Origin of the sequence: Kutzneria chonburiensis (assembly GCF_028622115.1) — a bacterium.
Classification (GTDB): Bacteria; Actinomycetota; Actinomycetes; order Mycobacteriales; family Pseudonocardiaceae; genus Kutzneria; species Kutzneria chonburiensis.
Window position 1 is genome coordinate 3,878,782 of sequence record NZ_CP097263.1, and the last position, 113,659, is coordinate 3,992,440.

Here is a 113,659-nt window from a genome sequence, read left to right on the forward strand (position 1 = left end):
AGATGGACGTCCGGATCTCCCGCACGGTCTCGTCCAGCTGCTCGACGGCCTTCTGGATCCGGGCCCGCACATCGGGATCGGCGGCCCGGCGCAGGGTGCCCTGCAAGCCGAGACCGGTGGCGAACAACCGCTGGATCACGTGGTCGTGCAGGTCACGGGCGATCCGGTCGCGGTCGGCCAACACGGCCAACAGCCACTGGGTCCGCTGCTTCTCGGCGAACTCGATGGCCACGGCGGCCTGGTCGGCGAAGCTGCTCAGCAGCGGTACCTCGGACGGCTCCAAGGCCCGGGATCCCTTGTCCCGCACGGCGATCAGCACACCGGTGGCGCCGCCGGCGGACCGAAGGGCGACGGCGACGGCGGGTCCGAACTGAACAGCGTCGGCCCCGAGCTCGCCGCCCAGCGCCGAAGCCAGGTCGGGGATGAGCCGGGGCACGCCGTCACGGGTGATGGCGGCGAGCACGGATTCGCCGTCGGACAGCTGCCGGCCGACCAGGGTCGGCCCGCCGGGCCCGGCGTACGAGTGCACGCGCAGGACGTCGATCTCCTCGTCCACCAACAGGATCAGCGCGTGATCGGCCTCGGCCAGCTCCCGCACCCGCCGCGCCACCATCTGGAGCGCGTCGGTCGCGGTGCACCCGGCCAACAACTCGGCCCGCACCTCCGAAGAGGCCTCCAGCCACCGCTGCCGCCGCCTGCTCTGCTCGAACAGACGGGCGTTCTCCACGGCCACCCCGGCCGCCGTCGCCAGCGCTTCCACCACGAAAACGTCTTCCTCGGTGAACCCACCGGAGCCGCGTTTCTCCGTCAGGTAAAGATTTCCGAACACCTCGTCGCGCACCCGCACCGGCACGCCGAGGAACGTTCGCATCGCCGGATGGTGCTCCGGGAATCCGGTCGCGGCCGGATGCCTGGTCAGGTCGTCCAGCCGCAGCGGCTTCGGGTCGTGAATCAGCACGCCGAGAAGTCCGTGTCCGGTCGGCAGGTCGCCGATGAGCCTGCGGGTGTGGTCGTCCACGCCGACGTCGACCAGCTCGGCCAGCGAGTTGTCGGGGCCGAGCACGCCGAGCGCGCCGTAGCTGGCGTCCACGAGGTCGACGGCGGCGCGCACGATCCGACGCAGCGTCGACTCCAGCTCGATGCCCGACGACACCGACAACACCGCGTCCAGCAACCCCTGCAACCGCTCCGACCGCGCGGACCCCGGTCTCCGCTCCCGCACTACCTCAACTCCAGCTCCGCCCCGCGATCCCATGATGATCCAGATTCGGCGCCGTCCGCGTCACCGCCGAACGGCCGCCGCCCGATCACCCTGTCGGCAGGGGCAGCCGGCGTCCGGTGAGCAGCTCCAGTCCGATGGCCACGAACCGGTCCTGGTCCCCGGTTCCCCACTTTCTCAGGCCACTCGCCGCAGCGCGTTCGTCCGGACGCACCGACCGGGTGCGTCCGATGCCCAGCACGCTCCAGCCGCCCGTCGGCCCCATCTCGTCGGCCTCGAAGGCGACGACGGCGGTCCTGGTCGCGGCGGCCAGCCGGCCGGCGCCGGCCACCCGCACCAGCACAGTCCGCCCGGTCAGCAGGAAGTACACCGGCAGCACGGTCGGCAGCGCGCGGTCGCTGACGGCGATGCGGCCCAGCCGCACGGACGCCAGCAGCCGCAGGCATTCCGCGTCGTCCAGCACGGTCAGCCCGGTCGAATCCGTGCCCATGGCGGACTGATCGAGGCTCATGGGGCCATACTCGTCGGCAACCGGCCGGGCCGACACCGACCTGAGGCCCGTTCGGCCGGGACCTTCGACCCTGGGATGATCCGGTAATGGGACACGCACTGGTGTTGGGCGGCGGCGGAGTTGCCGGCATCGCCTGGGAGATCGGGCTGCTGGCCGGTCTGGACGAGGCCGGGCTGACGCTGCGGGACGCGGATCTGATCGTCGGCACGTCGGCCGGCTCGGCCGTGGCCGCGCAGCTGGTCAGCGGGCTGCCGCTGGTCGAACTGCTGGCCCGCCAGGTGGATCCGGCCAAGCAGGCGCCGGAGATCCCGGCCGTCGTCGATCCGGAGAAGATGGCCGCGATCTTCGGTTTCGACCAGGAGAACCCGCCGGACCGGGACGCGCTGCGGGCCCAGATCGGCCGGATCGCGCTGCTCACCGAGACCGTCGGCGAGGCAGAACGGCGCGAGGTCATCGCCGCGCGGGTGCCGGTCGACGCGTGGCCGGACGAGCAGGAGCTGTTGATCGTCGCGGTGGACGCGAACACCGGTGACGAGCGGGTTTTCGGCCGGGAGAGCGGCGTGAGCCTGATCGACGCCGTCGCCGCCAGCTGCGCGGTGCCGGGCATCTGGCCGCCGGTCACGATCGGCGACACCCGCTACGTCGACGGCGGCGTGCGCAGCGCCGAGAACGCCGACCTGGCCACCGGCGAGGACGTCGTGCTGGTGTTGCAGGCCATGGAACTGCCCGGTGTGGCCGATCTGGCCGAGCAGGTGGAGTCGTTGCGGTCCCAGGGGTCCACCGTGCTCGTGGTCAAGCCGGACGAGGACGTGGTGGCCGCGATGGGCGTCAACCCGCTGGACCCGACCGTCCGCACGCCCGTCGCACTGGCCGGGCAGCGGCAGGGTGTCGAGCTGGCCAAGGAGATCGCCGCCTTCTGGAGGTGATCCGTTCGGCGGACAGTCAGACGCCTGTGTCCACTGTCACACTTGAAGTTCGCGGCTCACGGGAGGACCCGTCATGCTCGGTCTTCGCGCCCTCGCGCGCCTGTTCCGCCGTCGGCCGACCCCGCCGGTGATCCCCGGCCCGAGGCTGGCCGAGGTGATCCCGCTGGCGCTGGCCGAGAAGGCCATGGCCGACGGCTGTCCCACGCCGGACCAGGAGCTGATGCTGATGGCGGCGGGCAGTCCCGCTCACAAAGCCCGCCGCCATCCCAGCCTGGTCCGTCCACAGTGGACCAAAAATCACCCGATCCGCTGACGGACCAGATCCGATTCCTTCAGCGGGTCCACGATGTCCAGACCGCCCGGCGTGTTCGGGTTGGGACGCAGCACGAAGGACTGCCGGCTGGACGGGTAGTTCGACGACGAGAACAGCAGCGGCGCGGTGAGCCCGCCGGTGTCCACACCGGTCAGCTCGTGGAACGCCTTCTGGACGCCGGCCCGCGTCAGGTCGCCCTCGTCACAGGCCCGCTTGAGGATGGCCCCGTAGCCGATGCCGACGACGTAGCCGTAGTCCACGGCCATGGACGGCTTTCCGTTGGGGAACTTGGCCTTGTAGGCGGTGGCGAGCTCCTCGGCGGCCGGCAGCTTGGCCCCGAACGGGGACACCGAGGACGACACGAACACCAGCTGCTGGATGGCCGGGCCGGCCGGGCTGGCCAGCACCGCCGGGTCGAAGCCGGGGTTGGACACCAGGAACGGCACGGTCAGCCCCATCTGGGCGGCGGTGCCGACGATGGTGGCGGTCTGCTGGGGATAGGTGCTGATCGCGACGGCCTTGGCCCCGGCCGCCTTGAGCTGCGCGACCTCGGCGGTGAAGTCCTTCTTGGTCGGCGGCACCTCGAGGGCCTTGAGCGTCAGCCCGAGCTTGTCGGCGACGAACTGGCTGCCCTGCAGCGCGTTGCCGCCGTACTCCGGGTCCTCGAGGTAGATGTGCCCGATCGTGTCGCCCTTCTGGAGCTTCCCCTGTCGCACCAGGTAGTCCAGGCTGTTGATCACGTCGAGGTCGTAGGTGGCGCCGACCACCACCATGTACGGGTTGCCGAGCAGGCTGCTCGACCAGGACGTCGGCGCGGCCATCACCTGCTGCTGGAGCATGTCCGGGGTGATCCGGCTGGTGATGTCGCTGCCGACGACCTGGAGCAGGCCCAGCACGCTGGGCTCCTGCTTGAAGTAGAGCTTGACCGCCTTGTCGGTGTCGAAGCCGGTGTCCTGCACGTCCAGCTCGATCTTGCGGCCGCAGACGCCGCCGGCGGCGTTCAGCTTGTCGATGTAGAGCTGGTTGCCCTGCACCACTGCCTCACCGAGCGGGCCGAACGGTCCCGACAGATCGCTGAGCACGCCCAGTCTGATCGTCTTGTCGGTGACACCGGTGCCGGTCTTCACGGCGGGCACGGCCGTTCCGCAGGCAGCCGTCACGGCCAGGACCAACAGTGACGACAGCGCGGCGGAACGTGGCCCGAGGAAACGAAGTCTTCGGGGGACACCCCACGAAGGTATCTTGCGGAGGGGCCGAGTCACGTTTCCGTACGGCGGTTACCGCCCGGATTACGCCACTCGGCCTATCAAGCCCTCGGGGTTCGGCTCAGCTGGCCCACTCCAACAGCGGCCTGCTGTGCTCCGGATTGCGCAATTGGGCCAGTGCGCCCTTCTCCAGCTGACGCACGCGCTCCCGGGTCAGCCCGACCCGCTCCGCGACCTCCTGCAGCGTCCGCGGGTTGCCGCCGTCGAGCCCGAACCGCAGGCTGACGATCAGAGCCTCCCGCTGCGGCAACGTGTTGACCACGGCCCGCACCGACTCGGTCAGCGCCTCCCGCTCCAGCACGTCGCTGGCCCGCACCGACTCGGTGTCCTCGATCAGGTCGGACACCGTGGTCTCGCCGTCCTCGCCGACGGGCGCGTCCAGGCTGGTGGCCTCGCGGCTGGCCCGGCGCAGCTCGTCCACCCGCTCGACGGGCAGGCCGACCTCCTCGGCGATCTCCAGCGTCGAGGGCTCACGGCCCAGCTTCAGGTTGAGCTGCCGGTCGGCCTTGGCGATCTTGTTCACCTGCTCGACGACGTGGACGGGCAGCCGGATCACCCGCGAGGTCTCCGCGACCCCGCGCTCGATCGCCTGCCGGATCCACCACATCGCGTAGGTGGAGAACTTGAAGCCCTTGGCGTAGTCGAACTTCTCGACCGCGCGGATCAGGCCCAGGTTGCCTTCCTGGATGACGTCGAGGAACGGCAGCCCGCGGTGGCTGTACTTGCGGGCGGTGGAGACCACCAGCCGCAGGTTGGCCCGGATCATGTGATCCCTGGCCTGCTCGCCGTCCCTGGCCACCATGGCCAGTTCCTCGCGCGTGCGGCCCCCCAGCTCGCCGGTGCGCAGCAGCTCGGCGGCGTACACGCCGGCCTCGATGCGCCGCGACAGCGACACCTCTTCGGGGGCCGTCAGCAGCGGGGTGGTCCCGATGTCGGCCAGGTAGTGCCGCACCAGGTCCTGGTCGCCGTCGGTCGCGACCCGCTGCCGGGGCGTCCTCACCTCCGCCACGATGACCTCCTCACGTCTTTCGCCGGTCCCGAGCGCGCAAGGCTGTTGCTTTGCTACGTTCGAGGAGTAGCGGACTCCGGGAGCCGGTCGGCCCCTCTCGGGCGTCCGCATGCTGTCCAACGCGAGTACGGGACGGTTAATTCCACGTAGCGTGACGCCGGGGCCCGGCGTCGGCTACGTCACATCTCAGAGCCGGCCCTGGCCGTTGCGCACCAGCAGCTCCTCGACGCTGATCCCGTTGCTCACGGTGTCCGCACGATGACGGCCCGGCTCGGGCTCGCCCAACGCGACCCGGTCTGTTTCCGGCTCGGCCCACCCCGTGAAGTCACGGTCAACGCTCATCTCAGGTTCCTTTCCCCGACCTCTGCCCCTTCTCTTACCCCGTCCACACGGATTTGACTCCCGAAATACGGGTTCAGGTAATTCTGATCACGTCGACAGTGTCGAAACGGGAAACCGGCCAGGGCTGCGAGCACCTTGGGGAGCACCTTCGGGGCACGCCGTTCCGGGACGCACGGGGGTAGTTGTCCCGGAACGGCGACCGGGGTCGGCGGGGCGCCTGCGGGCGGCATTCGGGACTGCCGCTATCCGCGGATGTGAGGGGGATCATCGACGCGGTCACCGCGGCTCGCTCGCCGCCGACCACCCATCACAACGTCGGACGCTCGTGTTCTGTTCCCTCGACGGGGGCCTCGATACGGGGCATCACCGGCAGGTTCTCGGGACTGGTCGCCTGCTGCGGAATGAACACCGACGGAGTGCCCGAAGGGGCGACTCCGGTGCCGAGTTCCGTGAGTCGGGCACGCAGCATCCCGAGTACCTCGCCCCGCTGCGCGTGCACCCATTCGTAAGCCAACAACTGGTGCAGTTCATGGGCGGTCAGGCTCAGGATGGAATCGGCCAGCTCACCGAGCGTGAGCCGGTTGTAGTTGCGGAGCGGAAGTGCCGCTGAGCTGTCTGGCATTGGGTACCTCCTGCCCTCGCTGGGCCGGTACCAGCAAGAATGCACCATGGAGTTACCCCGATGCGCGTCCGTTTGATCCGGGTTCACCCAGAACAACCCGCTCGGCCTAGCGAAACGGGCAGTAATCACCCGAACGCCGACCGTGGTCGCGGTACCGGACGCGCACTCAGCGTGAGCATGGCAGGCTGGGGCGATGACGGTGACTGGTTGGGTCGCGCAACGGTTGCTGAAGCTGCCGCCGGCGACGGCGCGCAAGGTGGCGGTGGAGCGTGATCTCCGCATCGCCGCGGACGACGGTGTGACGCTGCTCGCGGACCGCTGGTCGCCAGCGCCTGATTCGGACCGGGCCAGGGATCTCCCCACGGCCCTCGTCCGCACGCCGTACGGCCGCAAGGGCCCGCTGGGCTGGCTGATGGGCCGCCTGCTGGCCGAGCGCGGCTTCCACGTGCTGATGGTCAGCACCCGCGGCACGTTCGGCTCGGGTGGCGGCGAGTTCCGGGCCATGCGGCAGGAGCGGGCCGACGGCCACGCCGTGCTGCGCTGGCTGGCCGACCAGCCGTGGTTCAACGGTTCCGTCGTGCTGACCGGCGCCAGCTATCTCGGCTACACGCAATGGGTCGTCGCCGCCGACGCGCCCGTGCAGGTCAAGGCCATGGTGCCGCACGTGACGTCGTCGCGGCTGGCCATGACCTTCCTGCGGCCGGGCCGGATCGAGCTCGAGACGCTGATGAACTGGTCGGTGCTGACGGCCCGGCAGGAGCGGCCGTACGCGTCGCTGCGGGCGATGCTGGAGCGCAAGAAGGTCGAGGCGGCGATGCACACGCTGCCGCTGGCCGACGGCGACAAGGTGGCGCTGGGTCGGGAGTGGCCGTTCTACCAGGACTGCATCCACCACGACCAGGACGACCCGTACTGGAAGGACGAGGATTTCAGCGACACCGTCGGCGACGTGAAGGTGCCGGTGAGCTCGATCGCCGGCTGGTACGACATCTTCCTGGCCGACCAGCTGAAGGACTACCACGCGCTGGTTGCCGCCGGGCGGCCGCCGCGGCTGACCATCGGCCCGTGGGCGCATTCCGATCCGCGGGGCATCTCCGCGGCGATCTGGGAGACCGTGCGCTGGGCCGGGCCGCTGGCCCGCGGGGCCAAGCCGGGGTATCGGGCGCCGGTGCGGCTATTCGTGATGGGCGTCAAGCAGTGGCGGGAGTTCGACCAGTGGCCGCCGGCCGGCTACGCGCAGCAGCGCTGGCATCTGCGTGAGGGCAACGCTTTGGGTCAGGAGCCGGCGGCGTTCGTCGCACCGTCCGCCTTCACGTACGACCCGTCCGATCCGACGCCGTCGATCGGCGGCGCGAAGTTGGAGGCCCGAGGCGCGGGTCCGGTGGACAACCGGCCGGTGGAGCGGCGTTCCGACGTGCTGACGTTCACCTCGGACGTGCTGGCGAACGACGTCGAGGTGATCGGCGAGGTGGCGGCCGAGGTGTGGCTGCGGGCCGACCGGCCGTCCTGCGACCTGTTCGTGCGGCTGTGCGACGTGGACCGCAAGGGCCGCTCGGTCAACATCTGCGACGACCTGGTCAAGGTTCGGCCGGACGGGATCGCCAAGGTGTCGGTCGAGCTGACGCCGACCGCGCACGTGTTCCGGCGCGGGCACCGCATCCGTGTTCAGGTCTCGGCCGGGGCGTTCCCGCGCTACGCCCGCAACCTGGGCAACGACGAGCCGGTGGCGACCGCCGCGACGCCGTACGTGACGAATCTGGAGATCTTCCACGACGCCGCCCACCCGTCTGCCATTCTGTTGCCGGTCAAGTGAACCGGGGGTGCAGTGTTAGGGCCGACGACCGATCTGCCGGTAGCCGCGGTCGATGCGATCGCACGGGTAACCGCGGCTGAGCTGGGACGGGTGGCCGCCGTCGTGCCGCCGACGCCGGCGGCGGAACTGGGTCGGCTCGCCCAGCCGCCGGCCGATCCCTTTCCCGGCCGCCAGCGGCCGGCCACCGCCCGCAACCGGCTTCACGGCGTGTCGGCGCAGACCGCCGAACGGCTGCTCGGTGCGCTGGAGCTGACCGTGGCGGCGCTGGATCTGCCGGTGCCGTCGCTGGTCGCGGCCCTGCCGACACTGCCGGACGACGTGCGCCGCGTTGGCGTCGCCTTCAGCTCCACGGACAGCGAGCTGACCATCGAACTGTCCAAACTGGACGCTTTCGTGCCCGGTGCCGTCGACATGGTCACGTACGTCGTCGCCGAACTCGTCGGCCATCCCGAGGTCGCTCCCCTGCTCGTCGGCGACGGTGCGGACGAGGCCGCCATCGCCGCCGCGCACGGTTCTCGCCATCTCGCGCTGGCCGTCGTCGCGGCGGCCATCGTCCTGCGCCCGTTATGGCCGCACGTAACGGCTCCGGCCATCATCGGCGCGGCCATCGGCGTCGCGGCGCCGATCCTGCGGACCGCCCCGATGCCCGCCGGTTACGCTGACGCCGTGCTGGCCAAGCGCCGCGCCGAGTACCGGCTGCCGCGGCGCGGCCGCGGCCGCGCCATGGTCACCGACCACGTGTTCACCCTGGCCGAACACCCGTTTGAGTCCACTGTGGACTTCTCGGCCAACGGCCTGGTGACGGCGATTCCCGGTGGCCTGGCCGTCCGTTCCGGCCTGGAGTCGGGGTCCGTTTCGTTCACCATGCGGGTCGTGGAGGCGCCGCCGGAGCCGGATCTCTCGCTGTGGCATGAGGTTGTCGAGATCAGCTGGCACGCACCGGCCGGCGGCGCGGTCGTGTCCGGCGACTCCGGTCAGCGCAACCTCGCTCCCCCGTGGCCGGGCGACTACCGCGCCCTGGTCAGCGCGCGCGACCGTGGCGAGGACCGGGAGTACTACGAGCTCGTCATCTGGCCCTCGCCTGCCGCCGAACCGTTGGTGCACAAGCATTCCGACCGGCTGGGCTACGTGCTGCGCGGCGAGCCCGAGCCGCCGCTGGTCGTCGCCCCCGACGCCGTCTACCACTGGGTCGAGTCGAGCATGCTGCGGGACGCCGCCACCATCACCTTCGTCCCCGGCCGGTCGAGCGCCGATGTGCTGCGCGCCTTCGGCGCCGACCCGGCAAAGCCGTTGCCGCTGCTGGAGTTCCAGGACCGCGACTACCAGAACATCGATCCGTGGGTGTGCGTGCTCGACCGGCCGGACGGTGTGATCGCCGTCGAGTTCAACGGCTGGCAAGGCAGCAACCAGCCGGTGCTGCGCGGCCTTTCGTCGACCGGCCGTGCCGCCAGCATGTTCTGGAACGTCAACGGCACGCGCCGACTCTCCGTGGCTCGCGACGGTACCGTGCTGGCGTCGTTCGATCTGCGGCCCGAGGCCACCGATTCCCCCGAGGTGCTGGCGTTGCTGGCCGACGTCGACCTCGACGACCCGTATCACCTCAGCGCCAAGGGCCTGCTCGCCGCCACCAGGTTCACCGGGATCACCCTGACGCCCGACGACCTGCGCCACATCGCGGCCGCCGATGTCGGCTACGCGATCCTGCCGCTGCTGCCCGAGCTGTACACCGAGCAGTTGCTGGCCGACGGCACCCGCCGGTGGCCCGGGCACGGTCCCCTCGGCGCCGACACCGACCTGCTGGCCGCCCTGCCGGCGGACCGACTCCGCGAGTTGGCCTGGTGGGCCGCCGCCTTCGCCGTCGACCACTCCGAGATCTCCGACCACCCGGAGGCCGTCGCCTCGCTGGCCGCCTGCGCCCTGACCCCCGAGGCCGAGCTGCTGGCCCGCCGCTCCGGTCTGTTCGAGGGGCAGCACCACCAGCTGTGGATGGCCCTGCACAACGCCACCAACCCCGACCCGCTCGGCGCCGCCATCGGTGCCCTGAACGCGGCCCGCTACGCCGTCGCCGGCCACGCCGCCGACCTGCTCGCCCAGGCCCGCGCCCAGGTGGGTACGCCATAGCTCCAGGTTGCCCCGCTACTACCCCCTTATCGCCACATGCGCTTCCCACATGTCACCCAACGCCACATAGGAAGCGCATGTGGCAAGCCCCCGCACAGCCAGCGGGGGAATCAGCCGACGTGCAGGCCCTCGGTGTGGGCGCCGTCCAAGTTCGCCGACGTGAGGTTGGCGGCGACCACATGGGCGTCACGGAGGTTGGCCCCGGACAGGTTGGCCCCGCGCAGGTCGGCGCCGTCCAGGATGGCCCGGGTCAGGTTGGCGCCGCTCAGATTCGCCCCGGTCAGATTGGCCTGCACCAAGGAGATGTCGGTCATGTCCGCGTTGCGCAGGCACGTGGCGTGCAGGTCGAGGGCAGTGCCCCGGTCCGATCCCGCCATGCGCCGGGCGAGCACGGTCAGCGCCGCCTGCACGTCCCGGCCGACCGGCTGGCAGTTCTTGGCGTCGGTCACGGTGCGGAGGAACCCGGCCAGCTCGGTGATCACCACGGGCTGGTCGTCGGGCGACTGCTTGATCACCTGCTCCAGCTCCGCGACCCCATGCACCCGTCCCTCGACGTCGTCGGCCTGGAGCTCGATGCGCGCCGCCGCGTGCCGCGAGTCGACGGCCGCGTGGTCGACGGGGTCCCAGTAGCCGGCGACGAGCCCGACGGCGGCCACGGCCGCGCCGACCCCGATCACGACCGGCCACCGGAACACCTTCACGCCGTCAGCTGCCCGCGTTCCAACCGCCGCTGCCGGGCCAGCTCGGGGTCGAGCACCGGCACGGCGGCCAGCAGCGACTTGGTGTACGGGTGCGTGGGATTGTCGTACAGCGCGTCGGTCTCGCCGAGCTCCACCACGACTCCCTTGCTCATCACCGCGACCCGGTCGCTGACCTGCCGCACCACCGCGAGATCGTGCGCGACGAAGATCAACGTCAGGTCGAACTCGGTCCGCAGGGAGGCTAGCAGCCGGATGATCTGGGACTGGGTCGACACGTCCAACGCCGACACCGGCTCGTCGCACACCAGCAGCTTGGGCCGCAGCCCGATGGCCCGCGCGATGCCGATGCGCTGCCGCTGCCCGCCGGAGAACTCGTGCGGATAGCGGTCGATCCGGTCCGGGTCGAGGCCGACCAGCTCGAGCAGCTCACGGACCCGGTTCCGGGACGCGTCCTCGCCCTGCACACGCAGCGGGTCGGCGATGCTCTCCCCGATCGTGCGGCGCGGGTTGAGCGAGGACACCGGGTCCTGGAACACCATCTGCATGTCCCGCCGAACCGCGCGGAGCTCCTGGTCCGACGCGATGTCCCGGCCGTCGAACCGGATCCGGCCGGAGGTCGGCCGGAGCAGGCGGACGATCATGCGGGCCAGCGTGGTCTTGCCGCTGCCGCTCTCCCCGACCACGCCGAGCGACTCGCCGCGCAGCACGTCCAGGGTCACGCCGTCGACCGCGTGCACCTTCGACCGGTTCAGGAACGACCCGACGCTGAACACCTGGTGCACGTCCTCGATCCGCACCAACGGCTCGCCGCCGACCACCTTGGACTCCCGCGGCTGTTCCAGCCGCGGGATCGCCGCGACCAGCTCCCGCGTGTACGTCGCGGTCGGCGCACCGAGGACCTCGCCGGCCGGGCCGTGCTCGACGGCCTTGCCATGCTGCATGACCAGCACGTCGTCCACGTTGCCGGCGGCCACCGCCAGGTCGTGCGTGACCAGGCTCAGCGCCATCCCGGTCTCGGTCCGCAGGTCGTGGATCAGGTCCAGGATCTGCGCCTGCACGGTCACGTCCAGCGCCGTGGTCGGCTCGTCGGCCACCAGCACCTCGGGCGACAGCGCCAGGGCCATGGCGATCAGGGCCCGCTGCCGCATGCCGCCGGAGAACTCGTGCGGATAGGCGTTGACCCGCCTGGCCGCCGCCGGAATGCCGACCCGGTCCAGCACCTCGACCGCCTTGGCCCGCGCGGACCGCTTGTCCACCTTGTTGTGCGCCCGGTACACCTCGACGATCTGGTCACCGACGCTGAAGAACGGGTCCAGCGCGGACAGCGGGTCCTGGAACACCATGGCGATCCGGTCGCCGCGCAGCCGCCGCACCTGCTCGTCCGACGCCGTCAGCACCTTCGTGCCGAGCACGTCGATCTCGCCGGCCAGCTCGGCGTTGCCGCCACGGTGCAAACCCAGCAGCGCCAAGGCAGTCGCGCTCTTGCCGGAGCCCGACTCCCCCACGATGCCCAGCGCCCGGCCGGCCGCCAGCTCGAAGCTCAACCCGTCGACCGCGCGGACCGTGTCGCCCTCGGTGTGGAAGTCGATGACCAGATCCCGCACCGACACAACGGTTTCAGTCACTGCACGCTCACCCTCTTGTCGACCGCCGCGTAGAGCAGGTCGGCGATCGTGTTGCAGACCACGATGACGAACCCGATCAGCAGCACCAGCCCGACCACCACCGGCAGGTCGACGTTGCGCACCGCCTGCACGGTCATCTGGCCGAGGCCGGGCAGGCCGAACACCGACTCGGTGAGCACCGACGCGGTCAGGATGCCGGCGATGTCCAAGGCGGCCAACGTGATCAGCGGGCTGAGCGCGCCGCGCAGCGCATGCCGGCCGATCACCTGCCGCTCCGGCAGGCCGTAGGCCCGGGCGGTGCGGATGTGGTCCTCGGCCAACGTCTCCAGCATGCCGGCCCGCGACATCCGGACGTACACCGGCATGGTGGTCAGCGCCAGCACGATCCACGGCAGGATCAGGTTCTGCGCCCACAGCAAGGGATCCTCGTCGAACGGAACCCAGGTCGGGAACGGCATCAGCTGGAGCCAGACGCAGACGATCATCAGCGCCATCAGGCCGGTGATGAAGATCGGCACCGCCAGGCCGCCGAGCACGAGCGCGTTCACCGCGTGGTCCAGCCAGCGCCCCCGGCGCAGCGCCGACAGCACGCCGATGCCGATCCCCAGCGACAGCCACAGAATCGCGGCGCCGACCACCAGCGAGCCGGACACCGGCAGCCGCTCCCCGATCATCTGCAGCACGGGTTCGGTGTACTGGAAGGAATAGCCGAGGCACGGCGCCGCACAGTGCACGACGGACGGCCCCATGCTGAAGTCGCGGCCGGCCACCAGGCCGACCAGGAAGTGCCAGTACTGGAGGTACAGCGGCTCGTCGAGACCGAGGCTGTGCGAGATCAGCGCCAGCCGGTCCGGCGTGCAGGCCTTGATGCCGCAGACCAGCTGCGCCGGATTGGCCGGCATCAGGAAGAACAGCGCGTACACCACCGCCGACATGATCAGCAGTACCGCAACCGCGCCGGAGATCCGGCGCACCGCGTAGCCGAGCACCTCAGGCCGCCTTCCTGGTCAGACGCGTGGTGCGCGGATCGAGCGCCACCCGGACCCCCTCGCCGGCCAGCGTGAACGACAGCACGGTCAGGAACACCATCACCGCCGGGATCAGCACGTACGTCGCGTCGCTGCGGAACCACGTGGTCGCGGTGGACAGCATCTGCCCCCACGACGAGGTCGGCGGCCGCACGCCGACACCGAGGAAGGACAGCGCCGCCTCGGTGATCACGTTGGACGGCAACAACAATGCCGCGTAGGTGATCACCGGCGCGGCCAGCCCCGGCAGGATCTCCCGGCGGGCGATGCGCAGCCCACCGGCCCCGGACAGCCGGGCCGCCGCGACGAAGTCCCTGGTACGCAAGGACAACGTCTGGGCCCTGCTGATACGGGCGGTGCCGCCCCAGCCGAGCACGCCGATCACCAGCGCCAGCAGCAGCGGCCGCGGGAAGCTGTCCGGCACGATCGTCAGCAGCGCCAACGAGAAGATGATGACCGGGAAGGCCAGCGCGATGTCGGCCAGCCGGGTCAGCACGGTGTCCACCAGCTTGTTGCCAAGACCCGCGGCCAGACCCACGACGACACCGAGGAAAACCTGCACCACGGTCGCGGACACCGCCACCAGCAACGAGATCTGCGCGCCCTGGGCGACCCGGGCGAACAGGTCGCGGCCGGTCTGCGGCTCAACGCCGAGCCAGTGCTGACCGCTGATCCCGCCCAGCGGCCCGATCGGCACGCCACCACGGGCCGAGTCGACCAGGTCGTTGTGGAACGAGGCGATGTCCTGCCCCTCGATCGCCGTCAGCACGGGAGCGAGCACCGCCAGCAGCACCAGCAGGCCCGCCACGACCGCGCCGAACACGGCGGCGCGGTCGGTGCGGAACCTGCCTGCGAACACCCGGAAACCGGGTCGCGCGTCGGCCGGGGAGGTCACTTCACGGACACCTGGGACAGGTCGTAGACGCCGGTCCAGTCGCTCACGAACGCGTTCTTGACGTTCTTGCCGTACAGCCGCAGCTGGGTGGTGTGGAACAGCGGCACCAGCGGCGCCTGCTTCATGATCTCGCTGTCCACCTGGCCCCAGCGCTTGGCCGCCTGGTCCGGGTCGGTGATCTTGTTGATCTCGTCGATGTCCGCGTTCACCTTGGCGTCGTTGAAGTGCGCGGTGTTGAAGTTGCCGCCGCCGGCCAGGTACTGCCGGCCGTCGAAGATCGGCACGATGAACGGCCCGCCGGACGGCCAGTCCGCGCCCCAGCCCTGCACCGCCGCCTGCGGCTGGGTGGCCGGGTTGCTGACCGTCGTGATGTAGGTGCTGCTGTCGATGCTCTGCAGCTTCACCGTGATGCCGGCCTTCTGGTACGCGTCCTGCACTGCGGTGGCGACCTTCGGCCCGTCCTGGTTGAAGTCCTGGCTGCGGTGGGCCAGCGTGATGGACAGGCCGTTGGGGAAGCCGGCCTCGGCCAGCAGCTGCTTGGCCTTGGCCGGGTCGCCGTTGGCGCCGGCCGGGAAGAAGTCGAACGGCTGGTAGCCCATGTTCTTGTTGTTGGGCAGGAAGGTCGTGGCCGGGTAGGCCAGCGAGCTGCCGCCGGCCGCGTTGACCACCGAGGTGCGGTCGATGGCGTAGTTGAACGCCTGGCGCACCTTGGGGTTGTCGAACGGGGCCTTGGTGGTGTCGAAGGAGATGTAGTACGTGTACGGGAAGCCGCCCTTGGCCACCCGCTTGGCCAGCTCGGGGTTGCTGTCCAGCTGCGCGAGCTCCGACGGGCCGAGGTCGGTGTCGGTGGTGACCGCGTCGGCGTCCTTGCCGGTGCCGGTGGTCAGCCGCTGGTTGATCACCGCCGGGTCCAGGCCGTAGGTCGCCTCGATGCGGTCCGGGCAGGCCAGCCGGTTCGGGTCGATCGCGCGCGACCAGTTGGTGTTGCGCACCAGCACCATGCTCTTGCCCTTGTCGTAGGACTCGATCTGGTACGGGCCGCTGGAGACCGGGTGCTTCTCGTAGTCCGCACCCTTGTCCTTGTCCTTGGGCACCGGCGCGAACTGCGTCGCCGTTGCCAGGTAGGGAAGTCGCCGTGCGGCGAGTTGAGATGGAAGACGATGGTCTTGGCGTCCGGGGTCTCGATCGCCGCGATGCCGTTCGGATCCTTGTACGGCCCCGCGTAGTTCTGCGCGCCGACCAGCCAGTCGTGCAGGTACGGCGCGCCGCCGGGCAGTTCGGCGGCGAAGCCGCGCTCGATGCCGTACTTCACGTCGGCGGCGGCGATCGGCGTGCCGTCCTCGAACTTCAGGCCGTCCCGCAGGTGATAGGTCCACACCGTGGCGTCGGCGTTGGGCTCGCCGGTGTTCGTGGCCAGGTCGGGGGCGACCTTCGCGCCGTCCGCGCCGGCCTTGCGGGTTCTCGTGGTCAGCGTACGGAACAGCAGGGACGGGATGTTGCCGCCGCCGGACGTGTAGAGCCGGGCCGGGTCCAGGTGCGACCCGGCGTCGTCCTGGTTGAGGACCTCCAGCGTGCCGCCCTGACAGCTGTTCGGGTCGAACGCCGTGGCGGCGGTCTGGCTGCCGCCGCCGCAGGCGGTCGCGGTGCCGGCGAGTAGCACGCCGGCTACCAACAGGGACGGTCGTCGCCAGGTCATGGGTGTTCCCCCACCTCAGATTCGAACAGTGCACGGATGGTCGCAGACCATATCCGGCGCTCGCATCCGACGATCGGCCGTCCACCTCTTGAGATTCGAGCTTCTTGCAACTAGGTTGCAGTAAGGACCGAACCCGGGGAGGGGTCATGACCAGCACCGATGTCGTGGAACCGGCCGTCGCGGCCGAGTGGCTGCGTCGCTGGGACGCGCAGCAGGAGCACTACATCGCCGATCGTGAGCTGCGGTTCACAGTGATCGGCGACGTCCTCGTGGACACGCTCGGCCAGCATTCGTCGCCCACCGTGCTCGACCTGGGCTGCGGCCCGGGCTCGCTGGCCGGCCGACTGGTGAAGCGGCTGCCCGCCGCCCACTTCGTGGGAATCGACACCGATCCGCTGCTGCTGGCCTTCGCCCGCGCCACCGCTCCGCCGGCCGTGCGGTTCACCGAGGCCCGGCTGGGCGAACCCGGCTGGATCGAGGCGGCCGAGGTCAGCGGGCCGATCCAGACCGCGGTGTCCACCACCGCGTTGCACTGGCTGTCCCGCGAGGCGCTCGGCCGGCTCTACCGGGACCTGGCCGCGTTGATCGAGCCCGGCGGGGTGTTCGTGGACGGTGACCACTTCGCCGAGGAACAGCCCCGGCTGCGGGAGTTGCAGCGGCTGGTGCGGCACCAGCGCGAGGCGCGCCAGGGCGTGACCGAGAACGAGAACTGGGAGCAGTGGTGGGCCGCCGTCGAGGCGGAGGAAACGTTTACCGACCTGCTCATCCAGCGCCGCGAGCGGGCCGTGCCGGCACACGATCACGGCATCGGCCCCTCGCTGGAGACGCACCTGGAATTGCTCCAGGAGGCGGGGTTCCGCGAGGTGGGCACCGTATGGCAGTCCGGTGACGATCGGGTGCTGGTGGCGATTCGCTAGTTGAAAACGTTCTCGGTCGTCGCCTAGGTTGCCGCTCATGAGTGAGCTGATCAGCCTCGCGGCGAACGGGACCGGCCTGGTCGTCGAGACCGGCCCGGGGTTGCCCCGCGTGCTGCACTGGGGCGCCGACCTCGGGCCGGTCGACGAGGACTTCGTGCTCGCCGGCACCCCCGGCGTGCCGCCGAGCTCCGTCGACACGCCGATCCGGCTCACCTTGCTGCCGACCTCCCGTGACGGCTGGCTCGGCCGCCCGGGCACGTCCGGGCATCGCGCCGGCTCCTTCCAGCACGTGCGCCCGTCCCTTTTGGGCCCGGTCGTCGTGGACGGCAGTTCGGTCTCGTACACCGCCGCTGATCCCGTTGCCGGCGTTGAGTTCCACACCGAGCTGCACCTCGATCCGTCCGGTGTGCTGCGGGTTCGGCACGAGGTCGTGAACACCGGCGAGGACACCTGGACCGTGGACGCCCTGCGGCTGCTGCTGCCCGTGCCGGCGTCGGCGACCGAGCTGTTGGACCTGACCGGCCGGTGGTGCCGGGAGCGGTCGCCGCAGCGCAGTCCTTTCCTGCACGGGCTTCGATCCCGTGAGAGCCGTCGGGGCCGTACCGGCCATGACGCCACCGGGTTGCTGGTCGCCGGCACCCCCGGTTTCGGGTTCCGGGACGGGGAAGTCTGGGGCGTGCATCTGGCGTGGAGCGGCGACCACGAGCACTTCGCCGAGCGTCTGCCCGAGGGCCTCAGCGTGCTCGGCGCCGGGGAAATCCTTGCCCCTGGCGAGATCCTGCTGTCCCCCGGTTCGTCGTATGCGACGCCTTGGGCGTTTTTCGTCTGGTCCGACCAGGGTTTGGACGGCCTGAGCGCCCGTCTGCACACCTGGACGCGTTCCCGCCCCACCCATCCTTCTTCGCCGCGCCCGGTCGTGTTGAACACCTGGGAAGCCGTCTACTTCAACCACGATCTGGGCCGGCTCAAGGCTTTGGCCGACCGTGCCGCCGAGATCGGTGTCGAGCGTTTCGTGCTCGACGACGGCTGGTTCCGTGGCCGCCGCGACGACTCCGCCGGTCTCGGCGACTGGTTCGTCGACTCCGCAGTGTGGCCTGCCGGCCTGGCGCCGCTCGTCGATTACGTACGGGGCAAGGGGATGCAGTTCGGCCTGTGGTTCGAGCCCGAGATGGTCAACCCCGACTCCGACCTCGCGCGGGCCCACCCCGACTGGCTCCTCGCCGACACCCTGCCTTGGCGCCGCCAGCAGGTCTTGAACGTCGCCCGGCCCGACGTCTACTCATACCTGTTGGAGCGCTTGGACTCCCTGGTCTCCGAGTACCGCATCGACTACATCAAGTGGGACCACAACCGGGACCTCATGGAGTCGCTCGTCCACTCCCAGACCCTCGCCGTCTACCGGTTGCTGGACGAGCTCCGCTCCCGCCATCCCGCTTTGGAGATCGAGTCCTGCTCTTCCGGCGGGGCCCGCGTCGACCTCGGCATCCTCGCCCACACCGACCGGGTGTGGGCTTCCGACACCAACGACGCCGTCGAGCGCCAGCGCATCCAGCGTTGGATGGGCCTGCTCGTGCCGCCCGAGCTCATCGGCAGCCACGTCGGGCCGCCCGAGGCCCACACCACCGGCCGCGTCGCCGAGCTCCCTTTCCGTTGCGCCACTGCCCTTTTCAACCACGCCGGCCTCGAATGGGACCTCACCGGCCTCTCCGCGGACGACCTGGCCGCTCTGCGGGCGTGGATCACCCTCTACAAGCGCCTCCGCGGCCTGCTCCACACCGGCACCGTCGTCCGCTCCGACCACCCCGACCATGGCTCGCTCCTGCATGGGGTGGTCGACGCCACCCACGCCGTCTTCTGCTACGCCCACCTCGAAACCTCGCCCGACGCCCTACCCGCCCGGTTGCGCTTCCCCGGCCTCTCCCCCGACCGGCGCTACACCGTGCGAGCCGTGCCCGAGCTCCTCCCCGCCGCCGGCCGCTTCGTCCAGCAGACCCCGTGGATCGCGGCGGGCGTGACCATGACCGGCATCGCCCTGGAACGGGTTGGCGTACAGCCCCCACTGTTGGGCCCCGGCCAGGCCATGGTCTTCGAACTCACCCCGGCCTGACTCCCGACAGCCTGCGCCAACACCGCTGGACCGGCCTGTCGGCATTGAGCGGATGCGTGGAATTGACTGGCTTTGCCAAGTCGTGGCCTGGCAGCCTCCGCCCATGAGCTACGAGGCGTTCGCGATCGACTATGACGAGTGGTGGCCGCACGTGACCGGGGACGTCGCGTTCTATACCGGTCTCGCGTGTGAGGCCGCCGGGCCGGTGGTCGAGTTGGCGGTGGGGAACGGGCGTGTCGCGATCCCGGTCGCGCGTGCGACCGGGCAGCGGGTCATCGGCCTCGACTCGTCTCCGGCCATGCTTGAGCAGGCCCATACCCGCGTCGCCAGCGCGGGCGTCGAACTCGATCTGCGCGAGGCGGACATGCGCGACCTGCGTCTCGACGAACCGGCGGAGTTGATCTACTGCCCGGCTCGTGCGCTGCTCCACCTGGCCACGTGGGCCGATCGCCGCCGCACGTTCGAACGCGTGGCCACCTCGTTGCGGCCGGGTGGGCGGTTCGCCTGGAACGCGTTCGCGTTCGACCACCACCTCGCCGCACGCATCGACGGCGTGCACCAGAACGAACCGCATGCACACACGATCCGGTACTCGGTGGGCGACAACAGGACCGACATCATCCGCGACGACGGCGCCAGAATCTCGCTGTGGTGGGCGACGAAGAACGAATGGCTCGGGCTACTCGACGTCGCCGGCCTCGAACTGGAGGCGTTGTACGGCGGGTTCGCCGGTGAACCGTTCACCGAGAGCAGCACGGAGTATGTGTTCGTCGCCCGCCGTCCCCTCAGTCAGTAAAGGGTGCGGACACAGCACCAGGTCCGCGGTGGCCACCTCGCTGGTGTGCCCATGCTCGGTGTGCGAAAGGCCCGCCGACGAATTGGATTGATTCGGGGCTGCTCTGCCGCCGGCTAATGCAGGCCGAGGGCGTCGGCGAGCGGCTTGCTCAGGGTGTGCACGTAGGTGTTGGTCAGGTGGTTGTCCCGGTACACGATCACGTTGCCGATGACGCCGGGGCAGACCGCGCCGGTGCACAGCCACTTGGTCAGGTCGACGACCTTCGCGCCGGGCAGCCCGGTAGCGGCCTGCACGAGGGTGTCGGCGGGTGGGAAGGCGCGGTCGAGTGGCGTGTCGCAACGGCTGAACTGCTGCGGGTTGCGCTGCACGCACTCCGGCACGCTGGTGAGCGGCCGCGGCACGTCGTGGATCACGGCGACGGGGATGCCGGCGTCGGACAGCGGCTTGAGCACGCCGCGATAGCCGTCGACCATGGCCTGCGGCGACCGCCAGGTCCAGTTCAGGTCCTGCTTGTACGACTCCTGGGACATCGCGGTCGTCACGACCAGTGCCGGCTTGGCCGCCAAGATCGCGGCGAGTTCGCCCTTGTCCTGGTCGGAGCAGTCGGTCAGTGCCACCCCGGCCTCCGACGGCGGCGTTGCGCTGAACGGGCAACCGTTGCGCATCATCACCTTGAGCCGGTACAGCGGGTTCCGCTGCACATAGTCGGCCAGCGCGGTGCTGAACATCGCGGCGTGGGAATCGCCGATCAGCACGATGGTGTTGGGCGCCTGGGCGTCCCCGTACGCGCAGGAGGCGTCGGCAACGTTGTGGTGCGCGTAGTCGAACGGGACGCAGTCGGCCTTGCCGGCGAAGGGAAAGTCCCGGCCCGCGACCGTGGGGTCCGGCTGAAGGGCGACACCGGACGGAGCCTTGGCCTGGCCCGTCGGATCCAGCACGAGTGCGCCGGGGTGGTCGGCGTCCAGAGTGATCGATGCGGCGAGGCTGTCCAGCCGCTGCTGCGCGATCTGCCACGGCACGACCGAAGCGACGAGGCTGACCGCGATCAGGCACGCGCCGAGCACGAGACTGCCGCGCTGCTTCAGCCGCTTCCGGAAGGGGTCCTCCACGAAGTGCTTGGACAACGCCGCGAGCACGAAGCTGGCGACGAGCACGGCCAGCTGCCGCTTGCGGCCCAGTTCGCCGCCATCGGTCAGGTCGACGGCGAACACGATCAACGGCCAGTGCCAGAGGTACAGGCTGTAGGAGATGTCACCGATGTAGCGCAGCGGCTGCCGGCCCAGCAGCGAGGCGGTCTCGACGCCGGCGGCGCCCTCCTCCTGCGGCAGCACACCGGCCAGCAACACGGCGAGCGTGCCGACGGTCGGCAGCAGGGCGATCCAGCCGGGGAAGGCCATGTCGGTGGTAAACACGACGGCGCTCACGGCGACCGCCACCAGGCCGACCCAGCCGAGCATCAGCCGCACGGCGCGGCCGATCCGCAGTCGCGGCACGGCGATCGCCGCCAGGCCGCCGAGGCCCAGCTCCCAGACCCGGGTCGGCGTGACGAAGTAGGCCGGCGTGTGCGAGATCGGCGTGTACACGACGGAGAAGACGAGCGAGGCGATGGTCACCACGGTGATGCCGATGAACACCCCGCGCAGCGGCCGGCGGCGGCCGAGGGCCGCGCTCAGCAGCATGACCAGCGGAATGAAGAGGTAGAACTGCTCCTCGACCGACAGCGACCAGAAGTGCTGCACCGGCGACGCGCCGACGGTGGCGTGCGTGTAGTCGGTGGACAGAATGGCCAGCGCCCAGTTCTGGATGTCCAGCGCCGAGGCGGCCACCTCACGCAGGATCGAGGGCCAGAGCGACTGCGGCAGGACGATCAGCGTGCCCACGACCGTGACCAGCAACACCACTGTCGCCGCCGGCAGCAGCCGCCGGAACCGGCGGGCGTAGAAGTCCAGCAGGCCGATACGGCCGCTGCGGCGCACCTGACCGGCCAGGCTGCCGATGATCAGGAACCCGGAGATGACGAAGAAGACGTCGACCCCGACGAAACCGCCGGGCAGCAGGTCGGGCCGCAGGTGGTAGACGACCACCAGGACCACGGCGACCGCGCGCAGGCCCTGGATGTCCAGGCGCTGCGCCGTCCGGTGGCCGGCGACCGGCCCGTGCGGCAGTTCCGACGGCCCCGTTCGCTGGGTGGCAGTCACCGACACGTGATCCCCCGCTGACGCTGTGATGCCCGGGCGATCTGCGCGTCCGGGAGACAACGGACGGATGCTACGGTCCGTGACCTTTGAAGTCAAAATGGTGCAGTTCTCCCCGTTCGGGCACAACCCGCCACCAATCGTTGACGCCTTGTATTCAAAACGAGCTGGGTCGATACGACCTGGCGAGCCGAAGAGCGCCGTCAGCACCTCACCACGGCAGCCGGGTTGACGCCCGGCTCCGGCCGCTCGTAACCTGGGTCACGCCGCGCATGAAAAGGTTTACAATCCGATTCACGCTCGGAGGGATCATGGTTCGTCGTCCACTATGGATAGTCACCATCGCGATCTCCCTGCTCATGGCGGTCGCCGCCCCCGCGGCGCAGGCGGCCAAGGCGGACAACCCCTACAACGACCCGAACCTCGTCTCCATGTTCGACGGGAAGACGCTGGACGGGTGGACCTCGCAGGCCAGCGGCCAGTGGTCGGCCACCAACGGGGTGATCCACGGCAACGGGACGTCGCGGGGCTGGCTGTACTACAACAAGGTGCAGCCCGGCACCTTCCGCTGGATCTTCAGCGTCCGCCAGGTCAAGGGCAACCACGCGCCGACCGTGCTGATCTGGGGCACCACCAGCCCGCTCAAGGACGCGCTGAGCGCCATCCAGTTCCAGCCGCCCAACGGCGGCCACTGGGACTACCGGCCGGGCCACAACAACGGCGGCGGCAAGCTGTTCAAGCAGCTGCCGCACGACAAGATGGACATCCACAACTGGAGCCAGTGCGAGCTGATCGGCAACAAGACCACCGGCGTGGCGCGGATGGCCTGCTGCCCGCTCAAGGGCACGGCGGCCACCTGCAAGGCGACGGAGGTGCTGGACTTCACCGACAAGACGGCCGGCCGTGACGGCCCGCTGGCGCTGCAGGTGCACAACAGCGGCATCCAGGACGAGTACCGCAACCTGTACGTGGAGTCCCCGGTCGTGACCAGCCCGGACAAGTTCATCACCACGGGCTGAAAAACCGTTCGCGAAGGGCGCGCCGGCCGGTCTAACCTCGCCGGCGCGCCCTTTCGAACACGACAAGGAGGTGGGAGCGATGGTCACTCGACTGTTCACGTGCTCCCACCGGACCCCAAGGGCGTGACTGCGGGAGCACACCACACACTCCCGGAGCACCATGTCTGATCTGATCGTCCGGCCGCTCGAGGCCGGCGAAGAAGCACTGTTCGACACGCTGTCCGACCCGATGCTGGTCGGCTATGGCGCGTTCGGCACGACGTATGCGACCGGCAACTACCGTCCAGAGTGGACGTGGGTCGCGCTCAGGGACGGCGTCGTCGTCGCCCGCGCGGTCTGGTGGGCCGGCCCCGACGACACCGAGCCGAAAGCGTTGGACTGGTTCGATTTCACCGATTTCGACGCGGCCGTGCACCTGCTGCGCACCGCGCCGTTCCGCACCGAGTACTCGATCCCGCTGCCGCCGAACTGGCGTGACGACCCGGCGACGCACGCCGCGGCCACGGCCCGTCTGGACGCGGCGACCGCGGCCGGCCTGAAGTTCCTGGTCGAGCGCCACACCTATCGCTGGACGCCGGACTGCGGCCTGCCGGAACGCAGCACCCGCCTGGAGTTCCGGCCGGAGCCGGACGACGAGGTCATCTTCGACGTGTTCCGCCGCGTCAACGCGACGAGCCTCGACGCCCATGTCCGGCGCACCATCGCCGAGCAGGGCCTGGACGCCTCGGCCCGTGAAGATCTCGACCTGCTGCTCTGGATGCCCAGCCCTCGCGAGTGGTGGCGACTGGCTTACACGCCCGGCGGCGATCTCGTCGGCCTGGCCGCGCCTTGTTACCACTACAGCTCACACGTCGTCGGCTACATCGCCGTCGTGCCCGAGCAACGCGGCCACGGCTACGCCCTCGATCTGCTGGCGGAGGCCACGCACATGCTGGCCGCCGAGGGCGCGGAGAAGATCGTCGCCGGCACCGACGTGGCCAACGTGCCGATGGCCAAGGCCTTCGCCCGCGGGAATTATCCGATCGCCCAACACCGCATAGATCTTGTGCCGTAAGCACTGCGCACACCGGTCGGGGTCCGTACGATCCGAAACGTGCGGATCCCGATCTTGGTGGCGGCGACGGTGCTCGTCTCGTCGTTCCTGGCGACGCCCTCGGTGCAGTCGCCGGAGGACAGCGGCGTGCGGTACGCCTGGCCGACCTCGGTCAGCGCCAACGGCCGCTACCTGCTCGACCAGGTCGGCCGGCCGTACCTGATCTCCGGCGACTCGCCGCAGGGCCTGTTCGTGACGATGTCGCAGGAGCAGGCCGAGGACTACTTCGCCGACCGCAGGGCCGGCGGCTTCAACGCGCTGTGGATCAACTCGCTGGTGCCGCCCGACCAGGGTGGCCATCCCGACGACGCCACCTACGACGGCATCACGCCGTTCACCAAGGTCGGCGACCTGTCCACGCCCAATCCGGCCTACTGGGACCGGGTCGAGCACATGGTCGCCGCCGCCCGTGACGAGGGGCTGACCATCTGGCTCACCCCCGTCGAGACCTGCGGTCACCTGCAACTGTTGCGGGACAACGGGATCGACAAGGCGCATGCCTTCGGTCAGTTCCTCGGCCGGCGTTTCGTCAAGTACCCCAACATCGTCTGGTTCAACGGCTGCGACCTGCAGACGTGGCAGGACCCCAACGACACCGCCCTCGTGCAGGCGGTTGCCCGTGGCCTCAAGGAAACCGACCCCGCGCACCTGCAGACCGTCGAGCTGAACTACCTGACCAGCGGCTCGCTCGACGATCCCACCTGGCGCCCGTACATCAAGATCGACTCGGCGTACACCTACTACCCGACCTACGCCCAGGTGCTCAAGGAGTACAACCGGGAGAACCCGCTGCCGGTGTACATGGTCGAGGCCAACTACGAGGACGAGCACGACTACACCGGCCCGAAAACCTTGCGGCGCCAGGAATACTGGACGATGACCAGCGGGGCCACCGGGCAGCTCTACGGCAGCGGCTGGACGTGGCAGTTCAAGCCCGGCTGGGAGTCCCATGTGGACACCCAGGGCACTCGCGAGTTCCGGCTGATGACCGAGCTGTTCCGCAGCAGCCGCTGGTACGACCTCGTGCCCGACCAGGACCACAAGCTGCTCACCGCCGGCTACGGCACCCCCAATCCCTGGGGCTCCGTCAACGACAACGACTACGCCACCGCCGCCCGCACCGCCGACGGCCGCCTCGCCGTCATCTACCTGCCCACCGCCCGCCCGATCACCGTCGACCTCTCGCAGCTGCGCCCCGGCGCCATCGCCTTCTGGTACGACCCCACCGACGGCGCCTACCGCTTGGCCAGCCCACCCGTCGGCCGCGGCCAGGTGACCTTCACGCCGCCCGGCCGCAACCACAGCGGCGATGACGACTGGGTCCTGCGCATCGCCTCCTTCGGCTGAGCCCGATGGCTGTGCGCTTTCCCACCCCGCTCAAGCCCGGCGACCTAGTCGGCGTGACAGCGCCGTCCAGCGGCGTGCCCGACGACCTCCGGGCCCGGCTCGACGCGGCGGTCAAGGCCGTCGAGGCGCGGGGTTACCGAGTTGTCGTGGGTGAGTGCATGGACGGCTCGGGGCACGTCAGCGCGCCGGCCGCGCAGCGGGCGGCGGAGTTGACCGTCATGCTGACCGACCCGACCATCCGCGCCGTCGTACCGCCGTGGGGCGGCGAGACCGCGATCGACCTGCTGCCGCTGCTGGACTGGGCGGCCATCGGCTCCGCCGAGCCGACGTGGCTGGTCGGCTTCTCCGACATCTCGACGATCATCACGCCGCTGACCCTGCTGACCGGCCACGCGACCGTGCACGGCAACAACCTGATGGACACGCCCTATCGGACCCCGCCGGGTTTGCTGTCGTGGCTGGACATCGTCGCGGCGGCGCCAGGGGCCACCCTCACGCAGACCCCGCCGGGCCGGCATCGCGCCGCCGGGCACGACGACTACCAGACCAACCCCGAGGTCGACACGTTCACCCTGGACCAGGCCGGCAGCTGGACGGTGCTGACCGGCGGCGACGTGGCCGTCGAAGGACGACTCATCGGCGGCTGCATCGAGACGCTGTGCAACGTGGCCGGCACGCCCTACGGCAACGTCGCCGCCTTCGCCCGCAATCACGCGCCCGAGGGCTTGCTGGTCTACCTCGAAGCGTGTTGCGACGACGCCTTCGCGATCTGCCGCAACCTCCACGGCATGCGCCTGGCCGGATTCTTCACGGCGGCGAACGCCGTGCTTGTCGGCCGAACCCGCGCACCCGCCGCGGATTCGCTCACGCAGCACGAGGCCGTGATGGACGCACTCGGCGGTCTGGGGGTGCCGATCATTGCCGATGTCGAATGTGGCCACGTGCCGCCGTATTTGCCGATCGTCAACGGTGCCCACGGCCGTCTCGTGTACGGCGGCGGCAGCGCCAGCCTCACTCAGACCCTTGCCTAGCATGACGACATGACGGAGATCGAGGCGCCGGGCTGGGATGCCATCGACGCCCGGCACGTCGGCTACCACCCGCCGAAGGGGTTTGTGGGCGGCGCGCTGCAAGGCTGCTCGGCGTACCCGGCTGAGGGGCACTGGCACTACATCACGTACGGCCTGAGCGAGAAGGCGGAGATGCTGGCGACGAGCACGGCGGACGTGCTGGCCCGGCTGGCCGACGAGAACCCCTTGCTGATCACGGATCCGGGCCGGAGTTCGGGTGGCGGCGAAGTGTGGCGCGCCTAGGCTCAACGGCATGACGAGCTTCCGGGAGCTGCACCAGAGCGGCTTTTTCGTGCTGCCCAACGCCTGGGATCCGGCGTCGGCGCGGCTGCTGTCGACGGTGCCGGGGGTGCCGGCGCTGGGCACGACGAGTGCGGGCGTGGCGGCGGCGCTGGGGCTGCCGGACGGGCAGCGGATGCCGATGGCGACGATGGTCGACGCGGTGGGAAAGATCGTCGAAGCCTCGGCGGTGCCGGTGTCGGCCGACCTGGAAGGCGGCTACGACGATGTGCGGGCCACGGTCCGCGCGGCGCTGGATGTCGGCGTGGTCGGGGTGAACATCGAGGACACGCGCTACCCGGACACGAAGCTGTGGAGTCCGGAGGAAGCGGCCGAACGCATTGCCCAGGTCCGCGCGCTGGACGCGGAGCTGGTGATCAATGCCCGTACCGACGTCTGGTGGTTCGGCGACGGCGGAATGGACGAGGGCCTGGCCCGGATGCGGCTGTTTCTCGAGGCCGGCGCGGACTGCCTGTTCGCCCCGGGACTGCCGGAGGCGAGAATTCCGGAGATCATCGCCGAACTGCCCGGTGTCGCGCTCAACGTGCTCGCCTCACCCACGCTGCCCTCGCTGGAAACGTTGGCGGCCATGGGAGTTCGCCGTGTCTCCACCGGCTCGGCGCTGGCCCGGCTGGCCTGGGGCAGCGCCCGAGATGCCCTCAGCTCCGTGCTCGGCGGCGGCGGGTTCGCCGGTATCGGCGGCACGCTCAGTTATCGCGACCTGACCGAAGCGCTCGATAAACGCTATTAACCCGTGACCTTGGCCTGACATCATTCCGCCCGAAAGGTAGGGGGAATGACCATGGAACAGGAATCCGTCGAGCCTTCGCGCGCGCAGCCGGCGCCGGAGGACCCGATCGCCGAGCCGCTGAGATACGACCAGCAGACCTCGCCGGTCGACCAGCCGGGCGAACACCCGCAGCCGTCGGCGCCGGTCGCCGGCCTGCCGCAGAGCCCGTGGCAGCCGACGCCGGCGGTCGCCGACGGGCCGCCGAGCCCCTGGCAGCCGAACGGTGAGCAGCCGGTCGGCCAGCCGGAGGTCGGCTACCCGCAGCAGCAGCCGCTGGAGCAGCAGTCCCCGTGGCAGCCGGCCGCGCCGGCCAGCTACGCGCCGCCGCAGGGCTGGCAGCCGAACTGGCAGCAGCCGAGCGACCAGTCGACCATTGCCATGCAGGCCGGCGCGGCGGTGCCGGTGGCCAACCTGCCGCAGTCGCCGTGGCAGCCCGACGGCCGGCAGCCGGCCGGCCAGGCCGCGATTCCGCAGCCCCAGTGGGGCGCGCCCGGCCAGCAGCCGCTGATGCAGCAGACCTGGCCGGCGCCGTCCGAGCCGTGGCACCCGCCGCTGGTCGTGACGGCCGACCTGCCGCCGAACTGGCACGCGCCGCTGCGCACCGACCTGGTGCCGATCGTGCCCCGCAAGCGCCGCAGCAAGAAGGTCATCCTGATCGCCGCGGCCATGGTGGTGCTGCTGATCGCCGGCGTCACGACGTGGCTGGCCTGGCCGCCGGACCGCAGCCCGTTCGAGCAGGCGGTGGCCAACCTGGCCGCCCAGCCGGTCGCGAACTACACCGCCGAGCTGCCGGACGGCAGCCAGTTCGACGGCCGCGTCACCACCATGGGCGACGCCGTCGGCTGGCTGACGGCCGACAAGGCCACCGGGATCAAGTTCCAGTTCCTGCTGGCCAACGGCACGATGTACCTCAAGCTGAACGGGACCTACTTCCCGCCGGGCGCCCTGCAGGACGCGTACAACCAGACCGGTCTGAAGGACCGGTGGATCACCGGCGACGTCGGCGAGCTCAAGGAGTTGGCCAAGCAGAATGCCACGCCGGCGGCGATCGCCGGCAAGCTGCGCGACGAGGTGGCCCGCACCGAGAAGCTGCCGGAACCCAGCGACGACGGCACCACCATCAACGGCGTTGCCGTGCTCAAGGGCGACACCCCCGACGGCACGCTGTACGTGGCCAAGGAGCAGCCGTACCGGGTGGTCCGCTGGATCGACAAGTCCACCAAGAAGGCGGCGGTCGCGTTCACCAACCCCGGCAACCTGCTGCGGCTCAACGGTGAGCGGGCGTCCTACACCGGCCTGGGCACGGCCGACTTCAAGCCGGTGACGGCCAATGACGTCGACCAGACCTACGACGAGATGGAAACCGACGTCAGCCAGCTCGGCAACGCCATCAACACCAGCGTGCAGTACACGGTGAACGCCGTGGACAACCTGGAGCACTTCGACGACTGCGAGGCCGCCGGCTGCCAGGTCGTCGCGCACTTCACGACCACGACGTCGCCCCGCACGTCGCCGCCGGCCCAGACGAACGTGGAGATGACGGCCAGCGTCACGATCGACGACGTTCCCGCAGGCTCGTGCACCACCACCGACAAGGTGGCGACCACCGGCGCGGTCACCATGTCCTGTATGGACAAGGACATCCACGGCGGGTTCACGCAGGCCAACGAGGCGGCCAAGGCCAAGGCCCGCGCGGAGTCCGGCGGCAGCGGCTACTACGCCTGGTTCGTGTACGTCCGGGCCAAGGTGCACGCGCTGGCGCTGGCCTCGGTGGACACGCTCGCCGAGGGCAAGCGGCTGGAGTCGTTCCGGCCCGACCGGGCCTGCGGCTGGGCCGAAAAGGGCGGCAGCGGCAAGGTGCCGGTCAACCTGTACGACAAGTTCAGCGCCCGCCTGGACACCGCCCGCTACCCGGACTTCGAGATCCACGTGTTCCAGGACGGCCAGCCCTACGGCGATTTCGGCCCGAGCGGCTGGTTCGCCAAGAACGGCGGCGTCGCGGTGCCGTCGGACCCGCCGGCCAAGCTCCAGCAGCAGCTCAAGGATGCCGCGGTGGCGTTCATGAAGTCGGCCGGCACGCTCAAGGACGGCGACAGCACCGACGGCGACAAGTGGAAGCGCCCGGCAACCAAATGCTGACTGAACGGCCGGCCCCTCGGGGCCGGCCGTTCATGCCGTTGTACGAGCTCAGGCAGCGCCTGATCCACCCTTCGATCACCCTGTGTTCACGTTGGCCGGAGACCGTGCACGGGTGAATCGAGTCGCCTCCGCGCTCGCCCTCGGGCTCTGTGCGCTGCTTGCCACGCCGACGCCGTCATACGCCGGACCGCAGGCCGAGAACGCCCGGGACAGCTACGGCACCAAGGCGTCGTATGAGCCGGCGCAGAACCCTCGGACGTACCAGGGCGTCCCGAAGGGCTTCGAGCCGGTGTTCACCGAGACCGTCTCCCGGCACGGCTCCCGCGCCGCCACCGACGGCGACGACGCCGCCCTGATCCTCACGTTGTGGGACCGGGCCGCGGCGGATGGCCTGCTCACCCCACTGGGCCAGGAGTTCGGCCCGGATGCACGGGCACTGGACGCCGCCATGGCGAAGGTCGGGTACGGCCGGCTGAGCGGCCGGGGCAAGGACGAGCTGGCGGCGACCGCCGGCCGGTTGCGGCAGCGGCTGCCGGGGCTGTTCACGACGATCGCCGAAAAGGGCGAGAAGATCGACGTGGTCAGCTCCGGGCAGGGGCGGGCCGTGGACAGCGGCACGGTCTTCACGGACGCGCTCACGGCCGCGGACCCGGCCCTGAAGCCGCTGGTCGGCCCGGCCCGCACCGACCCGGACCTGCTGTACTTCCACAAGGCCGCCGGGGGCGCGGCGTATCGGGACTGGCTGGCCAACGACCAGCGCCTCGCAACGACCCTGACGAGCCTCACCAACCAGGACGCGAGCCACCGTGCGGCGGTCCGCGTGCTCGGAAGGATCTTCAAGCCGGCGTTCGTGCAGCGCATCGTCGCCGGTAAATTCTCGTCGACCGCCAATGACCTGACGGCCGCGCAGGCGGTTTACAACCTGTACTCGATCGCCCCGGCGATGCGCGACGAGAGTCCCGCCGGCCGGGGCTGGGGCATGGACCGGTACCTCGCGCCGCGGGACGCGGCGTGGTTCGGATACCTCAGCGACCTGGCGGACTTCTACAAGAAGGGCCCGAGCTTCGCCGACAGCGACATCACGTACAAGATGGCGAACGTCCTGCTCGACGACTTCTTCAAGCAGGCGGAGGCCAAGCGTGACGGCACGAGCGCCCTTGGCGCCGAACTCCGTTTCACGCATGCCGAGGAGATCATCCCGCTGGCCGCCCTGATGCGGCTGCCGGGCAGCACGAAGGCGGTGACGGTCGGCCAGCCGTTCACGTACGCGACGAACCCGTGGCGTGGCGCGGCCGTGTCGCCGATGGCGGCGAACATCCAGTGGGACATGTATCGCAAGGGCGACACGTACCTGGTCCGCGCGCTCTACAACGAGCAGGAGACCGCCTTCAAGCCGGGTTGCCGCGCGGTCTCGAAGGGCAGCTACTTCTACGACCTGAGCGAGCTGGAGCGGTGCTTCGGGCGTACGGGGTCGTAGCGGCCGTCAGGCCACGACCTTCAGCGCCTTCGGCACGCATTCGACGGTCAGTGGCAGCTCCCGCTGCCGCTCACCGTCGGCGTAGCCGATCCAGTCGTTGCCGGCGATGGCGATCGAGCTGGCGCGCAGCGTGGTCACCACCGGGTGGTCGACGTGCCGGCCGGTGCGCAGCTTGGGCAGGATCCGCATCAGCTCGGTCCGGCTGGCCCGCCCGGCGATGGTGACGTCGAGCAGCCCGTCGCCCGGGTCGGCGTCGGGGCAGATCGGCACGCCGCCGCCGTAGAACGGGGTGTTGCCGACGGCGATCAGCGTCGCCTCCAGCTCCACCTCGCCGGCCGGCGTGCGCACCGTCAGCGGCTTCGACTGCAACTGGGCCAGTTCCAGCATGATCGCCAGGTCGTAGCGGCGGGGGCCGCGCGGCCAGCGCATCCGGTTCACACGCTCGTTGACCGCCGAGTCGAAGCCGGCGCACAACACCGTGCCGAACCAGGCCCCGCGCTGCACCCGCCCCAGGTCGATCGACCGGCGGCGGCCCGTGCGCAGCGCCTCCACGACGCCGTCCAGGCTCAGGTCCAGGGCGCGGGCGAAGTCGTTGCCGGTGCCGGCCGGGATGACCGCGAGCGCGGTTTTCGTGCCGGCGCAGGCCTGCACGCCGGCATGCGCGGCACCGTCGCCGCCCAGCACCGCCAGCACCTCGACGCCGTCCCGGACCGCCTTGTGGGCCAGCCGGTTCGTGCCCTCGGCGTCCGAGGCGACCAGCAGCTGGACGTCACCGCAGGCCGTCCGCAGCCGGCTCGCCACCGTGCCGGCGACCCGCCCGGCAGCGCCGAGGCCGGCCGCCGGGCACACCAGCAGCGCTACCGTCACGTGGCGTCTTCGTCGTACGTCTTGGCGCGGACCTCGGACTCAGGCGTGGCCTGCTCCGGCTGCGGTTCGTAGTTGAGCGGCGATGCCTCGTCGTCCGAGAGGCCGGCCCACTCGTCGTCCTTGCCCTTCTTGCGGTCGTTCAGGCGGGAGATCTGCACCGCCACCTCGAACAGCACGGTCAGCGCGCCGGCCAGCACACACATGGAGATCGGGTCCTGGCCCGGCGTGGCGACGGCGGCGAAGCAGAACAGGCCGAAGATGATGCCGCGGCGCCACTTCTTGAGCTTCTCGTACGGCAGGATGCCGACCTTGTTCAGCATCACCACCAGCAGCGGCAGCTCGAAGCTGATGCCGAAGATGACCAGCAGCGCCAGCATGAACGAGATGTACTTGTCGGCCGTCAGCGCCGTGACGAACTCGCTGGCGCTGATGCTGGACAGCACGGTCAACGCCTCGGGCACGACCAGGTAGGCCAGCACCGCGCCGCCGATGAACAGCAGCACCGCGCAGGTCACGAAGATCCGCGCGAACTTCTTCTCCTTGGCGTACAGGCCCGGGGTGATGAACGCCCACAGCTGGTACAGCCACATCGGGCTGAACAGCACCGCGCCGACCGCGATACCGACCTGCAACCGCACCATGAAGCCCTCGAACGGGCTGCCCTGAAGCAGCTTGCCCTCGGTGCCCGGCAGCAGCAGGTTGCGCGGAATGGCCTGGTACGGCTTGAGCAGCAGCTGGCCCAGCGTCGGGATCGGCGGGATGGTGACCTCGAACCAGACGAAGCCGATGATCGCGCCGATGAACACCCCGAGCAGCGCCATGCCGAGGCGGTACCGCAGGTCGTACAGGTGCTCCATCAGCGTCATCGTGCCGTCGGGGTTGTGCCGACGGCTGCGGCGACGCCGCTTCTTGCCCTTGCGCTCCGACTTGTCCTCGGACGTCACCGATGCCGCCCCTCAACCTCCGCCGCCGTGCCGGCGACCCCGTGCTCCGACCCGATCCTACGGCGTTGGGCGAGCGCCACTCCCAGCGCGGCGATCCTGGCCCGGATCAGCCCCCGCCGATCGGCGATGTCGGCCTGCGCCCGCGCCGCCGTGCTCTTCAACCGGGCGGCCTTGCGCAGGGTGCGCTGCAGCGTGACGCCCAGGGGCACCAGCCCCAGCACGACCACCAGCGCGGCGATGACGTACAACACGTGCCCACGGTAACGGTTCCCGGATACGGCCCAGGTACAGCCCACCACCCCCGCGAGTCCCGCTCTGCGACACACCGAAACCCGCCCTCAGGCACACCCAAGCCCCAGCCCTCCCCCAACCCACCCCCCACCCACGCCCCGACGTCACATGCGGTCCCCAGGTGCCGCTGGGAGGCAAGTACGACGCTCATGTGACATTTGAATGTGCTCGAAAGCGTGTTTCGGTGTGCCAGAAAGCGGGACTCGCGGGGGTTCAGCCGGCGAGTTGCCGGCCGAACCGCCGCAACGCCGCCGACGTCCGTTCCCGGATCAGGTCCACCAGCTCGGCCGGCCCCTCGGCCACGGCCAGGCCGCCGGTGCCGATCACCAACCTGGCCATCCACGTGGGATCGGTGTACCGCATGACCACACGGCACCGGCCGCCGTCGAGCTCGGTCTGCTCGTCGACGGCGTAGTACTCGGAGATCCACCGGGCGTCGGGCTCCAGCCGCAGCACGGCGACCTGCTGCCCGGCCTCGGGCCGGAACAGGCCGCCGGAGACGTCGGTGGGCTCGGCGTACGGCGGCGGGGCGGCGGCCTCGTCGAGCACCTCGATGTCGTCGATCCGGTCGAGGCGGAACAGCCGCACGTCTGAGGCGCAGCGGCACCACGCCTCGAGGTAGTTGCGGCCCTCCACGAGCAGCGCCCGCATGGGGTCGACGACCCGCTCGGTGATCTCGTCGCGTGACGCCGTGTAGTACCGGATCCGCAGCGCCCGCTTACGGCTGAGCGCGTCCCGGACGATCTCCCGCACCTCGGCCGTCGCCTCGGCCTCCGGCGCGGCCAGCCCGACGACGACGCCGGCCGGCTGGGCCTCGCCGGCGGCAGCCTCGACCTTGGCCAGCGCCCGCCGCACCGCGTCGGTGTCGGCCACGCCCGGCGTGTCGGCCAGCGCCCGCAGCGCCACCAGCAGCGCGGTCGCCTCAGCGCCGGTCAGCCGCAGCGGCTTGTTCATGCCGGCATCGAACGTGACGGTGATCGTCTCGCCCTCGAACGACAGGTCGATCAGGTCGCCGGGCCCGTAGCCCGGCAGCCCGCACATCCACAGCAGCTCGAGGTCCTTGCGCAGCTGCCGCGCCGTCACGCCGAAATCGGCCGCCGCCTCGTCGACGCGGATACCGGGCCGCGCGATCAGGTACGGCACCAGCGCCAGCAACCGGGTCAGCCGGTCCGTCCCCCCACCCGAACTCATGACGCCTTCCCCTCGACCGCGCCCAACGCACCGAGCAGCCGCTCGTACACCGACTTGCGCAGCAGCTCGGGCTCGATCACCTCGACGTCCGCGCCGAAGCCGGCGATCCAGCCCGCGGCCGACTCGGGCAGGGTCAGCTCGATCTCCAGCAGGTCACCCTCGACTCCGTCGAGGACGTCCGTGCCGACCACCTCGGCCCGCCGCCGCAGCCCCTGCGCCTGCCCCTTGGCCACCCACAGCCGGGCCAGCGTGCCCTGCGCGTGCCCGTCCTCGAAGCCCTTCACGTAGCTCATCAGGTCCACGCCGGCCGGCGCGTGCACCTCGCCCGGCTTGCTCACGGCCTTGGCGTCGCCGACGATCCGCGACAGCCGGAAGCAGCGCGGGGCCCGCCGGTCGCGGTCGTGCCCGACCAGGTACCAGCGGCCGCGCCACGACACGACGCCCCACGGCTCCACGGTCCGCGTCCGCACCTCCGCCGGCACCGGGCGGCGGTAGTCGAACGTGACGACCCGTCCGGTCTGCACGGCCTGCAGCAGCGTCGCGAACGCCGGTTCGCTGGCCCGCACCCGCGGCTCCACCGCGGCCGGCGCCGCCTGGTCCACGTCAACACCGGCAGCGCGCAGCTTCAGCAGCGCCACCTCGGCCGCGCCGGTCAGCTCCGGCGAGTCCCACAGCCGCACGGCCAGCGCCACCGCCGCGGCCTCGTCCGGCTCCAGGTCGATGTCGCCCAGCTCGTAGTCGCGGCGGGCGATGCGGTAGCCGTCGGCCGGGTCGAACGGGTTGTTGCGGCCGGTCTCCAGCGGGATGCCCAGGTCGCGCAGCTCGGCCTTGTCGCGCTCGAACATCCGGTAGAACGCCTCCGGGTTGGCGTCCTCCGGGTAGCCGGGCACGATCGTCCTGATCCGGTCGGCCGTCAGGTACTGCCGGGTCGACAGCAGGCACAGCACGAGGTTGACGAGCCGTTCGGCACGGGCTATGGACACCCCAGCACCTTAGCCCTCCAGCCTGCCGGTCAGGATCGCTCTTCGGGCGTGCAGCACGCCCCGCGCCTGCGCTGCGGTGAACCGCACCAGCCCGAACGGCGCCGTCAGATGCGCCCGCTCCACGATCTCGCAGCCGTCGACGTGGTCCGACAGCTCGAACCGGTGAGCCATCCGCACACCGCCCGGACTATGCACGTCACTAGCCACGACGTTGTCGCCGACGGTCAGGTTCACCCTGATGTGGTTGTCGTACTTGACCGGGCCGAGCCGGAACCGTTCGACCGCCGTGTAGCCCGTTTCGTCGACGTCGTACACCTTGACCACGAGTGGCGACAGTCCGACGTAGTTGGCCGGGTCGGCGAGGTGTTCGAACACCTTGTCCGGGCGCGCCGGGACCACGTACGTGTAGATCAGATCAGTCGACGGCACCGTGTCTCCTCGCCCCGGTTGCGGCAGAGTAGTGGATCGTGTCCACCGTCTCCGGATTGGTCCGCGCGAGCCATCCCGCGCCGGCCGTCGCGGTCACGGTGATCTCCATGGGCTTGGCCGTCGTCTGGGGCCGTTCGCCCGCCGGCATCGCCGCCGTCGGTGCCGCCATCCTCGCCGGGCAGCTCTCCGTCGGCTGGCTCAACGACTACCTCGACCGAGACCGCGATGCCGCCTCCGGTCGTCAGGACAAGCCCATCCCCAACGGCGAGGTCGCCGCGAAAGCGGTGTTGGTGGCGTTTGGCGCAGCGAGCGTGGCTCTCGTGCCACTGTCTTTCCTCTCCGGCCTCATCCCCGGCTTCGTGCACCTGGTGGCCGTCGGCAGCGCTTGGAGCTACAACGCCCTACTCAAGGGCACTGCCTTCTCCGTGCTCCCCTACGCCGTCTCTTTCGCCGCCGGCCCCGCTTTCGTCGTGCTCGGCGTCCCCGCCACTCCCCCGTGGTGGCTCCTCACCGCCGGCGCCCTACTCGGTTCCGGCGCCCACTTCGCCAACGCCCTGCCCGACCTCGCCCAGGATCTCGCCACCGGCGTCCGCGGCCTCCCCCACCGCCTCGGCCCCCGCTACAGCTGGGCCGCCACCTGCCTCCTCCTGCTCGCAGCCGCCGCCGTCCTCAACCCGTACGCCGTCGCCCTCTCCGCCGTAGTCCTCCTCTTCGGCCGCCGCCACCCCTTCCAGGCCGCCATGCTCGTCTCACTCCTGGACGTCGTCCTGCTGATCGTCACGACGCCGTAGACAGCGAAAGGCCCGCCCCCACACCGGGAGCGGGCCTTCGCGGGTCCGACGTCAGAGGCTGGAGATCAGGCGCTCGACTCGTTCGTCGACCGCGCGGAACGGGTCCTTGCAGAGCACGGTCCGCTGGGCCTGGTCGTTGAGCTTGAGGTGCACCCAGTCGACGGTGAAGTCACGCCCGGCGGCCTGGGCGGCGGCGATGAAGTCGCCGCGGAGCTTGGCCCGGGTGGTCTGGGGCGGGGTGTCCTTGGCCGCCTCGATCTCGCCGTCGTCGGTGACGCGGTGCACGAGATCCTTGCGCTGGAGCAGGTCGAAGATGCCGCGCCCGCGCCGGATGTCGTGGTAGGCCAGGTCGAGCTGGGCGATACGGGGGCTGGACAGCTCCAGACCGTGCTTGGCCTGGTAGCGCTCGATCAGGCGGTGCTTGACGGCCCAGTCGATCTCCCGGTCGATCTTGGACAGGTCCTGCTGCTCGACGGCGTCCAACACCTTGCCCCACAGCTCGACGATCCGCTGCGAGGTGGGGTCGTTGGTCCGCGACGCGACGTGCTCGACGGCCTTGGCGTGGTACTCCCGCTGGATGTCCAGCGCGGAGGCCTCCCGCCCGCCGGCCAGCCGGACCAGGCGCCGGCCGGTCAGGTCGTGGCTGATCTCGCGGATGGCCCGGATCGGGTTGTCCAGGCTGAAGTCACGGAACTGCACGCCCTGCTCGATCATCTCCAGCACCAGGTTGGCGCTGCCCACCTTGAGCAGCGTCGTCACCTCGGACATGTTGGAGTCGCCGACGATCACGTGCAGCCGCCGGTAGCGCTCGGCGTCGGCATGCGGCTCGTCGCGGGTGTTGATGATCGGCCGGGACCGGGTGGTCGCGCTGGACACGCCCTCCCAGATGTGCTCGGCCCGCTGCGACAGGCAGTACACGGCGCCGCGCGGGGTCTGCAGCACCTTGCCGGCGCCGCAGATCAGCTGCCTGGTCACCAGGAACGGCAGCAGCACGTCGGCGATCCGGGAGAACTCGCCGGCTCTGGCCACGCAGTAGTTCTCGTGGCAGCCGTAGGAGTTGCCGGCCGAGTCGGTGTTGTTCTTGAACAGGAAGATGTCGCCGCCGATGCCCTCGTCGGCCAGTCGCCGCTCGGCGTCGACGAGCAGGTCCTCCAGGATCCGCTCGCCGGCCTTGTCGTGCGTGACCAGCTGGGTGAGGTCGTCACACTCGGCGGTCGCGTACTCCGGGTGGGAGCCGACGTCCAGGTACAGGCGCGAGCCGTTGCGCAGGAAGACGTTCGACGAGCGCCCCCACGACACGACGCGCCGGAACAGGTACCGCGCCACCTCGTCGGGTGACAACCGACGCTGCCCGTGGAACGTGCAGGTCACCCCGAACTCGGTCTCGATTCCGAAGATCCGCCGCTGCATCCCTTCACAGTAGGCGGTCCGGCGCGTGCTGACCGTGCGCCGTTCGGGGATCGGCGCGAAATTTCGGCTACCTTCGCATAACGTGCGATCCGTGAACCGCCTCGACGAGGCCCTGATGCGCAGGTCGGCGGCGCTGCGGCCGTCCCGCGCCGATCTTGTCGTCAAGAAGCTGTCGACCTCGGCGAATCACAGCATGATCTGGTTCACGGCCGCGGCCGTGCTGGCCACCATCCCCGGTCGGGGTCGGCGGGCGGCGCTGCGCGGCCTGGTGGCCATCGCCGGAGCCAGCTTCACCGCCAACGCCCTGGGCAAGCAGGTCTTTCCCCGCCGACGCCCCGCCGCCGACCTGGTTCCGGTGGCCCGGCGGCTGACCCGACGGCCCACGTCCTCCTCCTTCCCGTCCGGTCACGCCGCGTCGGCCGCCGCCTTCACCACGGCCGTGGCCATGGAGTCGCCGGTCGCCGCCGCGTTCGTCGCGCCGGTCGCCGCGGCCGTGGCCTACTCGCGCGTGCACACCGGCGTGCACTGGCCGTCCGACGTGGCCTGCGGCGCCGCCATCGGCGTCGGTCTCGGGCTGCTCACGCGCCGCTGGTGGCCGCTGGGCGTCGGCCAACCGGCCGAATCCGACGCGCCCGTGCATGCCGCCGTGCTCCAGGACGGGGAGGGGTTGACCATCGTCGCCAACCCCAACTCCGGGCCGGACGACACCGACCCGGCCGTGCAGATCAAGGCGGCCTGGCCCAAGGCCAGCGTGATCCGCATCGACGACCTGTCCGGGCAGGACCTGTCCGAGGCCCGGGCCCTCGGCGCGGCCGGCGGTGACGGCACGGTCGCCGCCGTCGCCGCGGCGGCCGCCGATGCCGAGCTGCCGCTGGCCGTCGTGCCCGCCGGCACGCTCAACCACTTCGCCCGTGACATCGGCGTCGAGAGCCTGGAGCAGACCCGCATCGCCACCGAAAACGGCGCCGGGATCGGCATCGGCCTGGGATCCGTGTCCGTGGACGGCGATGAGCCGGTGATCTTCCTGAACACCGCCAGCCTCGGCGGATACCCCGACCTGGTCCTGCTGCGCGACAAGCACGCCAAGCGCCTCGGCAAATGGCCCGCCGGCGCCTACGCCCTCGTCCGCATCCTGCACGAGGCCGAGCCGCTCACCGTCACGATCAACGGCCGCCGGCAGACGGTGTGGATGGTGTTCGTCGGCAACAACCCCTACCTGCCCAAGGGCTTTGCCCCCGCCACCCGTCACCGCCTCGACTCCGGCCTTCTCGACGTGCGCTTCATCCGCGCCGACATCCCGTTCTCGCGCACCCGGTTCGTACTCGCCGCCCTCGCCGGCGCCCTGCACCGCAGCCACACCTACCGCCAGCTCGACCTGCCCTCGTTCACCGTCCGTGTGCACGGCCGCCCCGTTGCCATCGCCACCGACGGCGAGGTCCGCGCCGAGGGCACCGTGTTCACCTTCGCCTCCCGTCCCACTGCGCTAACCGTGTATCGCTGACAAAGGTTCGATAACGCAGCGGCCATTCGGCCGCTGCGTCGCGGTTGGATGGCCGGCATGCAGGGCAGCAGACCCTCGCCGGACCTGCCGGCGGAGCGTCGCCTGGCGCTGGTGGTGGCCACGGCGGGTTACCGAGACGCCTCGTTGCGGCAGCTGCGCGCGCCGGCCAGGGACGCGGCGGACCTGGGCGAGCTGCTGGCCGACCCGGCGGTGGGCGGGTTCGCGGTGACGACCGTGCTGGACCGGTCGGCGCAGGAGATCCGGCTGGCGGTGGAGGAGTTCCTCAGCGACCGCAGGCCGGACGACCTGGTGGTGGTCTACCTGTCCTGTCACGGCCTGGTCGACGCCCGCCGACGGCTGTACTTCGCGGCGACCGACACTCAGAAGAACCGCCTGGCGTCCACGGGCGTCGAGGCGGAGTGGCTGCTGGACCAGCTGGAGGACTGCCGGGCCCGGCGGCAGGTGGTGATCCTGGACTGCTGCTTCAGCGGCGCGTTCGGGGACCGGGCCAAGGGCGACGACGACCTGGGCCTGGACCGCCGTTTCCACGGCCAGGGCCGCGGCCGGGTGGTGCTCACGGCCTCCCGCGGCAGCGAGTACTCGTTCGAGGGCGAGCCACTGGCCGACGCCGTGCAGCCGGGCTCGGTGTTCACCAACGCCCTGGTCAACGGCATCCGCAGCGGAGATGCGGATCGGGACCATGACGGCTACATCTCCGTGGACGACGCCTACGAGTACGCCTTCGACCGGCTGCGCGAGGCCGGCGTCGCCCAGACCCCGCAGCGGTCGGTGTACCAGGCCGAGGGCCAGATCCTGTTGGCCCGCTCTCCGGCCGGCGTGCCGGTCGACACCACGCCCCTGCCCGAGCACCTGCGCAGCGCCCTGGACAGCCCGCTGCCATCCGTACGGCTGGCGGGCGTGCAGGAACTGGGCCAGCTCCTCGACGACGCCACGCTGGCCGCTCAGGCCCGGGAAACCCTGGCGGCGATTGCCAAGAACGACGTCCCGGACGTCGCCATCGCCGCCAAAGCGCTGCTTGTGCCCCCGAAGCCGCCGACCCCACCCCCAGCACCGGCGGTCAGGGTCCCGCTGCGCCGGAACATCCCACTGCTGGCCGGTATCGCGGTGGCGGTGGTCATCGCCCTGACGGTGACGCTGGTATTGGCACTACGACCGAAAACCACGACGTCCTCGCCACCGTCGCCGCCCAACATGCTGGCGGTCGCCTACAGCCCCGACGGCAAGCTGCTCGCCGCCAGCGGCTACGAGCCGGGGACCGAAACCATCCGGCTGTGGAACACCAGCAACTGGCAGCTCACGAAGATCCCGCTCGACAAATCCGAAACGAGGACCAAGCTCGCCTTCAGCCCGGACGGCGCGATGCTGGCCGCGGCCGGCTACGACGGCGTCCGGTTGTTCGACACGACCAGCCACCGGCTGATCGGCATCCCGTTCGGCGACACCGTCGTGGTCAACAAACAGCACGGCGTCACGTCAATCGCGTTCAGCCCGGACAAACGCACGTTGGCCGTGGGCGACGTGAACGGGAACATCCAGATCTGGGACGTGGCCCAGCGGACGGTGATCGCGCCGATGCTGAGCGGCCACTCCGGCACCATCAGCTCGCTGGCCTACAGTCCTGACGGCAAGGTGCTGGCCAGCGCCGGATCGACCGAGTGGCACACGGACAACAACACCTACACCAACGACGGCACGGTGCGACTCTGGGACACCGCGACCCACCAGCAGATCGGTGATCCCCTGATCAACGAGCGGGCCAACAGCGCGGCCATCGCCGTCGCCTTCGCGCCCGGCGGCGAGAAACTGGCCGCCGGCTATGGCGGGCTCGACGGCTTGATCTGGAACATCGGCAACCAGCGAGTCGCCGGCACGTTCAGCGACAGCACGGGATCCCCCAACGGCCTCACCTACACCACCACCGGTTCCCGGCTCGCCGCCTGCGACGGCAACAACATCCGCATCTGGGATGCCACCACGTACAAGCAGTTCCGGGATCTCAAGGGCCACACGGACTCCGTCAACGCGGTGGCCTTCGCGCCCGACGGCAACCTCGCCAGCGCTTCCCAAGACGGCACGGTGCGGGTCTGGAATCCGGACACCGAAGCCCTGGTCAAGCAGCTGACGGCCTAGGCCTTACAGGTGAATACCGACAAACCGGCCTAACGCCATGCGGCGGCAGGGCGATCGTCTCCCGGGGTACTCCGCGCACGTCAGGAGTCTGGGGATGGCCAATGACCGACCTGAGCACACGAGCATCCACATCGGCGGCAATCTGACCGGGCAGGTCAACGTCGGCAACAGCAACACGCTGAGCTGGCAACAGGTCCAAGGCGGTGTGACGGCGGCGGACCTGGCCGAGCTGCGGGCGGCTGTCGACGCGCTGCGGACCGCGCTGACCGGCGAGCCGGAGGCGGTGTCGAAGCTCGACGAGCTGGAGACGGCGCTGACCGGCGACACGGTCGATGTGCCGGCAGTGGCCAAGGCGCACGGCTGGTTCCGGCGCACGCTGCCGGGGCTCATCGGGGCGGTGAACCGGATCGTGTTCGGGCCGGTAGTGGCCAAGCTGGTGGCGGCAGGCGGTGACGAGCTGGCTGCCCAGTTCCGCCACAGCCTCGGCGGGTGAGACGCGCATGACCAGCGTCCATGTCGGCGGTGACGTCGTCGGGCAACTCGTCGTGGGCGATCACAACATCACGGTGTGGGCCGAGCAATCCGTGGTGACCGTGGTGGCGCCGGGCGCCCGCCCGCAACCGGTGCGCCGCCCGGTGATCAGCCTGCTGCCGCGACGTCCGGCCCGCCCGGTCGGCCGGGAACAGGAACTGGCCGCCGTGCGCGAAGCCGTGGCCGCCGACCGGCTCGTCCAGGTCTACGGGCCGCCGGGGGCGGGCAAAAGCACGCTGCTGCGCCACGCCGCCGGTGAGCTGAACCTGCCGGCCACGGTGTTCCTGCCGGCGGCCGGCCGAACGCCCGGCGACGTGCTCCAGGACGTGTTCGAGGCCTGCTACGAGACCGCCGGCTACCGGCCGTCGCCGGTGGAGCTGCGCCGGCTGCTGTCCGGCGTGGACATCTGCCTGCTGCTCGACGATCTCGACCTGGCCGACACCGAACGCGACGAGTTCCTCGACGCCGTGCCCGACGCCGCGGTCGTGTTCACGTGCCAGCAGCGCTCGTTGCGCTCCGACGGCCGGTCCCTGCCGTTGGGCGGGCTGGCCTGGGCACCAACGCTGGAGCTGCTCACCGCCGCGTTGAATCGCCCGCTGGACGAGTCGGAACAGCTTGCCGCGGCCCAGTTGTGGCAGGTCGCGGAGGGGTCGCCGTTGCTGCTGCTCCGGGCGGCCGCCGCCGTACGCCCCGGTCCGGACGGCCGGCCGACGCTGCCCCGCGCCGCCGAGCTGAGCGAGTTGCTCGCCCGCAGTTTCGGCTATCTCAGCGCACCCGCCCGCGCGATGGTCTCTGTGCTGGCCATCGCCGACGCCCCGCTGTTGCCCGACGTCTTGTCCTGGCTGGCCGACGCCCCCACCACCGCGATCGACGAGCTCGCCGCGCGCGGCCTGGTGATCACCACCGACGTGATCACGCTCGCCCCCGGCGTAACCGCCGCCCTGCCCGCGGATCTGGTGCCCGGCCTGCCTGTCGTCGGTTGGGTGGCCGAGCGGCTCGGCGCTGCCCTGCCAAGGTTCTCCCCCGTCCAGCTGGCCCAGCACGCCGCGCTGCTCTCCGGCGTGGTCGACGCCTTGGCTCGCCACGGCCGCCCCGACCTGGGCGCGCGTCTGGCCAAGTCCGCCGCGCCGATCGCCGCGTGTTCCGGCCGCCTGGGCGCGTGGCAGCACATCCTCGACCGCGGCAAGGCCGCCGCCGAACTCGCCGGCGACCGCTCGGCTTTGGCCTACTTCACCCACGAGGTCGGCATCCTCGCCTTGATCACCGGCCAGGTGGCGGCGGCCGCAGCAGCGATCGCCACGGCCATCACGGTGTGGCAGCAGCTCGGCCAGAACGCCCAGGCCACGCTGGCCCAGCACACCCACGCGCTGGTCCCCGGCCACGCCACCCCGGCCGCCCAGCCCGCGGCACCTCAGGCCGCTGCACACCAGACCACCGCGCCCACGTCACCAGGCCACCCTGCCCCCAGCCACCCTTCCGCTGGGCAACACCCCGCCGGGCATCCCACGCATCCGGGCGGCGCAGCCAAGGCCGGCACGGCGAAGGGCATGGGCGTCGGGGCCAAGGTCGCCATCGCCGCCGTGGCCACTGCAGTCGTCGCGGCCGGCGGCTACGCGGTCGTCAACGCCGTTACCCCGGCCAGCCACCCCGCCGCGGTCTCCACGTCATCGAGCCCGCCATCCCCGACGGCCGGTGGCGTGCCGAGCAGCACGACCGCTCAGAAGATGGGGGTCGTGCCGGAAACCTGTTCCACCGACCCGTTCTTCGGCGAGCTGATCGACCAGGATCCGCCGTTCATGATGAAGGTGCTGCCGCCCGGATCGCACGACTGCTTCTACGGGAAGGACCGGTGGACCCTCCAGTTCGGCCTGATTCCGGGCATGGAGGAGGCCACCGCGAAATGCAAGGAGCTGCCGCCCATCGAGATCGCCGGCACGGACATCGCTTGCGTCGAGCAGGATGCCGCCCAAGGGACCGGGGAACTGGCGATCGGCGTGGGCAACCGATCGTTGCTGTTCCAGTTCTCCGGCTCCAGCGACGACGCCGTCACGGCTGCCAAACGCTACATCGGCCTCGGCTGACACCCCCGGAAACGCCACATGCGCTTCCCATGTGGCGTTGGAACGCACATAGGAAGCGCATGTGGCACGAGAGGGGTTACTCGGCGGGCTTCTCCGGCTCGGGCTCGGCGGGGGTTCCTCGGCGGGGGCGGGCTTGGTCGAGGCCAGCAGCTGCTCCAGGACGTTGCCCTGGATGCGGCGGAAGGCCCGGCGCGGCCGCTTGCGGTCGAGGACGGCGACCTCCAACGGCCGGTCGCCGTTGCTGGACGGGCTGCCGGCGTCGAACGCGGCCACGGCCACCCGCAGCGCGTCGGCCAGCGAGGCGTCGTCCTGGTAGGAGTCCTTGAGCGCCCCGGAGATGGCGTCGGCCTGCCCACCCATCACGACGTACCTGGGCTCGTCGACGATGGAGCCGTCGTAGGTCAGACGGTAGAGCTGGTCGCTGCCGTAGGCCGTGCCGACCTCGGCCAGGCACACCTCGACCTCGAACGGCTTGATCTGCTCGGTGAAGATCGAGCCGAGCAGGCTGGCGAAGGCGTTGGCCAGCGAACGGGCGTTCACGTCCCGCCGGTCGTACTGGTAGCCGCGCAGGTCGGCGTGCCGGACGCCGGCCACCCGCAGGCTCTCGAACTCGCTGTACCGGCCGACGGCGGCGAAGCCGATGCGGTCGTAGATCTCGGACACCTTGCGCAGCGTCGACGAGGTGTTCTCGGCGACGAAGAGCACGCCGTCGGTGTACGTGAGCACGACAACGCTGCGGCCCCTGGCGATCCCCTTGCGGGCGAGCTCCGAGCGGTCCCGCATCACCTGCTCGGCGGATGCGTACAACGGCAACGTCACGGTGCGGCTCCTGTGGTTCGTGGGAACGTCATCAGCTGCGGGTGCGTCCCGCGACGACCGCCTCGGACACCGCGGCGGTGGTCTCGTCGGGCACCCGCACGGCGCCGTTGGCGCCGTCGACGGTGATGACGACCGGGAAGATCCGGCGCACCAGGTCGGGCCCGCTGGTCGCGGAGTCGTCGTCGGCGGCGTCGTAGAGCGCCTCGATGGCCACGCGCACGGCGGCGTCCTGGTCGGCGTCGGGGTCGTACAGCTTCTTCAGCGCGCCCTTGGCGAACACGGAGCCGGAGCCGATCGAGTGGTAGCCGGCGTGCTCGTCGAAGCGCCCGCCGGTGACGTCGTAGGTGACGATCCGGCCGGCCCGGTCGGCGTCGGGGGCGTCCACGTCGTAGCCGACGAACAGGGGCAGCACGACGAGGCCGGCCATGGCCGCCTCCAGGTTGCCCTTGATCATGGCGCCGAGGCGGTTGGCCTTGCCGTCCAGCGTGATGGTCACGCCCTCGAGCTTCTCGTAGTGCTCCAGCTCGAGCTGGTAGAGGCGGACCATCTCGACCGCGAGCCCGGCGGTGCCGGCGATGCCGACGGCCGAGTACTCGTCGGTGACGTACACCTTGTCCATGTCCCGGTGCGCGATCACGTTGCCCTGGGTGGCCCGGCGGTCACCAGCGATCAGGACGCCGCCCTTGTAGGCGACGGCCACGATCGTGGTGCCGTGGGCCAGCTCGAGCGGCCGCGCGCCGGGCACGATCTTGTTGAACGGCAGCAGCTCCGGCGCCTGTGCGCGCAGGAAGTCCACGAACGAGGACGTGCCCGGCGCGAGGTAGGCCGCCGGCAGCGCCGCGCCCGCGTGCGAGTTGTGCTCCATGTAGTGCTGTCTCTCCTGCCGCCGGTGGTGTCTGGTTCGAGGGGGCAGCGAGCCCCTACTCGCCGCCCTTCTGCACGTAGGCGCGCACGAAGTCCTCGGCGTTCTCCTCGAGGACGTCGTCGATCTCGTCGAGGATGGCGTCGACGTCCTCGCCGAGCTTCTCCCGGCGCTCCTGACCCGCGGCGGCGGCGCCGTCAGCGCCCTCGTCGCCGTCGCCCCCACCCTGACGCTGAACCTGTTCCTGAGCCATGGCCGCCTCCCGGTGACTGGTTGGCCTGCTTCAACACTACCCAGCGGCACTGACATTCGTCCTTCAGCCACTCGGGTCGTGATCAACGCGTGTCTAGCCCCTCGTCAGGGCGTCGACCAGCTCCTCGGCCGTGTTGGCCGCCTCGAGCAGGGCCCCGACGTGCGCCTTCGTGCCGCGCAGCGGCTCGAGGGTGGGGATGCGGACCAGCGACTCCCGGCCGATGTCGAAGATGACGGAATCCCAGGACGCGGCGGCCACCGAGGTGGGGTAGCGCTCCAGGCAGCGGCCCCGGAAGTAGGCCCGGGTGTCCTCCGGCGGCGTGGTCACCGCGGCCAGCACCTCCTCCTCGCTGACCAGGCGTTTCATCGAGCCCCTGGTCACAAGGCGGTTGTACAGGCCCTTGTCCAGCCGCACGTCGCCGTACTGGAGGTCGACCAGTTGCAGGCGCGGCGAGCTCCACTGGAGGTTGTCGCGGCCGCGGAAGCCCTCCAGCAGCCGGAGCTTGGCCGGCCAGTCCAGCATGTCGGCGCACTCCATCGGGTCACGCCGCAGCTTGTCCAGCACCTCGCCCCAGGTCTTGAGCACGTGCGCGGCGACCCGGTCGCCGCTGCCCTCGGACTCCAGGAACGCGGCCGCCCGCTCGTGGTAGGCGGACTGGATGTCCAGGCCGGAGAACTTCTTGCCGCCGGTCAGCTCGACGGTGGTCTTGAGCGTCGGGTCGTGGCTGATGCTGTGCACCGCGCGCACCGGGTCGGCCAGCCGCAGGTCGTCGAAGCGCTTGCCGGACTCGATCATGTCCAGCACGATCGCGGTGGTGCCGACCTTGAGGTACGTGGAGTACTCGGCCAGGTTGGCGTCGCCGATGATGACGTGCAGGCGGCGGTACTTGTCCGCGTCGGCGTGCGGCTCGTCGCGGGTGTTGATGATGCCGCGCTTGAGCGTGGTCTCCAGGCCGACCTCGACCTCGATGTAGTCGGCCCGCTGGGACAGCTGGAAGCCGGCGTGGTCGCTGGTCGCGCCGATGCCGACCCGGCCGGCGCCGACGATCACCTGGCGCGAGGTGAAGAACGGGGTCAGGCCGCCGATCACCGCGGTGAACGGGGTGCTGCGGGACATCAGGTAGTTCTCGTGGGTGCCGTAGCTGGCGCCCTTGCCGTCCACGTTGTTCTTGTACAGCTGCAGACGCGGCTGGCCGGGCACGGAAGCGGCCTTGATGGCCGCCTCCTCCATGATCCGCTCGCCGGCCTTGTCCCAGATCACCGCGTCGCGGGCGTTGGTGACCTCGGGCGCGGAGTACTCGGGGTGCGCGTGGTCGACGTAGAGCCGGGCGCCGTTGGTCAGGATGACGTTGGCCGCGCCCAGGTCCTCGACGTCCGGGTCGGACGGGGGCACGCCGGGCGCCCCGAGGTCGAAGCCGCGCGCGTCCCGCAGCGGCGATTCCACCTCGTAGTCCCACCGGGCGCGCCGCGCCCTGGGGATCTCCGCCGCCGCCGCGTACGCCAACACCACCTGGGTCGAGGTCAACACCGGGTTGGCCGTCGGGTCGCCGGGTACGGTGATGGCGTACTCGACCTCGGTGCCCATGATCCGCCGCATGTCAGCAGCCTATTACCTCGGGCCGACAAGCGAGCACGGTGACCGGACTCACGACCCGGCCAGCCCGGCCGCGGGTTGTACCCGGGAGGCCGTCCGAGCAGGCATTACGGCGGCGAGCACAGCGAGGGCCACCACCGCAACTCCCCCGATTGCCAGCTGGCCCCAAGGCAGGCTCGGCCAAGTGTGCACGCCCATGCCGGCGATCAGCAGCTCCGCGTACACGGTGCCGAGGATGGTGCCGCCGACCAGGCCGGTCAGCGCGAGCAGCACGGCCTCGGACAGGATGCCGGCGGTCACGCCCAGCCGGGTCACGCCGAGGGCCCGCCGCAGCGACACCTCCTTGCGCCTTTCCTGCACGGAGATGCTCAGCGCGGTGCCGATGCCCGTGACCGCGACGGCCACGCTCAGGCTGAGCAGCACCATGAGCATCACGGCGGCCAGGTCGAGGTTGCGTTGCGTCTCGTCCGAGCTCTGCGACGCCGTCGTCACGGTGACGGTCGGCGAGTTCGGCAGGGCGGCCACCACCGCGCTGCGGTAGGCGGCCTGGTCGAAGCCGGTTTTCACGTTGACCATGACCGCGCTGACCGGGGCCAGCGACGGGTCGCCGACCAGCACGTCGGCGAAGTCCAGGCTGATCTGGGGCAGCGTGCCCACGACGGTCACGGTGCGTGGCCCGCCGGGCAGGCCGCTGATGGTGATGTGCTGGCCGATCTCGACCTTGTTCTCGCCCATCCGCCAGGAGCCGACCAGGGCGCTGTCCGGGCCGATCTTGGTGGCCGCGGGCTGGTGCACGGCTTGGAGATACGCGTCGAGACGGGCCGGGTCGACGCCGGCGACGCCCATTCGCGCGCCGTTGACCGTGATGCCGCTGCCGGCGCCGCTGATCGACAGCAGCTGGTTCACCTCGGGCTGCTGGGCCGCCTTGAGCACGTCCGGACCGAGCGCGCGGTGGCCGGTGTCGGCGATCTGGGCGTCCGGCGTGCGGGTGTCCGGGCCGTTGAAGGACAGGTCGCGGGCGGTGCCGATGAGCACGACCGCGCCGGCCACGATGGCGCTGGCCAGCACCAGCGGCATGGCGACGGAGGCGGCACGCTGCGGAACCCGGCCGAGCTCGACGCCGGCCAGCCGCACGTGCGGGCCGAACACCTTGCCGGCGACAAAGCCGATGCCACGGCCGATGAACGGCACCACGCGCGGCCCGAACGAGCCGAAGATGCCGGCGACTGCGGCGATCCCGGAGAACAGTGCGAAGAACGGCGAGCCGATGGACTTCTGCGTGGCCAGTGCGCCGAGAGCGAACACCACCGCCGCGGCGACAAGCAGCCAGCCGCGGATGTTGCGGGCCCGGATCGCACGGCGCTCCGGCGTCGCCTCGCCGGCCAGGCGCAGCGCCGCCAGCGGCGACACACGGGCGGCGGCCAGCGACGGCCGCACGGCGGCGAACGCACTGAGCGCCGCCGCCGTGAGGATGCCAGTGATGAGGTAGCCGATGGAGGGCAGCGCCGCCGGCGCCAGCTGGGTGGCGCCGAGCATGGTCGACACGCCCGTGACGTCGAGGACCCAGCCGAGTAGTCGCGCCACCGGGCCGCCGAGCAGCGCGCCGACCGCGCCGCACAGGGCACCGGTGATCAGCGCCTCGATCAGGTTGGCCCACACGATCGGCGTGCGGTCGGCGCCGACGCAGCGCAGCAGCGCCGTCTGCTTCTGTCGTTGCAGGTAGACGGCCCGGAAGGTGGCGCCGGCGACGAACACCGAGGTCGCGAGGGCCAGGATGCTGAACAGGAACAGCAGCACGCGGACCGTGTTGTCGGAGCCCCGGATCGTCCGTTCGCCGTCGCCCGTGCGCACGCTGACGCCGGTGCCCAGCTGCTGCGCGAGGTTGGCCCGGACGGTGATGTCGCTGGCACCCGGGTTGAGCAGCAGGTCGAGCTCGTCGGTCTCGAACTTCGGGTTGAGCTTGGTCGCCAGGTCCTTGCCGACGATCATGAACGGGTCGTCGACGTGCGCGCCGAGCTGCGTCACGCCGACCACCGTGACCTGCACCGGGTGGCCGCCGGCGTCGACAAGGGTGATCTTCTTGCCCGGCGACAGGTGGCGCTGGTAGGCCGTGACCTTGTCGATCACCACTTCGCCGTCCGCGGCCGGCGTACGGCCGTCCTGGAGGGCGTAGCGGTTGAGCGACGGGTCGCCCGGGTCGATCGCCGCCGTCACACGGTTGGGCAGGGCCCGGCCGTCCGCGCCGACCAGGTCGACCGACACCTTCTGCACCGGAACGACCTTGGCGATGTTCGGCGCACCCGTGAGCCGCTTGGCCACGTCGTCGATGTCGGGAGTGTTCTCGTACCCGGTCGTCGAGACGACGACGCCCACCGACTGCGGCACCCGCTCCGCCCCCGCCTTGACGGCGCTGTTCATCGCGTCGCCGAGCATCAGCGAGGCCATCAGGCAGGCGATGCCGACGAGCAGGGCCAGGCCGGGCAACAGGGTCCGGCCCGGGTGGCCGCGCAGGTCCGACAGGGCGAGTCGGGTGACGATCCGTGGATTCACGCTGCCCGACGTTAGGCACCCAGTGGATCACCGGTCGTCATCCTGACGTCGCTACCCCGCATCCCCCTTGAGAACGACCCCAACGCTTGGAAGGGGCCTTCCTGCACTCCGAGTGCAGGAAGGCCCCTTCCAAGCGTGAAAGGTCAGTTGCCGAGCATGGCCTGGACGAACTTGGCGGCGTCGAAGCTGCCGAGGCCGGTGACGCGGTCGTAGCCCTTGGTCGCGGTGAAGGCGCCGTTGCTGCCGCTGGTGATGTCGTGCAGCGCGGCGGTGCCGGACAGCTTGTACAAGGCGGGGTTGGCGAAGCCGAGGTTGGGCTTGCCGGCGGCCTTGGCCAGCTGGTTGTACAGGGCGGTGAAGCCGGCCCACTGCGGCGCGGCGGCGCTGGTGCCGCCGACGACGCCGAACTGGCCCTTGCTGAACACGGCCAAGCCCGTGGCGGGGTCGGCGTCGGCGGCGATGTCGGGCACCATGCGGACCTTGCTGCCCAGGTTGGCCTGGTAGTCGGGGGCGGCGAAGAGCTTGGAGTTGCCGCCGCCGGAGCCGTCCCAGCCGGTCTCGCTGGTCCGCGCGTTCTGGGCGCTGACCACGAGGTGCGTGCCGCCGGTGCCGGTGACGAACGGGTCGCTGGCCGGGAAGTCGACGCTGGTGCCGCCGTTGCCGATGTCGTCGGAGCCGCTGTCGCCGGACGCCGCGAACAGGCTCTGGCCCTGGGCGGCGGCCTGCTTGTACAGGGTGTCCTGGGCCTGGAGGTCGGCCTGCGAGCCGGCTTCCTCCGGGCCGCCCCAGCTGATCGAAACGACCGGGATCTTGCTGTTCACGATGGCGGCGTACGTGTCGATCACGCCCCGGCTGCTGTTGGGGCCCTCGAACACGGTCAGGTTGGCCTTCGGCGCGATCGCCTGGATCGCCTCGATGTCCAGCTCCACCTCGGTCTGGCCCTCGCCCAGCGCGACGCCGCCGTCCACCTTCTTGACCACCGGCTTCGGCGGCGTGAGGCCGAACTGCTTGTCGTAGGCGTCGATGTTCTGCTGCTGGAAGGCGTCCAGCTCGAACACCGCGACCTGCTGGCCGGCGCCGGTGGCGTTGAGGCCCTTGACGTCGTAGGCCCCGTTGAGGTTGGCCGGCGTGACACCGCGGACGGCCCGCTGCTGCACCGGCGGGTGCGTCAGCTTGCGGTGGTTGTCCAGGCCGGCCACGTCGCTGACGGCGGACGCGAGGTTGCCGGGCAGGCTCAGCGCGGAGTCGTTGGCGTAGTACTCCTGGCCGGACTTGGCGTCGCGGCGGGTGGACAGCTTGGAGCCGAAGGTCTGCTCCATCGCCGAGGCCGGGCCGGTCGCGTCCACGACGAGGTGGTTGGCCGACACCGATTCGACGGTCAGGCCCTTCTGCTTCAGGTACGTCGTGACCTGGTCGAGCTGGTTCTGCGAGGCGCCGTACCTGGCGGTGAACTGCTCCGGCGTCAGGTACTTGCCGTAGTTCGGCGAGCGGGGGTCGCTGACCTGCTTGACGAAGGCGTCGAGCTCCTTCGCGTTGGACGGCGTCATGCTCACCGCGACCGACAGCTGCTTGTCCGCCGGCACGTCGCCGAGGCGGGTGGACTGGGCCAGCTTGGGCAGCACCGTGCCGGCCAGGCTCACTCTGGGTTGCAGGGCGACCGGGTCGGCGTTCGCGGCCTGCATGACGGCCGCGCAGGTCCCCAGTACGGCGATGGGCGCGAGTACCGCCACCGCCACCTTGATGCTCTTCTTCACCATCGGCTCCTCGGTCCGGCAGGGTCCCGGTCGAATACGCCTCACATCCGGTCACGGTTCACTGACGTGCGAAGATCGGTCTCGTGGCCGCCGACGAGCTGATCGCCCTGTACTCCCCCGACGGCGTCGAGGTCGGCAGCACGACCCGGGCGCGGATGCGGGCCGAAGGCCTGTGGCACGCCGCCACGGCGATCATGGTCCGGTCCACCGACGGCCGGCGCGTGTACGTGCACCGCCGCAGCCCGCTCAAGGACGTCTTCCCCGGCCTGCGCGACTGCGGGGTCGGCGGCGTGGTCGACGCCGGCGAGGACCCGGCCGCTGGGGCCGAGCGGGAGCTGGCCGAGGAGCTGGGCATCACGGGCGCGCCGCTGACCTTCCTCTACCGGTTCGTCTTCGACCAGCCGCCGGTGCGGTGCCACAACTTCGTGTACGAGACCGCGTGGGACGGGCCGATCGTGCACCAGCCCGAGGAGATCGTCTCCGGCGGCTGGATGGACCTCGACGAGCTGGCCGCGCAGCTGCGCGATCCGGGCACCGACTTCGTGCCCGACGGCCGGGCCATCGCCTTGGAATGGCTCAGCCGCTACTACGACTGATCAGCACGGCGACCGGTAGTCCAGGCCCGGAAAGTACTGCTGCCACTGGGATTCGGAGATGGGGCCGCCCCGGCAGGCGGTGTCGTGCAGCAGTTTCGGATCGGTGTGCCAGCTGGACAGGCCGGTGGCCGTCCGGACGTAGACATCGCCGTTGTCGGCCACGCCGACCGCCTGGACATGGTTCAGTTGCGCGTCGATCACCATCGGGTGCCGGCCCGGCACCTGGATCTTGCCTTCGCCGTCCGCGAAGGCGAGGACCTGGCCGTCGGCGCTGGTGGCTATCGGGCCTGTCCCGGGGCGAGCGAGGATCGCCACGGGCGGGCCCGACATCTTCACCTGCCACAGCTGCATCTGCTCCCCAGCCACCTGACTCGGCGCCGCCGGGAAGGCCGTGTCGGACAGCCAGGCAGTGTCGGTGCCGTCGCCGGCCAGCGGTGAAACCCGGACCTTGCCGTCGGGGAACGCTGTCACCAGCCGGTCGCCGGCCGGGCTCAGCGTCACCGACACCGGTGGCACGGACTCCTGCCGCGACGCGATCAGGGTGGGCTCATGCCCGGTCAGGTCCCAGACCTGGATGGTGCCATCCGCGTTCGTGGTGACGAGCCGCTTGGCGGACTGGCTGAACCCGGCGCCGGTGGTGGCTCCGGTCAGCAGCTCGCGTCGCACCAGGGCATTCGCCAACACGCCCGGATTCGTCCGCGGCGCCAGCATCTGGAGAGCGAGAGCGACCTTTCCGGCGAGCGACGGATTTCCGCTGTTCTCGAGGCCAGGAATCTTGAGGGCGACACTGTCCACCACGGCCGCATCCCGCTGGCTCTCGGTGGTCTGCCGGGCGAGTACGGCCTGCACGGCAAGTGCGGCGGTACCGGTGGACAACACGAACAGCACAGCCAAGGCGATGGCCAGGGCCCGAAGTCGGCGAGCGCCGCGGCGGGCAGCGGCCGTGGTGGCGCGGTCCAAGGACTGGCTGGCGCGGAGGAAATCCGCCTCACGGACCGACAGTGCCGTGTCGTTGTCGTCGGCCCACTCCTGGGCGCGGGCCAGACGGTTGCCGACGTACAGGGCCTCGTCGTCACGGTCGAGGGACACCCAGACCTCGGCGGCCTGGGTGAGCTGGCGGTGCACCCGAAGGCCGTCACGGTCATCGGCAAGCCAGCCGGCCAGGCGGGGCCAGTGGCGGATGAGGGCCTCGTGGGTGATCTCGACGCCGTGCCGGTCCTGCGTGACGAGCCGGGCGGCGACGAGTTCGGCCAACGGCATGGCGGGGTCGAGCTCGGCGGCGGGCACGCGGCGGCGGGTGTCCTCGGTGCCGTCGCCGAGGGCGACGAGACGCAGGAACAGTTGGCGGGCACGGACCTGCTGGGACGGCGTCAGGGCGTTGAAGGTCTGCTCGGCGGACTGGGCGAGGGCGTGCTGGAGGCCGCCGGTCTTCTCGTACGCGCCGAGCGTGAGGGAGATGCCCTGCCGCCGATGCCAGGTCTCGCGCAGCGCATGCGACAGCAGCGGCAGCGCCCCGACCTGGTTGCCGACATCGGCGACAAGCCGGGTGACCAGGGCTTCCTCGACGACGCAGTCGGCCACGGCGGCGGGACGGATGATCGCGCGGCGGAGCTCGTCGGCGGTCATCGGCCCGACCAGGACCTGCCCGCCGTCCAAAGCCGCGACCAGGGTCGGGAACTGCCCGCAGTGGCCGTAGAAATCGGCCCGCACGCCGATGAGGACCCGCAGCGCGGGATGCATCAGGGCGGCGACGAAGGTGGCGCGGTCCTCGTCCGGGCAGAGGGTGAACAGCTCCTCGAACTGGTCGACGACCAGCAGCTCGACGCCCTGCTGCCGCAGGACGAGGGCGAGGTTCGACGGATGCTCGGCCAGCTCCTCGACGGACGTCGACAGCCGGGCGGCGAGCTCCTCGAACGGACGCGCGCCGGGCGTGACGACCAGGGCATTCCACACGCCGGCGGCCGCGACGCCGGCGCGCAGCAGCGAGGACTTGCCGGCCCCGGACGCGCCGAAGACGCCGACGAACCGCCGGTTGCGCAGCAGTTCGAGGACCTGGTCGACCAGTCGCTCCCGGCCGAAGAACAGCTCGGCGTCATCGGCCTGGAACGCCGAAAGACCGACATAAGGACAGGGCCCGTCCTCCACGACAACGGGCTCGGTCAGCGCCCGCCAGCGGGCCTCCCATTCCGCGATATCGCCGCGGCAGGCCGTGACATAAGCGAGCGTCACGGCCAGGGTCGGCAGTTTCCGACCGTTGGCCGCGTCCGAGAGCACGCTCGGCGAATAGCCGGCCCGCACGGCCAGTTCCCGATACGGCGGACTTCCCGCATCGATACGCAATTGACGCATTCCCGCCGCGAATTCACGCAGCGGACCGTTCTCGAGCGGACGCTCGGCACGCGGCATCCCCATGCACCCCCATCGTCGTACCCGACCACCATCGGGCACCCGCCTTTGTTCGGCAAGTGCCCGACGAGATCGGACAACGAATCAGGCGATGGGGACCCCGGTGTCGGCCAGCCGGTCGGCGTCGACCGCCCGGCGGCTGCGGATCAGCTCCTGCACCGGGCCGATCCCGTCGTCCCACTGGTTGACGTGCATGCCGGCGACGACCTCGCCGCCGGCCAGCCAGAACGCGTAGAACGCCGACCCCTCGACATCGCCGCGGGTGACGACCCGGTCGTAACCGCCGGGCGTGAACCAGCCGGCGAATTCCATACCCAGGTCGTACTGGTCGGTGAAGAAATAGGGCAGCTGGTCATACGTGACATCCTGGCCCAGCATGGATTTGGCGGCGGCCGGGCCGGAATCGACGGCATTCTGCCAGTGCTCGACGCGAATACGCTGCCCATAACGCGAATTCGGCACGCTGGCGATGTCGCCGGCGGCGTAGACATCGGGCGCGGAGGTGCGCAGCGCGGCATCGACCAGCACGCCACCGTTCTCCACGGCCAGGCCACTGTCCTCGGCCAGCTCCGAGTTGGGCCGCGCGCCGACCCCGACGACCACGATGTCGGCCGGGATCTCGCCGGCGTCGGTGGCCACGGCGGCCACCTTGCCGTCGCCGAGGAAACCGGTCACGCCGACGCCCAGACGAACATCGACGCCGTGACGGCGGTGCACCTCACCGAAGACGGTGCCCATCTCCGGGCCGAGGGCCGTGTGCAGCGGCGTGGCCATCGGCTCGACCACGGTCACCTCGCAGCCGGCCTTGCGCGCGGCGGCCGCGGTCTCCAACCCGATCCACCCCGCGCCGACGACCACGACCCGGCCGCCGGTGGCGAACGCCTCGCGCAGCGCGTCGGACTGGCTGAAGCGGCGGAGATAGTGCACGCCGTCCTGGTCGTTGCCGTTCACCTTGAGCCGCCGCGGCGACGAGCCGGTGGCCAGCAGCAGCTTGGTGTAGCCGATGCGCTCGCCGCCGGCCAGCTCCACCTCGTGCGCCGCGTGGTCGAGCCGGGAGACGCGGCGGCCGTTGAGCAGCTCCACGTGGTTGTCGCCGTACCAGCCCAGCGGATGCAGGAACACGCTGTCGCGGTCCTGGTCGCCGAGCAGGTAGCCCTTGGACAGCGGCGGCCGGTCGTACGGCCGTTCCTGTTCCGCGCCGATGAGCACGATCCGACCGTCGAAGCCCTCCGCCCGCAGCGTCTCGGCCGCCTTGGCCCCGGCCATGCCGGCGCCCACGATGACGTGCGTCTGCTCGCTGGACATCCTCGTCACTCCCGTCGCAGAACCGCTGATTCCCCCGTTCTACAACCCCGGCGCAAGCCCTGCGCGTTGTTCACGGCTCGTTGTTCGGCTGACGGCCGACGACACCGAACAACGCCGGACCGGTAGACAGGTGATGGGCGGCAACCGGCCACGAGGGGGGACCGGTTGTCCCTGCCGGCATCGCGGGTCGTCAGACCAACGGCGCCGGCGTCCTCGGCCCCCGCGCACCCCGGACAGGTGCGCGGTGGTCGAGGACCTGACCACCGCGCTCCGTGCCCAGCGGAGCCGGCGAAGCCGGATCGCCCCGCTCGGCTGTGGACGGGGCGATCCGGTGTCTCAGGTCGCGGGCGTGGCGGCCAGCGCGGCCGCCGCCGGGGTGGCGAGCTCGCCGATCAGGTTCTGCGCGTTGGCCTCCGGGGTCTTCACGACCTGAACGCGGGCCAGCAGCTGGCCCTTGGCCAGCAGCAGGGTGCAGCTGATCTGGCTGCCCTTCTCGCACCAGCTGTAGCTGGCGTCCACGCCGGCCGGAGTGTGCGCGAGCGGGTACTTGGTGGCCTGGGAGCACACCAGTGCGGCTTTCGTGGCGGCCAACACCTGGGCGGCGGTGGTCGACTTCGGGTAGGCGGCCACGTACTCGGTCATCGTGGTGACGGCACTGGCCCCGACCCACCCGGTCTGAGCCCCGGCGGTTGCCGCCGAAGGCTTGCTCAGCGAGGCGTTGCAGACGGGCAGCGAAGCCAGCACCGTCGACTTCTGCGGAATGTTGGGGTGGAAGCCGATCTCCAGCACCGCGGCGTCGGTCATCAACGCCCCGGCGACATCAGCGGCGGCCGTCGTCGTCGTGGTGGTCGGCACGGTCGTGGTGGCCGTGGTGGTGGGCGCGGCCTCAGACGTCGTGGTGGCGACGGGGTCCTGGGTGGCGTAGTGCCGCAGGTCGTTGGGCTTGCCTGAACAGGACGCCGTCAGCACGAGAATGCCGACGACCACGTACGCGCGACGCAACGCGTTGCCCCCTCCGGGATTCGTCACAAGGAATCACCCGAGGGTAGTAGTCGGCGATCACCGCCCCGCGCGCGACCGTCAGTTCCAGGCGAGCTCGGCGCGATGCCCCCAGTAGCGGCCGGGTTCGACCGCGAGATGGGCCAGCGTGTCCGGCCCCGGCAGCGTCACGCGAACCGCCGCGAGATTGGCCCGCAGCTGGGCCGGACTGGCCGCCCCGAGCAGCACGGTGTCGGCCCACGGCTGGGCCAGCGCGGCCGCCAGTGCGACGGCGTCGGCCCCGACACCGGCCCGCTCGGCGATGCCCAGCAGCTCGGCCGGCGGCTCCACGGCCAGCCGCCCGTTGGCCAGCGCCTCCTTGACGAGCACGTGCAGGCCGGCCTCGTGGGCCTCGGCCAGCGCCGGCCCGGCCGAGCTCTCCAGCACGTTCCAGGTCGACTGCACGGTGCTGAACAGCGGCCGCCCATGCACGGTCAGGCCCAGCGCCCGCCGAATGGTGTCGGCCTGCGCCGGGCCGGTGGTGGAGAAGCCGATGCGCAGGCCGCGGTCGGTCAGCTCGAACAGGCTCTGCTGCAACAGCGGATCGTTGAACAACGGGCTGTCGGCGGTCAGCGAGTGCACCTGGTAGACCGAGAGCCAGGGGCCGAGCAGGTTCTCGGTCTCGGCCCACTGCTGCTCGAACCGGGCCAGGCTGTGCTCCTTGACGGCTCGTGCACGGCCGCGTCGGGCTGCCAGTCGGCCACGTAGGCGTAGCCCCACTTGCTGGACACCGTGACGTCCCGGGGCGCGCGATCGGCCAGCCAGGCGGCCAGGAACTCCTCGGCGCGCCCGTACGAGCGGGCGGCGTCGACCCAGCGGATGCCGGCCGCGTAGGCGTCGTCCAGCACCTTCCAGGCGGCGGCCCGCATGGCCGGCACGGTGCGCACGCCAGGTAGCGCGCCCTGCCGGCCCAGGTTGATGTAGGCGGGCCGGCCCAGCGCGGCCAGGCCCAAGCCGAGTCGTTCGAGCACGTCTCCCCCTTCGCCCGCGGTTGACGGCAAGACGCTATCCGGGCGACCCGGCTTTCGCACGACAGCACGAGTGAATGACCACGCAGAGTGGTGATCGGCCCCATTTCAGGATTTACCGAATGGTTACGTAAATCGGCGCGCCGACTCACCCGAAAGAGTCACAAACGGCCCGGGTCAGAAGACCCGGGCCGCTCATGGGATTGCAGTGTGGAATTACAGGTACTGGCCGGTGTTGCTGGCCGTGTCGATGGCCCGGCCCGACTCCTGGTTCTTGCCGGTGACCAGGGTGCGGATGTACACGATCCGCTCGCCCTTCTTGCCCGAGATCCGGGCCCAGTCGTCCGGGTTGGTGGTGTTGGGCAGGTCCTCGTTCTCGGCGAACTCGTCCACGATGGCGTCGATCAGGTGCTGCACCCGCAGGCCCGGCTCGCGGGTCTCCAGCACGGCCTTGATCGCCGCCTTCTTGGCCCGGTCCACGATGTTCTGGATCATCGCGCCCGAGTTGAAGTCCTTGAAGTACAGGACCTCCTTGTCCCCGTTGGCGTAGGTGACCTCCAGGAACCGGTTCTCGTCCGACTCGTCGTACATCCGCTCGACGGTGTGCTGGATCATCGCGTTGATGCAGCGCTTGGCGTCGCCGGCGAACTCGGCCAGGTCGTCGGTGTGGATGGGCAGCGTCTCGTTGAGGTACTTGGAGAAGATGTCCTTGGCCGCCTCGGCGTCCGGCCGCTCGATCTTGATCTTCACGTCGAGCCGGCCCGGGCGCAGGATGGCCGGGTCGATCATGTCCTCGCGGTTGGAGGCGCCGATCACGATGACGTTCTCCAGGCCCTCGACACCGTCGATCTCGGCCAGCAGCTGCGGCACGATCGTGGTCTCCACGTCGGAGGACACGCCGGAGCCACGGGTGCGGAAGATCGAGTCCATCTCGTCGAAGAACACGATCACCGGGGTGCCCTCGGAGGCCTTCTCCCGTGCCCGCTGGAAGATCAGCCGGATGTGCCGCTCGGTCTCGCCGACGAACTTGTTGAGCAGCTCAGGGCCCTTGATGTTGAGGAAGTACGACTTGGCCTGGCCGTCGTCGTCACCCCGCGCCGCCGCCACCTGCTTGGCCAGCGAGTTGGCCACCGCCTTGGCGATCAGCGTCTTGCCGCAGCCGGGAGGCCCGTACAGCAGGACACCCTTCGGCGGGCGCAGCTGGTACTCGTGGAACAGCTCGGCGTGCAGGAACGGCATCTCCACGGCGTCGCGGATGGCCTCGATCTGCCGGAACAGGCCGCCGATGTCGCGGTAGTCGACGTCCGGCACCTCCTCCAGCACGAGGTCCTCGACCTCCGCCTTGGGCACCCGCTCGTAGGCGTAGCCGGCCTTGGAGTCGACCAGCAGCGAGTCACCCGGCTTGAGCGGGGCGTCGACCAGCGGGTCGGCCAGCCAGACCACGCGCTCCTCGTCGGCGTGGCCGACGACCAGCGCGCGGGCCGTGCCCGACTCGTAGTCGCTGAGCAGCTCGCGCAGGATGCACACCTCGCCGGTGCGCTCGAAGCCGCCGGTCTCCACGACCGTCAGCGCCTCGTTCAGCCGGACCGACTGGCCCAGCTTGAGGGTCCCGCTCTCGACGGCGGGGGACACCGCCACGCGCATACGACGGCCGGCGGTGAACACGTCCACCGTCCCGTCCTCGTATCCGGCCAGGTAGACGCCGTAGCCGCTGGGCGGCTGGGCCAGCCGGTCCACCTCCTCGCGCAGGGCGAGCAGCTGGCTGCGTGCCTCTCGGAGGGTGTCGACCAGCTTGGTGTTGCGCTCGGTCAGCTGGCTCACCCGCTCGGACGCCTCGGCAAGGCGCTGTTCGAGCAACCGGACGTGTCGTGGGGACTCCGTCAACTTGCGCCGCAGCAGTGCGATCTCGTCCTCGAGGAACCTGATCTGCGCGGACAATTCGGCGCCACTCGGGCCGTTGGTCAGCTCGCCACCCTCATCGGGCTGGCTGCCGGGACGGTCGGTCGACATATCGGCACCCTCCTCCCGCTCTACGTCTAACCACGGTACCGGCGATCACTGACAAGTGAGAGGACCTCTGGCCGGTCGCTGGTCGCGAAACGGCCACGAAACGCCCGCTCGGCCGGATGAACTACTCCATACCGGTGTCAGGGGGAACCTCCCAACCGCTACCGTGCGTCTCAGGCACTACGGAGTGCCGTGGTTGTCGAAGTGTCCACGCCGACCGCGTGAACATCCACCCAAACGTGACCGTCGTCCCGTGGAGTGGACACCTGGGCATACCCGGCGCGTTACCCAGGGCAAACCACGCCGGGAAGACCATCATGGGGGAGTTAGCGAAGTGACCTACCCGCCGCAGCCGCCGCAGGGTCCGTACGGCCAGCAGTACCCGCCGCCGCCTCCGCCGCCGCCGGGCTACGGCCAGCAGCAGTACCCGCCGCCGAACCCGTACCCGCAGCAGCCCCAGTACGGGCAGTTCGGGCAGCAGCCCGGGCAGTTCGGGCCGCAGTTCCCGGGCGGGATGCCGCCGCGCAAGCCGTCCTACGCCAAGCCGTTGCTGATCCTGCTCGGCGTCCTGGTGGTGTCGGCTCTCGCCGTCGGCGGCGTCGTCTGGTTCGACACCGCCAACGCCCCGCAGCACACGGCGTCGACCGGCACCAGCACCACGCACGCCCCGGCCCGCACGACCACCCACAGCGCGCCGTCGTCCGGCAGCTCCAGCGGCTCGGGCGGCAGCGCCCAGAGCGAGGCGAAGGCCGTGGCCGACCGCTTCGTCGCAGCCGTCAACAAACACGATGCCGACGCCGCCACGCAGCTCGTGTGCCCCGCCGACCGGGACGAGTACGCGAAGGTCGCCGCCACCCCGAACTCGGTGTTCGACCCCAGCACCAACACGCACATGGAGTTGACGAGCATCGCCCAGACCGACAGCACACACGCCGCCGCGAAGATCCACACCGTCGGCACCAAGAACGGCGAGCAGCGGAGCCAGGACGCCACGGTTCTGGTCACCAAGCAGTCCGCCGGCTGGTTCGTCTGCAACACGTAGGCTGATCATCCGTGAGCTTCCAGCAGCCGCCATTCGACTCGTCCACCGTGCGCCGGAGCCCGACCCGGCGCAAGGACGCCTGGATCATCAGCGGCACCGTCGTCGGCGTGCTGGCCATGCTCGGCCTCGGCGCCTGGGCCGTCATCGCGATCACCAGCAAGGGACAGCCGTCGCCGCCGCAGGCCACCGGCTCGCAGACCGCCGGCCCGGCTGACCCGCTGGCCGCCGCCGCGGCCCAGCAGTTCGCCGACGCCCTGGCCAACGACGACGTGGCGGCGGCGAAGCTGGTCGTCTGCTCGTCGGAGAACCCGCAGGCCACCGGCGTGAAGGTGCCGTACGAGGTGCGCAAGCTGGCCGTCACCGGCTCCACCGGCACGCTGACGCTGGTCAAGCACCCGCAGGCCGGTCAGGACGTGGCCGTGCCGGCCATCCGGCTGGTGAAGCAGGACGGCCGCTGGCAGATCTGCGGGACCGCCTAGTTGTTGTTGTTCCCGGCCGAGGTGGGCCGGCGCTGCGGCTTGGGCGTGACGACGCCGTCGGCCAGCCGGCGGGCCGTCAGCAGGAACGCCGTGTGCGCGATCATCCGGTGCTCGGGGCGGACCGCGAGGCCGACCACGTGCCACGGGCGCATCATCGTTTCCCACGACTCCGGCTCGGTCCAGCACTGCTGCTCACGCAGCGCCTCGGTGACCCGGGACAGCTGCGTCGTGGTCGCCACGTACACGACCAGAACGCCGCCGGGGATCAGGGCGGCCTTGACCGTCTCCAGCACGTCCCACGGCGCGAGCATGTCCAGGACGACCCGGTCCACCTCGCCGCCCTCGGCGGCCGACGGGTGCTCCTTCAGGTCGGCCACGGTCAGCGACCAGTTGTCGGGGGCCTTGCCGAAGAACTGCTCGACGTTGCGGATCGCGTGGTCGGCGTGGTCCTGCCGGACCTCGTAGGAGATGACCTTGCCCTGGTCGCCGACCGCGCGCAGCAGCGAGCAGGTCAGCGCGCCCGAGCCGGCGCCGGCCTCGAGCACGCGGGCGCCCGGGAAGACGTCGCCCCACATGACGATCTGGGCCGCGTCCTTGGGGTAGATGACCTGGGCGCCGCGCGGCATGGACAGCACGTAGTCCGGGAGTAGCGGGCGCATCGCCAGGTAGGAGGTGTTGGCCGCGGAGGTGATCAGCGAGCCCTCCGGCTTGCCGATCAGGTCGTCGTGGGCGAGGGCGCCGCGGTGCGTGTGGTACTCCTTGCCCGCTTCGAGGACGATCGTGTAGTGCCGGCCCTTCGAGTCGGTCAGCTGCACCCGGTCTCCGGCCTGGAAAGGCCCACTCACGGTCACTTGCCTGGTCCTGCCTTCTGCTCACGCCTTCGGGGGTTCGCGGAATCGTCTCAGGTGCGGCGACGGCCCGTGGCAGCGGCCCTGAGGTCCTGCCGGCGCAGCACGCCGGCCGGCCGTCCTTCCTCGTCGACCACGAGGAACTGCCAGGCCGCCGTGGTGCGCACCTGCTCGGCGATCTCGTCGGTCGGCTCCGAGTCCAGCAGCACCGTCTCCGGCCGGATCGGCTCCGCCGCCGCCTCGGCCGGCGTCAGCGGCGACTGCTCGGCGATCTTGCGCGCGGCATCCTCGTCCAGCAGGCCGACGGCCACACCGTCGGCGCGGACCAGCACCACTCCCTGCCGGCCGACGCCGCCAGCGCGTCGGCCACCGGGCTCTCCGCCGGCAGCTGGAGCACCGGGCGGACCAGGTCGTTCAGGCTCACGCCCTCGGGCCAGCTGCGCCGCATCTCCGTGACCAGCTCGCTGCGGGCACCGGCGATCACGAACCAGGCCGTCACCACGCACACGCCCAGCCACAGCCAGCGGTCGCTGGAGCCCTGGACCAGGCGAAGCAGCGCCCACAGCAGCAGCAGGCCGGCCACGATGCCGCCGCCGACCACCGCCGTGCGGGTGCCCGTGCCGCGACGGCCCGTCAGGCCCCACACCGCCGCGCGCAGCATGCGGCCGCCGTCCAGCGGCAGGCCCGGCAGCAGGTTGAACACCGCCACCGCCGCGTTGGCCAGGGTCGTCTCGAGCAGCAGCAGCCAGATCGGGCCGCCCGCCGGCACCACGGCCAGCGTCGCCCCGAACAGCAGCGCCAGCACGATCGACACCGCCGGCCCTGCCGCCGCGATCAGGCCCTCTTGGGCCGGCTTCGCCGGCGAGCGGCTCACCTCGGAGATACCGCCCAGCAGGAACAGCCGCAGCCGGCGCACCGGCAGGCCGTAGCGCAGCGCCACCACGCAGTGGCCCAGCTCGTGGGCCAGCACCGACAGGCCCAGCAGCAGCGCGAAGCTGGCCGCGAGGACCAGCGCCGTCGCCGTGCCGATGCCCGGCATCAGCTGGCCGACCATCGGCGTGTACAGGGCCGTGACCACGATCGAGCCGATCCACCACGACGGCGCCAGCAGCACCGGCACCGAGCCGACCCGGAACAGGCGAAGCCCACCATCGGGGTCCCCCGAGCGTCGGGTCCAACTGGTGGTGGCCACGTAAACAGACTAGGGCCCCGGGTGTGGGGCCGCTGTCACGACATCTTCACAGCCACCCACCCCACCGCACCACTTTTTCGCCACATGCGCTTCCCATTTGCGCCCTGACGCCACATAGGAAGCGCATGTGACATCACAGCCGCCGCTGGTGCTGGTGTTGCCACATGCGCTTCGTACTTGCGCTCCGGTGCCACATAGGAAGCGCATGTGGCGAAAAAAGGGGTGCGGCATTCGGGTGGGGTTCGCGCGCGCGAGGCATGGGGGCCGGCGGAACTGTCAGACCCGATGGGTAGCGTTTCGGGTATGGAGAAGGTGGTGCGCAGGCCGGCGTTGTCCCCGTCGAGGGCCAGCGATTTCAAGCAGTGCCCGCTGCTCTACCGGTTCCGGGCGGTCGACCGATTGCCGGAGAAACCGACGAAGGCGCAGATCCGGGGCACCGTCGTGCACTCGGTGCTGGAGCGCCTTTTCGGGCTGCCGGCCGGCGAGCGCGTGCCCGACACGGCCAAGGACCTGCTCGGCCCGGCCTGGCGGGACCTGCTGGCCGAGCGGGCCGAGCTGGGCGACATGTTCGAGCAGGAGGAGGACCTGGCCGAGTGGCTGGCCTCGGCCGAGAAGATGCTGACCGGCTACTTCGGCCTCGAGGACCCGCGCCGTCTCGAGCCCGAGGCGTGCGAGCTGCTGGTCGAGGCCGAGCTGCCTTCGGGCATGCTGCTGCGCGGCTACATCGACCGTCTCGACGTGGCGCCGACCGGCGAGATCCGGGTCGTCGACTACAAGACGGGGGCCGCGCCGCGGGAGATCGGCGAGGCCAAGGCCATGTTCCAGATGAAGTTCTACGCCCTGGTGCTGTGGCGGCTGCGGGGCGTGGTGCCGCGGCAGCTGCTGCTGATGTACCTGTCGGACCGGCAGAACCTGGCCTACCAGCCGGACGAGGCCGAACTGCGGCGGTTCGAGCGCACCCTGGAGGCCATCTGGGACGCCATTCTCAAGGCCGGCAAGACCGGCGACTTCCGGCCCAATCGCAGCCGGCTGTGCGACTGGTGCGACCACAAGGCGCTGTGCCCGGAATTCGGCGGCACGCCGCCGCCCTACCCCGGCTGGCCCGAGCCCGACCCGGGGGTGGAGACCGCGCTGGACCGAGCGGACTAGGCTGTCGGTCACCCGACCCGCACGCCCGGTCACTCCAGGTGGCCTGGCGAAGGGAGTGCGCATGTCCTCGGAGGACTTCGACCTGATCACGGTGCACACCGAGCCCGCAGGCGACGCCGTCGTCGTACGGGTCAGCGGCGAGCTCGACCTGTCGACCGCCGACGTGGCCGAGGCCGAGCTCGGGCAGGCCGTCGGCAGCGGGGCGCCGGCGGTGATCGTGGACCTCGACCGGGTCAGCTTCCTGGGCTCCACCGGCCTGCGTGTGCTGCTGACGGCCCGTGACCGGGCCAACGACTCCGGGGTGGATCTCCGGCTGGTCGGCGACCATCGCGTGGTGCTGCGTCCGCTCCAGGTCAGCGGCCTGATGCCGGCGTTCCAGGTGCACGCCACCGTGCCGGACGCCATCGCGGCATTGACGGCTTAGGCGCGCAGCAGAGCCGTCACGCCGGACAGCGTGACCATGGACAGCACGGTGGACAGCAGGACGGCGTTGCGCGGCAGCCGGGTGTCCAGCGCGTACTGGTGGGCGTAGACGAACACGTTCTGGGCGGTCGGCAGGGCCGAACACAGCACGACGGCGAGGAGCAGGTGGCCGTCCAGGCCGAGGGCTTCGCCGGCCAGGAACGCGATCAGCGGCTGGGCAATGGCCTTGAGCAGGACGATCACCCAGAGCTCGCGGCGGTCGCTCGGCTCACGCTGCCCACGGTCGTGCAGCGACATGCCCAGCACGAGGAGGGCCGTCGGCACTGCGGCGGCGCCGAGCTGGGTCAGCGGCCCGTTGACCAGGTCCGGCAGGTGCCAGCCGAGGGCACTGATCGTCACGCCCAGCGCGGACGCCGCGATGATCGGGTTCCTGACCGGCAGCGTGAGCAGGTCCCGCCAGCGGTGGCCGGACTTGGCGGCGACGTCCAGCTCGACCAGGGTGAGCACGATCGGCGTGATGACCAGGACCTGGAACAGCAGCACCGTGACGATGAACGAGGCGTCGCCCAGCACCGAGATCGCCACCGGCACGCCCAGGTTGGCCGAGTTCACGTAGCAGGCGGCCATCGCGCCGATGGACCGGTCGGCCAGGCCCCGGCCGAACAGCCAGCGGCCGGCGGCGAGCGCGCCGACGCCCACGACCAGCGTGCCCAGTGCGAACACGATGATCGCCGGGGTCAGCAGCCGCGACACCGGCGTCCGGCTCAGGGTGGTGAGCAGGACGGCCGGCATCGCCACGTGGAACACCAGCCGGCCCAGCACCAGCTCGGCGCGGTCGCCGAGCACGCCGGACCGGCCGACCAGGTAGCCGAGCACGGTCAGCGCCCAGATGGGCACGAACGCGGTCAGCACCCGGACATCAGAGCCGGCAGGAGCGGATGTCCGAGGCCAGGATGGCCTTGGCGCCCAACGCCGACAGCTCGTCCATGATGTTGTTGGCTTCCTTGCGGGACACCATCGCCCGCACCGCGGCCCAGTTCTCGTCGGCCAGCGGGGCGACCGTCGGCGACTCCAGGCCCGGCGTGGTCTTCAGCGCCTGGTCCAGCAGGGCCTTCGGGCAGTCGTAGTCCAGCATCAGGTACTGCTGGGCCAGCACCACGCCACGCAGCCGGGCGGTCAGCTGGGCCTTGGCCGGCGTGAGCTCCGAGCCCTCGCGCTGCACCAGGATCGCCTCGGACTTGCAGATCACGTCGCCGAAGGCCACCAGGTTGTGCTGGCGCAGCGTGCGGCCCGAGCCGACGACGTCGGCGATGACGTCGGCCACGCCGAGCTGCACCGAGATCTCCACCGCGCCGTCGAGCCGGATCACGTCCGCCTCGATGCCGCGCTTGCTCAGGTCGTCGACCACCAGCCGCGGGTAGGCCGTGGCCAGCCGCATGCCCTGAAGGTCCTCGACCTTCCAGTCGCGGCCGGCCGGGCCGGCGTAGCGGAAGTTCGAGCCGCCGAAGCCCAGCTCCAGCGTCGGCTCCACGCCCGCGCCCGAGTCACGGGCCAGGTCGAGGCCGGTGATGCCCAGGTCGAGCTGGCCGGACCCGACGTAGATGGCGATGTCCTTGGGCCGCAGGAAGAAGAACTCGACGTCGTTGGCCACGTCGAGCACCGTGAGGTCGCGGGACTCATGGCGTCCCCGGTAGCCCGCCTCGGCCAGCATCTCGGCGGACTTCTCGGCAAGGGCGCCCTTGTTGGGCACCGCGACGCGCAGCATCTGCTTACTCCCGGTGTCGCTCATAGGTGACGGTAGACGTCGTCGAGGGTCAGGTCGCGGCCCAGCATCAACACCTGGACGCGGTAGAGCAACTGGGATATCTCCTCGGCCAGCCGCTCGTCGGACTCATGCTCGGCCGCGATCCACACCTCGCCGGCCTCCTCCAGGACCTTCTTGCCCTGGGCATGGACGCCGTCGTCCAGCGCCGCCACCGTGCCCGACCCGGCGGGCCGCGCCTTCTTGCGGTCGGTCAGCTCCGCGAACAGCTCGTCGAACGTCTTCACGGGAGCTGATCCTCCCATCCCCCGTTCGGCCGTTGCCTACTTGGGGGTGGGCTGTGGCTGAATCGCGCCGACCAGGCTCGGACTGCCGGGTTTGCCCACCGGGACGGAGCCGACCGAGGTCAGCACGGACAGCAGCGCCGCCATGCCGGCGGTGGACAGCGACGTGGTCCAGTCGGCGTTCAGCAAACCGACGCTTCCCGCTCCCAGCACGGCAACCAGGGTTTGGCAGAACGTCTTCATCGCGCGTTCGAGCGCGCACTGCCAGAAGGTCAAAGTAAGCATTTCGGTCTCCCTCCTCGATGTGTTGAGGAGCCGTCACCCGACCGGCTGATACCGGCCGGTGTGAGCAAACCGACAGGCGGCGCGGAAGCACCCGAATGCCGTAGCTGTTGGCAAGGGTGTGGCCGTTGACGCGCAAGAGATCAGCGTGGTGGTGATCGGGGCCGGTCAGGCCGGGCTGTCGGCGAGCTACTTCCTGCGGCATTACGGCGTCTCTCACGTCGTGCTGGACGGGGCTCCTGAGGCTGGTGGGGCGTGGCAGCACCGTTGGCCGTCGCTGCGGCTGGGCAAGGTGCACGGCATCCACGACCTGCCGGACTTTCCGCTGGGCAAGCCGGACTCTGAACGGCCGGCGTCCGAGGTCGTGTCGGAGTACTTCGCGGCGTTCGAGAGCGCTCATTCGCTGCCGGTGATTCGACCGGTTCGGGTGACGGCCGTGCGGGAGAACGGGGACGGGCGGCTGCTGGTCGTGACCGATCGGGGTCCTTGGGTGGCGCGGGCCGTGGTCAACGCGACCGGGACCTGGGAGCGGCCGTTCTGGCCGCACTATCCAGGACAGGCGTCTTTTCTGGGCCGGCAGCTGCACACCGCCGGCTACAACGGGCCCGAGGAGATGGCCGGCAAGCGCGTCGTCGTGGTCGGCGGCGGGGCTTCGGCAACCCAGGCGCTGGCCGAGATCTCCCTGGTCGCGGCCACGACCACGTGGGTCACTCGGCGTCCGCCGGTGTGGCGTGAGGGGCCGTTCAAGGAGCAGGACGGCCGTGCCGCCGTCGCCCTGGTCGATGAGCGGGTGCGGGCGGGGCTGCCGCCGATCAGCGTGGTCGGCGTGACCGGGCTGGGCATCACTCCCGACGTCGCCGACGCGCGGGCCCGTGGCGTCATGGAGCGGCTGCCCATGTTCTCCCGCGTGGTTCCCGATGGCGTGGAGTGGGCCGACGGCCGGCACGTCGAGGCCGACGTCATCCTCTGGGCCACCGGTTTCCGTGCCGCCCTCGACCACCTCGCGCCGCTGCGTCTTCGTGCCCCCGGCGGCGGGATTCTCATGGACGGGACCCGCGTTGTCGTCGATCCCCGGGTTCACCTGGTCGGGTACGGGCCGTCGGCTAGTACCGTTGGCGCGACGAGGGCAGGACGTGCGGCGGCCCGGGAGGTCCGGGACCTGTTGAGGAAGCAGGCTGTGAGCGCCGCCTGAGAGGTGGGGCGCGTTGGACTTCGTGCACGGCGACCGGGACGTACTGGACGTGTTGCGCACTCGGCGGGCCGCCGGCAGCAGGCCTGGGCAGCGTGACGACGGGCTTCGGGTGGCCCTTGTCGTCGAGGGCGGCGGCATGCGCGGCGTCTACGCCGGCGGCATGGTCTCCGCTCTGGAGTCCCTGGGCCTCCGCAATGCCTTCGACGACGTCTACGGCACCTCCGCTGGCGCCTTCTCCGCCGTGGCCCTGGCCGTCGGCAAGGGCTCCAAGGCCGGCGCCGTGTACTACGAGGACCTCGCGTCCCGTGACTTCATCAACTACCGCCGTGCTTTGACCGGCCGCGGTCCGTTGATCAGCCTCGACTACCTCGTCGAGCACGTGTTGGAGAAGTCCAAGCCCCTCGACTACTCCCTGTTGGCGTCGTCCGACATCCCCGTCCGCACCGTCGCCACCCGCCTGGACACCGGCGTCGCCGAGGAGCTCACCGGCCTGTCCTCCGCCGACGACTGGCGCGCTGCCCTCTGCGCCACCTCTTGCGTCCCTTTCCTCTGCGGTCCCGCCATTTCCTTGCAGGGCGCCCAGTGGATCGACGGCTCCGTCGCCGAGCCCATCGCCATCGAACGGGCCATCGAGAGCTCCGCCACCCACGTCCTCGTGCTGCTTTCCCGTGCCCCCACCGAGAAGTCCCCCAAGGGCGGCGAGCACCCCCTCATGTCCGTCGTCGCCCGCGGCCTCGATCCCGTAGTCGCCGAGGCTTTGCGCCGCCGGGCCCAGAAGCACGCCACCGCCATGCAGCTGTTGACCGGCAAGGGTTTGTTGGCCTTGCGCCCCACCGTCGACTGCGGCATCAACGGTCTCACCACCAACATCCCCCGCCTCCGCCGCGCCGAGGAAACCGGGGCCGCCGCCGTCCACGCCGTATTCGCCGCTTAGGCCTCGGCTTTGACGTATGGGCCGGGTGTGGCTTTTGTGCCCCACCCGCCCCCTTAGCCCGTATCACCGTTCGGCGGTAACCCCAGAGCCCTTCGCAGCCGGCCAACACGGCGACCGGAGGCGTTCCGACCAAAGGTGTAGAGAAACGGCCACTGCATGCCGGTGTAGTCCGCGGCGACGAATCCCAGGCGCTTCAGCAAGCCCCTGCCGACCGGCAGCGCACCCAGCAGTACACCGGCAATGGACAGCACGGTCGGACCGTCGAAGGCGAGACCGGCGAGACCGGTGGACAAACCGAGCGAAAACTCGGTTGCCGGCTCTTTTTCGCCAGCCAGGACCGCAGTGTGTTGCTCAGGCGGGCATCGTCGAGGTCTCGGGCCAACTCGCGGTACAGCTTGCCTTCGATCGAAGACGGATCCTCCACCGCGGCACATTCACAGATCCTGGCGTACCAGTTGGCCAACTGTGCGTGGCCTTCGGAGCCGACGAACCGACGGAGGTCGGACACGTCACCGACAAGATCGAGCGTGCGCAGCAGGTCGAGAAGTTCATCGGCGAGCCGCGCATAGTCCTGATGGGCCGACCGCCGCCGCCGCGTTGCCGGGAGCGCATCGCCGGAACTGTCGAACTCGGCGATCCACCGCAGGAACTTGCTGTCCTGGTTGGCCAGGAAGAACGGCGCGGTGGCGCCGGAGGCAGCAATGGCATCGCCATGGTTGTACGCCTGGCGCAGCACCTGAACGGCCGCCCCACGAGGATCGGACGAATAGCGGTGAGCGGTTTCCAACACACCGGCGGGAAGGTCGTCGGCACCACGGTGAACCACCCGCTCGACGGCCCTGAGCACCGACGGATTCTCGACGACGTACTGTTCGGCCCACTCCTTGCCGGCCTCCGCCGGTGCGATGATCACCCGACGCTGCGGCATCGGCTTGGTCGCGTCCTCCTCCGCGATACGCCGGATCTCGTCGTCGACGAGGGGAATCCAGGGCGCGCCCTCGGCCCACGGGTGACTGTCACGGAACCGTCGCGATATCAGCCAGTTCTCCCGGGCGATCACCCGAACATGCCCGGCGGTCACGTAGTCGACGTACTCCCGCTCGCCGACCTTGCAACCGTCGGACGACAGCAGGGTGCTCGACGGCGCCCACAGCACGAGGGCGGTGCTGGCCGCGATCATCCGGTGCAGATTCCGATAGCCGTCGGCGCCGTATTCGCTGATGTGGCAGAACGTTCGAAATTCGGAGGCGCTTATGACGAACCGACCAGCTTGCGGGGCGATGTCTCGCCGGGTTCGTACGGGCGATCGCTGACCGCGACGATCCAGAGATCGGCGTTGCCCTCATTGCGTATCGCGTGCGCCCACAACGGCGGTATCTCGACGAGCACCGCGCCGTCGCCGGCGAACGTACGGTGCTTCGCTTCGGTGCCTGAGCCCGTGTCCCAGTGCAGCGACCAGTGGTCCGTGGCAACCACGGCGATCGCCTCACGCTTGCCGATGTGGAAGTGGTTGCCACGGATCGCGCCCGTTCGGATGGAGGCGAAGTGGAGATCCTGCACGGGTTGGACCCACGCAAGACAGCTGGTCAGCACCGACACGCTCAGACCGCGTTCGTCGGATACCGCTGGCAGAACGGTGATCCGCAATTCGTCCACCGTCCGGCTCCCTCCGTCATACCGACAGGCCCGCCGAAGGCATCGCGTCTTCCGGTGTGCCGTTACGCCGGCCAGATCGGTACGGGCCCGGCACGTGCCATCGATTGATGCCCGAGCCCACGGCGTGCTCGTCGATGGTGGCTGGCCACTTCACTGGCCGCTGACCGAAGCCGTCGCTCACGGGGTCAGGACGATGCGGCCGTTGACTTCGTGCCGTTCCAGGCGCTCGTGGGCGGTCGCGGCGTCGGCGAAGGGAAGTACCTCGATCTTGGTGTCGGCGAGGCCGGCGGTAACCGTGGTCAGGGCGGCCTCGGCGGCGGGGCGGATGGTCTCGGGGTGCGACGGCAGGTAGGCGCCGGCGCTGAATCCGGTGACGGAGACGGTGCCGTACCAGATCCCGTTGCTGTCGATCCGATGGTCCCAGTCGCCGCTGGCGTTGCCGACCAACAACAGACGGCCGAGGGGTGCGAGCAGGGCGAGGCTCTGGGTGCGGACGGTGCCGCCGACGGGGTCGACGATGACGTCGAACTTCTCGCCGGCGAGGGCGTCGGGGAGTTGGGCGGAGTCGACAAGGGTGTCGTACGGCAGCGCGGTGGTGGCGCCGAATTTCTCGGTGCGGACGGTGCCGACCACTCGGGAGGCACCGAGGTGCCGCGCCATGCCGGGGAACGCTGACGCGAAACCGCCGAGTGCGCCGTGGATCAAGACGCTTTCGCCGGTGGACATGCGGGCGGCGCGGGTCAGGGCGACGTGGGCCATGATCGCGTTGGGGACGACGGCGACGGCCAGGCCGGGATCGATGTCATAGCCCGCGGTGGACACCACGTAGGCCTGGTCCCGGACGTACACCGATGCGTACCCGCCGGAACCACTGCCGGACAGGGCCACGACTGGCTCGCCGATGGCGAAGCCGGTGACTCCGTCGCCGAGCGCTCGTACCGTGCCGGCGACTTCGAGGCCGGGAACGTACGGCGGCTGCGGCAGCCCTTCGCGGTGCTTGTACACCCCCTGCCGCAGGTAGACGTCGACGAGCCCGACGGCCGCATGGGTGACGTCGATCGCGACCTGGCCCGGGCCCGGTGTCGGATCCGGCAGCTCGGCGACGGCGAGCACGGACGGATCGCCGAACCTGGTGACCTGCACGGCTTTCATGACGGTTCCCTCCTGATCAGATAACGCATGTCGATTGCGTTATGACGACCGTAGCACGACCTGCCGGCCTAACGCATGTTGCGTGCGTTATAGTGGCGGACGTGCAGCAGCGAGCCCGATCCGCCGAGGACAAGGCCCGTCGCGCCGAGGACCTTCTCGTTGCGGCACAGGCCCTTGCCGTCGAGCTAGGCGGCGCGCGTCACATCACGCTGGCCGCGGTGACCGAGCGCGCCGGGCTGCATCCATCGGGCGTTCGGCGTTACTTCGCCAGCAAGGAGGAACTGCTGCTGGAGTTGGCCGAGCGCGGCTGGCACCAGTGGCGTGACGCCATCCGCGCCGAGATCGGGCCGCGTACCGGGCTCGACCCGAGCCGAACGGCCGCCGTGCTCGGCGACACCATCGCCGCGCTGCCCCTCTTCTGCGACCTGCTCACGCACGTTCCACTCAGCCTGGAAGGCGACGTCGACATCGAGCGGGCTCGCCGATACAAGATCAACGCCTTCGCCGCCCACGACGACATCGTGCAGGCGCTCGACCAGGCCAGCGTCATGACGCGCGAGCAGATCGAGAACCTGCTGCCGGCCGCACTCGCGTTCGCCGCCAACTTCTGGCAGGTGGCCCACCCCACCCCCACACTCGCCCGCCTGTACGAGCAGGTGCCGCAGTGGGGCCATGTCGCCTTCGACTTCGCCCCCAGGCTCAGCCGTCTGCTCACGGCCACCGCCATCGGTCTCACCGAGACGATCTCCCCGGGCTGACCTTCGAACCGCTGCCCATCCTCTGGGCCACGCCGCAGCCCGGCACACCATCGAACTCCTCGGGCCGCCACCCCAACAGCTGTGAACCGGCCCGTCGCGAGTCACTGTTCCGACGATTGCCATCGGGCGTAGGAAACTGCCTCTGCGTGGTCGGTGGAAGGTGCGATCATTCGGCCATGCGCCTGATCGCCGACGGAGTGACGCCGAACGAGCGGCTGGTGCTCGCCAATGAGCTCGAGACGGACGACGGGCTCACCTTCGTGTTGGACCGCCCGCTTTTCCTGCTCGTCGGCGACCGGCTCGATCTCGAGAACCGCGATCCGGTGGTCCTTCGCGCGAGCGGTGGACGGTTCACGCCGCCTGGCAGCTGGGAAAGGCGCTGCTATTCCTGGCGGTTGAAGTAGCCGCCCCGGGTCCATCCGGGCAGAAGTAACGCTCCTCGTCGGACACAGCTGCTCCCCTGCGCCCGTCGGGTGGCTGGGCCGCTTACCGTTGCCGTCATGGACGGGCGGGCCTATCTGGAGAAGCTGATCGCTGACGGATTCGCTGTCCCGCAGCGGATCACGCTGGACCGGTCGGAGGTGCGCGGGATTGCGCTCGGGCTGCTGGCGGCGGGGGCGATCGCCCGGTCGGACATGGAGCGGATCCTCGCGGACCTGGACGAGACGCTCAAACAGGCCGGGCTGCTGCGGGTCATGCGCGCGGAGAAGCTGCTCGGCGGTTCCGGCAGCGGGCTGGCCGGGGTCGTACGGCCGGAGTGGATGCGGGCCATCGACGAACCGCCCGCTCCCGTGCTGCGGCGCGTGCTTCCCTTGGTGGGCCGCACATTCCAGGTCGGTCACGTGGTGGAGAACCTGATCAGCCTGGAGGTGTGGTCGACGTTGCTCCGCCTCAACCTCGCGCACGGCGGCGAGGATCACCGGATGACGGAGTGCTTCTCGCAGGCCCTCAAGTGGAAGGGCTGGGACGACGCCGGCACGCAGTATCGTGACGCCGGCGGGAGCGGCACGTTGGTGCAGTCGCTGCACGCCAGGAACCGGGCGTTCACCCCGGGCCGTCGGATCACGCTCGCCTGCTCACCCTGGTCGTCGAGCATGACGACGGGCCGGCCACCTTGCAGATCCCGTTGTCCGACTTGGTTGTTGACGGTCAGGACAACTGACGGTCGTTGTTCTTGACCATTGGTCAGCAGAGGCTATAGGCGCTGCGTGGCCAGCTGCCGGCGAAGCGGTACGTTCTCCTCCACCGAGCGAAGGGGCAAGGCCGATGGGGTGGGCGGGCTACCGGTTTTTCGTGCTGCCGGGCAAAGAATCCGCACGGACGTTCGCGAGGGAACTGTCCGAATACGGCTTCCCTTCCGTCGGCGTCAATCCCCGGCAGGGCGGCGGATGGGTGGTAACGGCGCTGGACGAAGGCCCGTACGACAACACCACCACCGGGCAGCGCACCATGGATGCTGTCGCGCGGGCAGCGGGACGGATGGCTCGGGCCTACGGCGGGTACGCGGACGGCGGTGCCCAGTTCGACGTGACCATGCTGCCTCAGTTCCGGCAGGAGCAGGACGGGCAGGAGATCGTGCACCGCAACCCTGGCGCACGTCCTCCGCGTCCGACGATTGTGCTGAAACCCACGCCCCCGCCGGCGAATCTGCCGCTGCGGCCGGACACGGTCATCGGCGGCAGGCTGACCACTGCCGACATCGACGCCGTCGACTGGTCGAGCCTCAGGCACGCCCACGGCGCGGCCGACGACGTACCGGGATTGATGCATGCCCTGGTGAGAAACGGCGACGACTGGTCGGACGTTCTCGGCGAACTGGTTGGCGATGACGTGCTACACCAAGGAACTTGCTACTCGGCGACCGCGCCGGCCGTGGCGCTGCTGGCCCAGCTGCCGGCGTTGTCGGTGTCCCAACGCATTGAGCTGTACCGCACCCTGCTGTGGGCCACGGACCGGTGGGCGGACTCGCTGATCGGACGCGCCGACCGGGCCGCCGTCGCGGGGCGGCTGCCGCAGCCGGCGGCATGGACCGCCGAGGTGCACGTCGCGGTCGGACGCCAACTGCCCGCGCTGCTGGACCGATGGACGGCCGAGCCCGCGGCGGCGCGGTACTGGCTGGCCTGCCTCGCCGGGCAGTATCCCCACCACGGCAGCGCAATCCTTCCACAGATCGAGCTCATGGCCGCCGAGTGCGCCGGCACGCAGGCCGGCGCCTATCTCGACCTCGCGGTGGCATTGCTCCGCGCCGACGATGGCCGCGCGCTGGCAGTTGCCGAAGACATCACGACCTGGGACGAGGCCAGCGATCCCGGGTGGCTCGACGCGCCGGGAATCACCCCGTCGCTGCGCTGCGCGCACGTGCTGGCGGAGGGTTCGCCCGGATAACGCAAGGACGAAGCGGAGTGAGGCAAGGGATTCTGGGCACCGTGGCGGGTGGGTCGGACAAGCAACGCCCTGCCGCCGAACTGAGCAGCCCCCGACTTCAAGCTTACTCCGTGAACCTGGCAACGCCGGTCTACGCGATCTTGAACGACCGCGACGACCGGCGTTGCCAGGTTGATCTGGTTGGATTGGTTCGGGGGCGGCTCAGATCACCACGTGTACTCCGCCACCCGCCCGCCCTCCACCAGCACGGTGCCGTGGGCGGTGGAGTGGTCGCGCCACACGGTGTACTCGCCGGCCTGAACGCGGGGGAAGACGGCGTTGTGGCGGACGCCCTCGGGCAGGTGCCGGGCGTGGACCTGGTTGTGGAAGCGCTGGTGGTCGAAACCCACCGGGCTGAGCTCGATCTCGGCGGAGTCGAGGTCGGGGCCGGTGTGGATGACGAGGGCGCCGATGTCGCCGCCGATGTCGAGAACGAGGCTGGAGGCCAAGGGAATCCGCTCCTACTTCGCCGGGTCGTCGAAGCCGTCGTGGGGAATGCCCAGGTACGGGAAATGGGGCATGAAGGGGATGTTGAGGTTGGCCGGGGTCAGCCCGTCGGTGAGCTGGCCGGCGACGGCGTCGGGCTTGAAGTTCTTGTCGATGAGGGCGAAGGTCACGCCGGCGATGGCCCGGAGTTCGACGGAAACGACGTCGTCGTAGACGCGGCGGCCGTTGGGGAAGCCGGCCGCGTCACCACCGACGAGGCCGAGGATGTTGGGCTTCGCCGCCGGCGGGACGGCGGTGTTCAGGCGCAGCATGTCGGCCTGGGTGTGACCGGTGTTGTTCTGGAACCCGTTCACCACACCGGAAGGAAGACCGGTCAGCAGCACGGCGGCGAGGTCGTCACGGGACTTGCCGGACTTGTTGAGGGCGTCCAGGTTGGGGAAGGCCCCGGGATAGAGCACCGGAAGCAGGCCGGCGAGCTCGGGCTTGGTGACGAACTGGGCGAAGTTCTTGTCGTCGGACGGCTGCGAACGGTTCCACTCGTCCTTGCGGGACATGGGAATCAGCACCTCGTTGACGAGGGGATTGCCCAGCCGCGACACCTGGTTCCACGGACCCGAGTACTCGTGCCTGCGCTTGACGTCGTCCCACAGCTTGACCTGCTGCCGGCTGGCCGCCGTCCACACGCCGATGACCGAAGCCGGATTGTTGACGTCCTTGGCGTTGTAGCCACCACGGGTCAGATCCGAGATCGGCAGCTGCAGGGCGATGGTGTGCACGTTGAGGTCCTTGGTGGCGTTGACGCCACCGGAGTTGACCAGCTTGGCCAGCCCGAAGTTGTTGTGCGCGGCGTCGAACGGGCGCAGCCGGCCGAGGTCGAAGATCGCCCCGAGGTCGACGTAGAAGCCGTCGGAACGCTGCCCGGCGAACACCTTCCGCCCGCCGCCGAGGTCGTGCACGGCCTGCTGGGCCAGCCCGTTGTAGTTCGGGGTGGACAGCGGGCCGATGTTGCACGGCGGGCTGGCCAGGTGCTTGCCGATGGTCTGCGCGGTGGCCTGGTTGTTGCCGTGCACGACCTTGGTCACGTCATAGAACTGCTTGCGGTTCCAGTTCTTGGAGTCGATCGACTCGATCGGGCCGGTGTTGTACAGGAACGTGTTGTTGTTGCCCAGTTCCGTGGAGAACCGGAACTGGTAGGTCACGTTCGGCTGGCCGTCGCCGTCGTTGTCGATGTTGATCTCGTACAGCACGTCCTCGCCGAACTCCCAGAAGTTGGGGCCGGCGGCCGGCGACTGGAGCGGCACGTAGTTCGCGATCAGCGTGACGGTGTTGGGCACATCGGGGCTGACGAACGCGTACAGGTCGGCCGAGTCGGCGACCGGGTCCTGCGAGATCTCGGGGGCTTCGCGGTGCGATGACAACGGTTGATCTCCTCGTCAGCGGGCGGCCTGGGCCAGTCGGGCGGCCAGTTGCGGGTCCTTGATCCGGACCAGCCGGGTGCCGACGAAGAGGTCGATGTCCCCCGACGCGACGTCCCGCACGTGCGCGACCACGGGCTCACCCGAGGCCTGCGAGGTGGTCTGCGCCGACGCGCCGGTGGTGAACGCCTCGACGGCGACGCCGCCGACCACGCCAGCGGCGCCGACGGCGAGCGCGCCGCGGAAGAGCTTGCGGCGCGACACTGGGGAAAGACTTGTCATGATCCGGGTCTCCAGACGAAAGGTGCGAACTGGCGCGAGTCGGGTCACCAGATCACTTCGCGCGGAGCACCGGATCAGTTCACTCGTTGGCTAATTGCAACTCATGTGCAACAAGTCAGGGCAGTACGACGACCTGCCCCGCAAAGCTCAGACCAGCGCCGAAACCCAGCAGGAGGGCCCGGTCGCCGCTGCGGACGGTCCCGTTGGCCATCAGCGTGTCGATGGCCAACGGAATTGACGCGGCGGAGGTGTTGCCCTGCTCGACGACGTCCCGTGCGACGGCGACGGACGCGGGCAGCCGCAGCGACCGGGCCAGCGCCTCGGTGATCCGGTCATTGGCCTGGTGCGGGATGAAGGCGTCCAGATCGGCGACGTCGAGGCCGGCGGCGTCCAGGGTGCGGCGGGCGACCTTGGCCATCTCGACGGTGGCCCAGCGGAACACCGCCTGCCCCTTCATGCGCAGCGCGGGCGCCTCGGTCGACGGGTCCTTGGCCAGCTGGTCACGCCAGTCCAGCCAGCTGTGGTCCTGGCTGATCAGCTCGGCCTGGCTGCCGTCACTCCCCCACACCACCGGCCCGATGCCGGGCTCGTCGCTGCCGCCGACCACGGCCGCGCCGGCCCCGTCGGCGAACAGGAAGGCGGTGCCACGGTCCCGGTCGTCGATCAGGTCGGTCATCCGCTCGACCCCGATCACCAGCACGTGCGACGCGCTGCCACCACGCACGATGTCAGCGGCCAGCGCCAGGCCGTAGCAGAAGCCGGCGCACGCGGCGGAGACGTCCATGGCGCCGGCGTTGACCGCGCCGACGCGGGTGGCGACCTCGCTGGCCGCGGCCGGCGTCTGCCTGAGGTTGGAGATCGTCGCCAGCAGCACGCAGCCGATCCGCTCCGGGTCCACCCCGCTGCGCTCGATCGCCTCCTGGGCGGCCGCGGTGGCCATGTGGACGATCGTCTCGTCCTCGCCGGCCCACCGCCGGCAGCGGATGCCCGAGCGGGTGCGGATCCAGTCGTCCGAGGAGTCGATGAGCCCGGCCACCTGGTCGTTGTCCACGACCAGCCGGGGCCGGTAAGCGCCGATGCCGAGCATGGCGGCGTGGCGCACGGGGGCGCTGGTGCGGATGGACGCCCTCAAGGTGGCGGCTCCTGTCGTCGGCACGGAAATACACGTGCCGTCAAGGAGATCCGCTACCCATCGGTAAGGCAATTCCGCCGATGGTCGCGTCCGCCACACCGAAAAAACGGTCCTGTCTCGTTTCGCAAAATATGACGGAAAGAAATCGGGCGCCGCGGGCCCGATCGGCCCGCGGCGCCCGTCCCGTCCCCGGTAGTACCAGCCAGAATGCCAGCCGAACGAGTGATATACCAGCCGGCGGGGCCGAATCAGCGCGCCAGCAGCGCCCCGAGAGCCGGCACGTCCAGGCCGACCAGCGTGTCGCGGTGCACCATGCCCGGGCCGATCGGCACGTCCACGTCGCACGGCACGACCAGCACCGTGCAGCCGGCCGCGGCGGCCGACCGGGAGCCGGTCGGCGAGTCCTCGACGGCCAAGCAGTCGGCCGGGTCGACGCCCAGCAGCCGGGCCGCCTTCAGGTACGGGTCGGGCAGCGGCTTGTTCCGGCCGTCCACCTCGTCGCCGCAGATGGTCACGTCGAAGAAGTCACGGCCGATGGTGTCCAAGGCGACCTCGGTCAGCGCCCGCTCGGTCGACGTGACCAACGCGGTCGGCAGGCCGGCTTCGCGAACCGCGACGAGCAGCTCGGCCGCCCCCGGCCGCCACGGCAGGCCCTCCCGGAACAACTCCTCTGTTCGCTTGGTGAGAAATCGCCCGCCCTCGTCCATGGCCAGCCGGTCGTGCGGCAGCCCGAGGTCGTCGAACATCAGCACCATGGTCCGGTCCATGTTGGACCCGATCATGATGTCCCTGGTCTCCGGCGTCAGCACGCCGCCGAGGCTGGTGGCCAGATCGGCCAGTGAGACGTCCCAGACCTTCTCGGAGTCGATCAGAGTGCCGTCCATGTCGAACAAGACCGCCGCCGGCCTGCGCACGCCTGACTCCCGCCTGTCGAACTGCATCGGCCAGCCAACCGTAACCGAGCGGACCCCGCGGACCGGCCTTTCCCGGGGGCGGTGCGGCCAGCGCCACACCCCTGCGCCGAGGGGGCGGCGTTGCGACGCGCGGGCGGTTATGAGGTGCACCGAACGAGTCGGCGGCGGCCCAGGTCGTAGGCTGGGCCGGTGACCGATCCGGACCTGAACCCAGAGGGCGCCTCGGCCGAGCAGCGTCAGCTCACCGACCCCGTCCTCGTGGCCGCTTTCGAAGGGTGGAACGACGCCGGCGATGCCGCCAGCACCGCGATCGAGCACCTCGAACTGACGTGGGACGCCACTCCGCTGGCCGAACTCGATCCCGACGACTACTACGACTTCCAGGTCACCCGACCCACGGTCCGGATGGTCGAGGGCATCACCCGGCGGATCGACTGGCCGACCACGCGGCTTTCGGTGTGCCGGCCGCCGGGATCGTCCGTCGACGTGGTGCTCGTGCACGGGATCGAGCCGAACATGCGGTGGCGCAAGTTCTGCGCCGAGCTGATGGGTTACGTCGAGCAGTTGGGCGTGACCACCGTCGTGACGCTCGGGGCCATGCTGATGGACACGCCGCACACCCGCCCCGTGCCCGTCACCGGCATGGCCTACGACGCCAACTCGGCGGCCAAGTTCGGGCTGGAGAGCTCCCGCTACGAGGGCGCGACCGGCATCGTCGGGGTGTTCCAGGACGCGTGCGTGCAGGCCGGCGTGCCGGCCATCTCGTTCTGGGCCGCCGTGCCGCACTACGTCTCGCAGCCGCCCGCCCCCAAGGCCACGCTGGCGCTGCTGCACCGTGTCGAGGAGGCCCTCGACATCGAGGTGCCGCTGGGCGCGCTGCCCGAGCAGGCCGAGGAGTGGGAGCAGACGGTCACCGAGATGGCCGAGGAGGACGAGGACGTGCGCAACTACGTCCGTGCCCTCGAGGAGCGCGGCGACGCCGACGCCGACAACCAGCTCAGCGAGACCAGCGGCGACGCCATCGCCGCCGATTTCGAGCGCTACCTGCGCCGCCGCGGCCGTGGCGGCCCCGGTCAGCGCGGCGACCGCGGCGACGGCCCGCCCGGGCCGCTCGGCCGGCAATAGTCCGTAAAGGCATAAGGCGGCGGGGACATCCCCGCCGCCTTTTTCGCCGCCAAACCGCCACATGCGCTTCCTATGTGGCGTCTGGTGCCACATAGGAAGCGCATGTGGCGAATTCGAGCAGGCTAAAGGCCCTTCAGCAGGGTGAGGGGGTTCTCCACGCAGTCGGCGACGTAGCGGAGGAATCCGCCGGCCACGCCGCCGTCGCAGACGCGGTGGTCGAAGGTGAAGGAGAGCTGGGTGACCTTGCGGACGGCCAGCTGGCCGTCGACGGCCCACGGCTTGTCGACGATGCGGCCGACGCCGAGGAGGCCGGCCTCGGGGTGGTTGATGATGGGCGTGGAGCCGTCGACGCCGAAGACGCCGTAGTTGTTGAGGGTGAAGGTGCCGCCGGTCATGTCCTCGACGCCGAGGGAACCGGCACGGGCGAGGTCGGTGAGGCGGGTGAGCTCGGCGGCGAGCTCGAGGGTGGTGAGGCGGTCGGCGCCACGGACGACGGGCACGACCAGGCCGCGGTCGGACTGGACGGCGAAGCCGAGGTTGACCGACCGCAGCCGGACGATCTCCTGGCGCTCGGTGTCGACGGTGGCGTTGAGCTCGGGATACCGGGCCAAGCCGGCGACGCAGATGCGGGCCATCAGGGCCAACACGCCGACGCCGATGACCTTGCGGGCGTCCATCAACCCCGTGGCGTCGACGTCGACCCACGTGGTGGCGTCGGGAATCTCGCTGCGGCTGCGGGAAAGCTTGTCGGCGATCGCCCGACGCATGCCCTTGAGCGGGATGCGCTCGCCGTCGACGGCGGGGGCGGGCCGGGCGATGGCGGCCTCGACGTCCTTGCGCAGGACGATCGCGTCCGGGCCGGACGGGGTGAGGGTGGCGATGTCGATCCCGTTGTCCCGGGCCAACTTCCGCACCAACGGGGAGATCACCTTGGGGGCCTGGGCGACGGCGGGCTCGGCCGGGCGGGCCACGGTGGCGACCTTGGCCCGGCGGCGACGGGCGCGCGGCTGGTCCTCCTTGGTGCCGTACCCGATGAGCACGTTCCCGGAGCCGGACTCCTTGGCCTGGCTGGATTCCTCGATGGCCACCGCCGCGCCGACGGCGATCAGCGGCTCCCCCACCGACACCACGGCCCCGGCCTCGGCGAACAGCTTCAACACGGTGCCCTCGAACGGCACCGGCACCTCGACGGCGGCCTTGGCCGTCTCGACCTCGATCACCACCTGGTCGACGTGCACGGTGTCGCCGACGGCCACCTTCCAGCCCAGCACCTCGGCCTCGGTCAGCCCCTCCCCCAGGTCGGGGAGCCGGAACAGCTGCTCCGTGGTCATGAATGAGCCCCCGTGAGATAGCGGTGGTCGGGCTCGTCGGTGAACTGGAGCCGGTCGACGGCGTCCAGCACGCGGTCGACGCTTGGCAGGTGCGCGTGCTCCAACATCGGTGCGGGATAAGGAATGTCGAAGCCGGACACCCGGATCACCGGCGCGGCCAGCGAATGGAAGCAGCGCTCCTGGATCCGGGCGACGATCTCCGCGCCGAAACCGGCGAAGCCGGACGCCTCCTGCACGACCACACAGCGCCCGGTCCGCCGCACGGACCGCATCACGGTGTCGTCGTCGAACGGCACCAGGGAGCGCAGGTCGATCACCTCGAGGTCGATGCCCTCCTCGGCGGCCGCGGCGGCCGCCTGGAGGGCAACCGGCACGGACGGCCCGTACGCGATCAGGGTGGCGTCCTTGCCGTGCCGGCGGATCGCGGCGTGACCGAGCGGCTCGTCGAGGTGCCGGAGCTCGATGTCCTCTTTGGACCAGTACAGCTTCTTCGGCTCCATGAAGATCACGGGGTCCGGGTCGTCGATGGCCTCGCGCAGCAACGTGTACGCGTCGTTCACGGTCGCCGGCGTCACCACCTTCAACCCCGGCGTGTGCACGTAATACGCCTCGGACGAGTCGCAGTGGTGCTCGACGCCGCCGATGCCGCCGGCGAACGGCACCCGAATGACCATGGGCACGGTCAGGTGCCCACGGGTCCGGTTGCGCATCTTGGCCACGTGCGAGGTGATCTGCTCGAACGCCGGGTAGGCGAAGGCGTCGAACTGCATCTCGACGACGGGCTTGAAGCCGCCCATGGCCATGCCCAGCGCGAAACCGACGATGCCGGCCTCGGCCAGCGGCGTGTCGAAGCAGCGCTGCTCGCCGAAGTCCCTGGTCAGGCCGTCGGTGATGCGGAAGACGCCGCCGAGCTGGCCGACGTCCTCGCCGAAGACGAGCACCCGCTCGTCGGCCGTCATGGCGTCGCGCAGGGCACGGTTGAGCGCCTGCGCCATGGTGGTGGCGGCCATCAGCCCTCCTGGGCCTTGAGCTCGGTGGCCAGCAGGTCGCGCTGCTCGACGAGCTGCGTGGTGGGCCGGGCGTACACGTGGTCGAACAGGGTCATCGGGTCGAGGTGCGGCTCGGCATTCATCCGGCTGCGCAGGTCGGCGGCCAGCTGCTCGCCTTCGGCCTGCGCGGCGGCCACGTCCTCATCGGTCAGCGCGCCGATGGACCGCAGGTGCTTCTCCAGGCGGGCCAACGGATCCGCGTCCAGCCAGCGGTCGACCTCGTCGCTGTCACGGTAGCGGGTGGCGTCGTCGGCGTTGGTGTGCGCCTCGATGCGGTACGTGTGGGCCTCGATCAGGAACGGCTTGCCGGCGCGCGCGTGCTCGAAAGCCTTGTGCAGCACGGCGAGCATGGCCACCGGGTCGTTGCCGTCGACCTGCTCGGAACGCACGCCGTAGCCGACTCCCTTGTACGCCAACGAAGGCGCGGCACTCTGCTTCTCCAGCGGCACCGAGATCGCGTAACCGTTGTTCTGCACCAGGAAGACCACCGGCGCCTCGAACACGGCGGCGAAGTTCAGCGCCTCATGGAAGTCGCCCTCGCTGGTCGCGCCGTCGCCGATCAGCGCCAGCACCGCGTCGTCGGTTCCCTTGCGCCGCATCGCATACGCCAGCCCGGTGGCGTGCAGCGTCTGCGTGGAAAGAGGAGTGCACTGCGGGGCGACCCGGGCCGCATTGGGGTCGTACCCGCAGTGCGCGTCACCGCGCAGCAGCGTGAGCACCTCGACCGGGTCCATGCCCCGGGAGACCATCGCCATGCTGTCGCGGTAGGTCGGGAACAGCCAGTCGTCCCGGCGCAGCACCATGGCGGCGGCGATCTGGCACGCCTCCTGGCCGCGGCTGGACGGGTAGACGGCAAGCCGGCCCTGCTTGGTCAGGGCGGTCGCCTGGGCATCGAAGCGGCGTCCCACCACCATCCGGCGGTGGGCTTCCCGCAGCTCCTCGACGCTCGGCTGGGTGTAGCCGGCGGGCCCGTCGACGGTGGTGCCGTCTTCGGCGAGGTAGCGGACGGGGGTGGCCGAGGGCAGCAGGTCGGTGGCGGGGTGGGACACCGGGGTCCTCCTTCGGCAGACGTTTGCAGGCTCTTTTCCGACATTCTGAGCTCCTTGTCCGACGCCGGCGTACGATCCGAGACAGATTTCCGCTGTGAGGCCGTTTGGAGGGCCATTTGCCCATCGAGACCGACGTCACACCCGGGCCGGCCGGACGTTCGGCCGCCGAGCTGGACGACGTGGATCGCGCGATACTGGCCGAGCTGCGCCGGGACGGCCGGATGTCGATCAGGACGCTGGCCGAGCGCGTGCACATCTCGCGCACGAGCGCCTACGCACGGTTGGACCGGCTGCTGGCCGACCAGGTGATCACCGGTTTCAGCGCGGAGATCTCGCCGCGCCGGGCCGGCCTCGGCACCAGCGCCTACGTGCTGCTGACGATCGAGCAGAACAGCTGGCGCTCGGTGGCCAAGGCGCTGCGCGGCATCCGCTACATCGAGCATCTCGCCCTGGTCGGCGGCGACTTCGACGTGCTGGCCCTGGTGCACGCGCCGGACAACGTGGCACTGCGGGAGGTGGTGCTGGAGAAGATCCAGAGCATCAAGGGGGTGCGTGCCACCCGGACCTGGCTGGTGTTCGAGGAAGATCCGGGGATGGGACCCCAATGGGGTTAGGCGGCGTCCACGGGCATCTCGGCTTCGACGAGCTTGGTCAGGCGCGGCACGAGGATCACCTTGAATCCCAGGATGAACAGCACGAACAGGGCGATCACCGGCAGCTGTGAGACGAGGCTGGAGGCCATCACCTCGTCGGCGTTGAACTGGAAGGCCAGCACGACCCGCAGCACCGACTCGGCCAGCAGCACGACGGCGAAGGCGGCGGTGCCGATGCGCTCCAGGCGGCGGAACTCGGCCGAGTTCTGCCACGCCCGGTCGTACGCGACGTCACGCTTGGGGTCGCCGGCGACGGCCATCGGACGGCTGGCGATGAACATGAAAGCCTTGCCGCGAAACACGGTCACGAACACGTAGAGCGCGGCGACGAAGGTGTAGAAGGCGGGGCGGGCGACCAGGAAGCGCGGGTCGCCGCTGGTGACGAAGCTGAGTGCGATGCCCAACGCGAGCTCGGTCAGCACCAGCAGCGCGAAGCCGTCCAGCTTGCGGCGGCGCGTGATCGAGATCGCCACGCCGATGCCCTGCACGACCAGGCCGGCGGCCATGGCGATCGCCGTGTTCACGCCGACCACGTACAGGCCGAACAGCACGGCCAGCGCGATGACCGTCGAGGTCAGCAGCAGGGCGGTGTCCCGCTCGCCCGTGTCGGTGAGCTTGCCGAACGCGGCCTTGCCGCCGATCAGGATGCCGCCGGCGGCCAGGGACAGGATCGCCGGCACGCCAAGGGGTTGCAGGGCCAGATAGACGGCGATCGGAACCACGATGTCCAGCGCCGCGTCGAGCAGCGAAATGAGTAATACGCGGGCCTTGGCCGTGTTCATGAGGTGGTTCCCCCTCTGCGTCGGCGGCCACGCTCCGGCCGCTGCTGGTCCTGTTGCCGGGCAACGGCGTTCTTGGTGGTCTCGAACTTCCACAGCAGCCGGGTGAGCTCGCGGATCTCGGCCTCGTCCCAGTCGGCGACGAAGCTCTCGAAGCGGCGCATCCCGAACTCGGTCAGCTCGGCGATCTGCTGGCGGCCCTGCTCGGTCAGCTCGGCGACGAAGGCCCGGCCGTCCCGCGGATCGGGGCTGACCGTCACCTTGCCCTCGTCCTCCAGGTCACGGAGCTGCCGCGTGACCAGCGACCGGTCGACGCCCAGCAGTTCGGCCAGCTCAGAAGGCCGGCTGCCCTCGTGCTGGGCGACGACCTGGAGCAGGCGCAGCTCGCTGGCCTTGGGCCGCTGCTTGGCCGCCCGCGTCATGGACGCGTTGACCGTGAACAGGGCCGCTACCAGACCCTCCACGTCTGTTCGCCGTGTCATGACAGAAGCGTAGCGCTAGTTGATGGACTCCATCAACTACTTTGGTCGCGAAAAGACCGGCCCTGGTCAGGGCCGGTCCGGCTGGTCAGGCCACGAGATCGCGGACGGCGGGCGCGACCTCGGCGGCGAACCGGCGCAGCACGTCCGGGTCATGGACGCGGTACAGGAAGAACGCGGTGATCCGCTCGTCGACCACGAGCTCGGCCAGCTGCTCCGCCCACTGCTTGGCCGAACCCCGCAGGAAACCGGGCTCAGTGCCGAAGACGCCGTCGATGTTGTAGCCGCGCCGGACGGCCGAGGGTGAACGATCGGCCGACTCGGCGGCCTCGTCGATGATGCGGTTGGCGTCGGTGAGCGCGGCCGGCGGGAAGAACGGCGAGCTCGGGATCCAGCCGTCGGCCAGCCGGCCGGTGGCCCGCAGCATCCGCGGCTGGTAGGCGCCGAACCAGATCGGGATCTCGTGCAGTGGCGCGGGTCCCGGCTTCGCCCCGCCGAGGTGGTAGTGCTCGCCGTTGAAGTTCACGTCCTCTTTGGACGTCCACAGTGCACGGATCAACTCGGTCGCCTCTTCGAGGGCTTCGATGGACTCCCCCGCGCCGCGCGCCGGCCCGCCCTCGGCGATGATCGACTCCCACATCTGCTGCGCGCCGGCGCCGAGGCCGAGCTCGAACCGGCCGCCGCTGAGAATGTCCAGCGTGGCGGCGGTGCGGGCCAGCCCGGCCGGCGGGCGCAGCGGCAGGTTCATCAGGTTGGGCAGCACGGTGATCCGCGAGGTCCGGGCCACGATGGCCGACAGCAGCGCGACGGTGTCCAGCCGCTCCGGCCAGTACGGGTGGTCGGACAGCGAGACGACGTCCAGCCCGACCTGCTCCATCAGCTCGGCCAGGCCGATCACGTCCTGCGGGCGATCCGCGCCCTGCTCCAGCAGCGCGCCGAACATCAGCTCGGTCATGCGCTCACCCCGTAGACCTTGCGCACGTGGTCGGCGTAGGCCTGCGCGGCCAGGTCGCCGAGCACGCCGCTGACCTCGGGCGGCATCTGGGCGATGATGTCCCGCACGGTGTCCGGGTCGGCGTCGTGGGCCATCATGCCGAAGATCAACGGGATCTGCGAAGGATCGACGTCTCCGGCCCCGTCGGCGATCATCCCGGCCCACTCGGCCGCGGTGATGTGCCGCTCGATCAGCGGCAGCGCCCGGTCTTCCTCGGTGGCGAGGTGCTCGACGAGCCGTTCGTGCAGCTCGGCCGCGGTGTCGGCGAGCGACGCGCCGAGCACCGGGTCGGCGGTGCCGCGCCAGTCGGCCAGCCCGGTGCGGAGCTCGTCCAGCAGCTTGTCGATCGCGCCGTGCTGCGCCTCCATCACCTGCACCACGGGCTCGGCCTCGGCGCCGGCGCGCTCGGCCAGCCGCGGCCACAGGTGCCGGTCCTCGGCGGTGTGGTGGTGATGCAGGCTGTTGTCGACGATCGCGAGATGGTCGGCGACGATCACCGCGCGGTCGACGTCGCCCGGCGCGACGCCACGGACCAGCGCGGGGGCGTTGCCGATCTCGCGGCGGAACATGGTGTGCGCCATGTACATGTCGCGCACATCGGCAAGAGGTTCGTTGCTCACGAATTCACACGCTAGCGACAGAATCGCCTTTGCCGGCGGAACTGTCCGGTAAGCGAATGGGATTAGCCGCGAAGCGTCCGCAGCGGCTTCTGGCCGAATCGGGCCTCGTGCGCGGCGGCGAATCGGCCGAGATGGGCGAAGCCCCAGCGGCGGGCCACCGCGGCCACCGAGTCGGCGAACGGATCGGCGGCGCGCAGCTCCTCGTGCGCGCGGCGCAGCCGGACGTCGCGGACGTACTCCATCGGCGACATGCCGACGTGCTGCTGGAATGCCTTCTGCAGGGCGCGCGGGCTGACGCCGCAGTGGCTTGCCAGCAGCGACAGGGTCAGCGGCGAGCTGGGGTCGGACTCGATCACGTCGATGGCGGCCCGCACCGACACCGGCCGCGACGGCGCGGCGGGCATCTCAGGGGTCGTCGCGAGCACGAAAGCGGTGACCAGGCTGTCGGCCAGCGGCGCCGCGACGAGCGGCTGGGCCAGCAGGTTTCCCGGCGCGGCGAGCTGGCGGGTGATCGAGAACAGCAGCTCGGCCCAGGCGCGGCCGTAGCCGTCGGCGGTGTTCAGGATCGGGCTGTACACCGGCCGATTCGAGCCGCCCATGCGGGTCCACGCGTCCTCGACGACCGCCGGTTCCATGCGCACGCACAGCGCGCGGTAGCCGGCCGTCCAGTGCCCGGCGAACGGCGCGCCGGGCCGTTGCAGCGGCGTGGCGCTGCGGTCGCCGATCATGTCCAGGCCGCGGTGCCACGACCGGTAGCGGCCGGCGAGCGGCAGATGGGCGTAGAAGCCGGTGCCGACGTCGTCGCATTCCAGCCGGAGCTCGCCGGTGAACGCGACCTCGCCGATACCGACCGGGCCTAGTTCGGTGAACCGATAGGTGGACACCGTGACGTCGTCCTGCGGAATGGTGTCGATTGTCGACGTGCGCAGCTGCATGTGACTTCCCCGGATCCGGCCGATGCCGGAAATTGTACGGCTCCGGCCAAAAGTGCATCGAATTCGCGAATTCGGGACACCGTTCGGGCATCGGCCGGCGGGTGACCCGGGTCACAAGGTTGGTTAGCCCTACTAAGTGATACGTTCGGTGAGCAACTGACTACGCGATGTCGGGAGGGTCACCGATGACGCAGCAGGCCGATTGGGACATCGTCACGGATGTCGGCATCACCGCGCTGGCCGTGGCCGCCGCGCGGGCGATCGACAGCCATCGTCCGCGACCGTTGGTGTCGGATCCGTACGCCGAGCTGTTCGTCGCCGCGGCGCGACCGGAGCCGGCGATGCCGGTGCGGCCGGCCGACGCGACCGTGCCGTGGCAGGACATGGCCGACTATCTGGGCGTGCGGTCCCGGTTCTTCGACGAGTACTTCACCGCCGAGAAGACCGGCCAGGCCGTGCTGCTGGCCGCCGGCCTGGACGTGCGCGGCTACCGCCTGGACTGGCCGGCCGACGCCGTCGTGTACGAGCTGGACGTGCCGAAGGTGTTGCAGTTCAAGCAGAACGTGCTGACCGACCAGAGCATCTCGGCGCGGGCCGACATCCGGCCCGTGGACGTCGACCTGCGCGATGACTGGCCGGAAGCGTTGGCACGGGCCGGTTTCGACCGCACGGCACCGAGTTCGTGGCTGGCCGAGGGGTTGCTGCCGTTCCTGCCCAACGACGCCGTCGAACGGCTGTTCACGCTGGTCGACGAGCTGGCCGCGCCGGGCAGCCGGTTCGCCATCGAGCACGTCGACATCGACGTCCGGGAGCTGGAGAACCTCCAGCCCATGGCCAGCATGGCCGAGGACTTCGGTTTCGACATCCTCGAGATGTGGCCCAGCAAGACGTTCGCCCCGGTGGCGTGGCTGGCCGACCACGGCTGGCGGGTCACCAGCACGCCCATCGTCGCCGTGGCCGAGGGCTACGGCCGGCCGCTGCGGGACGAAGCGGCCGGCCTGCGACACACCGTGCTCATCAACGCCGTGAAGAGCTAGGCCAGGTAGCGGGTCACTCCGTCCACTGTGGACGCACGCAGCCGTCCGTCCCGGACCAGCACGTCCAGGTGGGCGGAGGTCTCGCCGATGGCCAGCATCCTGTTGAAGAAGTCCATCTCGGACACCTTGCGGTTGTGGCGGGTCCAGCCCATCCGGCCCGCCACCTCGGCCGCCGTCGCCTCGTCCTGGCCGAGCGCCAGCTCGGTCTCGTCCAGGCGCTTGCGGTGGTGGTCGAGCAGCTCGTCCACGCGCTTGTGGGTCGACTCGGCGACCGGGCCGTGCGCCGGCAACAGCCGCATGTCCGGGTGCTCACGGACCAGCCGCAGCGAATCCATGTAGTCGCCGAGCGGCAGTTCCTGGCGGACCAGCTCGAAGCCGATGGACGGCGTGATGTGCGGCAGGATGTGGTCGCCCGCGAACAGCAGCGACGACTCCACGTCCAGGAACACCACGTGACCGGCGGTGTGCCCCGGCGTCGGCAGCGCCCGCAGCGTGCGGCTGCCCAGCTTGATGTCCGCGGTGCCCCGGATCCACTCGTCCGGCAGCTCGTAGCCGTCGGGCTGCGGGCCGCCGCGCTTCTTCATGCCCTCGCGCATCCGGTCGGCCATGTCCTTGGCGCCCCAACGCACCAGGTCGGCCAGCTGGCCCTCGACCTGGCCGTTGATCACGGCGTCCAGGGTCGGCTGCTCCCCGATGCCCAGGCTCACCCGCGAGCCGAACGTCCGCCGCAGCGTGATGCCCAGGGTGTAGTGGTCGCGGTGCGCGTGCGTGACCAGGAACCGGCTGACGCTCTCGAACCCGTGCCCGATGCTGCCCAGCGCTTGCTCAAGGCGATCTCGGGCCTCGTCGAGCGCCCAGCCGGAGTCGACGAGCACCAGCTCGTCCCCGTCCGCGATCGCGTAGACGTTGACCGCCCGCAGGCCGTCGTTGGGCAGCGGCAGCGGGATCCGGTGCACTCCCGGCGCCACCTCGAACGCCCCCGGCTCCATCCAGGCCGTCCGGGCATCGGCGATATCAGTTGCCAAAGCCAACCTCCTGTCCGGAGTGTGCCACACAGGCCCGTCCGGCCTCTTGCGGCTGTGACGCACCTCCGTGTACTCCTGCGGAGAAAGCGCTCCCACAAGCAGGGTCGGGCTCGCCGCCGGTGCCCGGCTTGGAGGTGAAGCATGTCGATCTCACGGCGGGACTTCGGCCGCCTGGCGGTGTTGACGGGAGGTGCGCTGGCCGTCACCGCGGGCACCGCACAGGCGGCGCCGGCCGCGACGGACTGGTCCAAGGCGGTGGTCGACTCGACCATCGCCCGCAACCCCGACCCCAAGTCGCTGGGCGGCTGGGGCTACACGCAGGGCCTGTTCCTGTACGGCACCTACCTCGTCTACCAGCGCCTGCGCACGCCGTCCTACCTGGCGTACATCAAGCGCTGGGTGGACTACTCCGTCGACAGCAAGGGCCACATCAACGACGCCTTCAACAGCCTGGACTCGATGCAGGCCGGCAACCTCTTGCTGATCCTGCACCGGGAGACCGGCGACGCGCGCTACCGCACGGCGGCGCAGCAGATCCGCAACCGGTTCCCGGGCTATCCGCGGACCAGCGACGGGGCGATGTGGCACTCCACGTCGTTCACACAGCAGCTCTGGTGCGACGGCCTGTACATGGCCCAGCCGTTCCTGGCCAACTACGGCAAGCAGTACAACGACGGGACGTACTGCTTCCAGGAGGCGACCCACAACCTCACCACGTACTTCGGCCATCTCACGTCGTCGACCGGCTTGCTGTTCCACGCCTATTCGGCCGACGGCAAGGCGTCGTGGGCCAACAAGACCACCCACACCTCGCCGTATTACTGGGCACGGGCGGTCGGTTGGGTGGCGTTGGCCCACTTCGACGTGCTCGACGCCCTGCCGGCCGGCGACTCGCGGCGGGCGCCGCTGGTCAAGAACGTGCAGCAGCTGGTGAACGCCTTCGTGAAGTACCAGGATCCGGCCACCGGGCGGTGGTTCCAGGTGGTGGACAAGGGCTCCGACTCGCAGAACTGGACCGAGACCTCGGCTTCCTGCATGTACACCTACGCGATCTCCCGCGCGGTGCGGGCAGGCTACGTGCCGTCGAGCCTGTCGTCGGCGGCGCAGAAGGGGTACCAGGGCGTGTTGCAGAAGGTGACCCTGGGCTCCGACGGCCGTACCAACATCGCCGACATCTGCCCCGGCACGGCCGTCACCGGCTCGCTGTCCGGCTACTACAGCCGGCCGCGCACGGTGAACGACCAGCACGGCCTTGGCACGTTTCTGCTGATGAACGAGGAGCTCGCCAAGCCGCTCTGAGCACCTGTGCCCCAAGGGAATTTCCGCGGCGGACCGTCGCCTTGGCGCGCACCTTCACGCGCGCCGGGCGCGGTCCTCCGCCGGGTCACGGCTGGTCCTCACCGCACTCGTCCAGCCGCTCGTTGAGCGTCGTCGCGATGGCGCCGAAAGCGGTCAGATCCTCCGGGGCGAGCACGTCGACGACCAGGCGGCGCACCTCGGCCACATGGCCGGGAGCCGCGGCGGCCAGGCACCTTGCCCCCTCGTCGGTGAGGACGGCGAGCGTGTAGCGCCCGTTGGCCGGATCGGGCTCGCGATACACCAGTCCACGGCGTTCCAGGCGCTTCACCAGATGCGACAGCCGCGACAGCTCCAAACCGGCCAGTGCGGCCAGCACCGACATCCGGATCCGGCGGTCCGGCGCTTCGGCTAGGCCGACGAGGACGTGGTACTCCACCACGCTGAGGTACGAATCGCGCTGCAACTGCTGGTCGAGCGCCGCCGGCAACCGGGCGACGAGCAGCGTGACCGCCCGCCAGGCCGCCAGCTCGTCGCTGCTCAACCATCGCGCCTCGCGGTCGTCGTACGGCTCCACCAGCACCCTCCCCTGACTTGAACTTTCATGTCATCCTACACTAGGCTCAACTTGAACATTCAAGTCAGGAGGTTCCGATGACCATCAAACCGCCCAGCAAAGGTGTCTACCGCATCGACACGCTCGACTCGAGAATCACCTTCCGGGCGAAGCACCAGTTCGGCACCGGCACCGTGCGTGGCAGTTTCGGGCTGACCGGGGGCGAGATCGCCGTGACCGTTCCGCCCGAGGAATCGACCGTGCACGCCGCGGCGAGCACGCTCAGCTTCGCGTCCGGCAACACCGCACGTGACCGGAAGGTGAAATCCACGACGTTCCTCGACGCCGAGGCATATCCGGAGATCTCGTTCACGTCGACATCCATCGAGCAGGTCGACGGCATCTGGCAGCTGCGGGGAGTCCTCACGGCCCGTGGCGCGGCGGCTCCCGCCGAATTCAGCCTCGAATCCCTCCAGGTCGATGCCGCGGACATCCGCATAGCGGCAACCGGGAAGATCGACCGCTACGCGCACGGCATCACCGCAATGAAAGGCATGGCCGGCCGTTACCTCTGGCTGACCGTCACCGTCCGCGCCACCCGGCAGCAGGTCGGACCGTCATGACCACCCGGGTCGTGCGGACAGCGGACGGACCCCTCACCGTCACGGAGACAGACGAGCTCCTCGTCGCGCGCGGCGTCCACTACGGCATGGCCGAACGCTTCGCCCCAGCCGTCGCCGTCGAGCCGTGGACCGACCCGGTCGACGCCACCCGGCCCGGTCCCTACTGCCCACAGGTGCCCAACTTCATCGAATACGTCATGGGCGACGTGCTGGCCGGGCTCGAGGCGAGCGAGGACTGCCTGGTGCTCAGCGTGCACGCGCCCCGCGACGCTGCCGGGGCGCCGGTGATGGTCTATTACCACGGCGGCGCGTATGTGACCGGAAGTGGCGAATCGGCCCGGTACCGGCCGACCCGACTGGCCGCGGAAGGCAAGGTCGTCGTCGTCACCGTGAGTTACCGAGTCGGGATCTTCGGCTATCTCACGCCGACTCGCGAGGGCGTCGAGACCAACCTCGGGCTGCGGGACCAGCTGCTGGCGCTCCGGTGGGTCGCCCGGAACATCGCGTCCTTCGGCGGCGACCCGGCGAACGTGACCATCTTCGGGCAGTCGGCCGGCGGCGACTCGGTGGCGTCACTCCTGCTCAGCGAACCGGCGCGCGGCCTCTACCGGCGGGCCATCACGCACAGCGCGCCGCTGGGCATGCGGGCCGGCCGCGCCGCGCTGCACCGCGCGGTCCGAGCCGCCGCCGACGAGGCGTTGCGGACGCGTCCCCGGGACCTCTCGGCCGAAGACCTGCTCGAGGTGCAGGAGATCGCCGCCCGAGCGGGGCGGACGTTCGGCTGGACCGGCGGTATGCCGCTCGGGTTCCACTACGGTGAGTATCCACTTCCGCCGGAGAGCGAGGTGCCGGCCGTCATCGCGCGCCACGCCCCCGGCATCGACCTCCTCCTGCTGCACATTCGCGATGACGCCCTGCCGCTGGCCCGGATCGACCGGTCCGTCGCGCGCCTGATGAAGCTCGGACCAGTCGGGCGAACGGTCGTCGACGGCATCTCGAAGATCGCGACCGCGCGTCTGTTCGATCATCCCGCGCGGCGGCTGGCGAAGGACTGGCGCGCGGCCGGCGGCCAGGCCGGGCACTACCGTATGGACTGGAAGCCCGACCACACCGACTTCGGCTCCCCGCACTCTCTCGAACTTCCTTTCCTGTTCGGCTCGGACGCCGACTGGGCGGACGCCGCCATGCTCGGCGAATACGCCGGACACCTCGACGAGCGCCTCCCGATCGGACGTGAACTCCGGGCTGCCTGGGCCCGATTCGCCCATGACGGGACCCTGCCGGCCCAGACCCCGTATCTCCATCGGCTCAGCTGACGCGGCAATTCCACGAATTGCGCTTCGGTTTCCCTGAATTGCCCAGAGTGCTACCCGGCGGGCCCTGATCACTGCCCGACCGGTCAATCGCCTTGAGCCCGACACTTCGCATACCGCACCATGACGGTCACATTTCACCGCTCAGGTGAATCGGGCCGGCCGGAGAAAAAGCGGGACCCGGCACTGCGGCACAGAACAACACCCACCGGAAGAGAAGGCTCGATGACGGACAAGGCACTGGTCGGGAAAGTAGCACTGGTCACGGGCGGCAGTCGTGGGCTCGGTGCGGCGACGGTCCGCCGGCTCGCGGCCGCCGGCGCCGACGTGGCCATCACCTTCCACCAGCGGAAGGACAAGGCCGCGAACGTCGTGGCGGATGCACGGGCGGCCGGCGTGCGCGCCGAGCACTACCAGGCCGACCAGGGCGTCCGGTCCGAGGTCGAGGCGATGGTGGCACAGGTCGCGGCCGACTTCGGAAAGATCGACATCGTGATCAGCCCGGCCGGGATCTTCACCGGCGGGCCGATGGGGACCGTGCCCGTTGCCGACGTCGAGCGGCTGTGGGCGGTCAACGTGCACGGGGTCGTGGCGACCACCCAGGCGGCGCTGGCCCACATGCCGGACGGGGGACGCATCGTCCTGTTCGGATCGGTCGCCGGCAAGCGCGCCGGGTCGGCCGGCTTCGCGGACTATTCCGCGAGCAAGGCGGCGTTGGCCATGTACGCCCGCTCCTGGGCGCACGAACTCGCGCCGCGCCGGATCACCGCCAACACCGTCGTGCCGGGTTGGGCCATGACGGACATGGCGATGCCGCCGGACAGCGACCTCGGCCGGCAGGCGCTGGCGCAGATACCGCTCCACCGCTACGCGGAGGCCGAGGAGGTGGCTGACGCCGTCGCCTACCTCGTCGGCCCTGGGGCGTCCTACGTCACCGGCGCCGAGATCGTGGTCGACGGCGGCTGGAACGCCTGATCCCCTGTCACACAGCGTGCCGACCGTCAGGCTCGGGCAGCGGATCCCGGTCATCGGCACCGATCCCGGTGTCCTGACCGGGATCGGTGCCGCTACACCTTCGACATCGCGTCAGCCGCTGCCCGCGATCGGTTCGTACGCCACGTCAGTCAGGCCGTGGCGCACGCAGGTGCGCCCTCCGCGCCAGCTCTTCGTCGTCCACCATCGTCAGCATCGGCGCCCCCGGCGCACACAGCATCGTCACGACGAACTTCGCCGGCTCGTCGCTCGACGCGTTCCCGTTCTGGTAGTGGATTTTGTCGCCACCCGGTTCGTACAGCGTCTCCCCCGCTTTGATCACCACTTCCGGCTCGCCTTCCAGCTCGAACCGGATCGCCCCTTCGAGCACGTAGCCGAAGCACGGCCCCGAGTGCCGGTGCGGCGGCGTCCCCGGGTGCCCCGGTGGCCATTCGACCAGCACCGTCATTCCCGAGGCACCCTCAGGAATGAACGGTGGCGTGACGTCTGCCAGCATCTTCGGCCCGACCCCTGAGCCCATGTCGTGCACTGCACCAACCTCCGTAGGTCTCGGTATGCAGTGAAGACAAGGCGCGGCACCGATCTGTGACAGCTACGCCGTGCGGGCGGTGAGGAACCTGATCAGCTCGGACCACTCGCCGAGCACGGCGGGCGGCAGGGGCAAGGTGGCGAGGCAGTCGAGGGCGAGGGTGGCGTGGCGGCGGGCGTAGGCGAGGGTGGACTCGCCGGCGTGGGAGAGGTCGAGGGCGGCGACGACGGAGGCGAAGTCGCTGAGGGTGGGGACGGACTCCACGAGCAGGAGCTCGGTCAAATGCCTCGACGCCGGACCGGGATCGGCGAGCCCGAAGACGACCGGCAGGCACAGGCGGCGGGCGGCGATGTCGGTGCCGACGGGCTTGCCGGTGCAAGCCGGGTCGCCCCAGATGCCGAGCCAGTCGTCGATGGCCTGGAAGGCGAGGCCGAGGTGGAAGCCGCAGCGGCCGAGCTCGGCGGTGGAAGTGGGATCGGCGTCGGCGAGCACAGCGCCGATACGGCAAGAGGCGGCCAACAATGCGCCGGACTTGGCGGCGGCCAGCTGTTCCCAATGGGCGACGGAAGGCTCGGGGCCGGTGTGCAGGTCCTCGGCCTGCCCCCAGCACAACCGGGTCATCGCGGCGGCGAGCTCGGACTGGGCGGCGGGGAGGCCGTCGAGGGTGGCGACGGCGGAAGCCAACAGGGCGTCGCCGGCGAGGAGGGTGACGGAGGTGCCGAACACGCGCCACGCGGCCAATCGGCCGCGGCGCTCCGGGTCGCCGTCCATGATGTCGTCGTGCAGCAAGGAAAACTCGTGCACGAGCTGCACGGCGGTGGCACCGGCGACGGCCCGTTCCACACCGGAGCCGACGGATCGCGCAGCCAGGAACACGAGGGCCGGACGGAGCATCTTGCCCCGACGAGCGGCCATCGGAACGCCGTGGCGGTCGGTGAGCCCGCAGTGGTAGCCGGCGACGGCACGAAGGCGCGGGTGCAAGCCGCTGATGGCCCGGAAGATGGCGGGCGTGGTCAACGCCGCGGCCAAGGGCAAGATCCCGGCCCGCTGCTCCGGCTGCAGGGCGGTCATCACCATGCCGGATCGCGGACCACGGCGACGAACTCGTCGAGCAGCACGGCTCCACGTGATTGTCCGGCCATTTCCCCCGCCCCACTTCGGTCGCACGCGAGTGATGCAGCGTGTCCCGTAACCGTGAGTACGGCAAGGAGGTGTTCCAAGGTCCGGCACAACGGTCAGGACGAGCGCGTGACGGGCAACGCCAGTGCGGTGCCGGCGAGCATCAACGCGGTGCTGACGACGAGGGTAACGCGCAAGTCCAGGGTGCCCGACAAGCCTCCGAGAAGTGCGCCGACGGGCTGGGTGCCGTAGACCAGGAACCGCCAACCGGCGTTGACGCGGGACACCTGGTCGGGGGCAACGAGAGTCTGGCGGAAGGTCTGCTGGTTGACGCCGTACAACGACGGCCCGACACCGCGAAAGACCTGGGAGAGCAAGGCCGGACCGACAACGAGGACAAAGCCGGCGAGCGACGACACGAGCATGCCGAGCACGAAGGTCCGGCCGGGGCCGAGGCGGCGTGTGACCGTGGGCGTGACGAGGGCACCGAGCATGCCGGCGACACCGGCGACGGTCACCAAGACGCCGACCAGCCAAGGCGAAAAGCCCAGCACATGAATCAAATACAGCGCCAAGACGGTGTTCTGCATCTGACCGCCGAGCGCGCCGAGAGTGGCGGCGATCGTCACGGGCCGCAGCACGGGATGCGTGAAGGCGATGCGCAGCCCACCGAAGAGATCAGCCTTGTGCCGCACGGCGACGGGCACGCCGGGGACTGTGATCCGGAGCTTGCACAGGGCCGCGACCAGGAACGACGCGGCGTCGACGATCATGGCCAGCGGCGCGGCGAGCAGCGCGACGAGGCCGGTGCCGAGGGCCGACCCGGTCACATTGACGGTCGAGCTGGTCAGCATCAGGGCGCTGTTGGCCGACAGCAGTTGCTCACGCGGCACGAGCATGGGCGTGAACGACTGTCCGGCAACGGCGTCGAACAGGGCGCATACGCCGGCCAGGACGACCACGACGTACAGCTGGGCCAGGCTGAGCACGCCGAACGCCGCAGCCAACGGAACCGAGCCGATCAGCACCAGCTGACCGAGGTCGGCCAACACGAGGATTCGCTTGTACGGCAAGCGATCCACCCACACGCCGGCCGGCAGGCCGAGCACGAGGTGCGGCAGAAAGCCGGCCGCGCCGAGGATACCCATGTCGACCGGCGAAGCGTGCAGGGCAACCACCGCGACCAGCGGCAAAGCCACCGTCGTCACGCTGGATCCCAGTAGCGACACCGAGTTCCCGACGAACAGCCGGCGAAAGTCCCCCGTGAAGATCATGGCCTCGACGGTAGAGCAGACGGACCCGCTTCAAGCGGGTCCGCTGCTCTCAGCGGAACGGGTCAGATGTTGCGTCGGTACTGACCGCCGACCTCGAAGAACGCCTCGGTGATCTGGCCGAGGGTGCACACCCGGGCGGCGTCCATGAGCACGGCGAAGACATTCTCGCCGGTGGTGGCGGCGGTGCGCAGCCGGGCCAGCGCGTCGGCGGCGTCGGAGCGGTGCCGGTGCTGGAAGTCCAGGGTCCGGTCGACCTGGGACTCCTTCTCCTGCTCGGTGGCACGGGCCAGCTCGATCTCCACCGGCCCCTCGTCGACCTGCGGCGCGAGGAAGGTGTTCACACCGATCAGCGGCAGCGTGCCGTTGTGCTTGCGCTGCTCGTACAGCATCGACTCGTCCTGGATCCGGCCACGCTGGTAGCCGGTCTCCATGGCGCCGAGCACGCCACCGCGCTCGGAGATCCGGTCGAACTCGGCCAGCACGGCCTCCTCGACCAGGTCGGTCAGCTCGTCGATGACGAACGAACCCTGCAACGGGTTCTCGTTCATCGACAGGCCCCACTCCTTGTTGATGATCAGCTGGATGGCCATGGCCCGACGCACCGAGCTCTCCGTCGGGGTGGTGACGGCCTCGTCATAGGCGTTGGTGTGCAAGCTGTTGCAGTTGTCGTACAGCGCGCACAGGGCCTGCAGCGTGGTGCGGATGTCGTTGAAGTTCATCTCCTGCGCGTGCAGCGACCGCCCCGAGGTCTGCACGTGGTACTTGAACTTCTGCGACCGCTCGTTGGCCCCGTAGCGGTCCCGCATGGCCACCGCCCAGATCCGCCGGGCCACCCGGCCGATCACGCTGTACTCGGCGTCCATCCCGTTGGAGAAGAAGAACGACAGGTTGGCCGCGAAGTCGTCGATGCTCATGCCGCGGGCCAGGTAGGACTCGACGTAGGTGAACCCGTTGGCCAGCGTGAAGGCCAGCTGGCTGATCGGGTTGGCCCCGGCCTCGGCGATGTGGTAGCCGGAGATCGACACCGAGTAGAAGTTGCGCACCTTGTTGGCGATGAACCATTCCTGGATGTCGGCCATCATGCGCAGGCTGAACTCGGTGGAGAAGATGCAGGTGTTCTGGCCCTGGTCCTCCTTGAGGATGTCGGCCTGCACCGTGCCGCGCACGTTGGCCAGCGCCCACGCCCGCAGCTCGGCCGACTCCTGCGCGTCGGGCTCACGGTCGTGCTCGGCCCGGAACGCCTCGACCCGCTGGTCGATCGCGGTGTTGAGGAAGTACGCCAGGATCGTCGGGGCCGGGCCGTTGATCGTCATCGACACCGAGGTGGTCGGCGAGGTGAGGTCGAAGCCGTCGTAGAGGGCCTTCATGTCCTCCAGCGACGCGATGGACACGCCGGAGGTGCCGATCTTGCCGTAGACGTCCGGCGGGGTGTCGGGGTCGCGGCCGTAGAGGGTGACGGAGTCGAAGGCGGTGGACAGGCGGGTCGCCGCCGAGCCCTCGGACAGCAGCTTGAACCGCTTGTTGGTACGGAACGCGTCGCCCTCGCCGGCGAACATCCGGGCCGGGTCCTCCCCGTCCCGCTTGAACGGGAAAACGCCTGCCGTGTAAGGGAAGCGACCGGGCAGGTTCTCGTTGCGCAGCCAGCGCAGCAGGGTGCCCTCGTCGTCGAACCGCGGCAGGCTGACCCGGCGCACCTTGTTGCCGGACAGCGTCTCCCGGGTCAGCTCGGTGCGGATCTCCTTGTCCCGCACCCGGAACACCAGCTCGTCGCCGGAGTACTGCTCGACCGTGCGCGGCCAGTCGGCCAGCAGGTCGGCGCTGTCCCGGTCCACCTTGCGCTCGCTGGCCTCCACCAGCTCGGAAAGGTCCGAAGTGGACTTTCCGGCGGCGTCCAAGGCTTTCTGCGCCTGTACGAGATGCGTGTGCGCGCGGACGGCCTCGACCTGCTCGCCGGTCCGCTTGTGGTACGTGCGAACGGTGTCGGCGATGTCGGAAAGGTAGCGGGCCCGAGCCGCCGGCACGATGGTGGACGCCGAGGTCGACACCTTGCCCTCGACCACCGGCAGCACACCGTGCTCGAAACCCAACTCCGCCAATAGATGCTGGTACAGCGCGGTGACGCCGTCGTCGTTGAAGGTGGCGGCGCTGGTGCCGAAGACCGGCATGTCCTGCCACGTCGAGCCGAACGCCTCGCGGTTGCGCACCAGCTGGCGGGCCACGTCCCGGCGGGCGTCCTCGGCCCCACGGCGCTCGAACTTGTTGATCGCCACCGCGTCGGCGAAGTCCAGCATGTCGATCTTCTCCAGCTGTGACGCGGCGCCGAACTCCGGCGTCATCACGTACAGCGAGTGGTCGACGAAGGGCACGATCGCGGCGTCGCCCTGGCCGATGCCCGGCGTCTCCACGACGATCAGGTCGGCGCCGGCGGCCTTGCAGGCCAGGATGGCGTCGGCCAGGCCGTCCGGCACCTCGGCGCCGGCCCGGCGCGTTGCCATGGAACGGAAGAAGACCCGCTCACGGTCCAGGCAGTTCATCCGAATCCGGTCGCCCAGCAGCGCGCCGCCGCCGCGCCGCCGTGACGGGTCGACGGCCAGCACCGCGATGTGCAGCTTGTCCTGCTGGTCGAGGCGGAACCGGCGGACCATCTCGTCGGTCAGCGAGGACTTGCCGGAGCCGCCGGTGCCGGTGATGCCCAGCACGGGCACCCGCCGGTCGCCGACCGCGTCGGCCATGGCCGCCCGCAGCTGGTCGGACAGCTTGCCGGCCTCGATCACCGTGATGGCCCGGGACAGCGCGTCCTGCGCGCCGGTGAACAGGCCGTCCCAGCTGGCCGGGACGGTCTCGGACAGGTCGGTGTCGCAGGACTCGACCATGGTGTTGATCATCTGGGCCAGGCCCATGTGCTGGCCGTCGGCCGGCGAGAAGATGCGGGCCACGCCCCGCGAGTGCAGCAGCTCGATCTCCCGCGGCACGATCACGCCGCCCCCGCCGCCGTACACCTTGACGTGCCCGGCGCCGCGCTCGCGCAGCAGCTCCACCAGGTACGTGAAGTACTCGACGTGCCCGCCCTGGTAGGCGCTGATCGCGACGCCCTGCGCGTCCTCCTGGATCGCCGCGGTGACGACCTCGTCCACCGACCGGTTGTGGCCCAGGTGGATCACCTCGGCGCCCTGCGACTGGAGGATGCGCCGCATGATGTTGATCGCGGCGTCGTGCCCGTCGAACAGGCTGGCGGCGGTGATGAACCGGACCGGGTTGCTCGGCTTGTGGAGAGCAGCGGTTCCGCTCATGGCGACTCCTCGGGGTGACCTCCTAAATACTTTGCCTTCCTACTATCGGGAGTGCAACTAATCGGCGGGGAGGCTTCGCTCACACGCCTCCCGAAAACCGGACTCGACCGGCGGAAACGACAGATCAGGTTAACGGCGTTCAGCCATTCGGCGACCAGCGACGATCAGCCCTGTTGGCGCGCGCTACCCGCAAGTAGGGTCCCACTCCGGGTGCCGCCACACCTCACCCGCTCACATCAGGACTGAGGAGATCCCTATGCGCGTGAGCAAGGTCGTGGTCGCGGTGCTGGCGCTGGCGGGGCTGACCGCCGGGACGGCGAGCGCCGACGGGACCGGGTCGCTGCGGCTGTCCGAGGCCACCACCGTCGGCATCCACAACACCTACGACACCGCCGCGTACCAGTACCTGGCGCAGTCGCTGGACGCCGGCGCGAACCTGGTCGAGCTGGACGCCTGGTTCAACGTCTTCACGCACAAGTGGAACGTCAGCCACAGCAACCCGATCGGCAGCGACAACAACTGCGTGCAGGCCAAGTCGCCGACCGCCAACCTGTACGGCGGCACGCGCAACCAGAACCTCAACGACTGCCTCGACGACATCAACGTGTGGCTGGGCAACCACCCCGGCGCCGGGCCGCTGACCGTCAAGATCGAGCTCAAGGCCGGGTTCGCCGGCAACATCGGGATGGGCCCGGACACCCTCGACAGCTACGTGCACAACAGCCTTGGCAGCCGGGTGTTCCGGCCGATCGACCTGCTCGGCTCGTACCCGACGCTGGACGACGCGGCCAAGGCGAACAACTGGCCGACCCGGGCGGCGATGGCCGGCAAGGTCATGGTGGAGATCATTCCCGGCACGGTCGAGGAGCAGAACCCGACCGACCACCTGTGGACCGACGTCGAGTACGCCCAGTACATGAAGGGCCTGGCCGCGGCCGGCAACCTTGCCCAGGCACAGATCTTCCCGGCCGTCCACAACGCGGCGTCCGGCGACCCGCGCACCCGGTACAGCGACACGTCGCTGCGCCCGTGGTTCGTGGTGTTCGACGGCGACGCCAGCGGCTACATCGACGGCGGCATCGACACCTCGTTCTACGTGAACAACCACTACTTCCTGATCATGACCGACGCGGAGAACGTCAAGCCGGCCATCGACGACGTGAACCCGACCGTGCAGCAGGCCCAGGACCGGGTCGCACTGATGGCGAGCAAGGGCGCCAGCGTGGTCGGCACCGACTGGCGGCAGCTGACCACCGTGCTCCCCGAGGTGCTCCCCCGCGGCTGATTTTGTGTCACATGCGGTCCGTACTTGCCTCCAGGAGGCAAGTACGGACCGCATGTGCCGAATAATCTCAGGGGGCGGCGAGGGTGGTGGCCCAGAGGGTGCCTAGCCAGGTGGCGTAGCGGTCGTCGGACCAGCCCTGGCGTACGACGAGGGTGCGCCACAGGGTGCCGTCGGTCATGGCGAACAGCACGTCACGGCACTCCTCCTCCGACACCGCCAACTGCCCGGTCTCCTTGGCCCGCAAGGCATGCACGCCCATGGCCGCGAATCGGGCGGCGTCGATCCCCTCGAGGAACACGGCGACGGCCGGCTCGGACTCGGCGGCGGTTTCAACGGCGAGGCGCAGCCCGGCGGTCCGCCGCATGACCACGGTGTTGACCGCGGCGAACAGGCGTAGCCGCGTCGGCAGGTCGGGTTCGGCGAACACGGCTTGCAGCTCGGGCCGTTCGAGCAGGTGGACGTCCTGCTCGTCGCCGCCGACGGCGATGTCCCAGGCCCGGTACAGCAGGGTCGGCTTGTTCCGGAAGGTCGCGTAGACGGTCTCCGCGGCGACCCCGGCCGTCCGCGCGATCTCGGCGATCGTGGTGCCGCCGTAGCCCCTGACCTCGAACGATTCCCGCGCGGCGGCGAGGATCCGCGCGCGGTTCTCCGCGGCCTGCTCGCGGCGGCGGCTGGCGTCGTAGCGCCTCTTGACATCGCCCAAGGTTGGATACACCCTCACCGTATTGGATATAGCTCGACTGTATCGGAGGTTGCCATGGTAACCGAAGAGTTCCTCGCCGAGATGCTGCCGCGGCAGCTCGCCGCCGAGCAGGCGCTGTGCCGTGGCGACGCCGAACCCCGCGGCCAGACCTGGTCGCATGCCGATCCGGTGACGGTGTTCGGCGCGTCGAAGGCGCCGGTGCGACGGGGCTGGGACGAGGTCAGCGGCCTGTTCAAGGAGGTGGCGGCCAGCTTCTCCGGCCTGGACGCCTACGAGTTCGAGCTGGTCGCCGCCGGGGCGAGCGGCGATCTCGCCTACACGGTCGGCTTCGAGCACAAGACCGCCGTGATCAACGGCAGGACCGTCACGTACACGCTGCGCGTCACCCACGTCTACCGGCGCGAGGACGGCGTGTGGCAGACGGTCCACCGCCACGGCGACCACGTCGAGTCATGACCGCGACCACGGTCGGCGCCGCCGAGGGAACACCGATCATCCTGCCGGCCAGGGGTTACGGCCTGGTCAAACTGGGCGCCGCCGACACCGCAGGGAGCCTGTCGGCCTTCGAGCTCGTCTTCGAGCCGGGCGAAGGCCCGGGCGAGCACGTGCACACCCGCGACCACGAGCTCTGGTACGTGCTCGACGGCGACTTCCGTTTCCTGCTGGGCCAAGAGCTGGTGCACCAGTCCACCGGCGGCCTCGCCTTCGGCCCGCGCGGCACCCCGCACACCTTCCAGAACATCGGCGACACGCCGGGACGGCTGCTGGTGATCACCGCGCCGGCCGGGCTCGAGGGCTTCTTCCTCGAGTACGACCGCCGCGCCGACGGCCCGTACGACATGGACGCGCTGGCCGCGGCGGCAGAAGTCGGCGGGCTCGACTTCGTCGGCCCGCCGCTGCGCCTGCGCTGACTACTTGCGGGTGTTGGCCTTACGGAACGACCGCCGCAGCTGGATGATCCGGCCGTAGCCCGGGATCGCGACCAGCAGCACGCCGCAGATCGCCGCCAGCAGCAGGGCGACGCCGAGCGGGAACTCGCCGCCCCAGCCGAAGAAGTAGATCGTCACGTAGCTGTTGTTCTGCACGATGAAGACGAGCAGCAGCAAGAGGACCACGGCGGCGACGATGATGCCGGTCCACAGGCCGCTGATCCGGGTGTGCTTGATGCGCACGGGCGCGGCGCTGGGCTGCTCGGGCTCGACGACCGCGCCGCCACCGGGCACGGCCCCGCCCGGCACCGCCGGGACGGCCGGCGCCTCGGGCGCGCCGGGCATCGCCCCGGCATCGATCCCCGTCTCGGCGTCCCGCATCGGCGGCACCGCCGGCTTGTCACGTTCGGCGGCGCCACCGGTCGACTTGGCGCTGTGGGACGGCTCGGTCATGGGTCCACCTCCTCGCCGGAGTGTTCCCCATTGTGGTGGCCGCGAACCGGCGACGCGCGGCGACGCTACCCCGTTCGGGTGTCGATCACGGCCAGGCTGCTCACCACCCGGTTCCGCCCGGCCCGCTTGGCCCGGTAGAGGGCGGTGTCGGCGGCGTGCACCAGCTCGTCCACGCCCAAAGCCGCCTCGGGATAGACGGCCGCGCCGATCGACGCCGACAACGTCGACAGCACCGTGTCGCTGTCGGGTAGCGGCACCCGCAGCTGGCTGATGGCCCGTCGGATCCGTTCGGCGATGGCCAGCACGTCCCGGTTGCGCAGGCCGGGCAGCAGCACCACGAATTCCTCGCCGCCGAACCGGCCGACCGTGTCGTAGTCCCGCACCGACCGCCGCACGGTGCCGGCGACGGCCTTGAGCACCTCGTCCCCGGCGAGGTGCCCGTAGGTGTCGTTGACCCGCTTGAAGTGGTCCAGGTCGACCATCAGCACGCCGAACGGCGAGCCACGGGTCAGCTCCTTGCTGGCCACGTCCTGCCAGGTGGTGGCGTTGAGCAGGCCGGTCTTCTGGTCCTTGGTCGCCAACTCCTCCAGGTGCTTGACCAGCACGCTGCGGTGCAGCACGAACAGCGGCACGAACAGGAACAGCAGCGCGAACGGCTGGTACACGAGCACAAGGCCGATCACCGCGCCGATGCAGATGGTGGCCAGCTCCAGCGCGTTGTCGTCGACCGAGCCGACCAGGTCCGGCAGCGACCGTGTGCCGCTGTCGATCCGCAGGCTGACCGCGATGAGCACGCCGTCAACGGCGAAGAACGCGACGGCCGCGGCCAGCACGACGCCGATGGACACAGCGTCCAGGTCGGTCGCACGGGTCAGCACCGGCACGCCCCCCGCGTCCAGCACCAGCCGGGCGGCCCAAGCCGCCAGGATCATCGCGGCGGCATTCATCACCTGCCGGTGCGGATAGCTGCGCTGGACCCGGTAGCTGCGCACGACGACGTGCGCCGAGACCAGGGCGGTCAGCACGGCCACCCACGACATGGGCAGCGTCAGCACGGCCGCGAACACCCACACCGACACCATGTTGATGTGCACGGAGCCGCTCATCACCCGGCGTAGCCGCTCTATGCGCCGGGACGCCTCCCCCTGCACAAAAGCCGCGGCGGCCAGGGCCGCCGCGGTCACCACCGGCAGATCGACACGTTCGTAGAACGCCGCCGCGATCACCGCCAATGCGGCGAGATCGACCGCGAGCACATACCAGATCGAGAGCACCGGCCGCCCCCACAACGGCCATTTCGCGATTCTTGCCACCCCAAGGTCATCTTGTCGTATGCTCGCCATGGCTCTCCCCCCACGGTTTCCATGGAGTATGCGGGAAGCTGCGGAGTGTGTTCTGGAATCGGATCAGGACCACCCGGCTAGCGCAACGGAGGTTGACACTATGCGTGGTAGGACAACCTGATCAGATCAAGGTGATCCGTCCAACGGGGTCGGCGGCGGCCCGCCATCCGTCGCCGGCCGTGTTCACCGTTCAGCTGGTCAGCTGCACGGCCAGTTGCGCGGGATTCGCGACCCGCCGCCATGCCAGCGCCAGTCCGGCGGCCAGCACCACACCGACACAGCCGACGACCGCCATTCCGCCGGCCGGCGTGAACACCTGAGCGAATGCGCCCGCGACAAGTGCGCCTACCCCTTGCACCGACTGGATGACCGCGGACGCGAATCCCATTCCCTGGGCCCGTACCGAATTAGGTAGCAATCGGGATGCGGTGGTCATCGCTTGAATGGTGTAAATCGTCGCCGCGGCCCCGCTGCACGCGAACAGGACCATCGACAGCACGAGGTCCGGATACAGCGCGCAGGCCGCTATCGGCACGCCGGCGGCCACCCCGAGCCAGCCGACCGACCGTAGTCGGGTCAGCTCGGACAGCCGTTCGAACAGCAGCGAGCCGACGACCGCGCCGATCGGGTCGGCGGCCATCAGCAGGCCGACCGCGACCGGCCCCATGCCCAGCTGCTTGGCGTACGGCGCGCCCAGTGCCTCGGGCGCGATGTAGAACAGGGCCAGCGCCCCGATGCCCAGCAGGACGCGGGTGCGCGAGTCGCGCCAGATCACCGTGAAGCCGTGCAGGATCTTGGTCGGCTCGTCGTGCTCCACGGATCGCACGGCCGGCCGGGCGCGCAGCCCGACCTGCAACAGGACAGCCGAGACGGCGAACGTGAGCGCGTCGATGGCCAGGCCCAGGTACGGGTTGAGCACGGCGATCAGCAGGCCGCCGCCGGCGAAGCCGGCCAGTTGCGCCGAGTACGTCGTCACGTTGCGCAGCGACATCGCGGTCACGTAGCGCTGCCCGCTGAGCAGGTCCGGCAGGATCGCCAGCTGCGCGGCGTTGAACGGGCCCGTGGCCAGCACCGACACCGCCAGCAGCACGCACAGCACCGGCAGCGGCATGCCCGGTAGGGCCATGGCCGCGACCAGCACGGCCTGCACGACGTTGGCCGCGACCATCACCTCGCGGCGCGGGAACCGGTCGCCGAGGCTGGCCAGGAACAGGCCGCCGAGCAGCGTCGGCACGTAGGTCAGGGCGAAGGTGAGGCCGGTCAGCACGGCCGAGTCGGTGGTGTTGAAGACGAGTACGGCCAGCGCCACGCGGGCCACCTGGTCACCGAGCGTCGACAGCAGCTCGGCCAGCCAGAGCGCGCGGAACTCGCCGGTCTTGAGCACGGTCGCGAACGTGACCCGCTCCGGTTCGGCATCCATCAAGTTGTCCCCGTAACCGGCGCTCCCCAGCGCCGTGCTCACGAGGGTAGCGACTCCGTCACGTTGCGTACCGGTTTTCCGCGAGGTCACGCGTGCCCGTCGCGGTCAGCTCGTCGCCAAGACGGCGCAGGACATCGGCCACATCGGCGTCCGCATGGCGGCAGGCGGCGTCGAACACCGCCAGTCGCGCTTCGTAGCCGGACTCGTCGTAGTCGGCCTCCCCGGCCAGCCGGTGCACCGCGTCGGCCTTGTCGAACACGATGCGTTCGACGGCGTCGCAGGCGATACGGAGCGTGTCCGCGAAGCCGCCGACCCGCTGCCACACCGCGCGCTGCCACGGATCCTGCCGCGCGTCCAGCATGTCCGAGCAGAGCGACTCCAGGCTCTCCGCGTCAGCCCGCAGCTCGGCCAGCGGGATGTCGCGCTGCGTGTCGTAGCGGGCGCTGATCTCGGTGTCGAAGTCGAACTCGCAGCGGTGTCGTCGAGCGTGCTCCGGGCCGTGCCGGCGGAAGAACTCCAGCCCGACCGCGCCGGCCTCCAGTATCGGCGTCGACGACGGCTCGCCCGCACTGCCGAACACTTCCAGCCGCGCGGCCAACTCCGCCAGGTAGCCGGTGCGACCGCCGGTCGTGCCACAGCGCGCCAACAGGTCGGCCAGCTCGGCCCGGGAGTCGCCGATCCGCTCGTCGAACGCGACGCGCAGGCGCAGCGACGCATCGTCCATGAGCGCCCCCCAAACAAAAAAACCTTGATCGTGCACCGTCACCATGACATGGCGCGCCCCCGGCTGGTAGGACCTTTCAGACAGGTCTGAAACGTCGGGGGGCCTGGTGGGGCGTCAAGGGGGTCGGTCATGGTTGGCACGCTGCGGTTGCACTTCACCGCCGAGGATCTGCTGCGCACGCGCGTGCTCACCGAGCCGGATCCGTTGTGGGAGCTGGTGCTGAGCCTCCATCACCTCTCCCCGACCGGCGAGCCCGACCGGCACACGGTGTGGCGTCGAGAGGTCCGACCCCGACTGTCCGATCCGGCTGCGGCCCACGCCTTCGGCCTGTTACGCCGGCTCGTGCCCGGGCGGGGCAATTTCCCCGACTTCCTGACGCCCTTGCCCACAACGGAGGGCATCGACGGCGCGTTGGACGTAATCCGGTCTACGCCGAGCATCCGCCTTGCCCTCGACATGAGTCCCGCTCGACTACACCGCGTCTCCGCCGGCCGGTTCTGCCACGGCTTGGCCGCCGGTCACACCGAGTCGGTGTCCGATCTGGTCGGTGCGTTGCGGCGCTACCACGACACCGCGATCGCGCCCATCTGGGACGAGGTCGGCGAGCACGTCCGGGCCGACAGCGAGTCCCGCGTGCGTGAGTTGGCCGACGACGGTCTCGGCGGGATGTTCTCCCGGCTCGGGCCGTCCTTTCGCTGGCGTTGGCCGTGGCTGGAGACGGATTACCCGCGCTCGCACGAGATCCGGCTCGGTGGGCGGGGGCTGACGCTGGTGCCGTCGTTCTTCTGTCTCGGCGATCCCGTCACGCTGATCGACGAGGAACTGCCGCCCATGCTGGTGTTTCCGGCGCGGCCGCTGCGCCGTGACCGTGACGCCGAGGAGCGCACGCTGTTCCATCTGTCCCAGGTCATCGGCCGCACCCGGGCCCGGATTCTGGTCGCGCTGCGTAATTCCCGGTCCACCTCCGAGCTGGCCGAGATCATCGGCATGTCGTTGGCGTCGGCCAGCCAGCAGGTGACCTTGTTGCGCAACGCGGGCTTCGTGGCCAGCCGTCGGGACGGCCAGGCCGTGCGGCACTGCGTCACCCGAAAGGGTAAAGCCTTGCTGGAATCGAACTAACGAATCGGTCCGGCGGTACGACTATGCGTAGGTCCGTACGACAACTGCCGGGAGCGAGATGACCCACGTGGTCGACGACGCCGTGGAGACCGGGCTTTCCGCGCAGGCCGAGGCCGCCGCGTTGGAGGGAGACCTGGACACCGCTTCCCTGTTGGCCGACCAGGCCATGCTCGACGGGGACCGGCGTGGCGCCGAGGTTGCCGCCGCCGTGTTGGCGCAGCGTGGCATGCTGGCCGACAGCGTTGCCCTGTACCGGTGGGCGGAGAGTGTGGACGGTGTCCGTTCCGGCTTTGCCGTCGCCGCGCTCCTGGGCGTCGGGGACCTGCCGGCCGCTTCCGCGCAGCTGGCCGCATTCGACGATTCGACGCGGACGCCCACTTCCCTGTCCACCGTCGAATCCCTTGTCGCCCATGGGTTGGCCGAGTCCGTCACCGGTTCCGCCGTCGCCGCACTGTCACAGCTCGTGCAGGCCGCCGCCGTGTTGGAACCCCATGCCGGCAAGGTGTTGTTACCCGACACCCCGTCCGCGTTGGCCTGCCTCGTTGCCCTGCACCTGGGGCAGCTGGACATGGCCGAGTCCGCCGTCAGCGACGACGCCATGCGGCACGTCCTGCTGCGGGCGTGGATCTCCTTGCAGCGCGGCGATCTTGCCGCCGCCGACGTCCCGTCGCAGTGCCCCGGTCCCCGTGACGAGCTGTTCGCCGCCGCGATCCAGATCGGCGTCGCCCGCCGTCGTTCCGACCTGGCCGGCCTGTTGGACGCGTGGCCGCGGGCCCGCGACGCCGTGATCGCCCACCCCGTCGACCTTTTCGTGCTCCAGCCCGTCGGCGAGATCGCTGTAGCCGCCGCCCGATTACACGAGGACGAGTGGCTGGCCCCCGCCTCGCCGAGGCCGACGAGTTGCTGGAGCGATTAGGCCGGCCGGCGTTGTGGTCCGTGCCCTTGCACTGGTTCTCCCTCCAGGCCGCCGTGGCCTCCGAGTCGCCTTCTGCGGCCGCCCGCCACGCCAACGCCTTGTCCACCATGGCCCGCAGCTCCCGCTACGCCGCGGCGTTGGCCGCTTGCGCCCGGGCTTGGCTACGCGTCCTGGCCGGTGACGTCCAGGTCGAGCCCGTCGTGGCCGCCGCCCGTGAGCTCCGGGCCGTCGGCCTCGGCTGGGACGGCGCCCGCCTCGCCGGCCAGGCCGCCATCCGCACCGGTGACCATGCCGCCATGACCACCCTTCTGACCTGCGCCCGGGCATTGCACGGCACGCCGCACACTCCGTCTCCCGGCCCGCAGCTCTCCCCTCGTGAGATGGAGGTGGCCGAGCTCCTCGTCGGCGGCATGACGTACAAGCAGATCGGCGAACGCCTGTTCATCTCCGCCAAGACCGTCGAGCACCACGTCGCCCGCATCCGTCAGCGGCTCGGCTCGACTTCCCGCCGCGAACTCCTCGCCCGCCTCCGGATCATCATCGCCGGCTGACCCCGCCCCCAGCCGAGCGCTGCGCCCCCGGGTGGCACATGCGGTCCGAATGTGCCGCATAGAGGCAACAACGACGCTCATGTGACATTCGAAAGTGCCTGAAACCGGATTTCGGTGTGCCGCTGGGCGGGACTCGCGGGGGTTCAGGAGAGGTCGGCGGCCATGCCCTCGCAGCTGCGGACGACGACCCGGGCCACGTCGACCGTTGCCTTGCGGGCCATGGGGTTCTCGGCCTGGCGCTGCCAACGCTGCAAAGCGTCGAGCACGGCGGCGCGCTGCTGGTCGCGGTGGACATCCGGGGCCAGGCCCAAACGCGACCACGACTGAGCGCCGCCGGCGCCGAGTAGCCGCTCGGCCTCGTCCACGGCGAGGTCGCTGAGGTCGGTGACGCCGGAGCGGAGGGCACCGAGCACGCGGAGCTCGGTGAACTCGTGGGCGCCGGAGAGGATCCGCTCGACCTCGTCGCGCAGGGCCTCGACGCCGGGGCGGGAATCACGGCGTAGCAAGGCATCGACGGCCAACAGGGCTGATCGGGACTTGAGGAGGTCGCGGCGCTGGGTGAACTGGGCGGCGAAAACGGAGCGCAGCTCGTCGATGCCGCTGCGGCGGGTGAGCTCGGCGGCCAACCGGCCGGGATCGGTGAAGCCCTGACGGATCAAGGCCAGGGACAGGCGCACGCCGAAAAGGCCGAAGCGTTCCAACAAACCGAAGCCGCCGACACAGTGGGCGAAGCGGTCGGCCGAGAGCAGGGCGGGCTCGACCTCGGAGCGGGGCATGCCGGCGATGCCGGACAGCGCGTCGAACTCGTGCTGGTGCAGAGAACGAGCGGTTTCGGCGAGGAGCCCGGCCACCGGCACGACGCCCTGGCAGAGGCGTCGCAAACGCGGATCGGACCGGTAGCGGCGGGCGATCCTCGAGGCGGACATCAGGGCGTCCACCCGGCCGACGCCGATCTCGTCGGCCCGAGAAAGCACAGCGATGGTGTTCACCGGGTTGGCCCGAGCGATTCCGTTGTCGTGGAACGACTCCAGCAGCCGCAGGTCGGCACTGTGCAGATGCCGCATCAGGTACACGACGGCGTCGGCCTCGCTGGGCTCGTCGTCCGGAACGAGGAAACCTTTGGCCCGTGCGGAAACGTCGGTCGACAGGGAGGCGATGCCGGGAGTGTCGATCAAGATGGTGTCGGAGAGACCCCGCGACGGCCAGTCGACCACCAGACGCTCGACGTGCGCCGGATTGAGCCCCTCCAGGTCGATCCGCAGCGCCCCGCCGGCCCGGTCGATGCGCAACTGCCTGACGCCGTCACCATGCGCGCACACCCGAGGCCGATGGCCCTGTCGGTACCAGGTGACTATGCGCGTGCACTCCCCGGCGTCGGTCGGGGCCAGCCGCTCCCCCACCACGGCGTTGAGCAGCGTGGACTTGCCGGCCTTGACCTGGCCGGCGATGGCTACCCGCAGCGGACCGTCCAACCGGTCCAGGTGCGCGCGCAGCGACTCGGCGATCTCGGGCGATTCGCGGAAGACGTCGACGGCATCCCGTAACAGGGTCCGCACCTGACCACCGAGGCGGCTCATCGGGTCAGCTCCCGAGCCAGCCCGGCCAGGTGCTCGACCCGTCTCAGCTCGGCGGTGACGTCCTTGATCCGATCGTCGCGACTGCCGGCATCGGCCTTCACGGCCTGCTGCGCGGCGGACAGCGCATCCTGCACCGAGCGGGACAGCTCCTGCGCGTGGGCGGTGAA

The 113,659-nt window shown here is 70.2% G+C and carries 105 protein-coding genes and 4 pseudogenes (2 of these 109 running past the window's edge); 44 read left to right on the forward strand and 65 right to left on the reverse strand.

The window, feature by feature from the left end; genetic code table 11:
* Positions 1–1,222: the 5' portion of a GAF domain-containing sensor histidine kinase gene (locus M3Q35_RS17345; RefSeq protein ID WP_273942880.1), read on the reverse strand. It extends 410 nt beyond the left edge of the window; the window shows 1,222 of its 1,632 coding nt (coding positions 1–1,222); the start codon lies at positions 1,220–1,222; the stop codon falls past the left edge of the window.
* An 85-nt stretch (positions 1,223–1,307) separates the two neighbouring features.
* Positions 1,308–1,730 carry a pyridoxamine 5'-phosphate oxidase family protein gene (locus tag M3Q35_RS17350; protein WP_273942883.1) on the reverse strand — a complete coding sequence of 141 codons (423 nt, stop codon included), beginning with the start codon at positions 1,728–1,730 and terminating at the stop codon, positions 1,308–1,310.
* Between the two features lie 86 nt (positions 1,731–1,816).
* Between M3Q35_RS17350 and M3Q35_RS17355 the strand changes: the two genes are divergently transcribed.
* Positions 1,817–2,656 carry a patatin-like phospholipase family protein gene (locus M3Q35_RS17355; protein ID WP_273942885.1) on the forward strand — a complete coding sequence of 280 codons (840 nt, stop codon included), beginning with the start codon at positions 1,817–1,819 and terminating at the stop codon, positions 2,654–2,656.
* Positions 2,657–2,729: 73 nt separating this feature from the next.
* Positions 2,730–2,969: a hypothetical protein gene (locus tag M3Q35_RS17360; RefSeq protein ID WP_273942887.1), complete on the forward strand. Its 240-nt coding sequence runs from the start codon at positions 2,730–2,732 to the stop codon at positions 2,967–2,969.
* On the opposite strand, the gene M3Q35_RS17365 is transcribed toward M3Q35_RS17360, so the two are convergent.
* The 4 genes from M3Q35_RS17365 to M3Q35_RS17380 form a co-directional block, all read right to left on the reverse strand.
* Complete coding sequence (locus M3Q35_RS17365) at positions 2,954–4,105, reverse strand: ABC transporter substrate-binding protein (RefSeq protein WP_273942888.1); 1,152 nt, start codon at positions 4,103–4,105, stop codon at positions 2,954–2,956. The two genes, M3Q35_RS17360 and M3Q35_RS17365, sit on opposite strands and share 16 nt — an antisense overlap.
* A gap of 190 nt (positions 4,106–4,295) precedes the next feature.
* Positions 4,296–5,243 carry a sigma-70 family RNA polymerase sigma factor gene (locus M3Q35_RS17370; protein ID WP_337960596.1) on the reverse strand — a complete coding sequence of 316 codons (948 nt, stop codon included), beginning with the start codon at positions 5,241–5,243 and terminating at the stop codon, positions 4,296–4,298.
* Between the two features lie 186 nt (positions 5,244–5,429).
* A complete protein-coding gene (locus tag M3Q35_RS17375) occupies positions 5,430–5,585 on the reverse strand; it encodes a hypothetical protein (RefSeq protein WP_273942890.1) in 156 nt (51 codons plus the stop codon).
* A 307-nt stretch (positions 5,586–5,892) separates the two neighbouring features.
* Complete coding sequence (locus tag M3Q35_RS17380) at positions 5,893–6,207, reverse strand: DUF8129 domain-containing protein (RefSeq protein WP_273942892.1); 315 nt, start codon at positions 6,205–6,207, stop codon at positions 5,893–5,895.
* 193 nt (positions 6,208–6,400) lie between these two features.
* Between M3Q35_RS17380 and M3Q35_RS17385 the strand changes: the two genes are divergently transcribed.
* Complete coding sequence (locus M3Q35_RS17385) at positions 6,401–8,020, forward strand: CocE/NonD family hydrolase (RefSeq protein WP_273942893.1); 1,620 nt, start codon at positions 6,401–6,403, stop codon at positions 8,018–8,020.
* A gap of 90 nt (positions 8,021–8,110) precedes the next feature.
* The gene (locus tag M3Q35_RS17390; protein ID WP_273942894.1) at positions 8,111–10,141 is read left to right on the forward strand and encodes a DUF6461 domain-containing protein; all 2,031 of its coding nucleotides are present in this window, start codon (positions 8,111–8,113) and stop codon (positions 10,139–10,141) included.
* Between the two features lie 110 nt (positions 10,142–10,251).
* On the opposite strand, the gene M3Q35_RS17395 is transcribed toward M3Q35_RS17390, so the two are convergent.
* From M3Q35_RS17395 to M3Q35_RS48910, 5 genes and pseudogenes are all read right to left on the reverse strand, one after another.
* Complete coding sequence (locus M3Q35_RS17395; protein WP_273942895.1) at positions 10,252–10,842, reverse strand: pentapeptide repeat-containing protein; 591 nt, start codon at positions 10,840–10,842, stop codon at positions 10,252–10,254.
* Positions 10,839–12,467 carry an ABC transporter ATP-binding protein gene (locus M3Q35_RS17400; RefSeq protein WP_273942896.1) on the reverse strand — a complete coding sequence of 543 codons (1,629 nt, stop codon included), beginning with the start codon at positions 12,465–12,467 and terminating at the stop codon, positions 10,839–10,841. Before M3Q35_RS17400 ends, M3Q35_RS17395 begins: the two co-directional genes overlap by 4 nt.
* Complete coding sequence (locus M3Q35_RS17405; RefSeq protein WP_273942898.1) at positions 12,464–13,456, reverse strand: ABC transporter permease; 993 nt, start codon at positions 13,454–13,456, stop codon at positions 12,464–12,466. The genes M3Q35_RS17400 and M3Q35_RS17405 overlap by 4 nt, the downstream gene beginning before the upstream one ends.
* A 1-nt stretch (position 13,457) precedes the next feature.
* On the reverse strand, positions 13,458–14,354 hold the full coding sequence (locus tag M3Q35_RS17410) for an ABC transporter permease (protein WP_273942899.1): 897 nt from the start codon (positions 14,352–14,354) through the stop codon (positions 13,458–13,460).
* A gap of 32 nt (positions 14,355–14,386) precedes the next feature.
* Positions 14,387–16,086 (reverse strand): annotated as a pseudogene (locus tag M3Q35_RS48910) (ABC transporter substrate-binding protein).
* A gap of 146 nt (positions 16,087–16,232) precedes the next feature.
* On the opposite strand from M3Q35_RS48910, the gene M3Q35_RS17425 reads away from it, so the two are divergent.
* The 3 genes from M3Q35_RS17425 (at position 16,233) to M3Q35_RS17435 (ending at position 19,906) form a co-directional block, all read left to right on the forward strand.
* Entirely contained in the window at positions 16,233–17,003 is a 771-nt protein-coding gene (locus M3Q35_RS17425; protein ID WP_273942902.1) for a class I SAM-dependent methyltransferase, read from the forward strand.
* Positions 17,004–17,040: 37 nt separating this feature from the next.
* Positions 17,041–19,110: an alpha-galactosidase gene (locus M3Q35_RS17430; RefSeq protein WP_273942903.1), complete on the forward strand. Its 2,070-nt coding sequence runs from the start codon at positions 17,041–17,043 to the stop codon at positions 19,108–19,110.
* 103 nt (positions 19,111–19,213) lie between these two features.
* Complete coding sequence (locus tag M3Q35_RS17435) at positions 19,214–19,906, forward strand: class I SAM-dependent methyltransferase (protein ID WP_273942904.1); 693 nt, start codon at positions 19,214–19,216, stop codon at positions 19,904–19,906.
* Positions 19,907–20,019: 113 nt separating this feature from the next.
* Here M3Q35_RS17435 and M3Q35_RS17440 read toward each other — a convergent pair whose 3' ends face one another.
* The gene (locus tag M3Q35_RS17440) at positions 20,020–22,104 is read right to left on the reverse strand and encodes an acyltransferase family protein (RefSeq protein WP_273942905.1); all 2,085 of its coding nucleotides are present in this window, start codon (positions 22,102–22,104) and stop codon (positions 20,020–20,022) included.
* 308 nt (positions 22,105–22,412) lie between these two features.
* On the opposite strand from M3Q35_RS17440, the gene M3Q35_RS17445 reads away from it, so the two are divergent.
* The 8 genes from M3Q35_RS17445 (at position 22,413) to M3Q35_RS17480 (ending at position 31,315) form a co-directional block, all read left to right on the forward strand.
* Positions 22,413–23,120 (forward strand): 3-keto-alpha-glucoside-1,2-lyase-like domain-containing protein, encoded by a 708-nt coding sequence (locus M3Q35_RS17445; RefSeq protein WP_273942906.1) that lies wholly within the window; start codon positions 22,413–22,415, stop codon positions 23,118–23,120.
* A gap of 160 nt (positions 23,121–23,280) precedes the next feature.
* The gene (locus tag M3Q35_RS17450; protein ID WP_273942907.1) at positions 23,281–24,174 is read left to right on the forward strand and encodes a GNAT family N-acetyltransferase; all 894 of its coding nucleotides are present in this window, start codon (positions 23,281–23,283) and stop codon (positions 24,172–24,174) included.
* Positions 24,175–24,213: 39 nt separating this feature from the next.
* Positions 24,214–25,560, forward strand: coding sequence for an apiosidase-like domain-containing protein (locus M3Q35_RS17455; protein WP_273942908.1), 1,347 nt, complete (start codon positions 24,214–24,216; stop codon positions 25,558–25,560).
* 5 nt (positions 25,561–25,565) lie between these two features.
* Entirely contained in the window at positions 25,566–26,591 is a 1,026-nt protein-coding gene (locus M3Q35_RS17460; protein ID WP_273942909.1) for a S66 family peptidase, read from the forward strand.
* A gap of 9 nt (positions 26,592–26,600) precedes the next feature.
* Positions 26,601–26,873, forward strand: a complete 273-nt coding sequence (locus M3Q35_RS17465) for a hypothetical protein (protein ID WP_273942910.1) — start codon at positions 26,601–26,603, stop codon at positions 26,871–26,873.
* Between the two features lie 10 nt (positions 26,874–26,883).
* Entirely contained in the window at positions 26,884–27,660 is a 777-nt protein-coding gene (locus M3Q35_RS17470) for an isocitrate lyase/PEP mutase family protein (protein ID WP_273942911.1), read from the forward strand.
* A gap of 45 nt (positions 27,661–27,705) precedes the next feature.
* Positions 27,706–29,838: a hypothetical protein gene (locus M3Q35_RS17475; protein WP_273942912.1), complete on the forward strand. Its 2,133-nt coding sequence runs from the start codon at positions 27,706–27,708 to the stop codon at positions 29,836–29,838.
* 112 nt (positions 29,839–29,950) lie between these two features.
* The gene (locus M3Q35_RS17480; protein WP_273942913.1) at positions 29,951–31,315 is read left to right on the forward strand and encodes a histidine-type phosphatase; all 1,365 of its coding nucleotides are present in this window, start codon (positions 29,951–29,953) and stop codon (positions 31,313–31,315) included.
* A 6-nt stretch (positions 31,316–31,321) separates the two neighbouring features.
* Here the strand turns inward: M3Q35_RS17480 and M3Q35_RS17485 are convergent, their stop codons facing one another.
* From M3Q35_RS17485 to M3Q35_RS17510, 6 genes are all read right to left on the reverse strand, one after another.
* Positions 31,322–32,182, reverse strand: coding sequence for a diacylglycerol/lipid kinase family protein (locus tag M3Q35_RS17485; RefSeq protein ID WP_273942914.1), 861 nt, complete (start codon positions 32,180–32,182; stop codon positions 31,322–31,324).
* Positions 32,179–33,126: a twin-arginine translocase subunit TatC gene (tatC, locus tag M3Q35_RS17490; RefSeq protein ID WP_273942915.1), complete on the reverse strand. Its 948-nt coding sequence runs from the start codon at positions 33,124–33,126 to the stop codon at positions 32,179–32,181. The genes M3Q35_RS17485 and tatC overlap by 4 nt, the downstream gene beginning before the upstream one ends.
* Entirely contained in the window at positions 33,123–33,377 is a 255-nt protein-coding gene (locus tag M3Q35_RS17495) for a bacteriophage holin (RefSeq protein ID WP_273942916.1), read from the reverse strand. Before M3Q35_RS17495 ends, tatC begins: the two co-directional genes overlap by 4 nt.
* A gap of 253 nt (positions 33,378–33,630) precedes the next feature.
* Positions 33,631–34,608, reverse strand: a complete 978-nt coding sequence (locus M3Q35_RS17500; protein WP_273942917.1) for a helix-turn-helix transcriptional regulator — start codon at positions 34,606–34,608, stop codon at positions 33,631–33,633.
* Positions 34,605–35,591, reverse strand: coding sequence for a helix-turn-helix transcriptional regulator (locus M3Q35_RS17505; protein WP_273942918.1), 987 nt, complete (start codon positions 35,589–35,591; stop codon positions 34,605–34,607). Before M3Q35_RS17505 ends, M3Q35_RS17500 begins: the two co-directional genes overlap by 4 nt.
* Before the next feature lie 9 nt (positions 35,592–35,600).
* Positions 35,601–36,020 (reverse strand): SRPBCC family protein, encoded by a 420-nt coding sequence (locus tag M3Q35_RS17510; protein WP_273942919.1) that lies wholly within the window; start codon positions 36,018–36,020, stop codon positions 35,601–35,603.
* 38 nt (positions 36,021–36,058) lie between these two features.
* Here M3Q35_RS17510 and M3Q35_RS17515 point away from each other — a divergent pair, with 38 nt between their 5' ends.
* The gene (locus M3Q35_RS17515) at positions 36,059–36,811 is read left to right on the forward strand and encodes a UbiA family prenyltransferase (protein ID WP_273942920.1); all 753 of its coding nucleotides are present in this window, start codon (positions 36,059–36,061) and stop codon (positions 36,809–36,811) included.
* Between the two features lie 51 nt (positions 36,812–36,862).
* Here the strand turns inward: M3Q35_RS17515 and pafA are convergent, their stop codons facing one another.
* Positions 36,863–38,221, reverse strand: a complete 1,359-nt coding sequence (gene pafA / locus M3Q35_RS17520; RefSeq protein WP_211767680.1) for a Pup--protein ligase — start codon at positions 38,219–38,221, stop codon at positions 36,863–36,865.
* Positions 38,222–38,336: 115 nt separating this feature from the next.
* Between pafA and M3Q35_RS17525 the strand changes: the two genes are divergently transcribed.
* The 4 genes from M3Q35_RS17525 to M3Q35_RS17540 all read left to right on the forward strand — a co-directional run bounded on the left by M3Q35_RS17525 (position 38,337) and on the right by M3Q35_RS17540 (position 44,485).
* Positions 38,337–39,722, forward strand: a complete 1,386-nt coding sequence (locus M3Q35_RS17525) for a bifunctional phosphatase PAP2/diacylglycerol kinase family protein (RefSeq protein WP_273944375.1) — start codon at positions 38,337–38,339, stop codon at positions 39,720–39,722.
* Positions 39,723–39,779: 57 nt separating this feature from the next.
* Positions 39,780–41,873, forward strand: a complete 2,094-nt coding sequence (locus M3Q35_RS17530; protein WP_273942921.1) for a caspase, EACC1-associated type — start codon at positions 39,780–39,782, stop codon at positions 41,871–41,873.
* Positions 41,874–41,967: 94 nt separating this feature from the next.
* A complete protein-coding gene (locus M3Q35_RS17535; RefSeq protein WP_273942922.1) occupies positions 41,968–42,366 on the forward strand; it encodes a hypothetical protein in 399 nt (132 codons plus the stop codon).
* Positions 42,367–42,373: 7 nt separating this feature from the next.
* Positions 42,374–44,485: a hypothetical protein gene (locus M3Q35_RS17540; protein ID WP_273942923.1), complete on the forward strand. Its 2,112-nt coding sequence runs from the start codon at positions 42,374–42,376 to the stop codon at positions 44,483–44,485.
* Between the two features lie 138 nt (positions 44,486–44,623).
* On the opposite strand, the pseudogene prcA reads toward M3Q35_RS17540, so the two are convergent.
* The 6 genes and pseudogenes from prcA to M3Q35_RS17570 all read right to left on the reverse strand — a co-directional run.
* A pseudogene (gene prcA, locus M3Q35_RS17545) lies at positions 44,624–45,304 on the reverse strand (proteasome subunit alpha); the annotation flags it as partial.
* Between the two features lie 31 nt (positions 45,305–45,335).
* Positions 45,336–46,169, reverse strand: a complete 834-nt coding sequence (gene prcB / locus M3Q35_RS17550; protein WP_273942924.1) for a proteasome subunit beta — start codon at positions 46,167–46,169, stop codon at positions 45,336–45,338.
* A 55-nt stretch (positions 46,170–46,224) separates the two neighbouring features.
* Positions 46,225–46,419 carry a ubiquitin-like protein Pup gene (locus tag M3Q35_RS17555; protein ID WP_184867474.1) on the reverse strand — a complete coding sequence of 65 codons (195 nt, stop codon included), beginning with the start codon at positions 46,417–46,419 and terminating at the stop codon, positions 46,225–46,227.
* A gap of 93 nt (positions 46,420–46,512) precedes the next feature.
* Positions 46,513–48,015 carry a depupylase/deamidase Dop gene (dop, locus tag M3Q35_RS17560; RefSeq protein ID WP_273942925.1) on the reverse strand — a complete coding sequence of 501 codons (1,503 nt, stop codon included), beginning with the start codon at positions 48,013–48,015 and terminating at the stop codon, positions 46,513–46,515.
* Positions 48,016–48,063: 48 nt separating this feature from the next.
* The gene (locus M3Q35_RS17565; protein ID WP_273942926.1) at positions 48,064–50,562 is read right to left on the reverse strand and encodes an FtsX-like permease family protein; all 2,499 of its coding nucleotides are present in this window, start codon (positions 50,560–50,562) and stop codon (positions 48,064–48,066) included.
* Positions 50,563–50,705: 143 nt separating this feature from the next.
* Entirely contained in the window at positions 50,706–52,319 is a 1,614-nt protein-coding gene (locus M3Q35_RS17570; protein ID WP_273942927.1) for a S53 family peptidase, read from the reverse strand.
* An 80-nt stretch (positions 52,320–52,399) separates the two neighbouring features.
* Between M3Q35_RS17570 and M3Q35_RS17575 the strand changes: the two genes are divergently transcribed.
* Positions 52,400–52,912, forward strand: a complete 513-nt coding sequence (locus M3Q35_RS17575) for an NUDIX hydrolase (RefSeq protein WP_273942928.1) — start codon at positions 52,400–52,402, stop codon at positions 52,910–52,912.
* Here the strand turns inward: M3Q35_RS17575 and M3Q35_RS17580 are convergent, their stop codons facing one another.
* The 5 genes and pseudogenes from M3Q35_RS17580 to arc form a co-directional block, all read right to left on the reverse strand.
* A complete protein-coding gene (locus M3Q35_RS17580) occupies positions 52,913–55,324 on the reverse strand; it encodes an nSTAND1 domain-containing NTPase (RefSeq protein ID WP_273942929.1) in 2,412 nt (803 codons plus the stop codon). It lies immediately after the preceding gene.
* Between the two features lie 78 nt (positions 55,325–55,402).
* Positions 55,403–56,623 carry an NAD(P)/FAD-dependent oxidoreductase gene (locus M3Q35_RS17585; protein ID WP_273942930.1) on the reverse strand — a complete coding sequence of 407 codons (1,221 nt, stop codon included), beginning with the start codon at positions 56,621–56,623 and terminating at the stop codon, positions 55,403–55,405.
* Positions 56,624–56,959: 336 nt separating this feature from the next.
* Positions 56,960–57,652, reverse strand: coding sequence for a hypothetical protein (locus M3Q35_RS17590; protein ID WP_273942931.1), 693 nt, complete (start codon positions 57,650–57,652; stop codon positions 56,960–56,962).
* 51 nt (positions 57,653–57,703) lie between these two features.
* Positions 57,704–58,530 (reverse strand): annotated as a pseudogene (locus tag M3Q35_RS17595) (aldo/keto reductase).
* Positions 58,531–58,845: 315 nt separating this feature from the next.
* A complete protein-coding gene (gene arc / locus M3Q35_RS17600; protein ID WP_273942932.1) occupies positions 58,846–60,639 on the reverse strand; it encodes a proteasome ATPase in 1,794 nt (597 codons plus the stop codon).
* Between the two features lie 331 nt (positions 60,640–60,970).
* Here arc and M3Q35_RS17605 point away from each other — a divergent pair, with 331 nt between their 5' ends.
* Positions 60,971–61,678: an Rv0361 family membrane protein gene (locus M3Q35_RS17605; protein WP_273942933.1), complete on the forward strand. Its 708-nt coding sequence runs from the start codon at positions 60,971–60,973 to the stop codon at positions 61,676–61,678.
* 11 nt (positions 61,679–61,689) lie between these two features.
* Positions 61,690–62,157: a hypothetical protein gene (locus tag M3Q35_RS17610; RefSeq protein ID WP_273942934.1), complete on the forward strand. Its 468-nt coding sequence runs from the start codon at positions 61,690–61,692 to the stop codon at positions 62,155–62,157.
* Here M3Q35_RS17610 and M3Q35_RS17615 read toward each other — a convergent pair.
* The gene (locus M3Q35_RS17615; protein WP_273942935.1) at positions 62,154–63,008 is read right to left on the reverse strand and encodes a tRNA (adenine-N1)-methyltransferase; all 855 of its coding nucleotides are present in this window, start codon (positions 63,006–63,008) and stop codon (positions 62,154–62,156) included. The two genes, M3Q35_RS17610 and M3Q35_RS17615, sit on opposite strands and share 4 nt — an antisense overlap.
* A 50-nt stretch (positions 63,009–63,058) precedes the next feature.
* A pseudogene (locus M3Q35_RS17620) lies at positions 63,059–64,197 on the reverse strand (site-2 protease family protein).
* 303 nt (positions 64,198–64,500) lie between these two features.
* Here M3Q35_RS17620 and M3Q35_RS17625 point away from each other — a divergent pair.
* Both M3Q35_RS17625 and M3Q35_RS17630 read left to right on the forward strand, forming a co-directional pair.
* Positions 64,501–65,346, forward strand: a complete 846-nt coding sequence (locus tag M3Q35_RS17625) for a RecB family exonuclease (protein ID WP_337960597.1) — start codon at positions 64,501–64,503, stop codon at positions 65,344–65,346.
* A gap of 61 nt (positions 65,347–65,407) precedes the next feature.
* Entirely contained in the window at positions 65,408–65,770 is a 363-nt protein-coding gene (locus tag M3Q35_RS17630) for an STAS domain-containing protein (protein WP_273942938.1), read from the forward strand.
* Here M3Q35_RS17630 and M3Q35_RS17635 read toward each other — a convergent pair.
* Genes M3Q35_RS17635 through M3Q35_RS17650 form a run of 4 tightly spaced genes read right to left on the reverse strand, consistent with a single transcriptional unit; the run spans position 65,767 to position 68,100 of the window.
* On the reverse strand, positions 65,767–66,681 hold the full coding sequence (locus M3Q35_RS17635) for an AEC family transporter (RefSeq protein ID WP_273942939.1): 915 nt from the start codon (positions 66,679–66,681) through the stop codon (positions 65,767–65,769). The genes M3Q35_RS17630 and M3Q35_RS17635 overlap by 4 nt on opposite strands.
* A gap of 7 nt (positions 66,682–66,688) precedes the next feature.
* Positions 66,689–67,534 (reverse strand): ATP phosphoribosyltransferase, encoded by an 846-nt coding sequence (gene hisG, locus M3Q35_RS17640; RefSeq protein WP_273944376.1) that lies wholly within the window; start codon positions 67,532–67,534, stop codon positions 66,689–66,691.
* 20 nt (positions 67,535–67,554) lie between these two features.
* The gene (locus M3Q35_RS17645) at positions 67,555–67,818 is read right to left on the reverse strand and encodes a phosphoribosyl-ATP diphosphatase (protein WP_273942941.1); all 264 of its coding nucleotides are present in this window, start codon (positions 67,816–67,818) and stop codon (positions 67,555–67,557) included.
* A gap of 36 nt (positions 67,819–67,854) precedes the next feature.
* Positions 67,855–68,100, reverse strand: coding sequence for a holin (locus M3Q35_RS17650; protein WP_273942942.1), 246 nt, complete (start codon positions 68,098–68,100; stop codon positions 67,855–67,857).
* 118 nt (positions 68,101–68,218) lie between these two features.
* Here M3Q35_RS17650 and M3Q35_RS17655 point away from each other — a divergent pair, with 118 nt between their 5' ends.
* Complete coding sequence (locus M3Q35_RS17655; protein WP_273942943.1) at positions 68,219–69,289, forward strand: NAD(P)-binding domain-containing protein; 1,071 nt, start codon at positions 68,219–68,221, stop codon at positions 69,287–69,289.
* Positions 69,290–69,311: 22 nt separating this feature from the next.
* On the forward strand, positions 69,312–70,223 hold the full coding sequence (locus M3Q35_RS17660; protein WP_273944377.1) for a patatin-like phospholipase family protein: 912 nt from the start codon (positions 69,312–69,314) through the stop codon (positions 70,221–70,223).
* A 193-nt stretch (positions 70,224–70,416) separates the two neighbouring features.
* Here the strand turns inward: M3Q35_RS17660 and M3Q35_RS17665 are convergent, their stop codons facing one another.
* From M3Q35_RS17665 to M3Q35_RS17675, 3 genes are all read right to left on the reverse strand, one after another.
* Positions 70,417–71,304 carry a hypothetical protein gene (locus tag M3Q35_RS17665; protein ID WP_273942944.1) on the reverse strand — a complete coding sequence of 296 codons (888 nt, stop codon included), beginning with the start codon at positions 71,302–71,304 and terminating at the stop codon, positions 70,417–70,419.
* A 170-nt stretch (positions 71,305–71,474) separates the two neighbouring features.
* Positions 71,475–71,879 (reverse strand): polysaccharide biosynthesis C-terminal domain-containing protein, encoded by a 405-nt coding sequence (locus M3Q35_RS17670; RefSeq protein WP_273942945.1) that lies wholly within the window; start codon positions 71,877–71,879, stop codon positions 71,475–71,477.
* Positions 71,880–72,056: 177 nt separating this feature from the next.
* Positions 72,057–73,031 carry a quinone oxidoreductase family protein gene (locus M3Q35_RS17675; protein WP_273942946.1) on the reverse strand — a complete coding sequence of 325 codons (975 nt, stop codon included), beginning with the start codon at positions 73,029–73,031 and terminating at the stop codon, positions 72,057–72,059.
* A gap of 101 nt (positions 73,032–73,132) precedes the next feature.
* Between M3Q35_RS17675 and M3Q35_RS17680 the strand changes: the two genes are divergently transcribed.
* The 4 genes from M3Q35_RS17680 to M3Q35_RS17695 all read left to right on the forward strand — a co-directional run bounded on the left by M3Q35_RS17680 (position 73,133) and on the right by M3Q35_RS17695 (position 76,174).
* Complete coding sequence (locus tag M3Q35_RS17680; protein WP_273942947.1) at positions 73,133–73,789, forward strand: TetR family transcriptional regulator; 657 nt, start codon at positions 73,133–73,135, stop codon at positions 73,787–73,789.
* A 176-nt stretch (positions 73,790–73,965) separates the two neighbouring features.
* Positions 73,966–74,193 carry a hypothetical protein gene (locus M3Q35_RS17685; RefSeq protein WP_273942948.1) on the forward strand — a complete coding sequence of 76 codons (228 nt, stop codon included), beginning with the start codon at positions 73,966–73,968 and terminating at the stop codon, positions 74,191–74,193.
* Positions 74,194–74,289: 96 nt separating this feature from the next.
* Positions 74,290–74,967 (forward strand): hypothetical protein, encoded by a 678-nt coding sequence (locus M3Q35_RS17690; protein ID WP_273942949.1) that lies wholly within the window; start codon positions 74,290–74,292, stop codon positions 74,965–74,967.
* 88 nt (positions 74,968–75,055) lie between these two features.
* Positions 75,056–76,174 (forward strand): hypothetical protein, encoded by a 1,119-nt coding sequence (locus M3Q35_RS17695; RefSeq protein ID WP_273942950.1) that lies wholly within the window; start codon positions 75,056–75,058, stop codon positions 76,172–76,174.
* Positions 76,175–76,380: 206 nt separating this feature from the next.
* Here M3Q35_RS17695 and M3Q35_RS17700 read toward each other — a convergent pair whose 3' ends face one another.
* The 5 genes from M3Q35_RS17700 to M3Q35_RS17720 form a co-directional block, all read right to left on the reverse strand.
* Positions 76,381–76,662 (reverse strand): hypothetical protein, encoded by a 282-nt coding sequence (locus M3Q35_RS17700; protein WP_273942951.1) that lies wholly within the window; start codon positions 76,660–76,662, stop codon positions 76,381–76,383.
* A 12-nt stretch (positions 76,663–76,674) separates the two neighbouring features.
* Positions 76,675–78,078 (reverse strand): DUF4331 domain-containing protein, encoded by a 1,404-nt coding sequence (locus M3Q35_RS17705; protein ID WP_273942952.1) that lies wholly within the window; start codon positions 78,076–78,078, stop codon positions 76,675–76,677.
* 15 nt (positions 78,079–78,093) lie between these two features.
* Positions 78,094–78,339 carry a hypothetical protein gene (locus M3Q35_RS17710; protein WP_273942953.1) on the reverse strand — a complete coding sequence of 82 codons (246 nt, stop codon included), beginning with the start codon at positions 78,337–78,339 and terminating at the stop codon, positions 78,094–78,096.
* 133 nt (positions 78,340–78,472) lie between these two features.
* The gene (locus M3Q35_RS17715; protein WP_337960599.1) at positions 78,473–79,489 is read right to left on the reverse strand and encodes a beta-ketoacyl-ACP synthase III; all 1,017 of its coding nucleotides are present in this window, start codon (positions 79,487–79,489) and stop codon (positions 78,473–78,475) included.
* A 248-nt stretch (positions 79,490–79,737) separates the two neighbouring features.
* On the reverse strand, positions 79,738–80,430 hold the full coding sequence (locus M3Q35_RS17720) for an HAD family hydrolase (RefSeq protein WP_273942954.1): 693 nt from the start codon (positions 80,428–80,430) through the stop codon (positions 79,738–79,740).
* Positions 80,431–80,592: 162 nt separating this feature from the next.
* Here M3Q35_RS17720 and M3Q35_RS17725 point away from each other — a divergent pair, with 162 nt between their 5' ends.
* Entirely contained in the window at positions 80,593–81,528 is a 936-nt protein-coding gene (locus tag M3Q35_RS17725; RefSeq protein ID WP_273942955.1) for a PAC2 family protein, read from the forward strand.
* 122 nt (positions 81,529–81,650) lie between these two features.
* On the opposite strand, the gene M3Q35_RS17730 is transcribed toward M3Q35_RS17725, so the two are convergent.
* The 3 genes from M3Q35_RS17730 to pdhA are packed head-to-tail and all read right to left on the reverse strand — an operon-like array spanning position 81,651 to position 84,957.
* Positions 81,651–82,859: a dihydrolipoamide acetyltransferase family protein gene (locus M3Q35_RS17730; protein ID WP_273942956.1), complete on the reverse strand. Its 1,209-nt coding sequence runs from the start codon at positions 82,857–82,859 to the stop codon at positions 81,651–81,653.
* Positions 82,856–83,869 (reverse strand): alpha-ketoacid dehydrogenase subunit beta, encoded by a 1,014-nt coding sequence (locus M3Q35_RS17735; protein WP_273942957.1) that lies wholly within the window; start codon positions 83,867–83,869, stop codon positions 82,856–82,858. Before M3Q35_RS17735 ends, M3Q35_RS17730 begins: the two co-directional genes overlap by 4 nt.
* Complete coding sequence (gene pdhA / locus M3Q35_RS17740; protein WP_273942958.1) at positions 83,869–84,957, reverse strand: pyruvate dehydrogenase (acetyl-transferring) E1 component subunit alpha; 1,089 nt, start codon at positions 84,955–84,957, stop codon at positions 83,869–83,871. The genes M3Q35_RS17735 and pdhA overlap by 1 nt, the downstream gene beginning before the upstream one ends.
* A 116-nt stretch (positions 84,958–85,073) precedes the next feature.
* On the opposite strand from pdhA, the gene M3Q35_RS17745 reads away from it, so the two are divergent.
* Positions 85,074–85,571, forward strand: coding sequence for an Lrp/AsnC family transcriptional regulator (locus tag M3Q35_RS17745; protein WP_273942959.1), 498 nt, complete (start codon positions 85,074–85,076; stop codon positions 85,569–85,571).
* Here the strand turns inward: M3Q35_RS17745 and M3Q35_RS17750 are convergent.
* The 5 genes from M3Q35_RS17750 to M3Q35_RS17770 all read right to left on the reverse strand — a co-directional run bounded on the left by M3Q35_RS17750 (position 85,568) and on the right by M3Q35_RS17770 (position 89,417).
* On the reverse strand, positions 85,568–86,392 hold the full coding sequence (locus M3Q35_RS17750) for a VC0807 family protein (protein WP_273942960.1): 825 nt from the start codon (positions 86,390–86,392) through the stop codon (positions 85,568–85,570). The two genes, M3Q35_RS17745 and M3Q35_RS17750, sit on opposite strands and share 4 nt — an antisense overlap.
* Positions 86,389–86,871 (reverse strand): MarR family winged helix-turn-helix transcriptional regulator, encoded by a 483-nt coding sequence (locus tag M3Q35_RS17755; protein ID WP_273942962.1) that lies wholly within the window; start codon positions 86,869–86,871, stop codon positions 86,389–86,391. Before M3Q35_RS17755 ends, M3Q35_RS17750 begins: the two co-directional genes overlap by 4 nt.
* Positions 86,872–86,956: 85 nt before the next feature.
* Positions 86,957–87,823: an LLM class flavin-dependent oxidoreductase gene (locus M3Q35_RS17760; protein ID WP_273942963.1), complete on the reverse strand. Its 867-nt coding sequence runs from the start codon at positions 87,821–87,823 to the stop codon at positions 86,957–86,959.
* Positions 87,820–88,482, reverse strand: a complete 663-nt coding sequence (locus M3Q35_RS17765) for a hemerythrin domain-containing protein (protein WP_273942964.1) — start codon at positions 88,480–88,482, stop codon at positions 87,820–87,822. Before M3Q35_RS17765 ends, M3Q35_RS17760 begins: the two co-directional genes overlap by 4 nt.
* A 62-nt stretch (positions 88,483–88,544) precedes the next feature.
* Positions 88,545–89,417 carry an AraC family transcriptional regulator gene (locus tag M3Q35_RS17770; protein WP_273942965.1) on the reverse strand — a complete coding sequence of 291 codons (873 nt, stop codon included), beginning with the start codon at positions 89,415–89,417 and terminating at the stop codon, positions 88,545–88,547.
* 185 nt (positions 89,418–89,602) lie between these two features.
* On the opposite strand from M3Q35_RS17770, the gene M3Q35_RS17775 reads away from it, so the two are divergent.
* Positions 89,603–90,454, forward strand: a complete 852-nt coding sequence (locus M3Q35_RS17775; protein ID WP_273942966.1) for an SAM-dependent methyltransferase — start codon at positions 89,603–89,605, stop codon at positions 90,452–90,454.
* Here the strand turns inward: M3Q35_RS17775 and M3Q35_RS17780 are convergent.
* The gene (locus tag M3Q35_RS17780) at positions 90,451–91,443 is read right to left on the reverse strand and encodes an MBL fold metallo-hydrolase (RefSeq protein ID WP_273944380.1); all 993 of its coding nucleotides are present in this window, start codon (positions 91,441–91,443) and stop codon (positions 90,451–90,453) included. The two genes, M3Q35_RS17775 and M3Q35_RS17780, sit on opposite strands and share 4 nt — an antisense overlap.
* Before the next feature lie 177 nt (positions 91,444–91,620).
* On the opposite strand from M3Q35_RS17780, the gene M3Q35_RS17785 reads away from it, so the two are divergent.
* Positions 91,621–92,778 (forward strand): glycoside hydrolase family 88/105 protein, encoded by a 1,158-nt coding sequence (locus M3Q35_RS17785; RefSeq protein ID WP_273942967.1) that lies wholly within the window; start codon positions 91,621–91,623, stop codon positions 92,776–92,778.
* Between the two features lie 85 nt (positions 92,779–92,863).
* Here the strand turns inward: M3Q35_RS17785 and M3Q35_RS17790 are convergent, their stop codons facing one another.
* Complete coding sequence (locus tag M3Q35_RS17790; RefSeq protein WP_273942969.1) at positions 92,864–93,352, reverse strand: MarR family winged helix-turn-helix transcriptional regulator; 489 nt, start codon at positions 93,350–93,352, stop codon at positions 92,864–92,866.
* Between the two features lie 77 nt (positions 93,353–93,429).
* On the opposite strand from M3Q35_RS17790, the gene M3Q35_RS17795 reads away from it, so the two are divergent.
* From M3Q35_RS17795 to M3Q35_RS17805, 3 genes are all read left to right on the forward strand, one after another.
* Positions 93,430–93,954 (forward strand): YceI family protein, encoded by a 525-nt coding sequence (locus M3Q35_RS17795; RefSeq protein WP_273942971.1) that lies wholly within the window; start codon positions 93,430–93,432, stop codon positions 93,952–93,954.
* Positions 93,951–95,270, forward strand: coding sequence for a carboxylesterase family protein (locus M3Q35_RS17800; RefSeq protein ID WP_273942972.1), 1,320 nt, complete (start codon positions 93,951–93,953; stop codon positions 95,268–95,270). The genes M3Q35_RS17795 and M3Q35_RS17800 overlap by 4 nt, the downstream gene beginning before the upstream one ends.
* A gap of 222 nt (positions 95,271–95,492) precedes the next feature.
* On the forward strand, positions 95,493–96,242 hold the full coding sequence (locus M3Q35_RS17805) for an SDR family NAD(P)-dependent oxidoreductase (protein WP_273942973.1): 750 nt from the start codon (positions 95,493–95,495) through the stop codon (positions 96,240–96,242).
* Positions 96,243–96,387: 145 nt separating this feature from the next.
* Here the strand turns inward: M3Q35_RS17805 and M3Q35_RS17810 are convergent, their stop codons facing one another.
* The 4 genes from M3Q35_RS17810 to icmF all read right to left on the reverse strand — a co-directional run bounded on the left by M3Q35_RS17810 (position 96,388) and on the right by icmF (position 102,472).
* Complete coding sequence (locus M3Q35_RS17810) at positions 96,388–96,780, reverse strand: cupin domain-containing protein (protein ID WP_273944381.1); 393 nt, start codon at positions 96,778–96,780, stop codon at positions 96,388–96,390.
* Between the two features lie 72 nt (positions 96,781–96,852).
* Entirely contained in the window at positions 96,853–97,860 is a 1,008-nt protein-coding gene (locus M3Q35_RS17815; protein WP_273942975.1) for a polyprenyl synthetase family protein, read from the reverse strand.
* A 164-nt stretch (positions 97,861–98,024) separates the two neighbouring features.
* Positions 98,025–99,182: an MFS transporter gene (locus M3Q35_RS17820; protein ID WP_273942976.1), complete on the reverse strand. Its 1,158-nt coding sequence runs from the start codon at positions 99,180–99,182 to the stop codon at positions 98,025–98,027.
* Positions 99,183–99,244: 62 nt separating this feature from the next.
* Positions 99,245–102,472, reverse strand: a complete 3,228-nt coding sequence (gene icmF / locus M3Q35_RS17825) for a fused isobutyryl-CoA mutase/GTPase IcmF (RefSeq protein WP_273942977.1) — start codon at positions 102,470–102,472, stop codon at positions 99,245–99,247.
* Between the two features lie 256 nt (positions 102,473–102,728).
* On the opposite strand from icmF, the gene M3Q35_RS17830 reads away from it, so the two are divergent.
* Entirely contained in the window at positions 102,729–103,757 is a 1,029-nt protein-coding gene (locus tag M3Q35_RS17830; RefSeq protein ID WP_273942979.1) for a phosphatidylinositol-specific phospholipase C domain-containing protein, read from the forward strand.
* Between the two features lie 67 nt (positions 103,758–103,824).
* On the opposite strand, the gene M3Q35_RS17835 is transcribed toward M3Q35_RS17830, so the two are convergent.
* Positions 103,825–104,460 carry a TetR/AcrR family transcriptional regulator gene (locus M3Q35_RS17835; RefSeq protein ID WP_273942980.1) on the reverse strand — a complete coding sequence of 212 codons (636 nt, stop codon included), beginning with the start codon at positions 104,458–104,460 and terminating at the stop codon, positions 103,825–103,827.
* A 54-nt stretch (positions 104,461–104,514) separates the two neighbouring features.
* Between M3Q35_RS17835 and M3Q35_RS17840 the strand changes: the two genes are divergently transcribed.
* Positions 104,515–104,916: a YybH family protein gene (locus tag M3Q35_RS17840; protein ID WP_273942981.1), complete on the forward strand. Its 402-nt coding sequence runs from the start codon at positions 104,515–104,517 to the stop codon at positions 104,914–104,916.
* The gene (locus M3Q35_RS17845; RefSeq protein ID WP_273942983.1) at positions 104,913–105,371 is read left to right on the forward strand and encodes a cupin domain-containing protein; all 459 of its coding nucleotides are present in this window, start codon (positions 104,913–104,915) and stop codon (positions 105,369–105,371) included. The genes M3Q35_RS17840 and M3Q35_RS17845 overlap by 4 nt, the downstream gene beginning before the upstream one ends.
* Here M3Q35_RS17845 and M3Q35_RS17850 read toward each other — a convergent pair whose 3' ends face one another.
* The 4 genes from M3Q35_RS17850 to M3Q35_RS17865 form a co-directional block, all read right to left on the reverse strand.
* Positions 105,372–105,842 carry a LapA family protein gene (locus tag M3Q35_RS17850; RefSeq protein ID WP_273942985.1) on the reverse strand — a complete coding sequence of 157 codons (471 nt, stop codon included), beginning with the start codon at positions 105,840–105,842 and terminating at the stop codon, positions 105,372–105,374.
* 65 nt (positions 105,843–105,907) lie between these two features.
* Positions 105,908–107,155 carry a GGDEF domain-containing protein gene (locus M3Q35_RS17855; protein ID WP_273942986.1) on the reverse strand — a complete coding sequence of 416 codons (1,248 nt, stop codon included), beginning with the start codon at positions 107,153–107,155 and terminating at the stop codon, positions 105,908–105,910.
* Between the two features lie 220 nt (positions 107,156–107,375).
* Positions 107,376–108,647, reverse strand: a complete 1,272-nt coding sequence (locus M3Q35_RS17860) for an MFS transporter (RefSeq protein WP_273942987.1) — start codon at positions 108,645–108,647, stop codon at positions 107,376–107,378.
* A 16-nt stretch (positions 108,648–108,663) separates the two neighbouring features.
* A complete protein-coding gene (locus M3Q35_RS17865) occupies positions 108,664–109,329 on the reverse strand; it encodes a hypothetical protein (protein WP_273942988.1) in 666 nt (221 codons plus the stop codon).
* Between the two features lie 129 nt (positions 109,330–109,458).
* Here M3Q35_RS17865 and M3Q35_RS17870 point away from each other — a divergent pair, with 129 nt between their 5' ends.
* From M3Q35_RS17870 to M3Q35_RS17880, 3 genes are read left to right on the forward strand one after another with little or no spacing between them, the layout of a single operon-like run.
* Positions 109,459–110,448: an ArsR/SmtB family transcription factor gene (locus M3Q35_RS17870; RefSeq protein ID WP_273942989.1), complete on the forward strand. Its 990-nt coding sequence runs from the start codon at positions 109,459–109,461 to the stop codon at positions 110,446–110,448.
* Between the two features lie 58 nt (positions 110,449–110,506).
* Entirely contained in the window at positions 110,507–111,364 is an 858-nt protein-coding gene (locus M3Q35_RS17875) for a hypothetical protein (RefSeq protein ID WP_273942990.1), read from the forward strand.
* Entirely contained in the window at positions 111,316–111,915 is a 600-nt protein-coding gene (locus M3Q35_RS17880) for a helix-turn-helix transcriptional regulator (RefSeq protein ID WP_273942991.1), read from the forward strand. Before M3Q35_RS17875 ends, M3Q35_RS17880 begins: the two co-directional genes overlap by 49 nt.
* Positions 111,916–112,058: 143 nt before the next feature.
* On the opposite strand, the gene M3Q35_RS17885 is transcribed toward M3Q35_RS17880, so the two are convergent.
* Both M3Q35_RS17885 and M3Q35_RS17890 read right to left on the reverse strand, forming a co-directional pair.
* A complete protein-coding gene (locus M3Q35_RS17885; protein ID WP_273942992.1) occupies positions 112,059–113,492 on the reverse strand; it encodes a dynamin family protein in 1,434 nt (477 codons plus the stop codon).
* Positions 113,489–113,659, reverse strand: the 3' end of a protein-coding gene (locus M3Q35_RS17890) for a hypothetical protein (protein WP_273942994.1). Its footprint extends 432 nt past the window's final position; the window shows 171 of its 603 coding nt (coding positions 433–603); its start codon lies beyond the right edge, outside the window; the stop codon is at positions 113,489–113,491. The genes M3Q35_RS17885 and M3Q35_RS17890 overlap by 4 nt, the downstream gene beginning before the upstream one ends.

Excerpts from the sequence above, each read along its gene's own strand:
- M3Q35_RS17350 (WP_273942883.1), bottom strand. The coding sequence starts at position 1,730 with ATGAGCCTCGATCAGTCCGCCATGGGCACGGATTCGACCGGGCTGACC.
- M3Q35_RS17355 (WP_273942885.1), top strand. The coding sequence starts at position 1,817 with ATGGGACACGCACTGGTGTTGGGCGGCGGCGGAGTTGCCGGCATCGCC.
- M3Q35_RS17360 (WP_273942887.1), top strand. The coding sequence starts at position 2,730 with ATGCTCGGTCTTCGCGCCCTCGCGCGCCTGTTCCGCCGTCGGCCGACC.
- M3Q35_RS17375 (WP_273942890.1), bottom strand. The coding sequence starts at position 5,585 with ATGAGCGTTGACCGTGACTTCACGGGGTGGGCCGAGCCGGAAACAGAC.
- M3Q35_RS17380 (WP_273942892.1), bottom strand. The coding sequence starts at position 6,207 with ATGCCAGACAGCTCAGCGGCACTTCCGCTCCGCAACTACAACCGGCTC.
- M3Q35_RS17385 (WP_273942893.1), top strand. The coding sequence starts at position 6,401 with ATGACGGTGACTGGTTGGGTCGCGCAACGGTTGCTGAAGCTGCCGCCG.
- M3Q35_RS17425 (WP_273942902.1), top strand. The coding sequence starts at position 16,233 with ATGACCAGCACCGATGTCGTGGAACCGGCCGTCGCGGCCGAGTGGCTG.
- M3Q35_RS17430 (WP_273942903.1), top strand. The coding sequence starts at position 17,041 with ATGAGTGAGCTGATCAGCCTCGCGGCGAACGGGACCGGCCTGGTCGTC.
- M3Q35_RS17435 (WP_273942904.1), top strand. The coding sequence starts at position 19,214 with ATGAGCTACGAGGCGTTCGCGATCGACTATGACGAGTGGTGGCCGCAC.
- M3Q35_RS17445 (WP_273942906.1), top strand. The coding sequence starts at position 22,413 with ATGGTTCGTCGTCCACTATGGATAGTCACCATCGCGATCTCCCTGCTC.
- M3Q35_RS17450 (WP_273942907.1), top strand. The coding sequence starts at position 23,281 with ATGTCTGATCTGATCGTCCGGCCGCTCGAGGCCGGCGAAGAAGCACTG.
- M3Q35_RS17460 (WP_273942909.1), top strand. The coding sequence starts at position 25,566 with ATGGCTGTGCGCTTTCCCACCCCGCTCAAGCCCGGCGACCTAGTCGGC.
- M3Q35_RS17465 (WP_273942910.1), top strand. The coding sequence starts at position 26,601 with ATGACGGAGATCGAGGCGCCGGGCTGGGATGCCATCGACGCCCGGCAC.
- M3Q35_RS17470 (WP_273942911.1), top strand. The coding sequence starts at position 26,884 with ATGACGAGCTTCCGGGAGCTGCACCAGAGCGGCTTTTTCGTGCTGCCC.
- M3Q35_RS17475 (WP_273942912.1), top strand. The coding sequence starts at position 27,706 with ATGACCATGGAACAGGAATCCGTCGAGCCTTCGCGCGCGCAGCCGGCG.
- M3Q35_RS17500 (WP_273942917.1), bottom strand. The coding sequence starts at position 34,608 with ATGAGTTCGGGTGGGGGGACGGACCGGCTGACCCGGTTGCTGGCGCTG.
- pafA (WP_211767680.1), bottom strand. The coding sequence starts at position 38,221 with ATGCAGCGGCGGATCTTCGGAATCGAGACCGAGTTCGGGGTGACCTGC.
- M3Q35_RS17525 (WP_273944375.1), top strand. The coding sequence starts at position 38,337 with ATGCGCAGGTCGGCGGCGCTGCGGCCGTCCCGCGCCGATCTTGTCGTC.
- M3Q35_RS17530 (WP_273942921.1), top strand. The coding sequence starts at position 39,780 with ATGCAGGGCAGCAGACCCTCGCCGGACCTGCCGGCGGAGCGTCGCCTG.
- M3Q35_RS17535 (WP_273942922.1), top strand. The coding sequence starts at position 41,968 with ATGGCCAATGACCGACCTGAGCACACGAGCATCCACATCGGCGGCAAT.
- M3Q35_RS17540 (WP_273942923.1), top strand. The coding sequence starts at position 42,374 with ATGACCAGCGTCCATGTCGGCGGTGACGTCGTCGGGCAACTCGTCGTG.
- prcB (WP_273942924.1), bottom strand. The coding sequence starts at position 46,169 with ATGGAGCACAACTCGCACGCGGGCGCGGCGCTGCCGGCGGCCTACCTC.
- M3Q35_RS17555 (WP_184867474.1), bottom strand. The coding sequence starts at position 46,419 with ATGGCTCAGGAACAGGTTCAGCGTCAGGGTGGGGGCGACGGCGACGAG.
- dop (WP_273942925.1), bottom strand. The coding sequence starts at position 48,015 with ATGCGGCGGATCATGGGCACCGAGGTCGAGTACGCCATCACCGTACCC.
- M3Q35_RS17570 (WP_273942927.1), bottom strand. The coding sequence starts at position 52,319 with ATGGTGAAGAAGAGCATCAAGGTGGCGGTGGCGGTACTCGCGCCCATC.
- M3Q35_RS17580 (WP_273942929.1), bottom strand. The coding sequence starts at position 55,324 with ATGGGGATGCCGCGTGCCGAGCGTCCGCTCGAGAACGGTCCGCTGCGT.
- M3Q35_RS17585 (WP_273942930.1), bottom strand. The coding sequence starts at position 56,623 with ATGTCCAGCGAGCAGACGCACGTCATCGTGGGCGCCGGCATGGCCGGG.
- arc (WP_273942932.1), bottom strand. The coding sequence starts at position 60,639 with ATGTCGACCGACCGTCCCGGCAGCCAGCCCGATGAGGGTGGCGAGCTG.
- M3Q35_RS17625 (WP_337960597.1), top strand. The coding sequence starts at position 64,501 with ATGGAGAAGGTGGTGCGCAGGCCGGCGTTGTCCCCGTCGAGGGCCAGC.
- M3Q35_RS17630 (WP_273942938.1), top strand. The coding sequence starts at position 65,408 with ATGTCCTCGGAGGACTTCGACCTGATCACGGTGCACACCGAGCCCGCA.
- hisG (WP_273944376.1), bottom strand. The coding sequence starts at position 67,534 with ATGCTGCGCGTCGCGGTGCCCAACAAGGGCGCCCTTGCCGAGAAGTCC.
- M3Q35_RS17650 (WP_273942942.1), bottom strand. The coding sequence starts at position 68,100 with ATGCTTACTTTGACCTTCTGGCAGTGCGCGCTCGAACGCGCGATGAAG.
- M3Q35_RS17675 (WP_273942946.1), bottom strand. The coding sequence starts at position 73,031 with ATGAAAGCCGTGCAGGTCACCAGGTTCGGCGATCCGTCCGTGCTCGCC.
- M3Q35_RS17685 (WP_273942948.1), top strand. The coding sequence starts at position 73,966 with ATGCGCCTGATCGCCGACGGAGTGACGCCGAACGAGCGGCTGGTGCTC.
- M3Q35_RS17690 (WP_273942949.1), top strand. The coding sequence starts at position 74,290 with ATGGACGGGCGGGCCTATCTGGAGAAGCTGATCGCTGACGGATTCGCT.
- M3Q35_RS17695 (WP_273942950.1), top strand. The coding sequence starts at position 75,056 with ATGGGGTGGGCGGGCTACCGGTTTTTCGTGCTGCCGGGCAAAGAATCC.
- M3Q35_RS17720 (WP_273942954.1), bottom strand. The coding sequence starts at position 80,430 with ATGCAGTTCGACAGGCGGGAGTCAGGCGTGCGCAGGCCGGCGGCGGTC.
- M3Q35_RS17730 (WP_273942956.1), bottom strand. The coding sequence starts at position 82,859 with ATGACCACGGAGCAGCTGTTCCGGCTCCCCGACCTGGGGGAGGGGCTG.
- M3Q35_RS17735 (WP_273942957.1), bottom strand. The coding sequence starts at position 83,869 with ATGGCCGCCACCACCATGGCGCAGGCGCTCAACCGTGCCCTGCGCGAC.
- M3Q35_RS17750 (WP_273942960.1), bottom strand. The coding sequence starts at position 86,392 with ATGAACACGGCCAAGGCCCGCGTATTACTCATTTCGCTGCTCGACGCG.
- M3Q35_RS17755 (WP_273942962.1), bottom strand. The coding sequence starts at position 86,871 with ATGACACGGCGAACAGACGTGGAGGGTCTGGTAGCGGCCCTGTTCACG.
- M3Q35_RS17760 (WP_273942963.1), bottom strand. The coding sequence starts at position 87,823 with ATGACCGAGCTGATGTTCGGCGCGCTGCTGGAGCAGGGCGCGGATCGC.
- M3Q35_RS17770 (WP_273942965.1), bottom strand. The coding sequence starts at position 89,417 with ATGCAGCTGCGCACGTCGACAATCGACACCATTCCGCAGGACGACGTC.
- M3Q35_RS17775 (WP_273942966.1), top strand. The coding sequence starts at position 89,603 with ATGACGCAGCAGGCCGATTGGGACATCGTCACGGATGTCGGCATCACC.
- M3Q35_RS17780 (WP_273944380.1), bottom strand. The coding sequence starts at position 91,443 with ATGGAGCCGGGGGCGTTCGAGGTGGCGCCGGGAGTGCACCGGATCCCG.
- M3Q35_RS17785 (WP_273942967.1), top strand. The coding sequence starts at position 91,621 with ATGTCGATCTCACGGCGGGACTTCGGCCGCCTGGCGGTGTTGACGGGA.
- M3Q35_RS17795 (WP_273942971.1), top strand. The coding sequence starts at position 93,430 with ATGACCATCAAACCGCCCAGCAAAGGTGTCTACCGCATCGACACGCTC.
- M3Q35_RS17800 (WP_273942972.1), top strand. The coding sequence starts at position 93,951 with ATGACCACCCGGGTCGTGCGGACAGCGGACGGACCCCTCACCGTCACG.
- M3Q35_RS17805 (WP_273942973.1), top strand. The coding sequence starts at position 95,493 with ATGACGGACAAGGCACTGGTCGGGAAAGTAGCACTGGTCACGGGCGGC.
- M3Q35_RS17810 (WP_273944381.1), bottom strand. The coding sequence starts at position 96,780 with ATGGGCTCAGGGGTCGGGCCGAAGATGCTGGCAGACGTCACGCCACCG.
- M3Q35_RS17815 (WP_273942975.1), bottom strand. The coding sequence starts at position 97,860 with ATGACCGCCCTGCAGCCGGAGCAGCGGGCCGGGATCTTGCCCTTGGCC.
- M3Q35_RS17820 (WP_273942976.1), bottom strand. The coding sequence starts at position 99,182 with ATGATCTTCACGGGGGACTTTCGCCGGCTGTTCGTCGGGAACTCGGTG.
- icmF (WP_273942977.1), bottom strand. The coding sequence starts at position 102,472 with ATGAGCGGAACCGCTGCTCTCCACAAGCCGAGCAACCCGGTCCGGTTC.
- M3Q35_RS17830 (WP_273942979.1), top strand. The coding sequence starts at position 102,729 with ATGCGCGTGAGCAAGGTCGTGGTCGCGGTGCTGGCGCTGGCGGGGCTG.
- M3Q35_RS17840 (WP_273942981.1), top strand. The coding sequence starts at position 104,515 with ATGGTAACCGAAGAGTTCCTCGCCGAGATGCTGCCGCGGCAGCTCGCC.
- M3Q35_RS17845 (WP_273942983.1), top strand. The coding sequence starts at position 104,913 with ATGACCGCGACCACGGTCGGCGCCGCCGAGGGAACACCGATCATCCTG.
- M3Q35_RS17850 (WP_273942985.1), bottom strand. The coding sequence starts at position 105,842 with ATGACCGAGCCGTCCCACAGCGCCAAGTCGACCGGTGGCGCCGCCGAA.
- M3Q35_RS17865 (WP_273942988.1), bottom strand. The coding sequence starts at position 109,329 with ATGGACGATGCGTCGCTGCGCCTGCGCGTCGCGTTCGACGAGCGGATC.
- M3Q35_RS17870 (WP_273942989.1), top strand. The coding sequence starts at position 109,459 with ATGGTTGGCACGCTGCGGTTGCACTTCACCGCCGAGGATCTGCTGCGC.
- M3Q35_RS17875 (WP_273942990.1), top strand. The coding sequence starts at position 110,507 with ATGACCCACGTGGTCGACGACGCCGTGGAGACCGGGCTTTCCGCGCAG.
- M3Q35_RS17885 (WP_273942992.1), bottom strand. The coding sequence starts at position 113,492 with ATGAGCCGCCTCGGTGGTCAGGTGCGGACCCTGTTACGGGATGCCGTC.